The sequence below is a fragment of the Acetobacter syzygii genome (assembly GCF_000964225.1).
Classification (GTDB): domain Bacteria; phylum Pseudomonadota; class Alphaproteobacteria; order Acetobacterales; family Acetobacteraceae; genus Acetobacter; species Acetobacter syzygii.
Map to the genome: position 1 here is coordinate 1 of NZ_BAMZ01000007.1, position 82295 is coordinate 82295.

The window sequence follows — 82295 nt, forward strand, 5'->3', positions numbered from 1 at the left end:
TCTCGGGTCGTTCTGTCTCCACAAAACCCGGGGCAATTCATTGCGTGGCCTTTGCTATCAGTCAGCCGGAAGATGTAGATGTTAATGAAATTCTTTTCCGTCCCACCAAGCAGAAGATATAAGACGGATTAGATTGTAAGTTTTTGATGTAGATGGTCCATGTGCCAGAAACATGGATCATCTACAAGATTGTGTGAATGATATTATAAATAATAAATATAAAAATGTGGGTTTGTATTTTTGAAAACCTATATCAAAAAATGTCTTTTCTAAAATATTTCCGTAAAATTCCTTTTTTATTCCTCTCCACGGTGGGGAGCTCAACGGATGCGCAAATACAATATGTCAGTATAGAGTATTCTATCTCATTTTATGCGTATTTTTAAGGGAAAATCACAACTGGGAACTATCGTAATATCGGGGTGCAATGGATAATACTTCTCACACAGATTTCGAAATGAACTCAAAATCTGGTAATCAGGCAGGATCATGGGCCGCAGTGCTTGCCATGTCTCTTGGAGCTTTTGCGCTGGTTGCATCAGAGTTTATGCCTGTCAGTCTGCTGACGCCGATCGCGGTTGACCTTCATATCAGCGAAGGGCAGGCAGGGCAGGCTATCTCGGTCTCCGGTGCATTTGCAGTTTTAACCAGTCTTTTCATTTCCTCTCTGGTCAACGGAATAAACCGCAAAACGCTGTTATTGTCTCTTATTGGTATGATGATCGTTTCGGGAACTATTGTTTCTCTGGCACCAAACTACATCATTTTCATGTGCGGTCGGGCGATGATTGGCATTGTGATTGGAGGTTTCTGGTCGATGTCTGCCGCAACGGCAATGCGTCTTGTTGAGGATCACCATGTTCCGCGTGCGCTTGCGATCTTGAATGGAGGAAACGCGTTGGCAACGGTGATTGCGGCACCTGCCGGTAGTTTTCTTGGTGGCTTGATCGGCTGGCGTGGAGCTTTTTTCTGCGTTGTGCCGGTGGCTGTTATTGTTTTTGTCTGGCAGTTTCTCAGTCTTCCGTCCATGCCGGGTGAACGTTATCGGCATTCTGCAAGTGTATTTGCATTGCTAATGCGACCGATTGTGAGAATGGGGATGATTGCGGTTAGTCTCTTCTTTATGGGACAGTTCACGCTTTTTACATATGTAAGGCCGTTTCTTGAAGATGTTGCGTGTGTCGGTGTATCGACTCTGTCGTTAATTCTGTTTCTGATGGGTGTTTTTGGCTTTGTTGGCACAGTGCTGATTGGTCGCGTACTGAAGAAAAGTGTTTACCCCGTTCTGATTATTATTCCAACCTTGATGGCATTTCTGGCTATCAGCCTTGTTGTTTTTGGAAAGTGGCTTGTTGTTGCCACCGTAATACTGGCTGTGTGGGGGCTGCTCGCAACATCGGCACCTGTAGGGTGGTGGACCTGGCTAGCCCGGACACTCCCGCAGGATGCTGAAGCAGGAGGCGGGCTTATGGTTGCTGTTGTTCAACTTGCCATTACGCTGGGAGCGACCTTTGGTGGTATTCTGTTTGACGGAATTGGTTATCAGGCAACCTTTGGGGTCAGTGCGGTTGAGCTCGCGATTGCGGCGTTACTTGCCGTCGTAACGATGCAAGCCGGACGTTCAGAGGCAATAAAGTAAGGTGGCTGACGGTGTTTCAAAAGCGCCAGCCGGTGTGCAGAACTGCGGAATACAGTTATGGCAGTGTGCGCGTGGTTGTGAAACTGTGTGTTTTATGGCACAGAGCTGAGAAACACTCTCAACTCCATATTTGATGGATGGAGACTGAAGCCTCTGGAGGGGGCCTTGCGTTGAACCGGAAGCGCACATCGCTGGAACTTTACCAGACCCATCGGGCCTGTCTTCTGTCTTATGCCGCGCGTCTTTCGGGGGATCAGACCGTTGCGGAGGATATTGTGCAAGATGTCTGGTTACTGTTCAGCCGTCAGCAGATTGAAACAATTGCAACACCTCTAAACTATTTGCGAACAATGGTTCGTAATCTGGTCATTACCCGTATGCGCAGGCAATATCGGGAAGGGGTCGTTGATACGGATTTTGATGCCGCAACAGTCGATGTTGCAGATGAGCAGGTGTCACCAGAAGATCGTGTAGCTTCCCGCGAAGTCATGCAGCGGATTGTGGATACAATTGCGACCATGCCCGACCCACGCCAGCGCGATGCAATCCGCATGTACCATTTTGAAGGTATGAAACTGCGGGAAATCTCTGCTCAACTGGGGCTTTCTCTTACCCGTGTTCACGGTCTTATAGAAGACGGCATGGTCATTTGCGACCGTGTTCGCAAGGAAGGGCAATAGCGTCGCGTGTTGTGCCCAATCCGACAGAAAAAATGCAACGCCATCCATGCCTCCATAACACATGGATGGCAGTCCGGCTTATGCCCTGAGTGCGTGGCAAAATGGTGCCTGCTACCCAAAATGGGAGGTTTTGCGGGTTATGACTGAACGAAAAACGCCCGCTCAGGCTGCTGCCGGGTGGTATCTCTACCTCCGGGAAGATCCTGATGATGAGGATATAAAACGCCGGTTTGGAGAATGGCTGGCAAGCGACCCCGCACATGTGCAGGCATGGTCTGATATGAATGTGACAGCGTCTATTATGGCTGCGGTTCCATCAGTCCAGCAAACAACAGTCATCTCTTCTCATGTTAGCTTACGGCAAAAGCGGACGCGTTTTTCTGCTTGGAAATTTATGCCTGCCTGCGGGGTGGCGTTGGCTGCGGTCTTTGCTGCCATGGCGTTTCTTCCATCCGATATGCTTGTGCGGCTCAGAGCGGATGGTTATGCGCCTGTTGCGCAGATGCGGGATATTCGTCTGGCGGATGGGAGCAGGATTATTCTGGCACCCCGGGCTGCAGTCTCTATCCGAATGACTTCATCCGAAAGGCGGGTTGAGTTGATACAGGGGGAAGCCCTGTTTGAGGCTCAGCATGATCCGTCACGCCCATTCCGGGTGACCAGTGGAGATGTGACCGTAACGGATATTGGCACGGTTTTTGATGTCAGGGCTGATAACAATGCAACGATGGTGGCTGTGCGGGAAGGGGCTGTGCATGTGACTTCCCGCGGGTCAACGGCAGCTACGCGCGATCTCTATGCAGGGGAGTGGGAACGCATAACTGGGACAGTGAGTAACTCAGGTAAGCAGGCACCGACCAGTGTGGGGGCTTGGCGAGACGGCACATTGATTGCCCGGGATGAACCCATTGACGTTTTGGTTGAGGCCCTACGGCCATGGACGAAAACCAGAATAATTCTGGCCGATCGTAAATTGGCAAACAAACGTGTGACAGGCACATATGACCTTACCCAGCCTGAAGCATCCTTGCGTCTGATTGTTGATGCCTATGGTGGAAAGGTGGCGTCAGTAATGTCGTGGGTTGATATTGTCACAGCGCGTTAGGGAACCGCATAAAGCCTGACCGGAGTATCATGGTAAAAAATATTTTACCAAAAAATATAATTTTATCAATCAGTTAAAATTTTTCAATTGCGGTAATCTTTAAAAAAAATCGTAAGGGAGGGAAAAAACGCATCGCGGCGATATCTATCTTATCGGAACCAACAAATGCGAATTAATCGCATTATAAAATAGGACAACCGGACAGGATGGAAGACGCCGCGACGATGATCCCCCTTGCCAACCCTTTTTTGCCCCCTTCTGCGCGGTGGACGATCGCATCCAGCATTTCGCTAAAATATCTTACAAAAAAACTCTTTTTAGTTCGCAATAATCGGGCGGGGGGTATTGCCGGTGGTTCTGTTGCCATGGAGTATGGAACGGGCCAGCGGACTACAGCGATGTTCCTGTTCCTTGCAACCTGTTCGGCTTTAACTCCGTTAATGTCAGCTCAGGTGCGTGCACAAACAGTGATGGCAAATTCCGCAGTTGCTGTGACCGGAGGGGCCGCATCGACTTCTGCCGCAGCGGCCATGGAGTTCAATATTCCTGCCGGTTCCCTGTCTGATGCGCTGGTAAGCTTTAGTACGCAGGCTCATGCGCCACTTACTGCGCAAGCTCCCATGCTTGCAGGTAGAACGACTACCGGATTGCAGGGGCATTTTGTACCATCTGAAGCTCTTGCGCGTCTTTTGCAGGGAACTGGATTGACATATTTGCCCGATGGAGCACGTGCTTATAAAATTGTTCCTGTTTCTGCATCCATAACACTTGGTCCTGTGCGTGTTGAAGGGAGCGGGTATAATCAGGTTCCATCAACCGGGATGATTGGTAATTTGCCGCCAGCTTTGCCAGGGGGGGAGGTTGCGCGTGGTGGTCAGTTGGGAATGCTGGGCAACCGTGATGTTATGGACACGCCGTTCAACCAGACCAGTTATACAGAAGAGTTTATTGAAAAGCGGCAGATACGCAGTATTCGTGATGCCCTTAAGGATGATCCGTCTGTAAGGGCAGGCTTTGCTACGGGCACTGCCGGGGTGGAACGTATACAGATCCGTGGTTTTAACGTGGATAACGTGGATATTGCCTATGGCGGTCTTTATGGCATGATGCCTTTGGGCGGTACAGTATCTGAACTCGCTGAAAGAGTGGAAGTTCTGCGCGGACCTGCGGCGCTCCTTAATGGTATGTCGCCGAGTGGTGTTGTTGGTGGTGTAGTTAATGTTGTACCCAAACGGGCACAGGATAAACCTCTTTCAAGGGTGGAGGCTGATTATACTTCCAATGCTCAGTTTGGTGGACGTGCCGATGTTGGGCGGCGGTTTGGTAAGGAAAAACAGTTAGGTATTCGAATTAACGGTATGATCCGCTCCGGACCAACCGCTATCCGGAACAATGATCAGAAAACAGCGCTGGTCGCAACAGGTGTCGATCTACGATTGCACCATGTTCGATTATCTACAGATTTTGGATACCAATATCGCGAGATAGAAGGAGTGCTTCCTTTTTATCAGCTTGCATCTGGCATTCCTGTGCCAGATGCAGCGCGTGCACGAAGAAGTTTTGATTTGCCCGGAACATATGTACGTGGTCAGGATATATTTGGTATTTTCCGTGGTGAGGTTGACCTTTTTCGGAATTTTACCGCTTATGGAACTGTTGGTGTTCATGATTATGACGTAAGGGGGGCGTATTTCCAGCAGATTGTTGTTAACGACCGGGCAGGTAATGCAAAAGGTGCCACCCCTGTTGGGGTTGCCCAGCGCGCCCGTTACATTACGGCTGAGGTTGGTGTGCGCGGTAAGGTTGTCAGTGGTCCAATCATGCAGGAGTTGGCATTTTCGGCCAACCGCCTTGATCTTGATTTTGGGCGGGTGTTTGGTGTCAACACTGGTCTTCCGTCATATAATCTCAATATTTACGATGGGGTGGGCGCATATTCATCGGGCGGAAAGATTTCAGTTCCCAATAATGTTGGAACGACAAGTGTGTCCAGACTATCGAGCCTCGCATTTGTCGATACAATTTCTGCACTGGATAAGCGTATTCAGGTAACGGCAGGCTTGCGTGTGCAGCGTGTACAAAGCGCTAATACTGGTTCGGATCATGTCGGTACAAAAACCGGTGTTTATGATAGAACCGCAATTAGCCCCGCTGTTATGGCAGTTTTTAAACCTTTGAAAAATGTTTCGATTTACGGAAACTGGATTCAAGGTTTGCAGCAAGGAACCATCGTATCCTCAACCTATGCGAATGCAGGGGAGATTTTTGCACCGTATAAATCCACGCAATATGAGGTTGGGGTTAAAGCCGATCTGAAAAAATTTATTGTTTCATTGGATGTGTTCCAGATATCGCAGCCTAGTACCGTTACCAATGTTAACACAAATACAATGTCCCTCAACGGTGTGCAGCGTAACCGTGGGCTGGAGCTCAATATTGCTGGGGAGATTGCACACGGATTACGCGCTACGGGTGGGCTGATGCTTTTAGACCCGGTTCTGACCCATACACAGGGGGGCGCTACTAACGGCCAGCGGGCTGCCAACACATCTCCAGTTAATTTTAACATGGGCCTCGATTACGACATTCCTTTTGTTAAGCGCCTGTCGGTTACAGCAGACGTAATGTACACCCACTCGGAATATATCGAAACAGGGGCCCACCGCAGAAGCATACCCGGCTGGGTCCGGCTGGATATGGGCGCACGATACTGGTTGAAAAACCCGGCATCCAGAGACGGCAAGATCAGCTTTTTGCTGAATGTTGATAACGTAACGAATGAACGTTACTGGAATTCGGGCGGATATAACTACCTTTCGTTAAGCACCCCCAGAACAGTGCGCTTTGCGGTTATGGCTGACTTCTGATGTCACAGTCCGCGCTCAGAGTAGTGGCACGCATTTTTTTGGCGACTGGCGGAGGGTATCTGGCATCCTCCGCTGTTATGGCTCTGTTCAGTTTTGCGCTTGTGGCCATGGGGATGCCACGTGCAGATGCGGTTACTCTGGGGCTTCTGCTTGTTTTTATAGTGTATCTCTGCCTTGGCCTCTGGGTATTTGCGGCACGCGCTTTGTGGCGGCCTGCTGCGTTGTTTGCAGTCCTTGTTGTTGCCAGTTACGGGGTGATCGCAGTTTTTGGGCACGGAGGCTGAGCATGAAAGACGATTTCCGTCGTTCCATGGGCTGGCTGCATACATGGGCCGGGGTAGTGCTGGGAAGCATCCTTTTTGCAATTTTTTGGATGGGAACACTTTCCGTTTTTGATTGCGAAATTGATCAGTGGATGAAACCCGCCACACGGCTGGCACCTGCTGCCCATGCTTTGCCACTTGAGAGTTATCGTCCCTTTTTAAATGAGGCAATTGCTGCAAAGGCTTCTTTTTGGAATGTAACATTGTCAGGAGAGCGCGAAGCCGTTGTGCATACACATTATGGAACACGGCAAAAATTCATCAGCCATGATGTTAACCCCGTGACAGGGCAGATTTTGCCAGATGCGGGAACATTGGGGGCAACCGGGTTTATTTTTCCCTTTCATTATACTCTTAATCTGGAGTTGATGAATATGGGGGAATGGCTTGTAGGGCTGGCTTCCATGGCCATGCTGGCTTTATGTGTTACGGGTGTTATTATTCACCGAAAAATATTTACAGATTTCTTCACGTTCAGATCGCAGGCAAAATCACGGCGGATGTTGCTGGACCTGCATAATATATCTGGCGTTCTGGGATTACCTTTTCATTGTATTCTTACATTATCAGGTCTCATTCTTTTGGGGGCAACCTTTTTTCCCGCAGGGATTAATGCTGTTTATCCCAACACGCGCAGCTACTTTTTTGATTCGAATGGGTTGTCGTTTCTGGCTGTCAAACACGGCAAGGCCGGAGCCTCAGTTGTTTCGTTGGATCAGGCAGCCGTGCGGGCGCAGTCCTTATGGGGAAATGGAGCAGAACCCCATCTGGTCTTGGTGGCTAATCCCGGTTTAACAACAAGCCGCATTGCCTTCTTTCGTGGAACGGAAGGGCAGGTGATGGTGGATAGGGATGTTATTGCTTTCGAAGGTTCAACGGGCGCATTCCTGTCCCGCCCACAAGCGCTTGGCAAGATTATGCAAACCCAGCGGTTTTTGAGCGGGTTGCATCTGATCGAATTCCATCATTGGGTTTTGCGTTGGATTTATTTTGTTCTTGGCTTGGGGAGTTGTGTTCTTATCGCCACAGGTTTTCTGTTCTGGCTGGACGCACGGCGTAAACGACAGGCGGCGCAGTTTGGCTTCCGTCTGGTAGAAGGGCTGGCAGCTGGTTCTGTTACCGGGATTATTCTTGCAACGCTGGCATTCTTTGTTGCTAATCGGTTATTGCCGGTCGGTGTCAGTTTTTGGGGTATGGAGCGTGCAACAGTAGAAATCTGTGCTTTTTACACCGTCTGGTTGGCTGCATGTGTGTATGGTTGGTTATGGCCGCGTAGCGTGTGGGTTGTGCACTGTATTGCAATTGGCACATTGGCCATTCTGGCAATTGTGCTCAACTGGACTACAACGGGTGATCACCTTTTTCGAACAATGTCGCATCGCTATCTGTGGCCGGTTGGAGGTATGGATGCGGTGTTGCTGGTTGGCGCTTTGTTGGCGTTTTTAGCTGCTGGTCGTTTGTTGCGCCGGTTACGTAAACAACAGCATTCCTCCCGTTTGATAGTGGAGGCAGCATAATGGCCGTGTTGCTGTTCTCTCTGGCTCTTGGGGGGCTGTTATTTCTGGCCTTTGCTTTGCTGGCCTTAACGCAGTTTCAGCACCGGCGTGCCACAGGTCAGCAGGACTTGCCTGCTCATCGCATAGTGGTGGTGCGGAAGATTGCAGGGGTATTACTGGTAATGGCTTTAGCCATGGCTGTTTGGCAGCAGGGTGGTGGCTTTGGCTTTTTGTTATGGGTTGGTCTGGCATCGCTTGCGGCATGTATGGTGGCGCTAGCTCTGAGCTGGCAGCCCCGCACGCTCGTGCCTTTAGCCATGCTGATGCAGGCGCGTGTTTTTTGGAAAAAACAGTCAGAGTGATGGTTGGTTTTGCTTATTCTTATGATTGATGAGTAAAGAGGTCATGTAAATTCTGCTGTTCTGGCGAATCAGCCCCCGACTGCGGGAGGTCGCACGTATGATGGCATTCGTTGTTATACAATTTTATCTTCTGAAACAGATCGTTGTCTGCTTTCCCTGTTGCTGTAAAAATTGGTAAGAGCAGGATCAGCCTTTATTATTCCGTAGCTGAACTGATGCAGGTATTGAATAAATATGGTGTGAAAAAAGCCACAGATAAAATTCTCATTGTGTTAATGGTTAATTATTCATCAAATTTGCTTTCATCTGTATGAAAATACTTTATTAGCGTTGGATAATAAATAACGCATGTCATGCTGCGATGCGCGCCATTTCTGATTTGATCATGCGATTAAGTACAATTTGTGTTTTAAGACTGGAATAACACTTATGCGCTTGCTGCGTCCTTTGTTGCCTGCTTCACGTCGCCTCACCACACTGGCTGAAGCTGCGTTGGATGGTATGCAGCGCAAGACGTTGGAGCGGTTGAACGGATTTAATGCGTTTTTGGCGCGGGTTGGGATGGCTGTTGATCCTGCACAGGACGAGGCGACGCTCTTCCATGCGGCCTGTGAGTCCGCTACCAGAAACGCCCGCCTTAAAGCAGCGTTTATTGCGCAGCCGGATGATAAAGGAGATTTTCATCTTCTGGCATCCAGTGGGCCGATTGCACAACTGCACAAACCAGCTTTTTCGGCTAGTGCCGACATGCCTGCACGTTACGGCCTTATCGGTCGCGTTTGGCATGGTGGGCAGTCGCTTTTTTGCGTGAATGTGGAGGAAGAGGCTGATTTGCAGCCATGGCGTGCGCTCATGCTCAAGCAGGGTGTACGGTCTTGTGCGGCCTTGCCATTGTGGCGCGCAGGCAAGGTCTGGGCCGTGTTCGGCGTGTATGACGAGCAGGACGACGTATTTGACCCAGCGATCAGAACTATTCTGCAAGATGCGGCGACAGCCCTGTCACGCGGGTTGAAAATATATGACGAACTTCGCTCCCGTGCGGCTCAGCTTGATCGATCTCAGGTCGGTATCATGCTGCTGCATGATGCGCGGATCCAGCGTGCCAACACATTTGCCGCCGGTCTGGTCGGGTGCGCACCGAGTGATATGCACAATGCGTTGGCGGAAACAATTTTAGCCAGCAAAGCCTATGGTCCTCATATGGAGCGGGCGCAGGAGCAACTGCGCAAAACCGGTCGTGCCAAATTGTCCGGTGTGCATCTGCCCAAGCCTGATGGGCATGATGTCATTGTGGATTTGTCCGCTGTTACGTTGGATGACTCTTCAGGTTCTGAATCTGTCTGGACGATGGAAGACGTAACAGAGCGTGAAGAGGCGCAACGGTTATACAGCGCCTTGATCAACGCTGTGTCAGCCATGTTATCGGCTGAAGATCAAGTGGAAAAATGCCATGCCGTTTGCAGCATTTTGGTCGATAATACCCTGTTTAGCGCAGTCTGGTTGGCACAGGCAGATCCTTCTGCGCATATGCGCGTGTTCTCCCATGCAGGGAAAGGGGGAAGTGCGGTTGCGCGACTGAATTGGCCGGTTGAACCTAAAGGTTCTGCTCTGCCAGTAACAGTGCGGGCATGGTTGAAGCGCAAGCTGGTTTACACCAATAACCCGGCAGACGACCTTGTCGGGATCAACGGTTACCAGAATGTTCTTGATTATAAATGGCGTGGTATTCTTTCCGTTCCGGTATGGCGTGGTGGTCAGGTCTGGGCTGTTCTGACATTTGTGACACAGCGTGTTTATGGCTTTGATAAAAAGAGCATAACGCTGTGCCAAAGAGTGGCAGACCTGTTAGGTCAAAGTTTAGATCGACTGGATACAAACCATAATCTGGAAAAATTGCGGCATGAGGAAGCGCAGCGGGCCCGCCGTGATTCACTTACCGCACTGCCGAACCGTTTGGCGCTGGAAGAGTATTTGCCCAAAGCGCAGGAACGTGCCAGCGAACGCGGTACATCCTTGGCCATCGGGTTAATGGACCTGGATGGTTTTAAGGCTGTGAACGATACTTACGGCCATGCAGCGGGAGACCGGGTGCTGGCCGAACTGAGCCAGAGGTTATGGGAGGCTCTGCGCGAGAATGGTTATGTCGCGCGTATGGGGGGCGATGAATTTGTTGTTGTGCTGGAAAATCTTGATTCTGCAACAGCCAATGAACAGGCCGCCGCAATGCTGGATAGCCTGTCCTCGGTTGTGGCCGAACCGTTTACTGTAGAGGATGGCAAAACAGCCAAAGTTGGCCTGACAATGGGGGTCGTGCTTTATCCGCAGGATGGAGACAAACCAGCTTCATTATTACGTCGGGCGGATCAGGCTATGTACAAAGCCAAGCAAAGTCCGGATAAAAGTGCGGCAAACTGGCACTTTGCTGCCGCATTGGAAGATGCGCTTGATCTGGAGGATGATGCTGCGACCGACCTGTTCCCGATTGCTCCCTACGGCATAAAAGCTGTGGAACTTCTGGGCCGTGCGCATAAAGCCGCAACAAAAATAAGAGAGAGTGTTCGCAAAGGCGCCATTCCTGCAATCTGGAAAAAGAGCGGTGGCGCACTGTTTTTATCTCATTTAACGCAGGACCAGCACGAGCGCCTGATTGACCGGGAAGCCCTGCATCTGGAGTTTTTGGTTGATGCCGCAACGATCAGGAAGGATGTGCTGGCGTCCGCACATACGCTTGGCACCATGTATGCTCTTTTTGGTGTTGATCCAGTTGTGTTTGTGGCGGAGCAGACGGCATATTTGCGCCTGCTGCTGGCAGAATTGGAAAACGAGCACGTCGGCAGTGATGACCGCTATCTCATACAGCAGATTGTAGAAGCCCGTTATCGGGATGACCGCAGAATGCGGCGTCTGGTGCGCTTGGGTGTGCACAAAGCATATTCGGCATTCCTTTCTTGTAACATAGCAGAAGGTACGTGGGGGGAGGCCAGTGCAGATGCCCTATCCACCCTTGCAAAATTGCCCGGTATTCAGGCAGCTTTTCTGGTTCAGTCCAATATTGCTGATGAACTGGTTGCGCTGGCGGCCGCAGGGCCATGTGCCACAGCACTGGATGAAGCCCTTTTGCGTGGCGATGCACGACCCGTCATCACCCGCTCTCAATATGGTAGTTTTATTGGCGCGCACACATGGCGGCAAGGAGAGCGGCGGAGCTACCCGTCGATTGAAAAAGACAGCGGTATGGCACCATGGCATACTTTGTTGGCCAATTTGCGCATTCATTCTGCCATGAGTGTACCAATTCGTCGTCAGGATGGTTCAACTGCATTGGTGCTGAATCTGTTTGGTGCATGTCCAAATCAGTTTGAATCGGCCGAGATGCAACAATTTGCCACCGGCTTACAGGAAAAGTGGGAAACACTGTGGCGGGACAGGCAGGGTATGTCTGACGAGCGCTCATCCCACCTGCGCCAACGTCTGTTTTCAGGCGGGCTGCATATGTTCATGCAGCCGGTTGTTGACCTGCGCACGGGCCGGTTGCTCAAGGTTGAAGCGCTGGCAAGACTGAAGGATGCCGACGGAACAATCCTCTCTCCAGGCACGTTTCTGGCGCTGCTTGGGCATGATGAATTGGACAGATTGTTTGAGAGCGGGCTGGAACAGGGGTTGGCATGGTTGCAATCGTGGGATGCCAAAGGGCTGTCGACTGAATTATCGCTTAACCTGCCTCCTTCATGTCTGTCGAATACCAATATCCTGAGCATGGTCAAGGATATGCTGGATCGTTATCATATTACGCCCAACCGGCTGACGCTGGAAGTGCTGGAAACGCAGGATATAGATTCCGACAAGCAGGAAGCTGCTTTACGAGACTTCCGGGCAATGGGCGTGCAAATGGCCATTGATGATCTGGGAGCCGGGCATAGCAATCTGTTGCGGTTATCAGCAACAGCATTTGACTGCATTAAGGTTGATCGGGGGCTACTGCGGCATATTCGTGAGGTACCGTTACAGATATTCAGCGTTGTTCGGTCCTTGCGGGAAATGGGTAATGATCTGCACAGTCAGGTCGTGGTCGAAGGATTGGAAGACGCCGATATTATTGAGGCCATGCGTCATTTAGGCTGCCGTTATGGGCAGGGGTTTGGTATAGCGCGCCCTATGCCGCCGGATAATTTTCTGGATTGGTATCTGGTTAATGCCGAACAGGAGCCGATGGAGGAAGAGACTGCAATCCATAGCGATCTTGGGGCCTTGGCTTACATGTGGGCCGCAACCCGTGGGCAGCCTGTAGCTGGGCTGTATCACTTGGAAAATGGGCCATTAATACAATGGTTCAAGGAACTGGCTCGTAAGGATAGTGATGCAGCACAGTGGCATGTTCTGCTCTCTGCTGGGCCTGTTCCCGAAGAGGTCGTTCGTCCATTGCGCGAGTGGCTGGTTGGTCGTGTGGTCCGTTCCTAGAATAAAAAGGTCATTCGTATTCCTATCAACTGAGTATTTCAGAATAAGGAAATATAAAAACTTATTCTGATTGGTATTCAGGGCGAATATCTGGTTGATGGAAGTTAACCTTAAAGAAAATCAAGTTGTCCGCTTATGCTGGCGGTGCGATATTATATCCATCAAGGCGATTGGGTTTCTTCACGGCATCAGCTAGAACGCGCTTGATCAGGTCCCGTCTTATCTGTGATAATCAATGTCCAGTTGGTTCAGGGCAGTTCATTGGACAATGTTGATACAGAATGGACTGGATTCAAGTCGCATGAAACGTACGGCAGATCTTCCACGCCATCCCCCTCCTGTTGTGGGTTTTGCTGATTGTTATATGGGTGGTTTTGTTGATGGTCTGCATATGCATGACCGGGCACAACTCTCCATTTTTCTTTCTGGCAGCGTGACGGTTAATACGCAGGATGCAAGTTTTGTGTTGGGTCCGGGGCAGGCCATGTGGATTCCTGCCAAAACGGTCCATCAGGCGACCTGTCGTACGGATTTGGTTTTTCAGGTTGTGTATGTGGAGGAAGGTTTTAAGGGCACCGAACAACTGGCCTGCAAGATGTTCGATGCCTCCTCCCTTATACGCGGCCTTGTAGATGAAATTATCGCCATGACATTCCACTTTGCCATGGATGAGCGCATGTCGGCCATAGCGCGGCTTTTGGTGGATGAAATTGAGCGCGCTCCCCGTATTGCTGACAGGCTTTTTTTTCCATCCGATCCCAGATTGCGACGTGTGTGCGAAGCAATAATCGCCCAGCCGGGAGATTGCCACGATATAGATTACTGGGCGAGGGAAGCGGGCATGGCCCGGCGCACCTTTACGCGTCTTTTCCAGCAGGAAATGGGAATGGGCTTTGCTGCGTGGCGGCGCAGGGTCAGGGTTGTGGAAGCTGCATCCCGGATTGCCACGGGCCAGTCCATAGCCGAGGTCGCGTTTGATCTTGGCTACGATAATGCGGGCAGTTTTAGTACGATGTTTCATCGTACATTCGGTGTGGCACCTCGGAAGTTGCGACTTAGTTCTCAACACCAGACGCGTACGGAATAGCGCATAACCATACCAGAGCCACTGCGGTGGTTTTGGTATGCCTAGAGAAACTGGCCTGTCATTTGGCCTATTAGACCCGCTTGCCAATATTCGGCAGGCGGTTTTTTTTGCGTTCAGGCGGAATTTTATTGCTTTTGGGCCAATGGCAGGTCCGTCGCTTGAAGCGCTTTTCGAATATGGCTACGACCGCAATTAAGTATCATTATTAACATGAATACCGATAGCTGCCCTCCGGCAGGAGAAGCCGGTAATGAAGTGAGTTGGGTATGAAGCGCAGCAGAATTTTTTATACGGCTTTTTTCTCGTTTGTTCTCAGTGATGTTGCTCTGGCAGCCGAACAGGAGAAAAAAGCGGATGATAATCAGCGTTCAGGCACGGTTGCTGCGGGGCAAGTCACAGCAAGTAAAGCCAATGCCCGTGCTATTCAGGATGAACAGGTTGAGGTGCGTGGTCATAAGTCATCAACCATGGCGTCGTCTGCAACAAAATCCAACACGCCACTGGTCGAAACTGCACAGTCGGTTACCGTAATCAGTCGCGAAGAGATGGACCTGCGAGGCGTGTTGAGCCTTAATCAGGCCGTGCGTTACGCCGCTGGTGTTACATCAGATACCCGTGGTGGTGAGGGCACACGTTATGATCTGTTCGATGTGCGTGGCTTTACTGTCCCCACGTTTTTGGATGGGCTGAAGCTCCAGGATAGTCCAACGGGCTTTGCCGTCGCCCAAACAGATACTTTCCGCCTTGATCGGGTTGAACTTCTTAAAGGTCCTGCTTCTGCCCTGTATGGGCAGTCCAGTCCGGGTGGTTTAACGGCTCTGTCGAGCAAGCTGCCAACCGATCAAAAATTTTATGGAGATGTCGGTACAACTGGAGGCATGTTTGACCTTTACCGAGTTGATGCAGATGTTGGAGGCTTCGCAACAGATAATGGTCTTGTCCGCTACAGGCTGTATGGCACGGTAAATGGCCAGCACACGCAGCTTGCCCGCACAGGTAACAGACGCTTTAGCATTAGTCCGGCCTTTACGTTTGGTGGAGATGGACCAACAACTCTGACCCTGCTTGGTAATTACCAGTATGACCCGGAAAATGGCTCATACGGAGGTGTGCCACTTGTCGGGTCATACAGGCGTGGAACGTTTGGTTTTCTACCACGCAATTTTTATGACGGTGACGTGCCTTTTGAAAAATATAACCGCAGGCAGGGAGCTATTACCTACATCTTTAACCATCGTTTTAATGAAGACTGGAGCTTTAGCACGCGCGGTCGTTACGACGATATTATGACAACGTATCGGAGTGCATATAACAACGGCTATTACGATAGCGAGGATATGACCAGTGGTCATATGTTATCCCGCAGTGCTTTTGGTGCGCACGAACATAACCATAATCTGGCGTTTGATAGCCAGTTTAAAGGGCATGTTCGCACAGGTCCGTTGCAACATAATCTTATGTTCGGGTTTGATTACCAGCAGCAGCACTCCAAAGATAATGAGATCATAGGAGCAGGTGATGGTTCTGCACCGGATATGGATGTATTGCACCCCGATTACCACATGACCATGCCCGACATGGTGCCATATGAAAATTATCGTACTGACTCACAGCAGATTGGTGTTTATGCGCAAGATGAGATCCGCTGGCATCGTTTTGTTCTGACTGGCAGCATCCGAAATGACTGGTTTCATGCGCATCGGATCCAATATATTGCCGGGACGAATGACCAGCAACGTTCCAGCCAGATTACGTGGCGCGCTTCTGGCCTTTATCATTTTGATTTTGGTCTTGCACCGTATATCAGTTACGCGACATCTTTTCAGCCGCAGGTCGGGAATGTTGTGAGTGCAGACGGTTTGAGCACACACATGGCCGATCCCTCGATTGGGAAACAGCTTGAAGGTGGGCTTAAGTATCAGCTACCGGGTACGTCTCTTCTGTTGACTGCCGCAGGCTTCCATATTGAACAGAGTAATGTTCTGGTGGATACAGGCGCTGTTGGGCAATATACACAAAGTGGTCTTGTACATTCAGATGGTTTTGAGTTTGAAGCTCATGCGGAGCCATTTCATAATCTGATGTTGACCGCAGCGGTGAGTGTGCAAAAAATCAAGGATGATTCAACAGGAAAACCGCTTGTTCAGTCGGGTAAGGGGAATGCTTCTCTGTTTGCATTCTACACTATTCCATCCGGACGTTTGAAAAGTTTTGGGTTTGGCGGTGGTATGCGTTACTCAGCCAAAACCTATGGTGGAGAACTGCAGGATGGCAGCGTATGGTTGCCGCAGTATGCACTCTTTGATGCGTCTGTCTCTTATGACCTGTCTAATATATCCAGCTCACTCCATGGCTGGAAGGTTTCCGCCAATGTGAGAAATCTGTTTGATAAAGGTTATATAGCCAATTGCTATGCCGATGGTGCAGTTGGAGGGTATTGCTATTACGGCGAGCGGCGTAATGCGCAGGCAAGCATAGGGTATAGCTGGTAAGCTTTTAACCTGATTGTTTGGTCGCTTCTGGCACAGGAGGAGTGGGGTTGACCAACCTGTTAAAAGGTTGGTCAACATCAGGTTATTCAGTAACTATCTTGTGGCGGTTACCATTATGGTTTGTAATAAACATTAATGTAACAGCCTCTGGTGCATCCTGCCTGTGCCAGGTTTTGCCGGGGACAACAAGAACATCCCCTTTGCTTGCCGTGCCTGAGGTTTCGCCTTCCGATGTTCGGAGGGTAAGGGTTGTCTTTCCTTCTACAACAAGCAGAAATTCATCATTGGGGTGTTCTTCCCAAGGTGTGGAACCTTTGAACCGTAAAAGTCCCACATCATGTAAGCCAAATGGAAAAAGCATTTTTAAACCCGTAGTAGAGACCGCTTCAGTCTGCTTGTTAATGTCAATAACAGACAGGTCAGTCGCCTGGGTCTGTAAATTTAAGATTTTCATAAATATCGCTCTCCTGCTCTCAGGTGTGTATGTGATGTGTTTGTTGTTAGGTGTAAGGGCGCAGTTTTCTGGTCGCCAATGCAAGTAGTAAAAGCAGTCCTGCACCGATGCCCCACACAATCAGAAAAATGCCTTCATAACCGACAATCGCTGCCAGGGGTGGCATGGATAGCCCTGCCAGAACATTGGTCAGGCTTTCTCCACACTGCAAAAAACTGTAGTCTGTGCCTGGTCGTTCAGCTGAAGACCAGTTCATCAGCAGGGCCCAGATGGATACGTAAAATCCGCCATCAACAAAGTTTTCCAACCCGAGAATGGCGTATAAAATAGTATGGTTTGCCAGTTCCATGGTTTGCAAAAACCATAAACAGCCAAGGAGTGTGACCGAAGGCCCAGCGAGGTAAAGGACAGCACGGCGGCTGCCCATCAACCGGACTGCGGGAAAGCCAATAACTGCTCCTCCAAGAGCACTCCATATGATGTTGGACATCTGAAGTGTTCCGCAAAAGGTAATGGAAAATGAACGGTCAATTAACCATGGCTGGAGCATAATGGCCATAGCGGAACCAGAAAATTTGAAGGTTACTGCAATAAGAATTGCCCATAAAAAACCCGGTTGATTAAAAAGAGCAATAAGTGTGGAGGGGGTGCGTTGTTTATTGCTCAGGCAAGGTTCCACGCAGGTCCGTAATGGCAGAAGAAACAGCCAGAGTATAAAGAGTTCACAAGCCATGCAGAGCATAACGCCACCCCAACCTGTGCGCTCATAGATTAGTAGAGAGCCAGCACCGCCAACGACCATGCCTAACAGAAAGGTAATGACCTGTAAGGCGTTGGCTAGACCTGCATAGCGTCCTTGCATATGGGAAACAGCGCAGGCATTTGTAAAAATATCCTGTGTAGCAAAAATTGTGTTGAGCAGAAGAATACCGCCTAACACGATTGGAAAGTTTTGCGCAGGAGGCATAAAAGCTAGCAGCAGACATACCAGGATCGCAGTCATATGCGTCCATAATGCAAGGCGACCGTAGCCCCATTGTTTGCCGGCATTATCGGCCATGCCTGACCATAAAAATTTTAAGGCCCATGGCAGAAACAGAAGTCCTGTTAAGCCAATGTGAGCTAATGATGTGCCGCTATGGCGCAGAATGGTCGAGAATGCATTGAATGCCAGACCTGCGGGAATACCTTGTGCGCAGTACATAAGACTAATGGACAACAAACGTTTGCATAGCATCTGTTTTGTTCCAAACATATGTTCTGCAGCCGTAAGCGAGGGATGTTTGCGATTGAGCATAACTAAAAATTCACACCCACACGGAAGCCAAGCTGGCGTGGATTGGCAGCCACAACATACCCACCGGATAATCCACGGGTAAAATAACCGGCATCAGCCAGATTGTGCCCGTAGAGTGCGACGTTCCAGTGTGCCCAGCGTTTTTCTATCTGAGCATCAACAAGCACATATGGGGCATTTTGTACCGCGCTGCTGGGGTAAAGCGTTGTGTGTCCACGCCGGACAACGCTGGCATTAACCATCCATCCGGGGAATGGATGCCACTCGCCCGAAAAACCGAAGTTGCTGCGGGGTGTTCCTGCCATCTGCTTGCCGTTGTAATCTGTTCCTCCAAATACAAAATGGTCATACGCAGCATACGTTAATCCAAGAAAAGCACTGAACTGCAGAGTATCCATCGGTTTCCAGCGGGCAGTTGCTTCCATCCCGCGCGAGTGTGCGGATTGCGCCGTACCAATCAGGGATTCTCCTGCGCCATTTGTGGCAGATACTTGGAGGTTGGATAAAAAGTTAGCAAAACCAATGGCTTCTACAGACCATTTTCCGCTGGGTTGGCCTAGTCTGTACCCGATTTCCAGGTTGTTGCCGTAGCTTGGAGCATATGGCTGTGCAACCGTGCTGGCGTAAGAACCATAAGGACTATAGTTGGGGGGGTAGAAAAGAACGGGTGTAACTAAGCCAGCCAAACTGACTTAAACTGTTAGTGGACCTAGGATTATATTCTAATTTAAGGCCGGGCAGGGGGGCTGTTTTGGAAAGTGTCTGGCGTGGCAGACTTTCCTGCATGTTATAAGCTAACGGCACCGAACCACTCATGGCACTGGTCCAGTGGCTGATGCTGCTGTCTACATGTTCAATGCGCAAGGATGGGGCTAGCCGCCAGTTTGATGCAAAATGCCAGCCCAGTTCGCCCATAAAAACAACATTGGTCGTGCCGAGTGTGGCGGTTGTCCGGCTTGCATAATAAGGCGACATATCAAAATCATATGGTGCCCAGCGTTTGATCTGTTGGCCGTAAATTCCTCCTTTCCAGTCCAGTGTTCCAGCAGAGCCGGAAAGCATAACCGAACCACCAATTTGTCGGGTGGGGAGCGTAAAGCCGGAGTTAGCCGAAAAAACGGAATATGGATTGCTGTAACGCCAGTCAGTCGATGCTCCGCCAAATGTGACATCCAGAAGCATATGTTGGTTAAAGCGACGATGGTACTGCGCAGATCCCAGAAGGTATTCTGTATCGTTTACCCCGGCCGATGTGTTGTAGGAGACATGGTTGCGGGCATGTTCAGGTGTTTCAAAATAATCATTGCCGCCGTGGTTTAGCATATGATGCAGGCTAAACCGCCATTCTCCTCCATGACTATCTGTGTGGAGGAGTTTGATGCGGCCAAACCATCCATGCCAGCCACCTGTATCATGCCGGTCGAGAGTGCGGTTATGAATATATCCATCAGCAGTTTCTCCCCCTACGGAGAGGCGAAGACTGGTCGATGCATTAATTGGCATATCGCCCGAGAATGTTGCACGTTTGCGATTACCTGTTCCGTATTCAAAATCCAAAGCTCCAGCCATTTGTTTTCCAGGATCGCGGGACTGGGCGGAAACCATGCCGCTAAAAGCATTAATCCCCTCTGTTAATTGTGGTCCACGCAAGACATCCACATTACTGAAGTCAAACATTTGCCCCATTGCAAAACTGGGCATTGGCACACCATCTATAAGTGTGGGCGTATAAAGGACGGGCCCTTCATCTTCTGTTCCACCCAGCCCACGTACCATAAGCACCGGGTTGTTTGGTGTTGTGTTGGTGAAGGAAAGGTTGGGAACACGTTCGGCTATGTCGCCCAAAGTTTGCATCCGGTAAGCCTGCATATCCTGAGCAGACAGATGGGTGGCACTGGTGGGGGTAGTAAATCCTGCCCGTTTGCCTCTTACGGTGACATGCTCCTTATCGGGCGGGCAGGTGGAGTTCTGCTCCACTTTGGTGGAGGGATGAGCACATGAGGTTGTTCGTTCGGTTGCAGCCCATCCGGTTAAGGGAAACACGGTCAAGGCTGTGCAGACAAGTGTAAGGGAACCCGCATTCCACATACGAGGCGTAATCCTGTACCTTGCAAGAGAGAGGTTTTCTTTCATACTTCAAGATGATAATAATTCTTATTATACACGCTACCCGGATTAGCCTGTACACCCCAATCGGACAGGAAAGACCTTGTTTTGACGGCAGAAGTCACTTCCACTCAGGTGCATCGGCTCCACCCGGAGCACGTTGTTGGCACATCCCTGCTTTATCCACATTCGCGTGGTTTTCCCGGCGGGGTATGGACAAGCGGTTTTGTGGCAGCGCATGCCGGTCAAATCAGGGGATATTTTGATGAACCGGGCTTAACTACCCGCTGCACTGTTATCTTATCTGGCTCATGTAGCATGAGCGCTGGTGGCAAAACGTATTCTTTTGCAGCCAGCGATCTTATTCTTGCCAATACATCGCCTGAATCGTTTACGTTTGAGAATAGTGCTGAATTTTCCGCACTTGAAATCCATATTCCTACACGGTTACTGGACCAGATGAGCATGGCGGCGCCATCAGGTCTTGCAGTTCGGTCAGTGGGTGTTCAGGACCCTGTTTTGCGAACAGCCAGACAGTTGTTCAGTTCTTTACTTGTGGCGTCTCGCGCATCGTTTAAAACGACCCCTGCGGATGCATTGGTCGGGTATGGATTGGCCATGACCGTTGTAGGCTATGCTTTTGCGCAAGATAAAGAACATGCCACCCGCTGGACGGAGGATACAGCAGAGGGTCTTAACGCCGCAAAACAGGCGCTCCTTGCGCGGTTTGACCATGCTCCAACCATTAATCAGTTAGCCGCTTTGAGTGGGATGAGCCTGACGCGCTTTAAGGAACTGTTCAGGGAGCGGTTTGGCTGCGCACCTTTTGCGCTGTATCAGGCGCACCGCATGGAGCGTGCCTGCCAGCTATTGCAAGATCACAATGTAACAGAAACCGCCATGGAACTGGGTTACAGCAATGTCAGTCATTTTAGCGCGGCTTTCCAGCGGCAGTATGGTTGTTCACCGGGGCAATGGCAGCGTTTGATGCGCCTTAAAAGCAAACCATAAAGGCGAGCTAATAGTCTGTTTTTTTGCGCATAATCTCAAGCATGTTATTATGAATCCAATGATATAAAACAGTTTTGCTACATGCTTTTGCCTGAAAGGAACATCCGGATGAAAGTCGCCTTGGGACAGTTTGCCGTTGCTCCGGAATGGAAGCTAAACCTTGATCAATGTCTGTCGCTTATAGACCGGGCCATAGCTGGTGGCGCGGAACTACTTATTTTGCCAGAAAGCATTATTGCTGCGGACATGAATGATCCCGGTATTACCGTACGGACGGCGCAGCCCTTGGATGGTCCTTTTGTTAACGGTTTGGTTAAGGCGCTCGCAGGTACAAACCTGAGCCTTATCTGCTGCATTGCCACACCGGCTCAACCAGTGCTGACGCATAATTGCCAGATTGTTATCAATGCGACCGGAGTGGTGGCCTGTTACCGCAAACTCCATCTTTACGATGCCTTTAACATGAAGGAATCCCGCGATTACGTACCGGGCACGGAACTCCCCCCCATTGTGCAGATCGGAGATGTGCGCGTGGGGTTGATGACCTGTTATGACGTTCGCTTCCCCGAGGTTGCGCGTTCGCTTGTGGTGCGTGGGGCGGATGTACTGAGCGTACCGGCTGCGTGGGTCCGTGGGCCGGGCAAGGAGTGGCACTGGGAGGTTATGGTAACAGCCCGTGCGTTGGAAAATACCTGCTACGTGGCTGCTGTGGGGGAGTGTGGTCCCCGGAATATAGGGTGCAGTATGCTGGTTGACCCAATGGGAGTTGCTGTGGTGCGCGCAGGGAGTGAACCTGATCTGCTCTTTGCCAACGTGGACAATGAGCGCATTCGTGCAACACGTGCAGTATTGCCTGTGCTGGCGAACCGGAGGTTCAGGGACCCGGAACTTAACGCCTGAGAACAATTTAGTCGGGTTGTAATGAACAGTGTGAACGAGCAGAAAAAAACAGGACAAGACCGGGATGATGGTTATGTTCATGTGCGTGGTGCCCGTGAACATAATTTGCAAAATGTGAATGTCGATATTCCGCGGGATAGTCTGGTCGTGTTTACCGGGCTTTCTGGCTCGGGCAAATCTTCGCTTGCGTTTGGTACGCTTTACGCAGAGGCGCAGCGACGTTACCTGGAATCTGTTTCGCCCTATGCGCGCCGTCTATTCCAGCAGATGCCTGTGCCGGATGTGGATGTGGTGGACGGTTTGCCTCCGGCCATAGCCCTTCAGCAGCAGCGTGGTGGCAGCTCCGGTCGTTCCTCGGTTGGTAGCCTGACCACTCTCTCCAACCTTTTGCGCATGTTGTATTCGCGCGCAGGGGTTTACCCGCCGGGGCTTGCCCGGCTGGAAGCGGAATCATTTTCGCCCAATACACCTATGGGGGCCTGCCAGCAGTGCCACGGGTTAGGGCGTATTCACGATGTTACAGAAGCCCGGATGGTGCCTGACCCTTCCCTGACCATCCGCCAACGTGCCGTGGCATCATGGCCTACGGCATGGCAGGGCCAGAATTTACGGGATATTCTGATTACAAAAGGGGTTAATGTTGATATCCCTTGGCGCGATCTGCCAAAAAAAACACGGGACTGGATCCTTTTTACGGAGGAAACACCAACTTATCCGGTTTATCCCGGACTAACGCATGCGCAGGTCAGGCAGGCCATGGCGCAAGGGCTAGAACCTGCTTACCAAGGCACATTTACCGGTGCGCGACGTTATATCCTGCAGACTTTTGCGCACTCGCAAAGTGCCATGATGCGCCGACGGGTAGAGGCGTTCATGACTGCAGCGGAGTGTCCATCCTGCCAAGGATTACGCCTTAATGCCGATGCTCTGAGTGTCACATTCGGGGGCTACAGCATTGCGGCAATGACCGCCTTGCCGCTGGAGGTCATTGCCGCAACATTGCGCAGCGTGGTGGACGTTCAGCCGCAAGCCAGCGCAACTGCCATAGCGGCTGAACGCATTGTGGCGGATATGATTGCCCGCATAGGAGTGCTGGAGGGGCTGGGGCTTGGTTACCTTCAGATGGACCGCAGTGTTCAGACCCTTTCCCCCGGGGAATACCAGCGCCTGCGGCTTGGCACGCAAATTCACTCCAATCTGTTTGGGGTGGTGTATGTGCTGGATGAGCCATCGGCTGGCCTGCATCCGGCAGATACACAGGCTCTGCTCACAGCATTAAGACGGCTGCAAGGGGCAGGGAACTCGCTCTTTCTTGTGGAGCATAATCTGGACATTGTCCGCCATGCGCAATGGGTGGTGGATGTGGGGCCGCAGGCAGGCACGCGTGGGGGAACAATTCTTTACTCAGGTCCGCTGGCCGGGCTGAAGGATGTTACAACCTCTCACACAAAAGATTATGTGTTTGCTACGAAAACTATGGCACGTCATACGCCCGGACAACCGACGGGCTGGCTCCATTTGCAACAGATCCAATGGAACAACCTGCATAATCTGAATGTATCGTTCCCGCTGGGGGTGCTGGTGTCCGTGACCGGAGTGTCAGGGTCAGGTAAATCATCATTGGTGAGCCAGGTGCTAACAAGTGTTGTGGCCAGAGCGCTCGGGCAAACACCGGTTTGGACGGAGGAGGAGGGCAGTGATCTTCTGAACCATTCCGTGGAAGGGGAGCCACAGGGCCTTATTGCGGGGGGAGGGGAGTGCCTGCGCCGACTTGTGGTGATTGACCAAAAACCTATTGGCCGCACACCACGCTCCAACCTTGCTACCTATACAGGCTTGTTTGATATTATTCGTAAGCTTTACGCCAGAACGGAACTGGCACAGGAACGCGGTTATGATGCCGGGTATTTTTCGTTTAATTTGCCCAAAGGGCGTTGCCCTACGTGCGAGGGAGCGGGGGCGACCATGGTGGAGCTTCTGTTCCTGCCCAGTGTGTATGCGCCATGCCCCACTTGCCGCGGCAAGCGCTATAAACCGGAAATACTGGAAGTAACCTACAAAGACCGTTCTATTGCCGAACTTTTAGCCATGACGGTTGATGAAGCCTGTCTTTTTTTGGCGGAGGATGCCGGGCCTGCGCAAATTCTGACCACATTGCAACGTGGCGGCCTTGGGCACCTTACACTGGGCCAACCCGCAACAGAATTGTCTGGCGGGGAGGCGCAGCGGATCAAACTGGCAACGGAGTTGCAAAAACAGCGGCGCGGTCACACCCTATACGTGCTGGATGAACCTACGACAGGGTTGCATCCGTTTGATGCAGACAGATTGATGGAGCATCTGCACGAACTGGTGCAGGCGGGCAATACGGTTATTGTTGCAGAGCATGATATGCGGCTGGTTGCGCGGAGTGATTGGGTTATTGATCTGGGACCGGGGGCCGGCAACAAGGGTGGGCGCATTGTGGCCGAAGGCAAGCCACATGATGTTGCGCAAACCCAAGGCAGTATAACCGCGCCATTTTTGGCCCGTTACACCGGGTAAAAGTGAGAAAATAGAGCAGCGGGAATTGTTTGCGTATATGTAATGCACTGGAATGTAAGAAGAAGTTTTACATTCTTCTGTTTGTTAAAAACGACCTATTCCGTTTTGAGGCAAGGAATGTCAGAACGGCTGCGAAGAAACGACACCGGTCGGTATTTCTGTATCTAAACAGGTTATCATGCTTTTTAAAAATCTTTCGACAGGGTCCATTATTGGGCTTTGGGCCTTATTCGCCTGTACGTTTACGGCACTGACCAGCGAGGTTGCGCCGGTGGGTATCCTCATTGATATGGCGCAGACCTTCCATATTCAGGAAGGGCAGGCGGGACTGGCAGTCAGTGCCTTTGCGCTGATGGTGGCTGTAGGGGCTGTGCCACTGACCATTATGACCGCGCATATTGATCGCAAGCAGCTTATGCTTCTCTCTCTTTCCGGGTATGTGCTGTCCAATCTGGTGGTGGCCATGGCACCGACCTTTCTTCTGCTATGTGTTGGTCGGCTGTTAGGTGGGCTGGCTCACGCACTCCTTATGTCCATAGTATCGGCTTATGCCGCGCGTCTTGTGGCACCAAGCATGACGGGGCGAGCAATCTCGTTTGTGTATGGGGGAACCTCCCTTGGTGCCATTCTGGGGGTGCCAGGTACGGCAGCGATCGGGCATTTGGCCAGCTGGCGTGTTGCCATGTATATTATGACTGGCCTTGCTGTTGTGCTGACAATCTGCATTGCATTTTTTCTGCCGCCTGTACCATCCACTGTGCATGTCAAAGAAAGTCTGCCAAGCATTAGCTCACGCAAGGTTATGCGTACTTTTCTTATTGTGGTTGGCGTGGATGCCATATTCTTTTTTGCGCATAATCTACTTTATACTTATGTAACTCCCCTGCTGCTTGACCATGGTTTATCCAGTAATGTCCTGAGCATAGCCCTGCTATTGACCGGAGCTGTTAGTATTCTGGGGCTGTGGGGGGCTGGGCATCTTGTAGATCGTCGTCCCGCTGGCGGTATGTTGGCCAGCGGCATGGCCATGCTGATTGGCATGGGGCTCATGTACGGTCATATCCTGTCAGGGTGGATGTCTGTTGGTGCAGTAGGGCTGTGGTGCATTGGCTATTCAGCCATGATCCCATTTGTCATGTCTGGTGCCATTCGCGCTCGTGCAACCAGGTCCGATGTGGCGGGTGCTGCTATTAACGCGGCCAGTAATGCCGGTATTCTGCTTGGTTCCGCCGCTGGTGGGATAGTGCTAACGCATGGTGGTTTTGCCGTATTAACCCCGTTGGCTATGGGGGTGGCGCTATGCGGCATTCTTCTTGCTTTTTTTAGTCCTTCGGCATTCCCTCATATCCTGCATTCTTCGGAATATGACTAAGGGTGCATTCCTTCATTGCCCATTCGATCTGGCTACCTGATGGTTGAATGGGCAGTTCCGGGGCGACGAGAGGAAGAATTTTAAGCAGAAATTCATGCCCAGTGTTCGCTGTAACGGACGTAAATTATTTGGGTTTTGTGCCCAGATCATTGGCTTGTGCTGTTGAAAGCCCGTTATGTTTCCGTAAAGGCACGCTTTTTTTGGTATTATACATGGAGTGGTCTGCATGGACCATAATGGTGGGCAGGTCTTGCCCATCATCGGGGTAAAGACCGCCGCCGATGCTGCCAGAAAGTGTGAGTTTGAGTGTGTTTGTTACAACCGGGCGGGACAAAACCGTAAGGAGTTTGTTGCTGATTGTGTCCAGCATGGCCCGGCAATCAATATCCGGGAGTAGAATGCCAAATTCATCTCCACCCAGACGAACAACATAATCACTTTTACGAACATTTTTGCGCAATCTGCCTGCCAATATGCGCAACACGGTATCGCCAATAGCGTGGCCATATGTATCGTTGATCGGTTTAAACTGATCCAGATCGATCATCAGGAACCCAATTTTCTGTGCTGGGTCATCTTCTATTTCTTCACTCCAGCGTTCCATAAGACCACGCCGGTTGCCAACGCCTGTTAGCTCATCAGTAAAAGCATCTTTCTGTAGGGCTCTATATTTACGTTTGATATCCGATATATCGCGGAAAATATTGATGGCAATGCCCAGTTTATGGAACATGAGAGCATAGTGCTGTACAATGCGTACGCGCCCATCTGCACCTTTGAGGTCCAAAACCAGTTCGGGTAGTTCACTGGTTTCTTCCTTATTGGCCCGGTTGCGGGCTTCCTCAATCTGAGCCCGGAGAATTTCCTGCTGCTTGGGGTTAATGCAACTGCTGCCGATCAGGTCTGAAATAGTGACAACATTGTCATCCACAATATGGCGGAAGGCGGGGTTGCGTAAGATAATCTGCCCGTCCGACAGACGTACAACGGCTGCGCCTATTGGAACATGCTGGAAAAGGGTTTGCCCCAGTGTTGCAAGGTCTGGAAGATTTTTAAAATTGATCTCACCAGACGGGAAAGTGGTTTGCATAGATGGGTACAATCCTGTTCATCTGTTCAGGCCGGTCATATGCCCGATAAGAGATCGTTCAGGGCCCTTTTGTTTGCTATGATTCAACCTTAAATACAGCACAGGCAATGACATATATCAATCTCTTAGTATTATCCGTCCCATGTGTATGGTGAATGACAGAAATTCATACGCGTTTTGCGCGTGAAGGAAGGATATATGCAGATCTCCTTAGAATAATGAGGAAGAAAATTAAGTATCCTGCTGATTTGTTTTGGTTTTTATGTATGGCTTTGGTGGGTGGTGTTAAATTTTTAAGTAAGTTTTTTGTATATGGATGGTAAAATATGCCATAGAGATGAGATGTAAGTTAAATTATTTATAACATTTTATTTTAGAAATGTACTTCCCGTATTTCAGTAGAAAAGTCGGGTATAATGCGGCACTGTCTGTGGCCAAACCGTGCCGCATTATAGAGTATTCTCTTTTGAAGGCAGGTTTAATCCTGTTTTTCAAAAGCACCAGCAATGTGCAAAGTTACCTCATCGCTAATATACGGAACGTAGGTTTTTATGCCAAAATCGCTCCGTTTAAGGGCGCCTGTGGCGTCAAAGCCAATGGTATATTTTTTGTCCATGGGGTTCACGCCTGCCCCAACAAAATGAACCTGCAGGGTCTCGGGCTTGGTTACGCCGTGGAGTGTCAGATTGCCCTGAACAGTTGCATTGTTTGGGTCAGTTATTTTCACACTGGTGGAAACAAAGGTCGCAACAGGAAATTTGGTGGCATCAAACCATTGAGCGCCTTTGAGCTCATCCGTTAGCTGGGAGCTGGTTGTTTGTACGGATGCGACTGGAATGTTAACGGTCAGTTTGGACGAAGCGGGAGTCTGAGCATTGAACGCCAGTGTGCCCGAAGCATTGGAGAACGCGCCAAAATAGTTGGTAAAGCCAAAGTGCAGAACCGAAAATCCTACCTGAGTATGGCCCGGTTCTACAGCATACGCACCAGATTTGATTTGTGCAGCATTGCTGATTGTCTGGGCAGAAGCCACGTTAAAAGTGCTTAAGGCCAGAATGGCAGATGTGGCGGATAGTAGAACGGATGTACGTCTCATGGGCGGTAATATCTCTCTCAATTAGGTTTTAACATCACACTGCCAGGCAGAGCATTTTGTGTCTTGTCTGCCTACCGTGTGAAGGCGTGTTGAATCTGAAATAGCAGGTCAGGAATGAATTAATAAATAACAATAATATAAATGCTTTGTTTCTAAATTTTTCCGTTCCAGATCGTGGTGAGGTTTGCCCAAGCGGCTTGTGGGGTAGAGTCCGCTTTGCAACAAACGATTAGTTATGGGAGAGAACCGGGTAATGGCAGGCTACCTCATGGTTGGGGGCAATTGGCCTTAATTGGGGGGCATCATGCGCGCAGCGGGCCTGTGCGGCAGGGCAGCGCGTATGAAAACGACAGCCAGACGGTTTGTGCACAGGGCTGGGAATTTCCCCCCGTAAAGGGGCATGTTGTGGCGTGCCAACAACTGGTCTAGGCACTGCCTGTGTGAGTGCAATCGTATAAGGGTGGACGGAATGGTGGAGAACGTTATCTGTCTCTCCCAATTCCACAATGGCGCCAAGGTACATCACGGCAACGCGGGTTGATATCTGCCGGACCACTGCCAGATCATGTGCTATAAAAACATAGGTGAGGCCCAACTGCTTTTGCAGGTCTGCGAAGAGATTAACAATTTGTGCCTGCACGGAAACATCCAGAGCTGAAACAGGCTCGTCCGCCACGATCAGGCGGGGGGAGAGGGCAAGGGCACGTGCAATGTTAATGCGTTGGCGTTGGCCGCCGGAAAATTCGTGTGGATAACGTGCAAGGGCAGCACGGGGCAGGCTGACCAGCTCCATTAGTTCAGCCAGCCTTTGTGTTATGGCGCTGGCTGATCGGCGCTCTCCATTGACGGTGCCGTGGACTTTTAAAGGTTCTGCTAGTAGATCGCCTATTCGCCTGCGGGGATTGAGGGACGCATAGGAATCCTGAAACACCATCTGCATTCGTTGCCGTAGAGGGCGTAGCGTGCGTTCGGGCAGATGAGTGATGTCCTGTCCCTCAAATATAATCTGCCCGGATGTTACGTCGTGTAATCGTAATAAACAGCGGCCTAGTGTGGACTTGCCACAGCCTGATTCACCAACCAGCCCCAGTACTTCCCCAGACATGACAGAGAAGGAAATGCCGTCAACAGCTTTGAGGGTTTGCCCCTTGTTCAGCGTATAGGTTTTGTAAACATCCTTGACGGTAAGAACGGGCTCATCGCGCGTAGTCTGTAGGGAGGTGCTGTTTGGGGGCATGAGGCACCTCACACAGTTGCTGTTGTGTTGGCGGAAAAACGAGGAGGTAAAGGTGTTCCCTCCATTGGCAGCAGGCAGGCGACTTTATGATGGGAGTTTATGGCATGGAATGCCGGAGGTGGAGCAGGCAGGCAGGTCGCGTGACTATAGGTGCAGCGTGGTGCAAAAGCACATCCAGCCGGACGTTCCAGAGGCTGGGGTGGGCTGCCCGGAATGGCGGGTAAACGCTCCGGGCGAGGGCCGCTCATGGGGGGGATGGAAGCCAGCAGTGCAGCGGTATAAGGGTGTTGCGGATGTGCGAACAGGGCTTGGGTAGTTCCTGTTTCGGCCACACGCCCGGAATACAGGACCAGAGTTTTGTCACATGTTTCGGCCACCACGCCCATATCGTGGGTGATCAGTAAAACAGAAGAACCATAGGTTTTGCGCAAATTCCGCATGAGGTCCAAAATCTGGGCCTGCACCGTTACGTCTAAGGCGGTGGTAGGTTCATCGGCAATCAGCAGAGATGGATTGCAGGAGAGGGCCATGGCAATCATGGCACGCTGGCGTAATCCGCCGGAAAGCTGGTGGGGATAACGGTTTGCGGTATTGAGCGGGTCAGGAACTCCCATTTCCCCCAGCAGCTCCACAGTGCGGGCACGGGCTTGCCTGCGGGAGAGCTTTTGGTGAACACGCAACTGCTCGTCTATCTGCCAGCCAATGGTATAAACGGGGGTAAAGGCTGTCATGGGGTCTTGGAAAATCATGGCAATCTCTTGCCCCCGCAGCGTGCGGAGCTGCTTGCCAGACATGGCCAGAAGGTCCTGCCCCTTAAAGAGGGCCATGCCTGTAATGCGTACGCCCGGTGCGTCTATTAACCCCATCAGGGCCATGGCCGTAACGGATTTGCCAGATCCAGATTCCCCGACCAGTCCCAGTATTTCCTGCTCGCCGATACTGAAGGAGATGTTTTCAACAATAGGTATCATCTGCCCGCGTGTGGCAAAGCTTACACACAGGTTCTGCACTTCAAGCAGGGGAGCATTAACGGGCATCGCGTACCCTTGGGTCAAGGAGAAGGTAGGCAGCATCAACAAGAGCGTTAGCCAACACAACAAATACGGCGGAATACATGACTGTAGCCATGATTAGTGGCAGGTCCAGACTGTTGAGAGCCTGATAGGTCAGACGGCCTACACCGGGCAGGCCAAATACGACCTCGGTGAGCAAGGCTCCTCCCCCAACAAGCTGTGCAAAGTCCATGCCAAAAAGGGAGACAAATGTAATCAGTGCTGTGCGCAGGCCGTGGCGGAGGAGCACGCGGGTGGGAGACAACCCTTTGGCACGTGCTGTGCGCATGAAGTCTTCTCCCATAATGGCAACCAGATCTGCTCGTAAAATACGGCTATAGATACCAACAAACATAACGGCCAGAACACACCACGGAATAACCAGAGACCGAAACCAGTCAAAAGGACTTTGGGTGAATGGAACATAACCTAGCCCCGGCACCCACGAAAACAGCCATGTATCGTGGTAACTGTTCTGGGTAATCAGATTGACGACCTGACCGAGCCAGAAAACAGGGATGGAAATACCAACCAGCCCAAGCATCATCAGCAACCGGTCCAGCCAGGAACCCTTGAATGCTGCTGCAAGCACTCCCATGCCAATGGAGAGAACTACCCAGATAACAGCAGCCCCTGTAACGAGCGAAAGTGTGACGGGAGCCGCCCGCATGATTTCTGGCACAACACGCTCACCACGGTTGGCGTAAGATGCCAGATCACGCGTAATGAACAGTTTTTTCATCATAATGGCATATTGCACAGGTAATGGGCGATCAAACCCATATTCCTTGCGGACTTTTTCCATTGTTTGTGGGGCTGCGTTACGCCCTGCAATGCGGGCAGTGGGGTCAGCCCCCGGTGTTGCAAAAAAGACCGCAAACACCAAAGCTGAAATGCCAAACAACACAAAAATAGTCTGACCCATACGACGCATGAGAGGGATGATCATGATTCTGCCCCCCTCATTCCCGCCGGGATGTGTCGCGCACGTCCAGCGCATCGCGTAGACCATCTCCCAGAATGTTCAGTGCCAGCACAACAGCTACAATAGCCATACCCGGTGCAATGGCGACCATGGGGCGGGTATAAATCAGTCCTTCTCCGTCCAGTATGATTGTTCCCCATGATGCAGCGGGTGCCTGCACCCCGATGGATAAAAAAGACAAAGCACTTTCCGCCAGAAGAGCCATGGCCATAAGCAGGGGGCCCATTACTACCAATGTTGTGCTCACATTGGGTAGAATATCATGCAATATTATGCGCCAACGTGGTACACCCAAGCATTTGGCGGCGGTAACAAATTCTGCCTGTCTCAGTGCAATCACGCGCCCTCGCACTGGGCGGGCGGCATAGGGTACATACACCAGTGCAATAATAACAATAGGAATAAGCAGGTTATCAGCTTCGATGACAAATGGGCCGATCTGCAATCCTGATGTGATGGTGACAATGGAGAGAGAAATAGCAAACAGATAAACAGGTACTGCCCACATTATATCCATAAGCCTGCATAGAATAATATCCGTTATTCCACCAAAAAAACCTGCGGTAATGCCGACAATACCAGACATGATCAGGCAGAGTACAGCCGCACTGAAGGAAATAAGCAGCGAGTTCCGCCCCCCGTATAACAGGCGTGCCATAATGTCGCGCCCTTGGCTGTCCGCTCCTAAAAAGTAGGTTGCCTGCCATGTTGGTCCAATGGGACTAAGGCCCAGGTGCAAAGGATTGTCGTTAGGCTGCATAATGTCAGTTTCCTGACCATTAAGCATAATCGTGCCAGCAACATCGGACAGAAACGGGTTGGTGTGGGCAATATGATGGGCATAAAACGGAGCGCACAGGCTTGCCAGAATGATAAAAGCCAGTACCGCCACGGAGGCAAGGGCTGAGTGGTTACGCAGTAAGGAGCGAAGCGCACTTGTCCATGGTCCGGCGGAAAAGGGGCGTGTGTCGGACGGCTGTGTCATTATGCCTGCGTTTATTCAAGGACGATAAAAAGGAACTGTAACCTTGCGGGAACAACAGAGTTAAAAACAAGTTGGTATTGTGAACGTCCTTGCCCGCAAGAGCAAGTCAGAGCACCGCAAAGGCGCATGGTATGGTGAAGAAGAGTTGAGGGAGTTGCCGTAAATCAGACTGCGCATAAACAGAAAGGGGAAGGCCAGAAGCCTTCCCCTTTTGTGCGATGTGGGTGGAGTGTTGTGTTAGTTTTTGTAGTCGGGTTGCTCGCGGTCAAGCTTGCGGCGCAGGGCTTTCCAAATCATCTGGCCCTGATCGGGGTCGGTATCGAACTGTTTTTTGGTGCGCAGGAGTTTCTCTTCAGAAGGAATATGCAAAGGCATACCAGTGGATTGCGCTGCAATCTGGATTTTGCAGGCCTGTTCCATATAATACATCCGGTAAAAAGCCTGTGCCACCGTGCTGCCAACTGTCAGCAGGCCGTGGTTTTGTAAAATAATGGCGTTACGCGTGCCAAGGTCACGTACAAGGCGTTCACGTTCGCTGAGGTTGTCGTCAGCGGCAATGCCTTCGTAAGCGTGGAAGGCTACTGCACCATAAAATTCAATATTGATCTGGTTAAGTGGCAGAATACCCTTTTCCTGCGCAGCAATGACCATGCCGGGTATGGTGTGGGTATGCATAACGCATTCGGCATCCGGTCGGTTGGCGTGAATGGCGGAATGGATAACAAAGCCAGCGGGGTTAATGGCCCAGCTTGTTTCCTGTTGGGGAATGCCATCGGCATCCACAACGACCAGAGAGCTTGCTGTAATTTCCTCAAACAAAAGCCCGTAAGGGTTGACCAGGTAGCGGTGCCCACCACCGGGCAGGCGTAAGGATAGGTGGGTATAAACCAGATCGGTCATGTCAAACTGGGCAATAAGCCGGTAAGCCGCAGCCAGATCTTCGCGCAGTTCCTGTTCGGTCTGTAGTGTTGTCATTGTCTGGTGGTCCTTAAATGCAAATGGTTGGAATTAGTGCGTTGCTACACGTTTAAAATGGCCAAAAGTCGCGGTTTTGCGTGCTCCAGTAGGGAGTTGCAGGTCGCCTTTTTCAACCTTGCGTACCAGGTACTGATACGTTTGCAAGGCTTGTGCCCACATGTGTTCACCTATTGTAATGGTTTCGTAAGATGCTTCGTCTCCTTTGGCAAAAGCGGGCAGGGGGCGGATCTGGGTGTGATAATCGCACGCATAAAAGAGTGGGAAGGAATAGCGCTCTTCGGCGACCTTGCGTACCCGGTGAGCTGTTGCCACAAATTGCCCTGCGGTCATGACTTCCAGCATGTCACCAATGTTGACCACAAATGCCCCCGGAATAGGGGGGGCATCAATCCAGTCTCCATGACCATTCATGACCTCTAGCCCCGGTTTGTCAGCGAGCAGAATGGTAAAGCATTCATAATCCGTATGCGCGCCAATGCCCGGAGCATCCTGTGCTTCGGCATCGTATGGGTAGTGGATCATGCGGAGTTTGGATGGTGGAAAATTGGCAACATCATCAAAATAGTTTTCATCCAGCCCCAAAGCCAGAGCAAACCCGCGGAAGAGCGTGCGCCCAAGATCAAACACAGCACGGTAATAAGCTTCCGCGGCAACCCGGAAGCCCGGAACATCCGGCCAGTTATTGGGCCCGAGCAAAGGGGTACCTGCCTGTACAAGCGGATGGTTGGCTGGAACCTCATACCCAATATCAAAAGCTTCTTTGTGGTCGGGTCGCCCTGCGGAATAGACTTCCTCGCCTTCCGGCACAAAGCCTTTATGGGTGGCTGATGTGCCTATGTAATAATCCATTTTTTTGTCAAATGGCTGGGCAAAAAAATCTCGCGCAGCCTTGCGGACACCTTCTATCAGGTCAGTTCCAACATGATGGCCAGAAATATAGAGAAAACCGATATTGCTTGCGGCATCACCCAGTTTTTCGGCTACAGCCTGTCGTTCGGCTACGTCCGTGCTATAAAGACCGCTGATATCAATAACGGGAATACGGGTGAAAGTTTCAGCTGTTTTGGAAACAGACATCAACCCAGTTCCTTCTTGTTGTCAGTGTTTGACATGACATGTTGAAAGTGCTCGCGTTCTGTTTGTCCGGTCCAGACATTAAGGGACCACAGATCAGCAACGGGCATGTTGGTAAATGGCAGCGTATGTAAATAACCATCTGGCCCGCATTCGGGGGTCATGGTGGTGGTGGTGTATCCACGCGCTTGCTGGCTCTGCCATATTTGTTGCCATATGCTCTGGTGGAAGTGCAGAGCTGAAGCATATTCCGGTGCGCCGGGGTGAGGAGCCTGTGGCCCCTGATCATATCCAACGCGCGCCTGAATATGATGCACACGCTCCACAAAAGCGGACAGATCATCCGCAGGGTCATTCAGCAGACGTTCACAGCAGACAACCCAGTGACTGATGTCGGCTGTAAAAAGGGCGGAGGGAAGCTGGGCAATAACGTCCAGTGTAACCCATGGTGTTGCCAGAATACGGGAGCGATGCGTTTCAAAGCAGCAAGGCACCTGTGCTGCACGGCAAATATCCTGTGCCTGTGCCATAAATTCCACCTGCTGGTTTGCAGGCCAGCGGTCATTGCCGCCCAGAATAGTAATAAAACGTGGTTGCATGAGCAGGGCGCGTTCTACCGCCCCGTGCAAATCATCCAGATGCTCCTGCACTGTGGCGCTCTGGTTGGGAATAACGCCACCGCCGGTCATGGCAATGGCAATGTAAGGTGCGCCTTCGTCTTTCAGAATTGTGGCGCATGTGCGGGCCTGGCTGAGGGTTGGAGGAATACGGGCTTCCAAGCCGACAAAGCCTGCCGTGCGGGCTTCCGCCAGTGGGTGGTCCCACTGGCGGTTGTCTCCCCATAAAGTGCGGAAAAGTTCAAATTGCATCAACGCTTTCCCGGTTCTTTGCTGGTTGATCAGAAGTTGTAGTGCAGGTCGCAACCAACCCAGCGCGGTGTTTGAATGTACTGTGCCCGGTTGCCATCGCTCCCTGTAAAGGAATAGGTGGAGCCGTGGTTGTCTTGCAGGTTGTCAACGTAAACAGCAGCAGTCCATTTTCCGGTTTTCGGACCAACTTCCATACGCAGGCCCAAAGAGCTGATCTTGCTGGTTTTTGCGTTGTTGTCGCCCAGTGCAGCCCACATGTTGTCTTTCCAAGTGTAGCTGGCCTGCAGTGTGGTGCGGTAGTTACGGATGTCGATGTTGTAGCGTGCGACAGCACTCCATGAAAAGCGCGGCGCAAACGGGAGCTGGGAGTTGTGTGCAATTTTTGGATCAAGCGTAAGGCCCGGCAAAGAATCAACCGGACTTTTGATCTGTGCATCCAGGTAAGCAAATGACCCACGCAGATCAAGATTGGGGATCAGGTTATGGAGCGATGCAGACGCTTCGCCACCACGGGTGCGTGCGCGCGGAATGGTGCCCAGAGTCAGGGAGTTGCTGGTTACGTTTGAATTCGGATAGGGGTGGAATGTCCCAAAGAACAACGTCTGGCGGTTGTGGTATTCATAATCAAACAGAGACCCTTCCAGCACCAGTTTGTTGTGCAGGAGAGAGGATTTAATACCCACTTCATATGCAATCAGATTTTCCGGGCGGACATAATCCAGAGCAGCAGGTGCAAGCACAGGGGCTGCAAAGTAACTACCAGCCTTATACCCGTTAGAAATTGTGCCGTAGGCGTAAGTGCCCGGCACAATCTGGTAGCGCAGCCCTACGCGGCCGGTAAAGCGTTCGTAATCATGGCGTTCATTCAGGTGGTTGATCTGGCCATTCTGGGTTGCATAAAAAGGTGCGCCCAGACGTGGGCTGTTGGCCCCTACATACGAATAGCTTGAACCACCATTAAAGCCACGTTCATCATAAGAAAAACGACCGGATGCAATAAAGTCCAGTTTTTTGGTAATATTGGTGACTGTATTGACGTAAACGCCCGTGGACAGGTTCTGCTGCGAAAAATGATTGGTCAGGTTGACCATGCTGCCGGGGTCATCCTTACGGTAGCTGGTGTAATCCCCGTCAATCTTGTCATAGGACTCAAAAACACCGACTGTCAGGTGGAAGATTTTTGCCAGATTCATACGCAGGTGCATATCGTGCGACTGTGCAATGGCGGTATCATTCCAACGGTAATCTGCGTATTTTGTGCCAACACCATCGACCACGGCGGAGGTTGAATCTCCCCCGTTGTTTCTTACGCCACCGGGGACCGTGCCCAGACCATCGTAGTTATCCAGATCATCGCGGCGATAAAAATCGATCCCTGTTGTGGAGGAGAAGGTACCGAAGTCAAAAGCCTTGGTATAGTTGACTGATACGCCACCACCGTTTTCATTCCGTTTTGGGGGAGTATCACCAACATTAACGGCGTGTGGATTGGGGTTTGCCCCCACCCCGCCGTTGGCCACGCTGTCCAGATCCTGAGGAGAGGTGGAGCGTCCTTTGTCACGCGTGTAGTGAATATTCAGCAGCACGGAGGATGTATCGTCCACCACAAACTTGGTCAGGTTGCGGATTGCCAGCAGATCCTGCGAGCCATAGCGTGCTCCTGTGGCAACGTCCTTCTGCCAGCCGTCGCCTTTAACGTAGTTGAACGCCAGACGGTTGGAAATTTTGCTGGTAATAGGCGTGTTAATGGCAAAGCGACCACGGTTTGTGTTGTAGCTGCTGTAGCCCCATTCTGCATACCCGCCGAATTTATCAGATGGTTTAACAGATTGAACGTTAATGCTGCCGCCCGTGGTGCTGCGACCCATATCAAAACCCTGAGGGCCTTTTTCTGTGGCAACGCTTTCAACATCCAGCATCTGCCCCGTGTAAAAAACGGGGAAAGGAGCCAGCACACCGTCCAGATAAATGCCAATCCCGCCCATGTTGGTGCCCACATAGTCATCCAGACCAACGCCACGGATGGAAAAGATGGGAGCCGAGCCTGAAACCGCATTTGTTGCGGTGACGCCGGGCGTAAAGGAGGCAATGTCCTTGGGGTTTTCAAGGTGAAGCGAGCGTAGTTCCTGACCGCTGATCACGTTAACCGTTGTCGGTTCGGACAGGTAGCGGTGGGTGTGTGACTGCGTAACTTCTACCTGTTCGGTAGCCCCTTTACGCGGTGCTGTGTTTTTCCGGCGTGGTGTGGTTCCAGCGTGCTTGCGGCCACTGGCGGCATGGTTAGCCGTTACGGGGTGAGCACTGCTGGAGACCGGTGTCGTTGCGGCTGCTGCCAGCGGCGAGGTGGAAGCCAGAAGAAGGCAGGGCAAGGCTGGCAGGGTTACATAAGCTGGAACCGTAGCCAGAAGACGGAAGGACCGACGTAAAAAACATGATTTCATTGCCCGTATTCCTGTTTCATTCCCGTTGGAACCGGTGCCTGGGGCGCATAGGGCAACCGATCTTTTCGTTTTTATTTGATAACGAAATCTCCTCCATATTCGTTTAAAAAGAACTAAATCATACTTTTGCTGATTGGTACGTGGTGGGCAAAAAATTTAATAACGAAGCATCTGGTTAAGAAAATTTTGAGCTCTATCGCTTTTGGGGGAGGTGAAAAAAATTTCAGGTGGTGTAATTTCCACTATTTTTCCTTGATCCATAAAAATAATACGATCAGCAATACGGCGGCTAAACGCCATTTCGTGCGTTACGCAAACAGTTGTAATGCCCTGTTCGGACAATTCGTCCATAATGCTGACAACCCCCACAATGGCTTCGGGGTCCAGTGCGGCTGTGGGCTCATCAAACAACATAACTTCTGGCTGCATACACAAGGCACGAGCAATGGCCACGCGCTGCTGCTGCCCACCAGAAAGCTGGATGGGGTATTTGTCCGCCTGATCTGGAATACCTACCTGATTCAGGTACCTGCGTGCCAGGGTCGTGGCTTCTATTCTGGACATGCGCCTGACGCGCATGGGGGCCAGAATACAGTTGTCCAGCACACTCAGGTGCGGGAACAGGTTATAATTCTGGAACACCATCCCCACCATGCAGCGGAGCTGGATAGGATCCGTTTTGTCATTGATCAGTTTGCCGTCAATGGTCAGCGTGCCGCTATCATGTGGTTCAATGCGATTAAGGGTGCGGATCAGGGTTGATTTACCGGACCCCGATGGCCCTAGAACCACAATTTTTTCGCCACGGCTAACATCAAAATCTATGCGGTCAAGGGCAACAAACTCACCAAAGAGCTTGCTCATACCTCTGACGGAGATCATGGGGGGAGATGTGGGTTCATGCTGCATTGGAAACAACCTTTTTACGGTCAGACCAGGCAAAGCGACGTTCCACCCGTTTCTGAAGGAAAAGGAAAAAGAAAACCATTACAAGATAATAAACCAGCGCAGCTGCGTAATATTCCGTAAAGGCAAAGGTACGAGCTACCTGAATTTGCGTTACGGCAAGGAGTTCTTGCAACGAGATGACCGATGCAAGCGAGGTTATTTTGAGCAGATTAATAAACTCGTTAATGGTTGGCGGGAGCGCGATGCGAAAAGCCTGCGGAAAAATAACTCGCCAGTAAATATCGCGTCGGCTTAAGCCCAATGCACTTGCACCAAGCTCCTGTCCGGGATCAACGGCACTCAGTGCCGCACGATTAATTTCGACCTGATAAGCAGATTCATTAATGGAGAGCGCCAAAATGGTGGCCAAGAACGGAGTAAACCACTGTTCCCGAAAAATAGGAAAAAACTGCGGCACGGCGTTCCATATAAACAGCAGCTGGAGCAGCGTGGGCGCTGCGCGAAACAGCGATACATAACCTTCCAGCACAATTTTAAGCACAGACCGCTGGGGGCTGTTGAGCACAATAGCGATCGGCACGGAGAGCGTGATGGCAATGAAGTGAGAAATCAGCGCAACGCTTAGGGTAATAAGCGCTCCATGCAGGAATGCTGTTGACGTAAGCGCAGAAAAGAATGCCGCCCAGTCGAACATTGCGCTGGAGGTGGTGCTTGGTGCTTCATTGCCTGTGGATGGATCGGTTACCGACCATTTTGTGCGTAATGCCTGCAAATTACCATCAGTTTCCAGCGCAGTAACGGCAGATTGCAGCGCAGTCAGGTCCTGCGGATTTTGGCGCAGGTAAATGGCAAAATGCCGGTAATCCGGAATGTCTGGAGTAATGAGCACATGCAGCTTATCCTTAAGCTGGCGCATTCTGTAAAAAAGCTCGACATCCTGGCTGACAAAAGCAAAAACCCGCCCGATCAGAACCTGCTGCACAACCTGTTCTTCGGTTGGATATTGCTGGATGATCATAGGGGGCTTGCCAGCGGCAACCAGCGCATCGTTGACTACGCCCAGTCGGGTTATGTAGCTGGTGCCAGATTCTACAGCGACATTTTTGCCCGAGAGTTCGTCCATGCTTGTCAGGGAAGGCGTGCCTTTGCGCCCCACAACCACCAGTGCCGTATCCTGATAGGTCACGGCATCAAAACTTTTTTCCCGCGAGGGCATACGGATAATGCCACTCATGACCAAACCGCACCGTTGGGCCGACAGGCTGGGGAACAGGCCGGTAAAGTCCATGGTCACAACAGACAGGCGGGCGTTCCAGCGGTTGGCAAGTGCTTGGGCAACATCAATGTCATACCCTTCCGGGTGGCTGACATCTTGCCCCTTAACAAAGGTCATGGGGGGGAGTGTAGGGTTGGTGCAGATGGTCAGCGTACCATCATGCACAAACGAGGGAGGCTGTTCGGCGTGGGCCAGCCCATGCAGCCCAGCGGTTGCAAAAAGAACGCCAGCAAGAGCCGCAACAGGACGAAACCGCTGCATGAGCGGCAGACGGAAAAAAAAGCTGGTCATTAATATGAAGCTTCCAGAAGGGAACGGAACGTCTCGACCATCAGGCTGGTTTCGGGAGACGTGCGCGCCAGAAAATGACAGCAGGTGATAAGCCGCAGATCGTTAAAAACAATCCTGCGTAGGAGCCCCTGCGTAACAAGGGGAGCGGCAAAAACTTCGGGCAGAAAGCCAATATAACTCCCCGAGAGAATGAGGAGCGCGCGTGCATCCACCTTGTCCGCCTTGGCGCGGTAGGTAAAGTGCGGACGAATTTCCTCCCATCCATCGGATGTAGCGGCATCAGCGACACTGATCATGCTCTGACTGGTCAGGACATCAAGTGTAATGTCCTTTTCAGGCATGTGGAACAGGGGATGCCGCGCACCGCAAAACAGGTAGGAGGCCTCGGCAACCAGCGGTCGGCAGCCCAGAGGGGCCTGCCCCTGCGCATACAGGGCAATGGCGGCAGTGGCCTGACCATTCATGACCGCGACTTCCACTTCCTTGGTGGAGGCGGAGTGCAGGTTCATAAACACCCCGGGGTGGCTTTGCGTAAAGGTGTGAATGGCTTTGACCAGCGGTGTTTCGCCGTGGGTCTGTATGTTGTCGGGGACGTAGAGGTTGAATGTCCCGCTCAGCATTCCACTGGTCTGGTTGATCTGCTGGCGGAAGTGTTCAAGGTTGACAAAGAGCGTGCGGGTTGCGTCCAGCACCTCCCGGCCTTCATCTGTCAGGGCAAAACCGCTGCGCCCGCGAAGGCAGATTGTCAGCCCAAGGCGGGTCTCCAGAGCGGAAATGTCCAGACTGATGGATGATTTGCTTTTGCCCAGCGTAATTTCGGCCGCACTAAACCCACCCTGTTCTGCCACCGTGTGAAAGACACGTAACAGCCGCAGGTCAATTTCTGAAACATGGCCCTGAAAACCACGTGCCCTTTTTCTGGGGCGGGGTGTTTTATGGCTGCTTCCCGTCATGGTTTGAATGCTCCTGTAGGGTGGGGCGTCAAGAAAAGGGCGGAATGTGCTGCCAAAAGCTCCTGTTCTGTGCTGGCAAACAGTTATTGTTCTTTATCCAAAATAATTATGGCGTGGAAAATATACGATGTGAAGAGCGAACAGAGAGCCGGGCATAAACATGCACAGGCAGGATACTGGGAGAATGACGGTTTTCCGCGTTATTTGGATATGTTTGCGAAAAAACTAAAGTAAACTCATGTCTGTTCATATTGGGCCCGTAACGAGGCTCGGATAGCCTGCAAGGGAAACATAGATACCTTGGGGATTTTCAAGTGATGGCTGCAAACAGATGGTTCATTGATAGCGAAACCGGTGTGCTGACAGATGTCCTTTTGTGCCCGCCTGACTATTATGAATGGATTCCGAGCAACGACATTGCCATTCAGACCATGGCTGGTGGCGGCAGCATAGACCGTAGCATCCTGCGCAGTCAGTTTGAGGAACTGGTTGCAACCCTTAAAGGGGCGGATGTTTCCTGTCATTTTCTTACGCCACATAAGGATATGCCTTATGAGGTTTATACCCGCGACAGTTCGCAGACAACGCCTTTTGGCACGGTGGTCACCAGTCTTTCCCGCCCTGAACGGGTAGGAGAAGAAAAGGAAATCCGTACATTTTATGCTCCGGATGAAATCTGGCGTACCTGCACCGCAGGCCGGATTGAAGGGGGGGACATCCACATTATCCGCCCCGGACTGCTGGCTGTTGGTGTGAGCGGCGGCCGGACAGACACAAAAGGTGCAGCCGAATTTATTGGCTGGTTTGAGGAGGCAGGCTGGACCTGCCGCATGATCCACTTCCCCGAACATTTTTTGCACCTTGATGTTATTTTTTGCATGGTGGCGGAAAATCTGGCGATTGCAGCGGTGGATGTGCTCGATGAAGCCGATCTGGAGTGGTTCCGCGAGCAGGGCATTCGCATTCTGCCCGTAACCTACCGTGAGGCCATGCGCGATATGGGCTGCAATGTTCTGGCTTTGGGGCGTGACAGGGTTGTCAGTCCGCGCCATTCTACCCGTATCAATGCGATGCTGCGTGCGGAAGGGCTGACGGTGCTCGACCCCGAACTCAACCAGTTCTCCCGTGGTGGGGGTAGCATTCATTGCATGACCATGCCTTTGCGCCGTCAGTCATTGCAGACAGCGTAAGGTCAGCAGCCAGAGGAGTAGAGGCGAATGTCTGCACGTATAGTTGTCAGCGCGGATGGTAGAAAAGCGTTTGAAAGCTGGAGGCAGGCATTTGCTGCTGTCGCACCGGATGTGGATGTGTGCTCGTGGTATGACCCCGCGTGGCAGCCACAGCCGGGCGACTATGCCCTGATCTGGAAGCCCAGGTCCGAGCATATGGAGCGCCTCGCCCAGATGAAAGGCATTGTCTGCACAGGTGCCGGGGTTGACCACCTTCTGGCGCACACAGACTTCCCGCGTAATATTCCTCTGGTGCGCATGGGGGGCGGCCAAACAGCCCGACTTATGGCGGATTATGTCATTTGGGCTGTTCTTGGGCTGCTGCGTGGTGCTCGTACATGGGCCGCCAGTCAGGAGCAGGGCGTATGGTACAACAATGTGTGCAGCCGCACGTCCGATACGACCAGAGTGGGTGTTATGGGGCTGGGGCATCTGGGTGCTTATGTTGCTCAGACGCTTTCCCGCATGGGGTTTTGTGTGTCGGGCTGGAAGCGCTCTCCTGCTGAACTGGATGGTGTGACTGTCTGGCATGGTATGGACAACCTGCCTTCATTTCTGGCTGAGGTGGATATTCTGGTTAATCTTCTACCATCCACACCGGCGACAGATGGGTTGATTGACTATGGTTTGCTTAGCCACCTGCCCAAAGGGGCAGGATTTGTAAATGTCGGGCGTGGTCGCCATGTGGTGCAGGGTGATCTGCTGCGAGCCCTGGATGATGGCACCTTGTCTGGTGCTGTGCTGGACGTGGTAACGCCTGAGCCTCTGCCGCAGGATAGTGCGCTATGGCACAACCCTCGGTTGACGATAACGCCTCATGTTGCATCCGAAGCATCCCGCGAGGCACAGGCCCGCTACGCAGTGGACGTTGTGGCCATGCTGGAGCGGGGAGAAACGCCAGCCCTCCTGTGTGATGTGGCGCGTGGTTACTAAAGATCAAACTGTTTAAACAGGGAATGGACAGGATAATGAGCCAGTATGCCAACCTGACAATTAATGGGCAGGCCCTGTGGCATGATCTTGTCACAACCGCAGCCTATGGCGGAACGGAAAAAGGCGGCATATGCCGCCTCGCCCTAACAGATGAAGACGCGCAGGTGCGGAGTTGGTTCGAACAGACCTGCACCGCTCTGGGCTGCACGGTGACTTATGATTCAATGGGGAACCAGTTTGCCCGCCGCCCCGGAACACAGAATGATTTGCCCCCGATTATGATGGGCAGCCATTTGGATACCCAGGTTACTGGTGGTCGGTTTGATGGCATTCTGGGCGTTCTGGGGGGTGTTGCCGTGTTGCGTGCCTTGCACACGGCCGGAATAAATACCCGCCATCCACTGGAAGTGGTGAACTGGACCAATGAGGAAGGCGCACGCTTTACCCCCCCCATGCTGGCTTCGGGTGTTTTTGGCGGTGCATTTACCGAAGAGTTTGCTGGTAGTCGGCCCGATGCTGCGGGCATAACCCTGCGGCAGGAGCTGGAACGTGGTGGTTTTGTTGGTGCAGAACAATGCGGTCAGCACCCGGCAACAGCGTATTTTGAATTGCATATTGAGCAAGGACCAGTGCTGGAGGCCGAAGAACGTACCATTGGCGTTGTAACAGGCGTGCAGGGTATGCGGTGGTACGATGTTGTGGTGCGTGGACGCTCGGCTCATGCAGGTACAACGCCCATGCCAATGCGTAAGGATGCCCTGCTGGCTGCTGCTGGTATGATTGAACAGGTCAATGCCGTTGCACAGGCTCATGCCCCGGAAGGTTTGAGCACAATAGGCATTATTACGGCCCTTCCGGCCAGCAGCAATGTGGTTCCAAGGGAGGTCAGGTTTACTGTGGATCTGCGCAATCCTTCTGAGCCGGTTTTGCAGGCCATGGAGGAGGATTTTTTACGGCGGATGGACGAATGTGCGCAAAAAAGCGACGTGCATGTCAGTGTAACCCCGACATGGAACTCCCCGGCAGTACATTTTGATTCGCGTTGTGTTGCTTGTGTTAAGGACAGCACGCACGAGTTGGGCTACTCAATGCGCGATATTGTTTCTGGTGCAGGGCATGATGCGGTTTATGTTTCCCGAGTGGTGCCAACAGCCATGATTTTTGTGCCTTGCCTGCATGGTATCAGCCATAATGAAGCAGAAAGTGCTACCCCGGAAGATGTAACAGCTGGGAGCAATGTATTGCTCCATGCCGTATTAAAAGCAGATCAGGAATTTTAAGAAAAATCATTTACATCCATCTCTGGTAAACAGGGATAGTCAGTAAAATGCACAGGAGAGGGAAAGAAGATTAACGTCTTTCCCTCTCCTGTTTTTTGTCGTTTACAAGGTGGATGCGTTAAAGCAGCGATGCAACGCTTTCCATGGCCTTGCAAAAAACCTGCACGTCATCAGTCGAACCAACGCTAATTCTGGAACATGTTGGCCAGATGCTCCAGCTACGACCAATAATCACATGGTTTTGTGCAAATGCTGCCGTTATGGCATCGGGCGATTTGCGCCAGTCAGCCATAAGCATATTGGCCTCGCTGGGAATAGTGCGCACGCCATAATGGCTTAGACATTCCTGCATGGTTTTGCGATTTTTGCGTGTTTCGGATCGTCGCTTTGCAACTTCAGCCGGATCTTTCAGGCTGTCTGTGCCAATGACTGCGGCCGGAACGGACAGCATGGTCGTCTGATAAATGCCATCGTAACGCATCATTTTTTCATGGAGTGCCGGGTGTGCAATACTCAGGCCCAACCGTAGTCCGGCCATACCAAATAATTTGGAAAAAGTCCGCAGAACAATAATATTGCGGCAAGAACCAAGTAGGGAAACGGCGGAAGGTGCATTGCAAAAATGCAAGTAGGCCTCATCCACAACAAGTACTGCGTTGGGGGGGATATGGCGCGCCAGCCACGCAATATCGGCCAGTGGTGTTACTGTGCCTGTTGGGTTGTTTGGGCTGCAAATATAATACATTCCTGCATTGGGGTTGGCTTTTAACATGGCGCGTACGTCCACCTTGTAGCCGTTGTCCGCCCTAAGAGGCACTTTGGCTAAAGGAATTTGCAGCCATTCAGCAACGCCCCATACCGTTTCGTATGTTGGATCACAGGTTACAAGCCCCTGTGTGGGGGAGCAGAAGGAAATAACAGTTCTGCATAGCGGATCGCTAGAACCCGGCCAGGGTGTAATCAGGTCGGGAGAGATGTGGTCGTATGCAGCGGCTGATTCAACAAGAGCTTGCCGTTCTTGTCCCGTAAGGTAGCGGTTACCGTTGAGCAGGGCTTTTTGCCCGGCTGGGAGCGCAGAAGGGAAGGGGCCAGTCCAAAACTCGTTCCCGTTCAGTAAAATGGAACCGGGAGGGTAAATCCCACCAACCGGCAAGGTGTCGGCCCGGCTTTTGTGCCATGGCATCCCCGCCATTACGCTACCAGCGCCTAAAACAAGGGCTATGCGGCCAATCTGCCTGCGGGAAAACCCTCGTTCTTTAAAGTCCTGCTGTGTTTGTTGTGGCAGAGGGGCGACCATGGTGTGTCTCCTGTTGAAAAAAGGAACAAGGTGCGATTGGCATCACAACTCTTGGCAAAGCCCTGCTGTTGCAAAGGCATTTGTTAACCAGAATAAAGTGGCCCCAACAGATGGGGGAAGATATGAATGGAAAAGTTTACTTTTGTTATAACGAATAATTCCATCTCTTTCTTGATCGTAATGAAAAAGACGGGGCGAGCGCAAGCTTGAGCAGGTTGATAATTTGCGCGTTATCATCCGGTTTGATAATGAAAGTATTGTTGTGGTGAAGAGTGGTGTAAAATAATTGTTTATATAAAAAGGATTTTCTTAATTAATATGTTTTTCGCAAATGCGTTTTGAGCAAAACACGGATGCGAATAAAATTTTTCTCATTTATCCGTCGTCTGGAACGAAGCGTGAGAAAACAAAGAATTTTCTAACTGTTTTCTCACGCTAGGATTGGTTTAACGTCCAGCTGGCGGATAATTGATGCATTCAGGATTGACTTACTCAGAAAGCAACGCTTCCCGTTTCATTTCAAGTTCCAGCCATTGCTCTTCACATTCTGCCAGTCTTGTTTCAATTTTCTGTAATTCGGCAGAGTGGCGGTCAAAAGCTTTGGGGTCTTTGCTGTAAAGATCGGGGTCGGCCATTTTGGCCCTGTGTTCGGTCGCCTTGGCTTCCAGCTTTTCCATTTCCAGTGGCAGATTATCCAGTGCGTACTGGTCTTTATAGCTTAGTTTTCGTGCAGTCTGTCTGGCGGGCTGTTCACGTGGTTTATCTGCTGCCGGTGTGGGAATAACCTGTGCGGTTTCCAGCGGCTGCTGGCCACGCTGGACCAGCATGTCACTGTACCCACCGGCATATTCAATCCATTCTCCCTGACCATCGGCCGCAAGTACAGAGGTGGCAATGCGGTCCAGAAAGTCACGGTCATGGCTGACCAGCAGGACCGTACCGGGATAATTGCAGAGCATGTCTTGCAAAATATCCAACGTTTCCAGATCCAGATCGTTGGTGGGTTCGTCCAGAATGAGCAGGTTGGACGGCTTGGCGAGTGCGCAGGCCAGCATTAGACGACCACGCTCCCCACCAGATAATGCGCTTACAGGTGTGCGCGCCTGTTCCGGACGGAACAGAAAATCCTTCATGTAACCAATAACATGCCGCTTTTCTTCCCCGATCTGCACCATGTCTCCACCACCATCGGTCAGGGTTTCGGCCAAGGTGCGTTCGGGATTAAGGGAGCGGCGTTGTTGGTCCAGTGTAACCATGCTCAGGGAAGGGCCAAGAGCAATGGTGCCACTATCAGGTTGGTCATAGCCGGTCAGCAGGCGTAGCAGGGTCGTTTTGCCTGCGCCGTTGGCCCCCACAATGCCTAGCCTGTCGCCGCGCAGAACGCGCAGGTTCAGATTGTGAATAACACGTTTTGTGCCCCATGATTTGCATACATCCTCAGCAACAGCCACAAGGCGGCTGGAGGTTGAAGCCGATTGGGCATTCAGCGTGACCGTGCCGGGGGCACGCACAGCCTCGCGTCTGGCGGTGCGTAGGTCAGCCAGTTCACGCACGCGGCGCACATTACGCTTACGGCGAGCTGTAACGCCATAGCGCATCCAGTCTTCTTCGCGGGCAATCTGGCGATCCAGTTTATGGGCGTCGCGCTCTTCCTGTTCCAGAACCTCCTCACGCCACGTCTCAAAGCGATCAAACCCCTCATCAAGTCTGCGTGTTATGCCACGATCAAGCCAGACCACAGAGCGCGACAGGGTAGAGAGCAAGCGTCGGTCATGGCTGATCATGACCATGGCGGAACCAAGGCTGAGCAGTTCGCGCTCCAGCCATTCAATGGTTGGCATGTCTAGATGGTTGGTGGGTTCGTCGAGCAGAAGCACGTCAGGTGCTGCGGCAAGTGCGCCTGCAATGGCACAGCGCCGTGTTTCCCCGCCGGAAAGGTGGCTTGTGCTTTCCTGCCCATTCAGGCCGAGGGCATCCAGCATGGGGCCTGCCCGCCATTCCATGTTGGGGTCGTCAATCTGGGCAGCAACATACTCTGCCGTTGTGGCATAAGCGCTCAGGTCTGGTTCTTGCGGAAGGTAACGCAGGGACGCGCCAGGCTGGACGAATACGCTGCCTGCATCTGGCTGGATAAGGCCTGCAGCAATTTTAAGTAATGTGGATTTGCCCGAGCCGTTGCGGCCCACAAGGCAGAGGCGCTCCCCTTTGCCAACGGCAAATCCTGCTCCGTTCAGGAGCGGCTTGCCACCGAGTGTAAGGGTAATGTCCTGTAAATGCAGTAAAGGGGGTAGCGCCATAACAGTTTGTCAGCCGTTCCAGAATAAGGTCGATCGAGGTTCTGGCAGCTTTTTACCTAACAAATCAGGCCTGAGCTACACCCATACTGCTTACGGCCTGATAGGTGGCAACGGCAAGCGTTAAGGGGTCGAATGGCTTGGTAATGACAAAACAGGGTTCCAGCTTTTCGCCGGTCAGCAGCCTTTCGGGGTATGCGGTTACGTAAATGACCGGTACTTTAAAAGTGGCTGTAATCTCAGCGACAGCTGCCATACCGTCCCCTCCGGGCCCCAGATTGATGTCTGCCAGAATAAGGCCGGGTTTGGTTTGGGCTGCAAGTTGTATGGCATCAGCCTGTGTATGGGCAATACCTGCAACCTTGTGACCACATTGCAGTACAAGCAGTTCAATATCCATGGCAATAATCGGCTCGTCCTCAATAATCAGGACGGATGTCTGCACACCTTTGTGAAGCTGCTTTTGGGCCGCTTCCAGCTCCTGCACGGCCTGTTCGTGCTGTAGGCCAATAATGCGGCCTGCAATCTCCACGTTCACTTCTTCGAGTGTGGTCAGCAGCAGTAACTGCCGCTGGATGGGGGAAAGTCCAGGCCCTTGGGTGCTACGCTGCACCTCGTGCGTGCCATAAAGGCGCGAGATTGCCTGATAAAGCTGGAGCAGGGGGGTAAACCCTTCCGCCGGGGGTTGAGAGGTCAGGCCCCTCAGGCTTTCCGCAACAAGCAGGTCACCTTCTGGCTGGTTGCCAGTCAGGGCGCGTGCATAACGTCTGCCATAAGGGAGAGCCCGGATCAGCCCGTCACGCAGTGACTCTGACATGACAAATCTCCTTATGATTAGGTCATGGTAAAAACATACGGTAAAGCAATGATGCCACGGAGCGGCGATTGCCGAAAGGGGATGAATCCTGATTAACACACCAAATCCCGATCATGGTGACGTGCGTTTGGTCTTTCGGACCGAATTGCTGGCACTTTTGCCCTCCCTGCGCGGCTTTGCGCGTTTTTTGGCGCGGGAGCCTTCCATGGCGGATGATCTGGTGCAGGAAACCGTTTTGCGGGCATTGGACCGCATGGCGCAGTTTGAGGTCGGGAGCAGCCTTAAAGCATGGTGTTTTACAATCCTGCGTAATATTTTTCTGGAGCAGCGCCGGCGTGGCAAAAAAGAGCAGGAAGTGCTGGAGCATTATGGGCAGCACTCTCCTCATCGTGCGCCACCTTCCGCAGATGGGCGGCAGGAGGTGCAGGAGCTGGAAACCCTGTTATGGCAGCTAACGCCGCTACTGCGAGAAGCGCTGGTGCTGATTGGTGCGCAGGGCATGACGTATGGTGAGGCGGCTGAAATTTGCGGTGTGGATGTGGGTACGATCAAGGCCCGCGTTTCTCGCGCCCGGTCCATGCTGCACAGATTGACCCAGCAGCAGGTAGGAGAAGGCGAGGCTGGTCCTGAGTAATTGCCGCTCTCTTTTTCGTGATAATAAAAATAAGACCCGCATGTAACCTTTTGGTGCTGTCGTTCATTGCTTGCATAAACGGAAGAAGAGCGGAGTAAAAACAATGACAGCGACAGCCTCGTTATTCCACGATCAGGTAATTGCCATTCTGCCCAAACTGCGCGTGCAGGCTCTGGCTTTGACCCGCAACCGTACTGCTGCGGAAGATCTGGTGCAGGACGCCGTTTGCAACGCTCTGGCTGCACAGGAAAGTTTTATTCCCGGCACCAATTTTGGGGCATGGATGCACCGTATCCTGCGCAACCGCTTTATTTCCGACCTGCGCAAAAAACGCGAGACCACGGACATTGATGATGCTCCGCAGTCCATGCTGGCAGTCGCAGCCCGACATGATGACCGGTTGTCCCTGATGGAGTTGGATGCAGCACTTGCACGTCTGCCAGACGACCAGCGGGAAGCTTTGGTGCTGGGGGTTCTTGAAGGAATGAGTTATCAGGAACTGGCAGAAATTTCTGGCTGCGCGGTGGGTACGGCCAAAAGTCGGGTTTTCCGCGCCCGGCGGCAGTTGGAAGTCTGGTTAACTGGAGAAGAATCCGCCTCTGAGGTGAGTGGTCGGCAAAAAGGTGATCATGCACAGGCAAAGGCGGCAAAAAACACTGGCTCTGCGCGATTGGCTTCTTCTCGCATGAGTGTTGCGGCAGTCTGAGCATGGCGTATGCTGAGCTTGCAAGGTGCAGGTCTGCGGGGAATGAATTGCCTGCCCCGCAGGTAGTGGCGTCAGGCGAACAACGGCAGGACCATAAGTTCGGAATGGGAAAGAGTATGGACGGTGCTCCCCCTCGCAAGGGCAGGCAGTCTCGGGATCAGGCGTTTGATGTCTGGCTGAAGCGCGGCTTGCACCAGCTTTTTGATGATGTCGTGAATGAACCTGTGCCTGAAGAGCTTTTGAAGTTGATTGAGCAGGATCGGGACAAGCAGGACTGAGCCGTTTGCTTTTCTTTTCATGGTCGGGCCGTGTGGCCCGGCGCGTTGGTGCTGCACTTATGTCCGGTCTGGGCAGGGTGTTCATAACCACCAGTGCCCGTATGCGGGTGTTAATCTGTCTATCGGGTATTCCCGTACTGAGCATTGGTGCGGTTCTGGCCTTGCGCAATTATCAGGAAGTCAAGGTAGGCAGCGCCCAGCGTGCGGTGGCCGCCATTATGCGGTTGGACCAGCAGTTTCGCCACGATACGGATCGCCTGCGCAGTGCGCTGGAAACAATCGGCAACATGGATCTGACCCACGATCAGATTGTCCATGCGCTCAAACTGGCTGAGACGATTAGTGGCCAGCGCTACTGTTTTTTGGCTGTTCTGAATGAAAAAGGGGAGAAAATAGATTCTGTCTCTCCTTCCGGTCGTTCCTGTGCAGAGGTTGGCACTTTAACGCCTCCTGCACGCATTAACGCGACTGTTATGGAAGCCGTACAAAAAAGCGGCGGTGCGGAAGATAATGGGGCGTTCCTGCGTATAACAGTGCCTGCGGCTTTTCTGGCAGACCCGGAGGCGCATGGGTATCTGGTAGGAATTCTACAAATTTCGCGCACACGGGCGTATTTGGGTGGAGCTTCCGGGTGGGAGGCTTTTTCGGATGATACAAACCCAGTGCAGGCATGGCTGTTAATGCACGATGGGGAGTTATTCCCTGTTTGTACAAACTGTAATTGGGAGCAGCCTCCCCCAGAGCTGGTGTTCCGTTTAAAAGAACAGCTGGAAAAAAGTGACCGCTCGGTTGTGTCTCTCCCATCCATGCAGGGAGGGTATGCGCTGGGTGGCATTGCGGGTGGTGCGGATATTTTTGTGTCCACCCAACGTACCCCCATAGAGGCGGATGCTCTGCGAGCGATGATTTTTCAGATCGCAGCACTGTTGTTCCTGTTAGCCGCTGGGCTGATCGGGGTCACACTGGCCGCCAACATTGTGTTGGTATGGCCATTGCGGCGTCTGACGTATTCTGTGCGCAAATGGCAGATGGAGGGGGTGTTTGACGGTCGGGTGACCCGGTCCATGCCCTTGGAGCTTCAGCGGCTGGGGCAGGCTTTTACGCGTGCTACGCAACGTTTGTCCCGGCATGAGGCGCGGTTAAAAAAAGCCATGGCGCACCAGGAACTGCTGATGAAGGAAATTCATCATCGGGTGAAGAATAATCTTCAGATCGTGGCGTCTTTGCTGAACTTGCAGGCCAACCAAATTGCACACCCGGAGGTCAAGGCAGAGTTTGCCCTTGCGCGTGACCGAATCCGGGCGCTGGCAACCCTGCATCGCACCCTGTACGCAGAAGATACGCTGACCAGCCTGAACATGGCAGTGTTTCTGAAGGATCTGTGTGAGCAGACATTCCATATAGCGGGAGAAGCCGATGCAGGCCGTATTCGGCTTGAGGTAGAATCAGACAGCTTCTGGATGGACCCGGATCAGGCTGTACCTCTGGCCTTAATTGTGACGGAAGTTGTTACCAACTCGATCAAATATGCCTTTCCGGACGATCGGGAGGGGATTATTCATGTGCGTCTGACAAAAAATGGCAATCTGGTTACACTGCTTGTCGGTGATAACGGTGTGGGATGCTCATTCGACCCCGCGTCTGGTACGCAAGGGATCGGTCTTAAGCTCATTCATGGTTTTGCCAGACAGCTTAAGGCATCTTTGAGCTATACTGGCAAAGATGGCGTGCAGTTTACGCTGGTGATGCATCTGGATAAAGCGCAAAACCCATAAAGTTTAAGGCTGGTGCGGGTGCTGGCATGTCATTCCTGCAGCAGGGGCAGGCGATCTAAACTGTTGCGTCCTTGGCAGAGCAGTATAAACGCTGTCTGTCATGAAGAACGAGAAAGCAGCAATACGTAGCTGGACGCGCCTCCAGTCACGTCTTGGTCGTCACGCAGCGCGATCAGTGGTTGGGTCCGGGCTGCTCTCCAGTCTTGCTGGTATTGGGCAGGCTTGGTGTGTGGCCGTTGTTCTTGGGCACGCTCTTGTGGCGTGGCGTGTGGGGGGGCAGGAGAGCATTTTCCCTGCATGGCCTTTTCTGGTGTTTCCCGCCCTGGCGATTGTTCGCGCCCTTTGCATGATCAAGGCGGATATGGCGGCCGCACAAGCTGGAATTATAGCCCGCAGGCGTTTGCGTGGCGAGGTCATGACCTCCATTCTTGCCGGTGGTCCAGCATTGCTGCGCCGTACTCATAGCGGTGCCCTTGCTTCGATCGTGGTGGACCGCATAGAAGCGCTGGATGGTTTTTTTGGTCGCTGGGTGCCTGCTTCGGTTTTGTGGATTGTAGCGCCGTTGGCTATTTTGGTGCCTGTTGGCATTGCGCAGCCTCGGGCAGCCCTTATTCTGGGTATATGCGGCATAGTGGTGCCTTTTGGGCAGGCCGTGTTTGGCATTGGCGCCGCAGTTGCATCCCGCAACCAGTTTCTGGCCATGACGCGGCTTCAGTCCCGCTTTCTGGACCGTATTAAAGGTATTGCCACCATTGTTCTGGCTGGCCGTACGGAGGATGAGACCCGTAGGCTCGGTGCTGCGGCGGAGGAGTTGCGACTGCGGACAATGAAGGTGCTGCGCGTGGCATTTTTATCTTCTGCATCCATTGATTGCGCCATGGTCGCGGCGTTTATTCTGCTGGCTGTTTTGGATGGCCGTCAGGCGCTGGCCATGCAGGCAAATGGTCAGCTGGAGGGCTTGCAACCCATGGTGGTTGCAAGCCTGTTTGCTCTGCTTGCTGTGCCAGAGTTTTTTGCTCCACTCCGTGGTCTGGCGCTTGCTTATCAGGATCGGGCTCATGCACAGGGTGCCGCAACGGCTATTCTGGACCTGCCGGATGTCATTGAACGACCCGTGCTGGAAGGGGCCAGAACGGTTAATGCCAATGGCGTTATGGTCGCGTTTGATGATGTCGGTTTTACATGGGACCCAGCCCGTGGCCCCGCGCTGGAGCATGTTAGCTTTACCGTTCCGGCAGGCGAAACTCTGGTCATGGCAGGGGCTTCTGGCGCCGGTAAATCGACCATTATGGAATTGTTGCTGGGCTTTATTACGCCCCAGACCGGCCGCGTGCTGTTTAATGGAGCGCCGCTGGAGAGCATTGTGCCGGATGCTCTTTCTCGCGTGGTATCATGGATCGGGCAGAAGCCGGTTCTGTTTGCTGGGTCTTTGCGGGATAATATTCTTTTTGCCAAGCCGGATGCCAACGAGGCGGAACTGGCCAATGCCCTGCGGTCTGCCGCCGTTGATGAATTTTTACCTTCCTTGCCCGATGGGTTGGATACGCAGATAGGCGAGGGAGGTTTTGGTCTTTCTGGGGGGCAGGCCCAGCGTATTGCCATTGCACGCGCCTACCTGAAAAACGCACCAGTCCTGCTGCTGGATGAACCTACCGCTCATTTGGACCCGGCAACAGAGAAAAGCGTTTTTGAAAGTCTGCAACGTCTTGCTGTTGGCCGTACCGTTATTCTGGCTACGCACTCTGCTGCGGCACATATGTTCAAGGGCCGCCGGATAGACCTTCAGAATGGGCGTATAGTAAGTCGGCAGGGGGCTGCATAATATGATAACGCAAGACCACGCGGCACAAAAGCCAACGACTGCGCAGGCCATAACCGGCACTCCCCATCATGCCGCAGGATTAACCGACTGGCAGGCTATTTGCGTCATATTCGGTCTGTGGCGCAGGCAGGCTATGCGGCTGTTTGTGGGGGCTTTGCTGGCTCTGGCTGCTCTGGCCTGCGGGCTTGCGCTCATGCAGGCATCTGGTTTGCGTCTGGCTGGGTGTGTTCTGGGTGAACTGGTGGTCACAACGGCTCTGCTTCGCTGGGTGGGTGTGGGGCGCGTGACCTTGCGTTATGCGGAGCGTCTTTTTGCGCATGATGCAATGTTCCGTGCTCTGGCCGATCTGCGGGTATGGTTTTTCCATTCTCTGGCACATGGAGCTGCTGCGGGGCTTGGTTTCCGCCGGGCAGGGGATATGTTGTCCCGCCTTGTGTCCGATATTGGTACGCTGGACGGATTGTACCTGCGTATTGTGGTTCCTCTGGTCTGTGCGGGGCTGACCTTTCCGGCACTTCTGGTTATTATTGGGCGGCAGAGTCTTGCGCTTGGCCTTTGCGTTGGCTTGCTGTTCGCCTGTGCTGCTTTTCTGGTGCCATGGTTGATTGCACGGTCTGGCCAAAAAGCCGCTGATCAAGCGGCTCATCTGCTCGCCCATTTGCGTATTTCCGTGTTGGATCTGGTTGGTGGCCTGCGCGAAATCCGCGCTTTTGGTGCGGAAGGGCGGATGCTTGCCCGGGTTCAGGCGGCGGATGCCGCTTTGTTACAGGGGCAGATGGCACTTGCCCGGCGCGCCGCTTTTGCCAATGCGCTGGCTTTTTTGTTCGGGCAGATGGCTATTTTTCTGGTGTTGCTGGCCGTTGGCGGTGTCATGCTCCCCAAACTTCATGCGTTGGAGGGGGTGAGCATTCTGTTCCTGAGCGTTGCTGCGTTTGAAAGTGCGGTGACACTGACGCGGGCAGGGTTACAGGCCGGGATTATGGGGGCTTCTGCTAGCCGTGTGGTGGAAATGGCAGTGCAGCCTGCTGCCGCTCATGCGCAGACTGCGCAGAAAGATGCCCCAGAGGATACCCACATCCGGCTGGACAATGTGCACTTCCGGTGGGCGGAAGACAGAGCTTGGGTTTTAAAGGGGTTAACACTGGATATTCCCGCCGGGAGTCGTGTGGCCATTCTTGGGCCTTCCGGTGTTGGTAAATCTAGCCTTGCGGCGCTGTTGCTACGGGCAGCGACACCACAGACCGGTCAGATTCTTTTGGGGGGGGAAGATATAACAACCCTTCGGGCAGACTCTGTGCGTACTAAAATGGCATGGCTTTCTCAGGCTACGCATTTGTTTGACGATACTATTCGCGCCAACCTGCTGTTGGGACGCCCGGATGCCACGGAAGATGAACTGTGGAAAGCTCTGGACGAAGCTGCCGTATCGGAGGTGGTGCGGAACTTGCCTGAAGGGTTGGATACGTGGCTGGGCGAAGGGGGGATTCGTCTTTCTGGTGGTCAGGGGCGACGTATTGCGTTGGCCCGTACATTGCTGGCACCCGCACCAATTCTTATTCTGGACGAACCTGCGACCGGGTTGGATGCCCAGACTGAGCAGGAATTTCTCCGGACATTGAATGCTGTAACCGAGGGGCGCACGGTTATTCTTATCGCCCACCGCCTGACTGGCGTGGAAAAGCTGGACCGGATATGGCGTCTGTCGGATGGCTTGGCCAAAGCTGCGGCGGCATAGACCTGCATCAATCTTTATTGACGCAGGCACGGGGGCGATGCACCAAATAAACTGTTTTTGTTTTTATAATTCAGGAATGATCATTATGCGCCGCCTTTTTTCTGTTGCCTGCCTGAGCCTTCTGGCCGCCTGTGCAACGCAGACACCCCGTAAATATGTTGTATTTTTTTCCAATCAGTCGGCTGAGCTTGATCAGGCAGGGCTTGATGTGGTTGCTCAGGTTGCGCAGGAAGCGGGCAAGCATCCTTCGCGCATTGTGCGGGTGGAAGGCTACGCAGGGGCCAGCAAGGACCTTTCTGCCGATGCACTGGTGGCAATCCAGCGGGCCAAAGCCGTTACCCAGAAACTGCATGATGATGGGGTTCCCAGCGAACGTATTGTGCAGACGCCGCGCGCGCCTTCCAATCTGGAAGGAATGGTTGTTGGGTCCCGCCGTGTAGAGATCGAACTGACAAGCCCCTGATTGCCATGGATGAAAGGGAGGCTGCATTAGCCGGAAGTGAGCCGTATGAGCCGCCTTCGGCCCCATGGGAGAATGGGTCACCGCCACGGGATCGGTTTTGTAACCGGTCCGTGCAGGAGGTTCTGCAGGCTGTTTTTGGTTTTCCGGGGTTTAGGAGCCTGCAGGCGCAAGCAGTAGACTGTGCCATGCAGGGGCAGGATGCTCTTGTGCTTATGCCTACGGGTGGAGGCAAGAGCGTCTGCTACCAGATTCCAGCATTATGCCGACCGGGCATGGGTCTGGTTATCTCCCCCCTGATCGCGCTCATGGATGATCAGGTTGCAGGGCTCAGACAATTAGGCATTAATGCCGCTGCCTTGCATTCCGAACTGGATGAGAATGAGTCCGCGCAGATCAGGTCCGATCTGGCGAATGGTCGGGTGGACTTGTTGTATATTTCTCCCGAACGGCTTTTATCGTCCGGCACGCTGGACCGACTGACCCGCATTCCGCTTTCTATTATTGCTATTGATGAAGCACATTGTATTTCGGCCTGGGGGCATGAGTTCCGGCCGGAATACCGGGCCTTGACCGCACTGCCACGCCATTTTCCCAATGTGCCTCGTCTGGCCTTGACCGCAACAGCGGACGAACGCACGCGGGATGATATTCTTACTGCTCTGGACATGCCCCATGCGCATGTTCTGGTTTCCAGCTTTCATCGTCCCAATCTGAACATTGCCGTTCAACCCAAAGGTTCCGAGCTGAAGCAACTGCTGGTGGCGCTGGAGCGGTACAGGGAAGACGCGGCTATTGTTTATTGCGGCAGCCGTGCGAGAACCGAACGTATTGCGGCGTCCCTGCGGGAGCGTGGGTGGCCTGCCCTTGCGTACCATGCCGGATTATCTCCGGTGGAAAAGCGGGCTGCGTTACTGCGCTTTCGGTCCGGGGAGCCGCTGGTTATTGTCGCGACTGTTGCTTTTGGTATGGGGATAGACCGGCCAGATGTGCGGGCTGTTATCCATCTGGATATGCCATCCTCACCCGAGGCATATTACCAGCAGATTGGCAGGGCCGGACGGGATGGGCTGCCATCGGATACTGTTTTGTTATACGGGGGGGAAGATATTGCCCGTGCGCGGTACTGGCTCGACCAGTCATCCGCCCCGGATAATGAAAAACGCATTATGCGCAACCGTTTGGAAGCCATGATCGCGTTTACGGAAACCACAGGTTGCCGCACGCAGGCTTTGCTGCATTGTTTTGGCGAGGAACTGGCGCAACCTTGCGGGCATTGCGACAACTGCCGCCATCCGGTGCTGACGTTTGATGGCACGGAAGCTGCCCGTAAACTACTTTCTGCCGTATATCGTACGGGCGAAAGCTTTGGTGCTTTGCATGTTATTGCTGTTCTGCGAGCAAAAAAGACGGATGGCGTAAGCCGCAATGGGCACGACAAACTCTCGGTCTGGGGAATTGGGCAGGATAGGAGCGAACAGTTCTGGCGTGGCGTTGTACGCCAGCTTATTGCGCGTGGTGCCTTGCGCATAGAAGGGCAGTATGGCGGCTTACGGCTTAACCCGGATATTGCGAGGCCTATTCTCCGCGGGGAGGAAAATGTCGCATTACGGGCAGACCCGGTTGTAGAGCATGGGGGCAATGCGGGCTTTACACGGGGCGAGCGGCAGTCTGTAGCGCTGGACCTGCCCGAGGAGTGCCAGCCCCTGTTTGAAGCTCTGCGCAAATGGCGGCGGGAGGAAGCAAAAGAGCAGGAAATACCCCCATATGTGATTTTCCATGATTCTGTTCTGAAAGATATTGCTCTGGAAAAGCCGGATGATCTGGATACGCTGGGGGATATTAAAGGGGTCGGCCGTTCCAAGCTGGAGCGCTATGGCGAGGCGGTACTGGCTGTGATTGAGGCAGCCCCCACATGAGCAATGCTCTGGAAAAACGGCGCAGGCATATCCTTCGTCTGGTTAACCAGCATGGTTATGTTGCCAGCGAGGAACTGGCGCGCGAGTTGGGTGTTACAGTTCAGACCGTGCGGCGCGATGTTAACATAATGGCAGGGCAGGGGCTTCTTGCGCGCCACCACGGGGGTGCCAGTACACTCTCGCCCGCTGAAAATATCGCCTATTCGGATCGGCAGATCCTGCATTTGCAGGAAAAAGAAGCAATAGGGCGGGAAGCCGCAAAGGCTATTCCCAATGGAGCGTCCCTGTTCATAAATATTGGCACAACGACAGAGGCATTTGCACGGTCTTTACGTGCCCACAGAACGTTGCGGGTTATTACCAACAACATTCATGTGGCAACATTGTTGGCCCCAGCACCCGAGTGCAGTCTGATTATTACGGGTGGCAGTGTACGGTTGCGCGATGGCGGTATTGTTGGCCCTGCTGCTGCGGCCATGATTGAACAGTACCGTGCGGATTTTGGGGTTATTGGCATTTCGGGCATTGATGCGGATGGCACACTGCTGGATTTTGACGCTGATGAGATTAATGCCGCACAGGCCATTATGCGCAATGCCCGAACGGTTTTTCTGCTCGCGGATCATACCAAGTTTTTGCGTCGTCCCATGGCGCGGGTGGGGCATATTTCTCAGGTTACGGCATTTTTTACGGATCAGATGCCGCCGCCGGGAATTCGCGCCATTTTGCGCGAACATGGCGTGCAGTTGCATGTGACCGGTGAGTGATTTTTTTTCGTAAAAGAAACGTATGGCGCCAAAAAAATCTCTCCCAAAGGGGACGGTCAGCATTGTTCTTGCGTTCTGTTTTCGAATTCGAATAAAATAGGTCAAAGCCTTCGTATAGATGGAACCGATCAAAGCCATGTCAGCACCAGCATCATCCGAGCGTATTCATGACCTTCTCATTGTAGGGGGGGGCGTTAACGGCACCGGCATTGCGCGTGACGCGACTGGGCGTGGCGCGTCCGTCCTGCTGGTAGAGCAGGATGATCTGGCGAGCTACACATCCTCTTCGAGCACAAAGCTGATCCATGGCGGGCTGCGTTATCTGGAATATTATGAGTTCCGTCTGGTGCGTGAAGCGCTGATGGAGCGTGAACGACTGCTGACCATGGCCCCCCACATTATGTGGCCACTGCGTTTTGTACTGCCTCATTCCAAGCTGGTACGTCCGGCGTGGATGCTCAAGGCTGGGTTGTTCCTGTATGACCATCTGGCGTCCAACATGACGCTGCCTAAATCCATTGGTGTGGATTTCCGCAAGCATTCTTCCGGCCGTGCGCTTAAGCCCGAATACACCAAAGGCTTTATCTATTCCGATGGATGGGTGCAGGATAGCCGTCTGGTTGTGTTGAATGCCATGGATGCCGCCGAGCGTGGTGCCGATGTACGTGTGCACACGCGCCTGACTGGCGCAAAACGTGTGAATGGTCTGTGGGAAGCCACGCTGGAAAACCGCACAACCGGTCAGACCGAAACGGTGCGGGCCAAAGCAATGGTGAACGCCGCTGGGCCATGGGTTGCCCGCCTGCTGGCCGATACGCTTAAAATTCCCAACTCCAAATCCGTACGTCTGGTTAAGGGCAGCCATATTATTGTGCCGCGTGTGTATGAAGGACCGCAGGCATACATCTTCCAGAACCCGGATAAACGTATTGTTTTTGCTATTCCCTACGAACAGAAGTTTACTCTGATCGGCACCACGGACATTCCGTGGAAGGAAGAACCCGGCAAGGTTGGCATTGCTGCGGATGAAGTGACCTATCTGTGCGAGAGCGTTAACCGCTACCTTAACGTGCAGGTCAAGGAAAGCGATGTGGTCTGGAGCTACGCCGGGCTGCGGCCTCTGTATGATGATGCTTCGGCAAATGCTTCTGCCGTAACGCGGGATTACGTATTGGATCTGGACACGCAGGATGGAGCGCCCCTGCTTTCCATTTTTGGTGGCAAGATTACAACTTACCGCAAGCTTGCTGAACATGCGTTGGAAAAGCTGGCACCTGTTCTGCCCGCAGTTGGCGGCCAGAGCTGGACGGCAACCGAGGTACTCCCCGGTGGAGATATTGGTGAAGGCGGGTTTGATGGTGCATTGGCCCGTCTGCGCCGGGTTGCCCCGTGGCTGCCTGAAGGGCTGGCATGGCGTCTGATGCGCAATTATGGCAGCCGCACGTACGAAATTATTGGTCAGGCCAGTTCCATGGCGGATATGGGAGAACTGCTCGGTGGTGATCTGACCGCGCGGGAGGTTGACTATCTGATCAATCGGGAATGGGCCCGTACGGCGGAAGATGTGCTCTGGCGCCGCAGCAAGCTGGGGCTCCACCTTGATGATGCGGAGAAAGCCCGTGTTGCAACCTATGTTCAGAAGAAAGCCGTTTAATCTGTAAAATACTGCTTTCCGAACAAAAAAAACAAAAAGAGGAAAGATTATGGATAAGGTGAAAAATACGCTGCTGGGCGAGCTGATAGCTGAGTGTCTGGCTGTACTGATTATCATTCTGGTGGGTGATTCAGTTGCCGCCATGTACTCGCTCTACGACCCCAGCCCTTACCAGTTATCCTACTGGGGGGTCGCCATTACGTGGGGCCTGGGGGTTACCCTTGCAATTTATGTAACGGGTGCCGTTTCGGGCACACATGCCAATCCGGCTGTTACACTGGCATTGGCATGTTACCGGGGGTTTTCGTGGCGCAAGGTTCTGCCTTACTGGGCTGCACAGGTTGTGGGCGGCTTTTTGGGGGCATGTCTGGTTTATGCCCTTTATGGTTCGGTCATTGTTCATTACGCGCAGGCGCATCATCTCGATTTTGCAAATGATGGCGCAGCGGCAGGGGTGTTTTTTACCCACCCCGGTGAGTTTGTAACGCCGTTCCATGCACTGCTGAATGAGACAATTCTGACGGCTTTTCTAATCCTTGGTATTTTTGCAATTACCTGCCAGTACAATACGGCTGCACCGCAGGCTAATTCCGGTGCGTTGATTATTGGGCTGCTGGTTGCCATTATTGGTGCGTCTTCAGGGTATCTGGAAGGTTGGGCCATTAATCCCGCGCGTGACTTTGGGCCGCGCCTGTTCTGCTTTGTTGCAGGGTGGGGGCAGACGGCTCTTCCTTCTCCCCAGAATTATTGGTGGGTACCGGTTGTTGGTCCGCTTGCAGGCGGCGTTATTGGTGCCACAATTTATCAGACGCTGCTGCGTCCGTTCATGCCCGCTCTGGGCCGTCAATCCACTCCTGCGGCAGACTGACTGCTCAGAATAGAAGGGATACTCCCACATGACCAAAAAAGACTGCGTTCTGGCGATTGATCAGGGAACAACGTCAACACGGAGCATTGTGTTTGACCGTGACGCCAATGAACTGGCCGCAGCCCGTCAAGAATTTCCACAGCATTATCCAAATGCCGGTTGGGTTGAACATTGCCCGGAAGACATCTGGAATGATGTGCTGAGCACAAGCAAGGCAGCACTGGAACAGAGTGGTGCGTTGGATCGTATTGCAGGCATTGGCATTACAAACCAGCGCGAGACGATTGTTGTGTGGGAGCGTAGCACGGGCAAGCCCATCCACCGTGCTATTGTGTGGCAGGATCGCCGTACTGCAAGTGTTTGCCAGAAATTGCGTGATGAAGGGGCGGAAACGCTGGTGCGTGAGCGCACAGGTCTGCTGCTGGACCCTTATTTTTCGGCTACAAAGCTGGCCTGGCTTTTGGATAACGTGGCCGATGCCCGCACCCGTGCAGAAAAAGGCGAGCTGGCCTTTGGCACCATTGATTCCTTTATTTTATGGCGTCTGACTGGTGGCAAGGTTCACGCGACCGATGCGACCAATGCCTCTCGTACCATGCTGTTTGATATTCACCGCCAACAGTGGGACGAGGATCTGCTGACCCTGTTCCGCATTCCGGCGGCCTTGCTGCCAGAGGTCAAGGATAGCAGTACCCTGTATGGACATACTGACCCGGCTTTGCTGGGTCGTGCTATTCCGATCGCCGGTATTGCGGGTGACCAGCAGGCCGCTGTGGTGGGGCAGGCCTGCTTTACCCCCGGCATGGCCAAAGCGACTTACGGCACGGGTTGCTTTTTGCTGCTGAACACGGGTGACAAGCCAGTCGAATCCCGCAACCGGATGTTGACCACCGTTGCCTACCGGTTGAATGGCAAGCCGACCTATGCTCTGGAAGGGTCCATTTTTGTGGCCGGTGCGGCTATTAAATGGCTGCGGGATGGGTTGCATCTGATTACCCATGCGTCCCAGACGGACGATATGGCAACCCGTGTGCCCCATAGCCATGGTGTGTATATGGTGCCGGGCTTTGTTGGTCTGGGCGCTCCACACTGGGACCCTGATGCACGTGGTCTGATCTGCGGTCTGACACTGGATGCAACGGCAGCCCACATTGCCCGCGCAGCCCTTGAATCCGTTGCCTACCAGACGTTGGATCTGGTCAGCGCAATGGTGCAGGACGGTGGTGGAACAACCGAGAGCATTCGTGTGGATGGGGGCATGTCCGCCAATGACTGGTACTGCCAGTTCCTTGCCGATATGTTGCAAGCCAAGGTCGAGCGCCCACGTAATGTTGAAACAACAGCCCTTGGGGCTGGTTTTCTTGCGGGTATGGCAACAGGTGTGTGGGAGAACGAGGCAACTGTTGCCGCCGAATGGGCCCGTGGTTCCCTGTTTGAACCCAAAATGGATAGTACCCAGCGGCGTACCATGATTGCAGGGTGGCATCAGGCTGTTAAGCGTACGCTTAGCACATACACCGGCGGCTAGGCCTGTATTACGCCAGAAGAGCTACGTAGGCTGGCTCTTCTGGCTAAGTTCTTCCTTTAATGGGAAGCCGGTATGATGGTGGCTGAAATGCTTTTGCTTGAACCACCCAGAAACTGGAACGAGACCTGTACATTGGGTTGGCTTAGTACCTGAGCAACAGGTTCCATGCACAGCATATGGTAGCCTGCACTTGAGAACACGAGTGTGGTGGCTTCCGGCAGGGCCAGGTGCTGGAACAGATGGCGCATTCCCACAGTGTTTTCCTGATCCGTATGGTAACCAACCAGTTGCTTGCAGGCTGGCGAGGTGACACTGGTTAACAGATGGGTCGAGTGGCTGTTATTGGTCAGTGTAAAATAAAGTTCGGGTAGGCCCTGTGTCTGTGCAGCAGGCATGTGGAATGCTCCATCGGATATAGTAATATCCTTCTGGGCATCAACCTGTCCGGGAATGGCCTGTTCGGCGTGGTTATCCTCTGCATGGGCAGGGAGCAGCGTAGTAAGGCTGAGCAGGGCAAGGCTGGTCAGTATTGCTTTGCAACAAGATTTCATGGTGACTCCGTAGGCCTTTGGGCATGAGCAGTATGGACGAACCGGGTTAAAAGAAATATCTGAGTGTCACCTAGCGCTCTTTGAACAGCACAATGCCGTCTGATATGCGCCTGAGGGAAGGTTGGTACCATCATGCGTTGCCCTTTTTGCGGGAACCCGGATAGTCAGGTCAAGGACAGTCGCCCTAATGAAGAAGGGTCGGCCATACGTCGCCGTCGGGCGTGTCTGTCCTGCGGGCAGCGGTTTACAACAGTCGAGCGTGTACAACTGCGCGAGCTGGTTGTGGTCAAGCAGGATGGCCGCCGCGCACCATTTGATCGCGATAAAATTTCTCGCTCCATCCGTATAGCCTTGCGCAAGCGCCCGGTATCGGATGAACAGATGGAGCAGATTGTGACCGGAATTGTAAGGCAGTTGGAAGCATCGGGCGATACAGAAGTTGCTTCCGCCCGTATTGGGGAACTGGCCATGGACGCGCTCAAGGAAGTGGACGGTGTGGGCTACGTGCGTTTTGCCAGCGTGTATCGCGATTTTACCGAAGCACGGGATTTTTCGGAAATTCTGACGCTGATGGAAAGCAAAACCCAGCAGACTGAACAAAAAGACTAGACCTTTATGTGTAAAAACGCCACAAAACGCGGCTCTGCATCAAAGTAGAGCGGGAGAGACGGATGACAGGATTACAGGACCAACCCAAGCTTAAGGCCGCTCAACGGCCACGCACAGCCGCGCGTGTTGCCGCCGTGCAGGCGCTGTTCCAGATTGAACAGAATGGTGACCGTCCGGACTCCGTTATCGAGCAGTTTCTGGTGCATAGGTTTGGCACGACCTTAAGCGGTGAATCTTACGAAGATGGCCGTATTCCCGAGGCCGATGTGGCGCTCTTCACATCGATTGTTAAGGGGGCAATTTCTAACCGGACTGCCATTGAGCAGGATATTGTCAAAACCCTGCCATCCACATGGCCTATCGAGCGCCTGGACCCGGTATTGCGCGCGCTCTTTTTTGCAGCCATTGCAGAATCCCGTCGCGCAGAAGTGCCTGCCCCCGTGCTGATTAACGAGTATATGGATGTGGCGCATGGTTTTTTCTTTGGAGATGAACCGCGTCTTGTGAATGGCGTGCTTGATACGCTTTTCAAAAATCCGACATCGGTTGAGGATCATGATAACACCACAGGCACCCCAACCGAAGATTGATCTGCCTCAGGAGTTTGCCTTTATAAGGCAGCATTTTTCTGCCCTTGCCGGGCCCGCTGCCCTGAATCTGCGTGATGATGCTGCCGTTTTCCTCCCCCCACCGGGGAGAGAAATGGTGATGGCAGTGGATGCCATGGTAGAAAACGTGCATTTTCTACCCACCGACCCGCCCGATACAATTGGCCGCAAGCTGTTGCGGTGTAATTTATCCGACCTTGCTGCAATGGGCAGCAAGCCAGAAGGCTGGTTATTGGCCTTTGCCCGTCCTGCCCATATTACGGAAGACTGGGTGGAACAGTTTTGCCATGGCTTGGCGCAGGATCAGCACATATTCGGTTTAAGCCTGATGGGCGGGGATACAACCTCTACCTCCGGTCCCCTTGTTCTTTCGCTTACAATAGTGGGTTCGGTTCTGCCCGGTCAGGCAATCCGGCGGTCTGGCGCGCGTGCGGGGGATGGGCTGTGGGTGAGCGGTACCATAGGGGATGGTGCTCTGGGCCTGCGTGTGTTGCAGAGTGTGCCCAACATGGTGGACCCAACGGGGCATTTGGCCCAACGTTATCGCCTGCCGCAACCCCGCATCGGGCTGCCTCTCTATGGTCTCGCTTCTGCTGCGATGGATGTTTCTGATGGGTTGGTGCAGGATGCAGGGCATCTGGCGCGGGAGAGTGGCCTGCATGTGCGTATTGAGGCTCACGCTGTGCCGCTTTCAAGGGCAGCACAAGCCCTTGGTGCTGCTGTTCTGGAAACCTGTCTGACAGGCGGTGACGATTATGAAATTCTGTTTGCCGTGCCACCAGAGCGCGAGGAGCAACTGCTACATACCCCCATATTGACCACACCTCATGGGGCCGTGCCGGTCACGCGTATAGGACAGTTTGAAGCTGGAGCAGTCGGGGTATCAGTTATAAACAGTCAGGGCATACCCATGGCGCTGAAAACCAGCGGGTGGAGCCACCTGTAACCATTGGTGGCATCCATTTTTACAATTTTTCTTGGATATATTTGGGAAAATTAATCCAGAATTTTTTCAAACATACGGTGGCGTTTGTAAGGGGTGGGGGCAATGCGTTCTATCAGCTTACGCAGCCCTTCGTGTGTTTCCAGCACCCAGCCGAGTTCAATGGTTCGGTAAGGCAGTTCATGCCCGCGCTGCATCAGTTCATCAATAATCAGCACAGGCAGCATGGCGCGCAACGCAGTGCCCAGATATTTTTTGCGCACCCCCAGCAAGACAACTCGCGCTGAATGAAAATCGTGTTTGAGAATGCGAGAGCCCAGCTTGAGCCAGCCTAGAGGAGTAGGGGCCCCACCAAGGTCTTTGCTTACGTCGAACATGTTGGGCACAACCAGTGCTATGGCAGCAGGTTCTCCCTCTACTTCTGCCAGAACATATTGAGCCGGGCGCAGGATTGGTTTGAGAGCCTTGAGCAAAGACTGCACTTCGTTAGATGTGAGGGGGACATTACCCCATGTGCCATCCCAGGCATCGTTATAAATTTCACGCAGTATTTCCGCGTCTTCATCAACATGCTTCAGGCGTAGGCCACGCATGGTAATGTTGCCAAGGCGCTGGCGCAGGTTTGCGGGAATCTGATTGGCCTGTTCAGCCTGTGGCCCCGTTTCCATACGGTAGGAGAGCAGATCAACCGCTTTATGAAAACCAGCCTGTTCCAATGCAGGAGCAATAGTGGCCGGGTGCCATGGAGTGCCGATCATGGGGATTTCATTTTGCCCCTCGATCATGACCCCGGATTGCCCATTGCTGTTGAGCGTCCATGGTCCACGGATACGCTCAATCCCGCGCTTTTTGAGCCATACGGTCGCGGCATCCAGCAACAGTGGAATACATTTTGGTTCTGTGGTGTCTAGTGCACCAAAAAAGCCCGTTCTTGGGCCGGGTTGGTGGAGGACAAACGAATCTATCTGGGCAGATATGCGGCCAATGGGTTTGCCATTGCGCCATGCCAGAAAGTAACACGCAAAGCCGTGCTCAAAAAAAGGTGCCTTGCGGGGGGAGAGCATATCGCGCTCTTCCATATCCAGCGGAGGAACATATCCGGGTAAGCCATCGTAAAGCATACGCGGAAGCTTTATAAAGAGAGCAAGCTGACGTGAGCCCGAAACAGGGGAAACGGTAATCTGAGTCGGGAAAGACATTGCCCCTCCAAGGAATGGAATGTGAAAAACTTTCCGGGTGATGCCTTATTCTGCCTCGATGGGAAAGGAAAAAATGTGAGTTCTGAGGCATCTGGAGAAGCCATTTTGCGTTCTGTACTCATTACGGGGGCGACGGGCGGTATTGGTGCGGAACTTGCCCACCAATATGCAACGCCCGGTCGCACATTGATTTTGTGGGGCAGAAATCCCCAGCGTTTAACGCAACTGGCAACGGATTGCTGTGCGCGTGGTGCGGTGGTGCACACGCGACAGGTGGACCTTTGTGACGGTGCTGCGGCTCTTGCAGCCTTTGATGAGGATGATGCCGCGCACAAACCCGACTGCGTTGTGCTGGGAGCTGGCCTGTCGGACATCCAGTCTCTGGAGGACAAAACGGAAGATCCGGCTAAAGTGCTCCAGCTTGGACTGGTTAACTACGCAACTCCGGTTACGCTGGCCACGGCTGCGGCAAAAAGCATGATCAACCGCGGTGGAGGGCATATTGCGCTCATAGGTTCGGTTGCAGGTTTTTACGAAATGCCATTCTCCGCTGCTTATAGCAGTTCCAAGTCGGGGCTGGCTTTTTTTGCCAAGTCCGCGGGGCTTGCATGGCAGAGGTATGGGGTCAAACTCACTTTGATTGTCCCCGGTTTTGTTGATACACCGATGAGCCAGCGCCTGGAAGGACCACGACCTTTTTTGGTACCAGCCAAAAAAGCCGCGCGTCTTATTGTTCGCTCGATTGCGCGTGGTCAGCGGGAATATGTGTTCCCATGGCCATTCCGTGTGTTGCGGGTGGTGGAGCGTTTGTTACCGCAGAAGTTGCGTGAGTATATTTTGTTGCGACTGGCTGTGGGGCAGACCGAACGCTAGGCCTGTTCCTGTCGTAGTTTATACAAAAAAGCCCGGCAGATTTTGCCGGGCTTTTTTGTATGGATGAACCGTGCGCGGCCCAATGGTGCCACGCACAGGCTCTGGGTTGATGGAACCGCTCAATCAGAACGGTGCATCAATATCCACGACGTCGATCAGTTTGTGGTTGACGAATTCCTTGATCCCAAGACCAATCAGCTCCCGCCCAAAGCCGGAACGGGCAACACCACCAAAAGGCAGATCCGCTTTTACCATTGTAGGATGGTTAATATAAACCATGCCAGTATAGATGCGTCGGGCTACTTCCACACCGCGCTTGGTGTCCTGCGTAAAGACGGAACCACCAAGCCCGTAGGGGGAGTCATTGGCAATGCGAATGGCATCTTCCGTATCTTTGGCGCGGTAGAGCTGGGTTACCGGACCAAAAAATTCCCACAGGCGTGCTGGGTTGTTTTCCAGGTTGGTTAGCAGAACAGGCTGGAAGAAAGCACCTTTTTCGGGCACTGGAGCACCAATAACTTCTGCCTTGGCTCCCAGCTTGCAGGCTTCTTCTACCTGTGCGCGCAGATCATCCGCAGCTTTTTGCGAGGAGAGAGGGGCAAGCGTGGTAGCGGGGTCCATAGGGTCGCCTGCTTTGAGAGCTGCAACACCTTTTTTGTAGAGATCAACAAAGCGGTCATAGATGGCATCAGCCACAATCAGGCGTTTGGAGGAAACGCACACCTGACCAGCATTCCAGTGGCGGCCAAAAACTGCCCATTTAACGGCTTTTTCCAGATCTGCATCATCAAGCACAATAAACGCATCGGAACCGCCGAGTTCCATGGTTGCTTTTTTCAGCGCTTTGCCAGCAACCGATGCCACAATAGCCCCGGCACCTTCGGAACCGGTCAGGGCAACACCACACACGCGGGGGTCGTTCAGCACGGTTTCGGTATGGTGGCGGGCCAGATACAGGTTGCGGAATGCACCATCCGGCAGACCGGCTTTAACCATAAGGTCATCAAAAGCAGCAGCACACTGCGGCACGTTGGACGCATGTTTGAGAATAACCGTATTACCGGCAGAAAGCTGCGGCGCAATAATGCGGGCAATCTGGTAGTAAGGGAAGTTCCATGGTTCGATGGCGAACACAATGCCCTGTGGCTCATGCACCAACATGGCCTGACCTTCTTCGGGGTTTTTAACGGGCAGAGGCTCGGCAGCCAGCAGGCGTTCGGCATGTTCGGCGTAATATTCAAAAATTTCAGCCGAAAGAATGACCTCAGCCTTGGCTTCTCCAAAAACTTTACCCATTTCCAGCGTCAGCAGGGCTGCATAATCATCCAGATTATCACGCAGGATTTTTGCAGCAGATGCCATCACTTTGGAACGTTCTGCAAAGGGAGCATCCCGCCAGGACTGGAATGCGGCATAAGAGGCATCCAGTGCTGCCTGCACGTCCTGATCGGTTGCATCAGCAAAGGTTTTAACGACTTCACCCGTGTAGGGGTTGGTTGAGGCGTAGGCCATAATTCTGGTTTTTCCTTACCTGTTTAATTCAGTGGTATCAGGATGATCTGGAAAGGCATAGGAGTGGTAGAGCAATTCTGCTCACTTCTTGCCTAATTCTCTCGCAGCACTTCCCCCTATGGTATTTTAGGCAAGAGGATGTGTAGGCCGATTGCCTTATTCTGCCATATCTGGAATGGTGCGTGGCCTTATGGGGCGGGAGGGTGCGCATATGTCGGATAATCTGGCGGAATTACAAAATCTGGTGCTCAAACACTGTACGCGCTCCACGGTAACAACCGCTATTCCTGAACTGACGCTCTACCGAGCAGAAGCCGTAAGCGAGCCTATTCCGTTTGTTTTTGAACCACGTGTGTATGTGATTGTGCAGGGCAGCAAGCAGGTCATGCTCCGCGACCGTGTGTTCGATTATGATGCCAGCCATTACCTTGTTACCGCCGTTGATCTGCCGGTGGCAGGCTGTATTACGCAGGCTTCCCCCGAACATCCCTACCTTGCTCTTTGTCTGGCACTGGACCCTGTGCAGATTGCCGAATTGCTGCTGGTTGTGAATGAGCAGCAGGTCGACCCCAATCAGGCGTGTATTATGGGTATGGGGTTAAGCCCGCTTAATGCAGGCATTATCGACCCACTCCTGCGTTTGATGAAACTGCTGGACCAACCGGAGGATATTCCCATCCTCAAACCGCTGATTGTTCGCGAACTGCTTTACCGGCTGTTACAGGGGGATCAGGGGTGTGCTCTCCGCCAGATTGCTACAGCTGGGAGCACGCTCTCCCAGATCAATCGGGCGATTCACTGGATTTCCCAGCATTATGTGGAATCGTTCGATATCAGCCGCGCGGCCAGTGTGGCCGGTATGGGCCTCTCCACCTTCCACAGGCATTTTCGGGTGGCAACCAATATGAGCCCCCTGCAATACCGCACACAGCTCAGACTGCAGGAGGCACGTAGGCGTATGGTAAGCGAAAACGTGGATGCAGCAGAAGCGGCCTTTGCCGTGGGGTACGAAAGTCCTTCTCAGTTTAGCCGCGAGTATCGTCGGATGTTTGGTCGCCCCCCTGCAAAGGATGCGCTTTGCGTCAGGGCTGATCAGCTATCCGAGCGCAATAGTGCAAGACCCCTGTATGTGCATCAGACGCACTGCGACTAAAATCAGGGTGGGCAGGGCAGGCTGGCTGTTATGTTGGGGCGGAAACAACCCGGTGCTTCACAACTTCCCCCACAATAACCAGTGCTGGGCTGGTTATCCGGTTATCAGCGACCAATTGTGGCAGGGTGGAGAGCGTACCGCTCAACACACGCTGGTTGGGGAGTGTGCCGCGTTCTACAATGGCAGCGGGCCAGTCGGCTGGTAGTCCGTGCTCAATCAGGCGGACACAAAGCTGGTTGACGAGTGTGAGCCCCATGTAAATCACAATGGTCTGGCTTTTAAGGGCTATGGTCTCCCATGCCAGCTTCAGGGTGCCATCGGCTCTGGCATGGCCTGTAATAAACAGGCAGGCCTGTGCGCAGTCACGGTGCGTGAGTGGAATACCCGCATAGGCCGCGCATCCATTAGCGGCTGAAATGCCCGGAATAACACGGAAAGGCACACCAGCATCCACCAGTGCTTCTATTTCCTCTCCTCCGCGGCCAAAAATAAAGGGATCTCCCCCCTTAAGTCTCAACACACGCTCTCCGGCTTTTGCGCGGCGGATGAGTTCAGCATTAATTCCGCCTTGGGGCAGTGTGTGGTTGTTGGTCTGTTTGCCAACAAAAACTCTCTCGGCATCGCGGCGGACGTAGTTCAGCACATCCGGGCCAACCAGATTATCGTAAAGAACGCTATCTGCATCCTGCATAAGTCGCAGGGCGGCCAAAGTGAGCAGGTCCGGGTTGCCGGGGCCAGCACCTACGAGCCAGACTTCTCCTGTTTTTGCATGTCCTTCGCGCAGAATACGGTCGAGTTCCTGCTGAGCAGCCTGGGAATCCCCTGCCATAGCAAGAGAGCCGCCCACTCCATCCAAAAAGCGTTCCCACACCCGGCGACGTATGGCGGAATCTGGCACCTGTTTGCGTAATGCCAGACGGCTGTGCTGCATAAAGGCTGCCAGCAGGTGGAGACCTGCAGGCATGATCTCCTCTATTTTTGCCCGTAGCCTGCGGGCCAGAACGGGGGCGGCTCCTCCGGTGGAAACCGCAATCTGCACAGCACCGCGTGTGGTCATGGCGGGAGTAATAAAGCTGGAAACATCGGGTGCATCGACCGCACACACGGGTATGTTCATGCTTTGGCACAAGGCGCTGAGTGTTGCATTGAGCTGGCTGTTGCTGGTGGCCAGATAAACCATGCGGCAGCCGGGCAGGCGGACTGCCAGGTTTTCTACCGTGGCGTCCTGCCTAGTCGCCTGCGCTTTGCCAGCTCCTACAAGCCGTTCCAGTTCGGGGGAAAGAGTGGGAGATAGAATTTCCACCAGTGCACCCGTGGGCACAAGGAGCTGCACCTTGTTTGCCGCGACATTGCCGCCGCCAACCACAAGAACACGCGCCCCTTCCAAACGGAGCATGATCGGAAACCAACTGGTTCGCTCAAATGAAGCCTGCATGGTTCATGCTGCAAGCAGGGTTTTGCGTTGGATGCAAGAGGAAGCTGCATCAAACTGCATAAAAGTAGATGCCTGCCGTGCCCCACGCTACTTTGACAACTCCACTTCTTGCAGCCTAACACGAACGCAAAACAGCCTCTGTACGTTGTGTGGTGGAGGCCGACCAGACGGGAGAAACCGAAGTGTATGGCGGTTTTGCTCAACCGGAAGTCAAAGGATGGTGCCCCGGTCTTTTTGCACCCATGGAGGCGGCGGATGGCTGGCTGGTGCGTGTACGTCCGTTACTGGGGCGACTGGAAGCCGCGCAGGCTTTTTTGCTGGCGGATGTTGCGCAGGAACAGGGGAATGGACGTATTGGGCTAACCAATAGGGCCAGTTTGCAACTGCGTGGCTTTGGAGCCGATAACGCACGCCGTTTTCCCGATATTGCTGTGGCGGCGGGGCTTGGTTTGCGCGATGCAGGTATGGAGCGACGCCAGGCCATGCTGGTCTCCCCTCTGGCGGGGGATGATCCAACCTGTGCGGCTGACACCCGCGCTTGCGCAGAGTCCTTGCGTCATGCACTGGTCGGCGCGGAAGATCTGGCAGCGTTGCCGGGTAAGTTCGGTTTTGCCGTGGATGGCGGCGGCCTGTATGCCTCCGGTTTGTTGCAGGCAGATATTGTGCTGCGTGCCGTGGGTAATGGTCTGTGGTCCGTTGTGTGCGGAGGGGCGTATGGTATGCCGGTTACGCATAAGCTGGCTGTTGAGCAGGCAGTAAGGCTGGCCCGTATCTATGTTGCATCTCACCAGAATATTCGCCCCCAGCGCGATCCGGCTGTGGGGGCACGGTTGTTCCAACTGGCAGAGATTCCCTGCCAGTTGGAGACTAACGCCCCAATGCCGGTATGTGCCGGTGGTAGGCAGATAGGGGCGTTGGGGTATGGGCTATTTGCCTTGTCTATCCCTTTGGGCAGTATGACAGCGACCATGCTGCGTGATTGCGCTACAGTCGCGGCAACGCAAGGCGATGGCGTGTTGCGGTTAACGCCGTGGCGCAGCATTGTTCTGGGTGGTCTGGTGCAGATTCCGGTGGTTGCCGGGATGGTGAGCGACCCGACCTCTCCATTGCTGCGCATATGGGCGTGCAGTGGCATTCAGGCCTGTGCGCAGGCAGCGGGGGAAACAGAGGCGCTTGCCCGGAACCTGGCCCCTTTGTTGCCAGATGGCGCAAGCCTTCATGTTTCGGGCTGCCGTAAGGGGTGTGCTCACCCGGCATCTGCGGATTATACGCTGGTGGCAGGCACCCAAGGGTATGGGCTGGTGCGCAACGGATCGGCCTCAGGGCATGTGGAAAGTCTGTTCGATAATGAACAGGCTGTTTATACAGCATTTCAAACATTCAGGCAGGAAGGAGCGGTAGATGCCAGCCTATGAGTATATTCGGGATGGGGCGGCCATCTACCAGCGTTCTTTTGCAACCATCCGGGCAGAGGCAGACCTGAGCGCTTTTACACCCGAGCAGGCTACTGTGGTGGTGCGCATTATTCATGCCTGCGGCATGGTGGGGGTAGCGCAGTCCGTGTCCATGACTGACGATCTGGTGCCTCGTGCGCGGCAGGCCCTGCGGGATGGTTGCCCTATTCTGTGCGATGCGGAAATGGTCGCACGCGGTGTTACACGCACCCGTCTGCCTGCCGATAATGATGTGGTCTGCACACTGCGGGACCCACGAACCCCCCAGCAGGCGCAGGCCATTGGTAACACCCGCTCCGCCGCAGCGCTTGATTTTTGGGGCGACAGGCTGAAAGGCGCTGTTGTGGCTATTGGCAACGCCCCTACGGCTCTGTTCCATCTGTTGGAGTTGCTGGATGCGGGGGCTCCGCGGCCCGCTGCGGTGCTGGGTGTGCCTGTCGGGTTTGTTGGAGCAGCAGAATCCAAGGAGGCCCTGACTAAAAGACACGATGTGCCATGGCTGGTCGTGCATGGTCGGTTGGGAGGGAGTGCAATGGCCGCTGCCGCTCTGAACGCCCTTGCATCCGAGGTCGAATAATGGCGGGAACTCTGAGCATTGTGGGCGTAGGGCCGGGAGATCCGGAACTGATAACCCTGCGTGCAGCAAGGCTGATTGGGTCAGCTTCGGTCGTGGCATATTTCTGTCGGGAAAAACATCCCAGTCAGGCACGGACCATCGCGCAGGCCCATATTGGCCCCGATACGGAAGAGCTAAGGCTGGTTTATCCGTTTACAACCGAGGTTTCGGTGGGTGACCCCGCCTACCACCAGAACATGACGGCTTTTTATGACCAGAGTGCCCAACGTCTTGCGGCGGCTCTGGCCTCCGGTCGCAATGTCACGTTGCTGTGCGAGGGAGACCCATTCCTTTATGGTTCAGCCATGTACGTGTTTGACCGGCTGCACAAGCAGTGGAACACGCAGGTTGTGCCGGGGATTATGGCCATGAATGGCTGCTGGAGCCAGGCGCAGGCTCCCATGACCCACGGGGATGACGTGTTGTGTGTCCTCCCTGCAACCCTGCCTGAGGCAAAGCTTGCAAGCTGGCTGGAACGTGCAGATGCAGCAGTCATCATGAAGATCGGGCGCAATATGCCCCATGTGCGTCAGGCCATTAGCCAAAGTGGCCGCATGGATGATGCGTTATATGTAGAACGTGGCACACAGGGGGGGCAGGTTATTACGCCTTTGGCTGAGCGGGAAGGTGCGGCTCCTTATTTTTCCCTTGTGCTGCTGCCCGGAAGGAAGCGTGTGCGATGAGCGGTGGTTCTCTGGTTGTAGTTGGTCTTGGCCCGGGCAATCCGCAACAGCTTACACCACAAGCGTATGAGGCGTTGGCGGCAGCCACCGACCTTGTTGGTTATGCCCCCTATGTTCGCCGTGTACAGGCCGGACCGGAGGTTGTGCGCCATATTTCCGACAATCGGGAGGAAATATCCCGCGCACGGCACGCGCTGGAACTGGCCATGAGTGGGCGGCATGTTGCGGTTGTGTCTGGTGGGGATGCCGGGGTGTTCGGTATGGCCAGCGCGGTGTTCGAAGCGGTGGAAACGGGCCTGCCAGAGTGGCGTACGCTCGATATCCGGGTTGTTCCTGGCGTAAGTGCCGTGCTGGCTGCCGCAGCCCGGCTTGGTGCACCGCTTGGGGGGGATTTTTGTGTGATTTCCCTCTCGGATAACCTTAAACCATGGTCAGTTGTGCTGGAACGTTTGCGGCTGGCTGCACAGGCCGGATTTGTTATTGCCCTGTACAACCCGCGCTCCCATGCCCGCCCGTGGCAGTTGGGGGCGGCTTTCGAGCATTTGCGGCAGAGTATGCGAGGGGACGAACCCGTTGCCTTTGCCCGTGCTGTGGGCCGAGCGGACGAAACCATCCGACTGTCCACCATTGCGCAGGCCGATGCGGAGTGGGCTGATATGAGCACACTGGTGCTTATTGGTTGCCCGGCAACCCGGCTTGTGGAACGGCCAATGGGGCAGGAACCCTGGCTTTACACAGCCCGTAAGGTTGAAGAAGCAAGGTGATTCAACCATGCCAGAGCGGCAGCAGCATCTTTGGCACGTGGGGTATTATATTGGGGGGGGCGTGAGACCATGATCACAGGTATGCGTAACATGCGCGCCGCCTCCAGTTTGGCACCTGTGGCCGTTCCTCCCGAGTTTTTGGTAACCAGAACGGTTATTTTTTGTTCAAGCATCAGCTTGTGCTCATCCGCGAGGTCAAAAGGACCGCGGGCTAGCAGAACTGTTGTATCCGGTGGCAGATCCGCAGTGGCTGGCTGTTCGATTGAACGGAACAGATAATGGTGCTGGGGGGCGACCAGAAAAGGACGGGTTTCTTTGCGTCCTGTCGTCAGGAACACGGATTGGGGGGAGGTATTCCACCGGCTTGCATAAGCCAGTTCTGTGGCTGCTTCCGTAATACTTTTTACCATGAGCCATTGGTCTTGTGGTGTGGCTTGCCATTCCGGTCTTTCCAGACGCAAGAGGGGAATATCCGCTTCCTTGCAGGCCATCATCGCATGGTGGCTCATTTGTGCGGCAAAGGGGTGGGTGGCATCTATAACAGCCATTATGCCATTCTGGCGCAACCAGCGCGTCAACCCGTCTGCACCACCAAAACCGCCAATACGCGTGGTTATACTGGGCAGATGTGGTTTGCTGGTGGCACCTGCGAGGGAGAGAATGGCATGGATGGCGAGCGTATGTGCCAGCGTGGTGCACAGGCTGCTGGCTTCTGTTGTGCCACCCAGTACCAGAACCCGCAAACGCGTAGCCGGGCCTTGTGGGACTTGCGGGAATGGCGGGTGCGCAGGAAGCATGGAACAACCTTGGTGCGTAAGAAGATCAAGCGTTTTATAAGCGCAGCATTTGTCGGCGGGCAAGCGTGTGTGCGACCGCCACAAAGTGGGATGGAGAGAAGGAAGCAAGCACGTTATGCCTGACTTGCACACTATGGCCGCACCTCCATGGCTCACGCTCATTGGCGTGGGCGAAGAGGGGCTGGACGGATTGACAGGTGCTGTCCGGAGCCTGATCGCACAAGCTGATTATGTCTTTGGTGGTGCACGGCATCTGGCATTGGTGGCCCCCCTGCCACAAGGGCAGTGCACGGCATGGCCCACGCCGTTTAGTGCTGGCGTGCAACAGGTTTTGGCATTGCGCGGGCGGTCTGTTGTTGTGCTGGCTTCTGGTGATCCGTTTTTTTACGGGGTTGGTGGTGTTTTTGCCCGCAGTCTTGATGCTCATGAAATGATATGCCTGCCAGCCCCGTCTTCCGTAGCGTTGGCCTGTGCGCGATTGGGGTGGGCGCAGGAGCAATGTCAGGTTGTTTCTGTCTGTGGCAGGCCCATGGAGCGGGTTCGTCCATTTTTACAGCCACGGTCCAAGTTGCTGGTGCTTTCTGCCAATGCCCAAACACCGCATGAACTGGCACAATGGCTGGTCTTGCTCGGGTTGGGGCAGGTGCAATGCTGCGTTATGGAGGCATTAGGTGGCAGGAATGAACGGTGCCGTCATTTTATAGCACAAGATGGACCACCTGCAGATGTGGGCGCTTTAAATCTGCTGGCGTTGGAATTACCTGCCAATGTTGCTGCCCAGTGCTTGCCTCAGTGTAGCGGCCTGCCCGATAGCTGTTTTGAGCATGATGGGCAATTGACCCGGCAGGAAATCAGGGCCGTAACCCTGTCAGCCCTTGCACCGCGGGGGGGAGAGATATTGTGGGATATTGGCGGCGGTGCCGGATCTGTTTCAATCGAATGGATGCTGTCTGCCCCCGGTTGCCGTGCCATAACGATTGAGAGCGCACCAGAGCGTGTGGCGCGTATTGCCCGCAATGCTCTGGCGTTGGGTGTGCCTGATTTGCAGGTTGTACACGCCCGTGCCCCTGATGGACTGGTGGGGTTAGAGACCCCGGATGCCATTTTTGTAGGAGGGGGAGGGAGCCGCACAGGTGTGCTTGAACAGGCTTGGGCCGCACTGCGCCCCGGAGGGCGCATTGTTGTGAATGCTGTGGTGGTAGAAACCGAAATGCGTCTTGTTCAAGCCATGCAGGAATGGGGCGGGCGTATGGTACGCTTTTCCGTTGCGCGGCTGGATGGGGTTGGCAGTTTCCACGCTTTTCGGCCCGCCATGACCGTTACCCAGTGGGTGGCCGAAAAGCCTGCCAGTCAATGATAGTGGTGGGTCTGGGTTGGCAAAAAGCGGCATTAGCCAGCAATGCGCTGGAGCTTGTTGTTGGTAGTCTTGAAAAAGCTGGAGTTCCCGTTCCGGCGTATATTGCTGCGCCCGATTTTAAAAAAGAGGATATTCTGCCGCAGGCTGTGGCTGAGATGCTGGGAGCAGAAGTGTTATGGATAAATCCGCTCGCTTTGCGGCAGATGCAGGCTTGCTGCCAAACATTCTCGACCACGGTCAGCCAGCATGTAGGGGTTGCATCTGTGGCTGAGGCGTGTGCTCTTGCTGGTGCGGGGCAGGGGAGTTTTCTGCGCCTGCCACGTCAGGCATTCTGTGGCGTAACCTGTGCGGTAGCTGAAGGAGACTAAAACGTGACGGTTCATTTTATTGGCGCAGGTCCGGGGGCGGCAGACTTATTGACAATCCGGGGGCGGGACATTCTGGCTTCGTGCCCGGTTTGCCTTTACGCTGGCTCTATTGTGCCGCCAGATATGCTGCAATACTGCCCTGATGGTGCGCGGCTGGTGGATACAGCCCCTATGTCCTTGGATGAAATCGAAGCCGAATATGTGCGCGCCCATAAAACTGGGCAGGATATCGCACGTCTGCATTCCGGTGATCTGTCGATTTATAGTGCAGTGGCGGAACAGATACGCAGGCTGGAGCGGAACAACATTCCATGGACCATGACCCCCGGTGTGCCTGCCTTTGCCGCGGCCGCATCTGTGCTTGGGCGGGAGCTAACTGTACCGGGGGTGGCGCAAAGTGTTGTGCTTACGCGTATCAACGGCCGCGCTTCGGCTATGCCAGAGCACGAAAAACTGGAATCTTTTGCAGCGACCGGCGCAACATTGGCCATTCATCTCGCCGTTCACGCCCTGAACCGCATTGTGGCAACGCTAACGCCGTTTTATGGTCTGCAATGTCCTGTTGCCATTGTTGCCCGTGCCTCGTGGCCTGACCAGCTTGTGCTCCATGGCACGTTGGAAACAATTGAGGAAGAACTCGAACATAATCCCATAGAGCGCACTGCACTGGTGCTGGTAGGGCCGGCTCTTGCTGGCATAGCTGGACGGGAGAGTGCTTTGTATGATCCCGATTACCGTCGTCGCTTTAGGAGTTAAAGGGGAAGCGAAGGTGAGGAGGCCTGGCCTACTAGAATGCCAGCCCGGTCAAAAACCAGAACATCAAGCAGAATGGGAGCAGGGCTTAGGGTTTTGTAAGCCACGCTCCATGCTTTTTGGGCGATCAGGTTACCCATCGAAAAATTATGGGTCTGGGCGAGTAAAAATGCTTCTGCCACTGTGGGGCTGTTTTTAATCAAGGAAGCCAGTCCATCTGGTGCGCCATGTTGCGCTGCCAGTTGAGCCAAGGCTGACATGTCTGCCCGACTGCGGCTGGAATGCAGGTCCAGGCAGCCCTGACCCAGCTTGGTCATTTTTGCAATGCCCCCTGCTATACTCAAGCGCGAAACAGGGTGGTGCCGTACGTATTTTAACAGTCCTCCAGCAAAGTCTCCCATTTCAATCAGGGCAGTATCGGGGAGATTATAAAGTGCCTGCCCGGCTTTTTCGGATACATTACCTGTAGCGCCCAGAATGTGGGTTAATTTTTCGGCTCGCGCTACGTCCACACCACGATGGATACTTTCAATCCATGCAGAGCAGGAAAAAGGCATAACAATGCCTGTTGTGCCTAAAATGGATAACCCCCCCACAATGCCCAATCTGCCATTAAGGGTGCGTTGTGCCAGTTCTTCCCCATGATCAATACTGATTGTAACTTCCGCATCAGGTGGGGCGCCATGGTTGGCTTGGGTTAAGGCTGTGCGGATCATGGCGCGTGGGGTAGGGTTAATGGCCGGTTCTCCCGGAGGTAAAGGGAGCCCCGGTCGTGTAATGGTGCCAACGCCCGGACCGGCTTTGAAGATAATCCCTGAACCAACAGGGAGTGCTCGGACGGTACAGCGGATCATGGCACCGTGCGTAATATCCGGATCATCTCCCGCGTCTTTAACCACAGCAGCGCAAGGGGCCGTGGTGGTGCCTGTAAACTGGCAAAGGCTAAAAGCGACTTCTTTGCCAGAAGGGAGGGTAATCCATACGCTTGCTGGGGGTTCGTGCCCCTGTAGCACCATCCATGCGGCTTTTGCTGCCGCTGTGGCGCAACTGCCCGTGGTCCAGCCACGACGGAGGGGAGGAGCGTTTGGCTTCATACCCTGTCCGTGTCTCATACTCCATGGGGAGAAGGCAAATCTGAACGCAGGCAAGGTGCATTCAAAGCATCACTAAAACGTGCAGGAGGTTTTTTAGAATGAATCCAGCTTGAAATAAAGGCGAGAAATCTGGCCGGAAAGGTGTGCTCCATTGGCATGACCAGAGAAGGACATGTCTACGCCCTTGGCATTTTCCATAACAATACCGGCAGGACCGGCCCCAATGGCAACATCGCCGCCAACGGTCCAGTATGTGCCTTCAAAATCCACCAGACGGGAGAGGTTTCTAATGCAACCAGTACCCGTGACCTTGGCACTACCAAGGGCAAAGGCCCCACCTCCCTTAACCGAAATGGGATAACGCTGGCCACCATATGTGAGCGTCCCGCGCCCCCACATATACCCAATGGCTACGCCAACTTCCTGCATGGTAATCTCGATCTGTCCATCAGATGCGGTGTTGCACGCAGTCTTGGCCATAACCTGACCAGACAAGGCGGAAACCACAAGCAGGGATACAATACCGGAGCGGAAAAAGGACATAGATTAAAGCCGCCAGACGTCTGGAAAGTGGAGAAAATGACATGTCATGGAAACTGTAAAAGGGCAATGCTGAAACGTGGTGGTAAACTCCGATTTTAACACCGGCAGTGCAGCCAGCATATGAGCCAGACAATCAAGATTTTTGACGGGAAGAGCAGTCTTACTTATTAGGTGCCTCTTTGTTGCGGAATTTTGAATCAAAATGGGAGAGGAATCACGCTGATGGCAGCTGCCACGCAGTTCGGAAATACCAGGCGGCGGACATACGCCATCCTTGTTGCTCTCGTTTTGGGTATTGTCTGTGGGTTGTCCGTGCATGTTTGGGCACCGGCTTATATCAGTGCTGCGGAACAGGTTTCCACATTGCTGACCGGGCTCTTCCTCAGGTTGATTCGTATGGTGATTGCACCCTTGGTCTTCGCCACGCTGGTCAGCGGCATTGGTAAGCTTGGGGATGATACGTTGGTCCTGCGTGTGGGCGGCAAGGTCATTCTCTGGTTTCTGGCAATGTCCTTTATTTCTCTCACCATTGGTTTGCTGGCAGCAAATTTCTTGCAACCGGGAGCGGGCTTTTCCGCCCCACTTCCTGCGGACATCGCGTCTCTCAAGCATCCTTTTCAACCTATCGATTTTATTCTGCATATCGTGCCGACCAGTATACTGGATGCCATGTCGCGGAATGACATTCTTCAGATCGTGGTTTTTTCAGTGCTGTTTGGGGTGTCCCTGCCTGCAGCGGGCAAAGCAGGCAAAACCATGCTTGGATGGTCGGAAGAGCTGGCGCACATTATGTTGCGTATGACCGATATCGTTATGGTGTTGGCCCCTATCGCCGTTTTTGGGTCCATTATGGGGAGCCTTGCCCACAGCGGGCCAGAAATGATGATGCATTTCGGGCGTTTTCTGGTTCAGTTTTATGGAACCATCATGACGCTCTGGATCGTTCTGACGTTTATTGCATTCTGCGTTATTGGTCCCCGGATCAAGGAATTGATCAAGGAACTGGTGCAGCCTGTTCTGCTTGGCTTTGCTACGGCGAGTAGTGAGTCAGTCTATCCGCTTTTGTTGGAGCGGCTGGAGAATTTTGGTGTGCCATCACGCATTGCAGGTTTTGTGCTGCCATTAGGCTATAGCTTTAATCTGGATGGCTCCATCCTGTTTCAGTCCTTTGGGGCAATGTTCATTGCGCAGGCCTACGGCATTCATCTGCCATGGACCCAGCAGGCTCTTATGGTGCTGGTGATGATGTTGAGCAGTAAGGGGATAGCCGGGGTTCCGCGGGCATCGTTGGTTACGCTGGTTGCGGTGCTGCCGCAGTTTGGTCTGCCAGAGGCCGGTATCGCCCTCATTCTGGGGATTGATCATTTTCTGGATATGCTGCGTACCGCGACCAATGTGCTGGGCAATGGTTACGCTGCGGCTGTTTCCGCAAAGTGGGAGGGGGTCCTGTCAGACGGACCTACAGAGGATGTTCTTTAAACCAAGCCTCTGCCGCTCAAGCCAATAATGCGGCGAGAGCCCCTGATTTTATTATGGTGTAGGAATGTTTGTGTATGGA

Annotated in this window: 71 protein-coding genes; 44 read left to right on the plus strand and 27 right to left on the minus strand. The window is 53.2% G+C overall.

The window, feature by feature from the left end; all coding sequences use genetic code 11:
• Positions 1-427: 427 nt before the first annotated feature.
• From Absy_RS02380 to Absy_RS02430, 11 genes are all read left to right on the plus strand, one after another.
• Complete coding sequence (locus tag Absy_RS02380) at positions 428-1639, plus strand: MFS transporter (RefSeq protein WP_048853139.1); 1212 nt, start codon at positions 428-430, stop codon at positions 1637-1639.
• Between the two features lie 170 nt (positions 1640-1809).
• The gene (locus Absy_RS02385) at positions 1810-2319 is read left to right on the plus strand and encodes an RNA polymerase sigma factor (RefSeq protein ID WP_245614679.1); all 510 of its coding nucleotides are present in this window, start codon (positions 1810-1812) and stop codon (positions 2317-2319) included.
• Positions 2320-2458: 139 nt separating this feature from the next.
• Positions 2459-3424, plus strand: a complete 966-nt coding sequence (locus tag Absy_RS02390) for a FecR family protein (protein WP_048853193.1) — start codon at positions 2459-2461, stop codon at positions 3422-3424.
• Between the two features lie 206 nt (positions 3425-3630).
• On the plus strand, positions 3631-6291 hold the full coding sequence (locus Absy_RS02395) for a TonB-dependent receptor (protein ID WP_048853140.1): 2661 nt from the start codon (positions 3631-3633) through the stop codon (positions 6289-6291).
• Positions 6291-6575 carry a hypothetical protein gene (locus tag Absy_RS02400; RefSeq protein ID WP_048853141.1) on the plus strand — a complete coding sequence of 95 codons (285 nt, stop codon included), beginning with the start codon at positions 6291-6293 and terminating at the stop codon, positions 6573-6575. Before Absy_RS02395 ends, Absy_RS02400 begins: the two co-directional genes overlap by 1 nt.
• Positions 6576-6577: 2 nt before the next feature.
• Complete coding sequence (locus Absy_RS02405; RefSeq protein ID WP_048853142.1) at positions 6578-8131, plus strand: PepSY-associated TM helix domain-containing protein; 1554 nt, start codon at positions 6578-6580, stop codon at positions 8129-8131.
• Positions 8131-8472 (plus strand): DUF3325 domain-containing protein, encoded by a 342-nt coding sequence (locus tag Absy_RS02410; protein WP_048853143.1) that lies wholly within the window; start codon positions 8131-8133, stop codon positions 8470-8472. The genes Absy_RS02405 and Absy_RS02410 overlap by 1 nt, the downstream gene beginning before the upstream one ends.
• A gap of 429 nt (positions 8473-8901) precedes the next feature.
• Positions 8902-12930 carry an EAL domain-containing protein gene (locus Absy_RS02415; protein WP_048853144.1) on the plus strand — a complete coding sequence of 1343 codons (4029 nt, stop codon included), beginning with the start codon at positions 8902-8904 and terminating at the stop codon, positions 12928-12930.
• Positions 12931-13231: 301 nt separating this feature from the next.
• The gene (locus tag Absy_RS02420; RefSeq protein ID WP_048853145.1) at positions 13232-14017 is read left to right on the plus strand and encodes an AraC family transcriptional regulator; all 786 of its coding nucleotides are present in this window, start codon (positions 13232-13234) and stop codon (positions 14015-14017) included.
• Between the two features lie 37 nt (positions 14018-14054).
• Positions 14055-14213 (plus strand): hypothetical protein, encoded by a 159-nt coding sequence (locus tag Absy_RS02425; RefSeq protein ID WP_158319836.1) that lies wholly within the window; start codon positions 14055-14057, stop codon positions 14211-14213.
• Positions 14214-14283: 70 nt separating this feature from the next.
• Positions 14284-16509: a TonB-dependent siderophore receptor gene (locus tag Absy_RS02430; protein WP_048853146.1), complete on the plus strand. Its 2226-nt coding sequence runs from the start codon at positions 14284-14286 to the stop codon at positions 16507-16509.
• An 82-nt stretch (positions 16510-16591) separates the two neighbouring features.
• On the opposite strand, the gene Absy_RS02435 is transcribed toward Absy_RS02430, so the two are convergent.
• The 4 genes from Absy_RS02435 to Absy_RS02445 all read right to left on the minus strand — a co-directional run bounded on the left by Absy_RS02435 (position 16592) and on the right by Absy_RS02445 (position 20348).
• On the minus strand, positions 16592-16963 hold the full coding sequence (locus Absy_RS02435) for a cupin domain-containing protein (RefSeq protein ID WP_048853147.1): 372 nt from the start codon (positions 16961-16963) through the stop codon (positions 16592-16594).
• A gap of 46 nt (positions 16964-17009) precedes the next feature.
• Entirely contained in the window at positions 17010-18200 is a 1191-nt protein-coding gene (locus Absy_RS02440) for an MFS transporter (protein ID WP_048853194.1), read from the minus strand.
• Between the two features lie 62 nt (positions 18201-18262).
• Entirely contained in the window at positions 18263-18946 is a 684-nt protein-coding gene (locus tag Absy_RS12590; RefSeq protein ID WP_052945683.1) for a TonB-dependent receptor domain-containing protein, read from the minus strand.
• On the minus strand, positions 18900-20348 hold the full coding sequence (locus tag Absy_RS02445; protein WP_052945684.1) for a TonB-dependent receptor: 1449 nt from the start codon (positions 20346-20348) through the stop codon (positions 18900-18902). The genes Absy_RS12590 and Absy_RS02445 overlap by 47 nt, the downstream gene beginning before the upstream one ends.
• A 126-nt stretch (positions 20349-20474) precedes the next feature.
• Here Absy_RS02445 and Absy_RS02450 point away from each other — a divergent pair, with 126 nt between their 5' ends.
• From Absy_RS02450 to Absy_RS02465, 4 genes are all read left to right on the plus strand, one after another.
• Positions 20475-21377 carry a helix-turn-helix domain-containing protein gene (locus Absy_RS02450; RefSeq protein ID WP_052945685.1) on the plus strand — a complete coding sequence of 301 codons (903 nt, stop codon included), beginning with the start codon at positions 20475-20477 and terminating at the stop codon, positions 21375-21377.
• Between the two features lie 108 nt (positions 21378-21485).
• Complete coding sequence (locus tag Absy_RS02455) at positions 21486-22277, plus strand: deaminated glutathione amidase (RefSeq protein ID WP_048853148.1); 792 nt, start codon at positions 21486-21488, stop codon at positions 22275-22277.
• A 21-nt stretch (positions 22278-22298) separates the two neighbouring features.
• Positions 22299-24821 carry an excinuclease ABC subunit UvrA gene (locus Absy_RS02460; RefSeq protein ID WP_048853149.1) on the plus strand — a complete coding sequence of 841 codons (2523 nt, stop codon included), beginning with the start codon at positions 22299-22301 and terminating at the stop codon, positions 24819-24821.
• Between the two features lie 178 nt (positions 24822-24999).
• Positions 25000-26193, plus strand: a complete 1194-nt coding sequence (locus Absy_RS02465) for an MFS transporter (protein ID WP_048853150.1) — start codon at positions 25000-25002, stop codon at positions 26191-26193.
• A 124-nt stretch (positions 26194-26317) separates the two neighbouring features.
• On the opposite strand, the gene Absy_RS02470 is transcribed toward Absy_RS02465, so the two are convergent.
• The 13 genes from Absy_RS02470 to Absy_RS02530 form a co-directional block, all read right to left on the minus strand.
• Positions 26318-27283, minus strand: a complete 966-nt coding sequence (locus tag Absy_RS02470) for a GGDEF domain-containing protein (RefSeq protein ID WP_048853151.1) — start codon at positions 27281-27283, stop codon at positions 26318-26320.
• Between the two features lie 478 nt (positions 27284-27761).
• On the minus strand, positions 27762-28379 hold the full coding sequence (locus tag Absy_RS02475; RefSeq protein WP_048853152.1) for a YceI family protein: 618 nt from the start codon (positions 28377-28379) through the stop codon (positions 27762-27764).
• Positions 28380-28608: 229 nt separating this feature from the next.
• Positions 28609-29616 carry an ABC transporter ATP-binding protein gene (locus Absy_RS02480; RefSeq protein ID WP_048853153.1) on the minus strand — a complete coding sequence of 336 codons (1008 nt, stop codon included), beginning with the start codon at positions 29614-29616 and terminating at the stop codon, positions 28609-28611.
• Positions 29617-29624: 8 nt separating this feature from the next.
• A complete protein-coding gene (locus tag Absy_RS02485; RefSeq protein WP_048853154.1) occupies positions 29625-30653 on the minus strand; it encodes an ABC transporter ATP-binding protein in 1029 nt (342 codons plus the stop codon).
• Complete coding sequence (locus Absy_RS02490) at positions 30643-31617, minus strand: ABC transporter permease (RefSeq protein WP_048853155.1); 975 nt, start codon at positions 31615-31617, stop codon at positions 30643-30645. Before Absy_RS02490 ends, Absy_RS02485 begins: the two co-directional genes overlap by 11 nt.
• A 13-nt stretch (positions 31618-31630) precedes the next feature.
• Positions 31631-32638, minus strand: a complete 1008-nt coding sequence (locus Absy_RS02495; protein WP_048853156.1) for an ABC transporter permease — start codon at positions 32636-32638, stop codon at positions 31631-31633.
• A 237-nt stretch (positions 32639-32875) separates the two neighbouring features.
• The gene (locus Absy_RS02500) at positions 32876-33613 is read right to left on the minus strand and encodes a class II aldolase/adducin family protein (protein WP_048853157.1); all 738 of its coding nucleotides are present in this window, start codon (positions 33611-33613) and stop codon (positions 32876-32878) included.
• A gap of 33 nt (positions 33614-33646) precedes the next feature.
• Positions 33647-34693: an isopenicillin N synthase family dioxygenase gene (locus Absy_RS02505; protein WP_048853158.1), complete on the minus strand. Its 1047-nt coding sequence runs from the start codon at positions 34691-34693 to the stop codon at positions 33647-33649.
• The gene (locus tag Absy_RS02510) at positions 34693-35559 is read right to left on the minus strand and encodes a sugar phosphate isomerase/epimerase family protein (protein WP_048853159.1); all 867 of its coding nucleotides are present in this window, start codon (positions 35557-35559) and stop codon (positions 34693-34695) included. Before Absy_RS02510 ends, Absy_RS02505 begins: the two co-directional genes overlap by 1 nt.
• Positions 35560-35588: 29 nt before the next feature.
• On the minus strand, positions 35589-38000 hold the full coding sequence (locus tag Absy_RS02515) for a TonB-dependent receptor (RefSeq protein ID WP_048853160.1): 2412 nt from the start codon (positions 37998-38000) through the stop codon (positions 35589-35591).
• A gap of 156 nt (positions 38001-38156) precedes the next feature.
• Complete coding sequence (locus Absy_RS02520; RefSeq protein WP_048853161.1) at positions 38157-38909, minus strand: amino acid ABC transporter ATP-binding protein; 753 nt, start codon at positions 38907-38909, stop codon at positions 38157-38159.
• Positions 38899-40476 carry an ABC transporter substrate-binding protein/permease gene (locus Absy_RS02525; RefSeq protein WP_084596818.1) on the minus strand — a complete coding sequence of 526 codons (1578 nt, stop codon included), beginning with the start codon at positions 40474-40476 and terminating at the stop codon, positions 38899-38901. Before Absy_RS02525 ends, Absy_RS02520 begins: the two co-directional genes overlap by 11 nt.
• Positions 40476-41429, minus strand: coding sequence for a LysR family transcriptional regulator (locus Absy_RS02530; protein WP_048853162.1), 954 nt, complete (start codon positions 41427-41429; stop codon positions 40476-40478). Before Absy_RS02530 ends, Absy_RS02525 begins: the two co-directional genes overlap by 1 nt.
• Here Absy_RS02530 and Absy_RS02535 point away from each other — a divergent pair.
• From Absy_RS02535 to Absy_RS02550, 4 genes are all read left to right on the plus strand, one after another.
• Positions 41412-41663 (plus strand): hypothetical protein, encoded by a 252-nt coding sequence (locus Absy_RS02535; RefSeq protein WP_048853163.1) that lies wholly within the window; start codon positions 41412-41414, stop codon positions 41661-41663. The genes Absy_RS02530 and Absy_RS02535 overlap by 18 nt on opposite strands.
• A gap of 83 nt (positions 41664-41746) precedes the next feature.
• Complete coding sequence (locus Absy_RS02540; RefSeq protein WP_048853164.1) at positions 41747-42619, plus strand: dimethylarginine dimethylaminohydrolase family protein; 873 nt, start codon at positions 41747-41749, stop codon at positions 42617-42619.
• 27 nt (positions 42620-42646) lie between these two features.
• On the plus strand, positions 42647-43591 hold the full coding sequence (locus Absy_RS02545; RefSeq protein WP_048853165.1) for a 2-hydroxyacid dehydrogenase: 945 nt from the start codon (positions 42647-42649) through the stop codon (positions 43589-43591).
• A 35-nt stretch (positions 43592-43626) separates the two neighbouring features.
• On the plus strand, positions 43627-44871 hold the full coding sequence (locus tag Absy_RS02550) for a Zn-dependent hydrolase (protein WP_048853166.1): 1245 nt from the start codon (positions 43627-43629) through the stop codon (positions 44869-44871).
• Between the two features lie 118 nt (positions 44872-44989).
• Here Absy_RS02550 and Absy_RS02555 read toward each other — a convergent pair whose 3' ends face one another.
• From Absy_RS02555 to Absy_RS02565, 3 genes are all read right to left on the minus strand, one after another.
• On the minus strand, positions 44990-46168 hold the full coding sequence (locus tag Absy_RS02555; RefSeq protein WP_048853167.1) for an aminotransferase class I/II-fold pyridoxal phosphate-dependent enzyme: 1179 nt from the start codon (positions 46166-46168) through the stop codon (positions 44990-44992).
• Positions 46169-46656: 488 nt separating this feature from the next.
• Entirely contained in the window at positions 46657-48465 is a 1809-nt protein-coding gene (locus Absy_RS02560; protein WP_048853168.1) for an ABC-F family ATP-binding cassette domain-containing protein, read from the minus strand.
• 64 nt (positions 48466-48529) lie between these two features.
• Positions 48530-49279, minus strand: a complete 750-nt coding sequence (locus tag Absy_RS02565) for a response regulator (RefSeq protein ID WP_048853169.1) — start codon at positions 49277-49279, stop codon at positions 48530-48532.
• Positions 49280-49424: 145 nt separating this feature from the next.
• On the opposite strand from Absy_RS02565, the gene Absy_RS02570 reads away from it, so the two are divergent.
• From Absy_RS02570 to glpK, 12 genes are all read left to right on the plus strand, one after another.
• Positions 49425-49913 carry a sigma-70 family RNA polymerase sigma factor gene (locus Absy_RS02570; protein ID WP_052945687.1) on the plus strand — a complete coding sequence of 163 codons (489 nt, stop codon included), beginning with the start codon at positions 49425-49427 and terminating at the stop codon, positions 49911-49913.
• A 103-nt stretch (positions 49914-50016) separates the two neighbouring features.
• Positions 50017-50619, plus strand: coding sequence for a sigma-70 family RNA polymerase sigma factor (locus tag Absy_RS02575; RefSeq protein ID WP_048853170.1), 603 nt, complete (start codon positions 50017-50019; stop codon positions 50617-50619).
• Positions 50620-50735: 116 nt separating this feature from the next.
• Positions 50736-50897: a NepR family anti-sigma factor gene (locus tag Absy_RS02580; protein WP_245614681.1), complete on the plus strand. Its 162-nt coding sequence runs from the start codon at positions 50736-50738 to the stop codon at positions 50895-50897.
• Positions 50898-50998: 101 nt separating this feature from the next.
• Positions 50999-52672 (plus strand): sensor histidine kinase, encoded by a 1674-nt coding sequence (locus Absy_RS02585; protein WP_048853198.1) that lies wholly within the window; start codon positions 50999-51001, stop codon positions 52670-52672.
• A gap of 100 nt (positions 52673-52772) precedes the next feature.
• A complete protein-coding gene (gene cydD, locus Absy_RS02590) occupies positions 52773-54494 on the plus strand; it encodes a thiol reductant ABC exporter subunit CydD (RefSeq protein ID WP_048853172.1) in 1722 nt (573 codons plus the stop codon).
• Position 54495: 1 nt separating this feature from the next.
• A complete protein-coding gene (gene cydC / locus Absy_RS02595) occupies positions 54496-56229 on the plus strand; it encodes a thiol reductant ABC exporter subunit CydC (RefSeq protein WP_084596820.1) in 1734 nt (577 codons plus the stop codon).
• A gap of 85 nt (positions 56230-56314) precedes the next feature.
• On the plus strand, positions 56315-56692 hold the full coding sequence (locus Absy_RS02600; RefSeq protein ID WP_048853200.1) for an OmpA family protein: 378 nt from the start codon (positions 56315-56317) through the stop codon (positions 56690-56692).
• Between the two features lie 5 nt (positions 56693-56697).
• Positions 56698-58608 carry a DNA helicase RecQ gene (gene recQ / locus Absy_RS02605; protein ID WP_084596822.1) on the plus strand — a complete coding sequence of 637 codons (1911 nt, stop codon included), beginning with the start codon at positions 56698-56700 and terminating at the stop codon, positions 58606-58608.
• On the plus strand, positions 58605-59375 hold the full coding sequence (locus tag Absy_RS02610) for a DeoR/GlpR family DNA-binding transcription regulator (protein ID WP_048853173.1): 771 nt from the start codon (positions 58605-58607) through the stop codon (positions 59373-59375). Before recQ ends, Absy_RS02610 begins: the two co-directional genes overlap by 4 nt.
• A 136-nt stretch (positions 59376-59511) precedes the next feature.
• Positions 59512-61029 (plus strand): glycerol-3-phosphate dehydrogenase, encoded by a 1518-nt coding sequence (gene glpD / locus Absy_RS02615; protein WP_048853202.1) that lies wholly within the window; start codon positions 59512-59514, stop codon positions 61027-61029.
• 49 nt (positions 61030-61078) lie between these two features.
• A complete protein-coding gene (locus Absy_RS02620; protein ID WP_048853174.1) occupies positions 61079-61897 on the plus strand; it encodes an MIP/aquaporin family protein in 819 nt (272 codons plus the stop codon).
• Positions 61898-61925: 28 nt separating this feature from the next.
• Positions 61926-63425, plus strand: a complete 1500-nt coding sequence (gene glpK, locus Absy_RS02625) for a glycerol kinase GlpK (RefSeq protein ID WP_048853175.1) — start codon at positions 61926-61928, stop codon at positions 63423-63425.
• Between the two features lie 56 nt (positions 63426-63481).
• On the opposite strand, the gene Absy_RS02630 is transcribed toward glpK, so the two are convergent.
• Positions 63482-63976: a copper chaperone PCu(A)C gene (locus Absy_RS02630; protein WP_052945686.1), complete on the minus strand. Its 495-nt coding sequence runs from the start codon at positions 63974-63976 to the stop codon at positions 63482-63484.
• 132 nt (positions 63977-64108) lie between these two features.
• Here Absy_RS02630 and nrdR point away from each other — a divergent pair, with 132 nt between their 5' ends.
• From nrdR to thiL, 3 genes are all read left to right on the plus strand, one after another.
• Entirely contained in the window at positions 64109-64585 is a 477-nt protein-coding gene (nrdR, locus tag Absy_RS02635; RefSeq protein WP_048853176.1) for a transcriptional regulator NrdR, read from the plus strand.
• 62 nt (positions 64586-64647) lie between these two features.
• Positions 64648-65175, plus strand: coding sequence for a transcription antitermination factor NusB (nusB, locus tag Absy_RS02640; RefSeq protein WP_048853177.1), 528 nt, complete (start codon positions 64648-64650; stop codon positions 65173-65175).
• Entirely contained in the window at positions 65144-66139 is a 996-nt protein-coding gene (gene thiL / locus Absy_RS02645; protein ID WP_371861722.1) for a thiamine-phosphate kinase, read from the plus strand. The genes nusB and thiL overlap by 32 nt, the downstream gene beginning before the upstream one ends.
• A gap of 50 nt (positions 66140-66189) precedes the next feature.
• Here thiL and Absy_RS02650 read toward each other — a convergent pair whose 3' ends face one another.
• Positions 66190-67335 carry a GNAT family N-acetyltransferase gene (locus Absy_RS02650; RefSeq protein WP_048853179.1) on the minus strand — a complete coding sequence of 382 codons (1146 nt, stop codon included), beginning with the start codon at positions 67333-67335 and terminating at the stop codon, positions 66190-66192.
• A 75-nt stretch (positions 67336-67410) separates the two neighbouring features.
• On the opposite strand from Absy_RS02650, the gene Absy_RS02655 reads away from it, so the two are divergent.
• Positions 67411-68208, plus strand: a complete 798-nt coding sequence (locus tag Absy_RS02655) for an SDR family NAD(P)-dependent oxidoreductase (protein ID WP_048853204.1) — start codon at positions 67411-67413, stop codon at positions 68206-68208.
• Positions 68209-68331: 123 nt separating this feature from the next.
• Here the strand turns inward: Absy_RS02655 and Absy_RS02660 are convergent, their stop codons facing one another.
• Positions 68332-69720 carry an NAD-dependent succinate-semialdehyde dehydrogenase gene (locus Absy_RS02660; RefSeq protein ID WP_048853180.1) on the minus strand — a complete coding sequence of 463 codons (1389 nt, stop codon included), beginning with the start codon at positions 69718-69720 and terminating at the stop codon, positions 68332-68334.
• Between the two features lie 151 nt (positions 69721-69871).
• Here Absy_RS02660 and Absy_RS02665 point away from each other — a divergent pair, with 151 nt between their 5' ends.
• A complete protein-coding gene (locus Absy_RS02665; RefSeq protein ID WP_245614685.1) occupies positions 69872-70873 on the plus strand; it encodes an AraC family transcriptional regulator in 1002 nt (333 codons plus the stop codon).
• 28 nt (positions 70874-70901) lie between these two features.
• Here Absy_RS02665 and cysG read toward each other — a convergent pair whose 3' ends face one another.
• Positions 70902-72308 (minus strand): siroheme synthase CysG, encoded by a 1407-nt coding sequence (cysG, locus tag Absy_RS02670; protein WP_048853181.1) that lies wholly within the window; start codon positions 72306-72308, stop codon positions 70902-70904.
• Between the two features lie 149 nt (positions 72309-72457).
• On the opposite strand from cysG, the gene cobG reads away from it, so the two are divergent.
• The 4 genes from cobG to cobJ are packed head-to-tail and all read left to right on the plus strand — an operon-like array spanning position 72458 to position 75825.
• Positions 72458-73723: a precorrin-3B synthase gene (gene cobG / locus Absy_RS02675; protein WP_245614687.1), complete on the plus strand. Its 1266-nt coding sequence runs from the start codon at positions 72458-72460 to the stop codon at positions 73721-73723.
• Complete coding sequence (locus tag Absy_RS02680; RefSeq protein WP_048853182.1) at positions 73710-74339, plus strand: precorrin-8X methylmutase; 630 nt, start codon at positions 73710-73712, stop codon at positions 74337-74339. The genes cobG and Absy_RS02680 overlap by 14 nt, the downstream gene beginning before the upstream one ends.
• The gene (locus tag Absy_RS02685) at positions 74336-75061 is read left to right on the plus strand and encodes a precorrin-2 C(20)-methyltransferase (RefSeq protein WP_095351409.1); all 726 of its coding nucleotides are present in this window, start codon (positions 74336-74338) and stop codon (positions 75059-75061) included. The genes Absy_RS02680 and Absy_RS02685 overlap by 4 nt, the downstream gene beginning before the upstream one ends.
• A complete protein-coding gene (cobJ, locus tag Absy_RS02690) occupies positions 75058-75825 on the plus strand; it encodes a precorrin-3B C(17)-methyltransferase (RefSeq protein WP_048853184.1) in 768 nt (255 codons plus the stop codon). Before Absy_RS02685 ends, cobJ begins: the two co-directional genes overlap by 4 nt.
• On the opposite strand, the gene Absy_RS02695 is transcribed toward cobJ, so the two are convergent.
• On the minus strand, positions 75792-76622 hold the full coding sequence (locus Absy_RS02695) for a cobalt-precorrin-6A reductase (protein WP_048853185.1): 831 nt from the start codon (positions 76620-76622) through the stop codon (positions 75792-75794). The two genes, cobJ and Absy_RS02695, sit on opposite strands and share 34 nt — an antisense overlap.
• Before the next feature lie 115 nt (positions 76623-76737).
• On the opposite strand from Absy_RS02695, the gene Absy_RS02700 reads away from it, so the two are divergent.
• The 3 genes from Absy_RS02700 to cobM are packed head-to-tail and all read left to right on the plus strand — an operon-like array spanning position 76738 to position 79103.
• Positions 76738-77979 (plus strand): bifunctional cobalt-precorrin-7 (C(5))-methyltransferase/cobalt-precorrin-6B (C(15))-methyltransferase, encoded by a 1242-nt coding sequence (locus Absy_RS02700; RefSeq protein WP_048853186.1) that lies wholly within the window; start codon positions 76738-76740, stop codon positions 77977-77979.
• Positions 77976-78347, plus strand: coding sequence for a cobalamin biosynthesis protein (locus tag Absy_RS02705; protein ID WP_048853187.1), 372 nt, complete (start codon positions 77976-77978; stop codon positions 78345-78347). Before Absy_RS02700 ends, Absy_RS02705 begins: the two co-directional genes overlap by 4 nt.
• 3 nt (positions 78348-78350) lie before the next feature.
• Positions 78351-79103, plus strand: coding sequence for a precorrin-4 C(11)-methyltransferase (gene cobM / locus Absy_RS02710; RefSeq protein ID WP_048853188.1), 753 nt, complete (start codon positions 78351-78353; stop codon positions 79101-79103).
• Here the strand turns inward: cobM and Absy_RS02715 are convergent.
• Positions 79100-80194, minus strand: coding sequence for a cobalt-precorrin-5B (C(1))-methyltransferase (locus tag Absy_RS02715; RefSeq protein ID WP_048853189.1), 1095 nt, complete (start codon positions 80192-80194; stop codon positions 79100-79102). The genes cobM and Absy_RS02715 overlap by 4 nt on opposite strands.
• 93 nt (positions 80195-80287) lie before the next feature.
• Positions 80288-80737 (minus strand): hypothetical protein, encoded by a 450-nt coding sequence (locus Absy_RS02720; RefSeq protein ID WP_048853190.1) that lies wholly within the window; start codon positions 80735-80737, stop codon positions 80288-80290.
• A 222-nt stretch (positions 80738-80959) separates the two neighbouring features.
• Here Absy_RS02720 and Absy_RS02725 point away from each other — a divergent pair, with 222 nt between their 5' ends.
• Entirely contained in the window at positions 80960-82216 is a 1257-nt protein-coding gene (locus Absy_RS02725) for a dicarboxylate/amino acid:cation symporter (protein ID WP_048853191.1), read from the plus strand.
• Positions 82217-82295 lie beyond the last annotated feature (79 nt).

Coding starts and splice junctions, on each gene's coding strand:
- Absy_RS02380 (WP_048853139.1), top strand. CDS start 428: ATGGATAATACTTCTCACACAGATTTCGAAATGAACTCAAAATCTGGT.
- Absy_RS02390 (WP_048853193.1), top strand. CDS start 2,459: ATGACTGAACGAAAAACGCCCGCTCAGGCTGCTGCCGGGTGGTATCTC.
- Absy_RS02395 (WP_048853140.1), top strand. CDS start 3,631: ATGGAAGACGCCGCGACGATGATCCCCCTTGCCAACCCTTTTTTGCCC.
- Absy_RS02400 (WP_048853141.1), top strand. CDS start 6,291: ATGTCACAGTCCGCGCTCAGAGTAGTGGCACGCATTTTTTTGGCGACT.
- Absy_RS02405 (WP_048853142.1), top strand. CDS start 6,578: ATGAAAGACGATTTCCGTCGTTCCATGGGCTGGCTGCATACATGGGCC.
- Absy_RS02410 (WP_048853143.1), top strand. CDS start 8,131: ATGGCCGTGTTGCTGTTCTCTCTGGCTCTTGGGGGGCTGTTATTTCTG.
- Absy_RS02415 (WP_048853144.1), top strand. CDS start 8,902: ATGCGCTTGCTGCGTCCTTTGTTGCCTGCTTCACGTCGCCTCACCACA.
- Absy_RS02420 (WP_048853145.1), top strand. CDS start 13,232: ATGAAACGTACGGCAGATCTTCCACGCCATCCCCCTCCTGTTGTGGGT.
- Absy_RS02425 (WP_158319836.1), top strand. CDS start 14,055: ATGCCTAGAGAAACTGGCCTGTCATTTGGCCTATTAGACCCGCTTGCC.
- Absy_RS02430 (WP_048853146.1), top strand. CDS start 14,284: ATGAAGCGCAGCAGAATTTTTTATACGGCTTTTTTCTCGTTTGTTCTC.
- Absy_RS02435 (WP_048853147.1), bottom strand. CDS start 16,963: ATGAAAATCTTAAATTTACAGACCCAGGCGACTGACCTGTCTGTTATT.
- Absy_RS02440 (WP_048853194.1), bottom strand. CDS start 18,200: ATGCTATGCAAACGTTTGTTGTCCATTAGTCTTATGTACTGCGCACAA.
- Absy_RS02445 (WP_052945684.1), bottom strand. CDS start 20,348: ATGTGGAATGCGGGTTCCCTTACACTTGTCTGCACAGCCTTGACCGTG.
- Absy_RS02455 (WP_048853148.1), top strand. CDS start 21,486: ATGAAAGTCGCCTTGGGACAGTTTGCCGTTGCTCCGGAATGGAAGCTA.
- Absy_RS02460 (WP_048853149.1), top strand. CDS start 22,299: ATGAACAGTGTGAACGAGCAGAAAAAAACAGGACAAGACCGGGATGAT.
- Absy_RS02465 (WP_048853150.1), top strand. CDS start 25,000: ATGCTTTTTAAAAATCTTTCGACAGGGTCCATTATTGGGCTTTGGGCC.
- Absy_RS02470 (WP_048853151.1), bottom strand. CDS start 27,283: ATGCAAACCACTTTCCCGTCTGGTGAGATCAATTTTAAAAATCTTCCA.
- Absy_RS02475 (WP_048853152.1), bottom strand. CDS start 28,379: ATGAGACGTACATCCGTTCTACTATCCGCCACATCTGCCATTCTGGCC.
- Absy_RS02480 (WP_048853153.1), bottom strand. CDS start 29,616: ATGCCCCCAAACAGCACCTCCCTACAGACTACGCGCGATGAGCCCGTT.
- Absy_RS02485 (WP_048853154.1), bottom strand. CDS start 30,653: ATGCCCGTTAATGCTCCCCTGCTTGAAGTGCAGAACCTGTGTGTAAGC.
- Absy_RS02490 (WP_048853155.1), bottom strand. CDS start 31,617: ATGATCATCCCTCTCATGCGTCGTATGGGTCAGACTATTTTTGTGTTG.
- Absy_RS02495 (WP_048853156.1), bottom strand. CDS start 32,638: ATGACACAGCCGTCCGACACACGCCCCTTTTCCGCCGGACCATGGACA.
- Absy_RS02500 (WP_048853157.1), bottom strand. CDS start 33,613: ATGACAACACTACAGACCGAACAGGAACTGCGCGAAGATCTGGCTGCG.
- Absy_RS02505 (WP_048853158.1), bottom strand. CDS start 34,693: ATGTCTGTTTCCAAAACAGCTGAAACTTTCACCCGTATTCCCGTTATT.
- Absy_RS02510 (WP_048853159.1), bottom strand. CDS start 35,559: ATGCAATTTGAACTTTTCCGCACTTTATGGGGAGACAACCGCCAGTGG.
- Absy_RS02515 (WP_048853160.1), bottom strand. CDS start 38,000: ATGAAATCATGTTTTTTACGTCGGTCCTTCCGTCTTCTGGCTACGGTT.
- Absy_RS02520 (WP_048853161.1), bottom strand. CDS start 38,909: ATGCAGCATGAACCCACATCTCCCCCCATGATCTCCGTCAGAGGTATG.
- Absy_RS02525 (WP_084596818.1), bottom strand. CDS start 40,476: ATGACCAGCTTTTTTTTCCGTCTGCCGCTCATGCAGCGGTTTCGTCCT.
- Absy_RS02535 (WP_048853163.1), top strand. CDS start 41,412: ATGGCTGCTTCCCGTCATGGTTTGAATGCTCCTGTAGGGTGGGGCGTC.
- Absy_RS02530 (WP_048853162.1), bottom strand. CDS start 41,429: ATGACGGGAAGCAGCCATAAAACACCCCGCCCCAGAAAAAGGGCACGT.
- Absy_RS02540 (WP_048853164.1), top strand. CDS start 41,747: ATGGCTGCAAACAGATGGTTCATTGATAGCGAAACCGGTGTGCTGACA.
- Absy_RS02545 (WP_048853165.1), top strand. CDS start 42,647: ATGTCTGCACGTATAGTTGTCAGCGCGGATGGTAGAAAAGCGTTTGAA.
- Absy_RS02550 (WP_048853166.1), top strand. CDS start 43,627: ATGAGCCAGTATGCCAACCTGACAATTAATGGGCAGGCCCTGTGGCAT.
- Absy_RS02555 (WP_048853167.1), bottom strand. CDS start 46,168: ATGGTCGCCCCTCTGCCACAACAAACACAGCAGGACTTTAAAGAACGA.
- Absy_RS02560 (WP_048853168.1), bottom strand. CDS start 48,465: ATGGCGCTACCCCCTTTACTGCATTTACAGGACATTACCCTTACACTC.
- Absy_RS02565 (WP_048853169.1), bottom strand. CDS start 49,279: ATGTCAGAGTCACTGCGTGACGGGCTGATCCGGGCTCTCCCTTATGGC.
- Absy_RS02575 (WP_048853170.1), top strand. CDS start 50,017: ATGACAGCGACAGCCTCGTTATTCCACGATCAGGTAATTGCCATTCTG.
- Absy_RS02580 (WP_245614681.1), top strand. CDS start 50,736: ATGGACGGTGCTCCCCCTCGCAAGGGCAGGCAGTCTCGGGATCAGGCG.
- Absy_RS02585 (WP_048853198.1), top strand. CDS start 50,999: ATGCGGGTGTTAATCTGTCTATCGGGTATTCCCGTACTGAGCATTGGT.
- cydD (WP_048853172.1), top strand. CDS start 52,773: ATGAAGAACGAGAAAGCAGCAATACGTAGCTGGACGCGCCTCCAGTCA.
- cydC (WP_084596820.1), top strand. CDS start 54,496: ATGATAACGCAAGACCACGCGGCACAAAAGCCAACGACTGCGCAGGCC.
- Absy_RS02600 (WP_048853200.1), top strand. CDS start 56,315: ATGCGCCGCCTTTTTTCTGTTGCCTGCCTGAGCCTTCTGGCCGCCTGT.
- recQ (WP_084596822.1), top strand. CDS start 56,698: ATGGATGAAAGGGAGGCTGCATTAGCCGGAAGTGAGCCGTATGAGCCG.
- Absy_RS02610 (WP_048853173.1), top strand. CDS start 58,605: ATGAGCAATGCTCTGGAAAAACGGCGCAGGCATATCCTTCGTCTGGTT.
- glpD (WP_048853202.1), top strand. CDS start 59,512: ATGTCAGCACCAGCATCATCCGAGCGTATTCATGACCTTCTCATTGTA.
- Absy_RS02620 (WP_048853174.1), top strand. CDS start 61,079: ATGGATAAGGTGAAAAATACGCTGCTGGGCGAGCTGATAGCTGAGTGT.
- glpK (WP_048853175.1), top strand. CDS start 61,926: ATGACCAAAAAAGACTGCGTTCTGGCGATTGATCAGGGAACAACGTCA.
- Absy_RS02630 (WP_052945686.1), bottom strand. CDS start 63,976: ATGAAATCTTGTTGCAAAGCAATACTGACCAGCCTTGCCCTGCTCAGC.
- nrdR (WP_048853176.1), top strand. CDS start 64,109: ATGCGTTGCCCTTTTTGCGGGAACCCGGATAGTCAGGTCAAGGACAGT.
- nusB (WP_048853177.1), top strand. CDS start 64,648: ATGACAGGATTACAGGACCAACCCAAGCTTAAGGCCGCTCAACGGCCA.
- Absy_RS02650 (WP_048853179.1), bottom strand. CDS start 67,335: ATGTCTTTCCCGACTCAGATTACCGTTTCCCCTGTTTCGGGCTCACGT.
- Absy_RS02660 (WP_048853180.1), bottom strand. CDS start 69,720: ATGGCCTACGCCTCAACCAACCCCTACACGGGTGAAGTCGTTAAAACC.
- cysG (WP_048853181.1), bottom strand. CDS start 72,308: ATGCAGGCTTCATTTGAGCGAACCAGTTGGTTTCCGATCATGCTCCGT.
- Absy_RS02680 (WP_048853182.1), top strand. CDS start 73,710: ATGCCAGCCTATGAGTATATTCGGGATGGGGCGGCCATCTACCAGCGT.
- cobJ (WP_048853184.1), top strand. CDS start 75,058: ATGAGCGGTGGTTCTCTGGTTGTAGTTGGTCTTGGCCCGGGCAATCCG.
- Absy_RS02695 (WP_048853185.1), bottom strand. CDS start 76,622: ATGCTTCCTGCGCACCCGCCATTCCCGCAAGTCCCACAAGGCCCGGCT.
- Absy_RS02700 (WP_048853186.1), top strand. CDS start 76,738: ATGCCTGACTTGCACACTATGGCCGCACCTCCATGGCTCACGCTCATT.
- Absy_RS02705 (WP_048853187.1), top strand. CDS start 77,976: ATGATAGTGGTGGGTCTGGGTTGGCAAAAAGCGGCATTAGCCAGCAAT.
- Absy_RS02715 (WP_048853189.1), bottom strand. CDS start 80,194: ATGAAGCCAAACGCTCCTCCCCTCCGTCGTGGCTGGACCACGGGCAGT.
- Absy_RS02720 (WP_048853190.1), bottom strand. CDS start 80,737: ATGTCCTTTTTCCGCTCCGGTATTGTATCCCTGCTTGTGGTTTCCGCC.
- Absy_RS02725 (WP_048853191.1), top strand. CDS start 80,960: ATGGCAGCTGCCACGCAGTTCGGAAATACCAGGCGGCGGACATACGCC.